The 110942-nt window shown below is 64.0% G+C and carries 110 protein-coding genes, 2 tRNA genes, 1 pseudogene and 2 riboswitches (1 of these 115 running past the window's edge); of the genes and pseudogenes, 71 read left to right on the top strand and 42 right to left on the bottom strand.

The features are described from left to right. The first annotated feature begins 42 nt into the window (after window positions 1–42). From ACQY5B_RS20940 to ACQY5B_RS20925, 4 genes are all read left to right on the top strand, one after another. Complete coding sequence (locus ACQY5B_RS20940; protein ID WP_305969917.1) at window positions 43–372, top strand: hypothetical protein; 330 nt, start codon at window positions 43–45, stop codon at window positions 370–372. A 91-nt stretch (window positions 373–463) separates the two neighbouring features. Continuing rightward, window positions 464–1588: a hypothetical protein gene (locus ACQY5B_RS20935; protein ID WP_420327605.1), complete on the top strand. Its 1125-nt coding sequence runs from the start codon at window positions 464–466 to the stop codon at window positions 1586–1588. 43 nt (window positions 1589–1631) lie between these two features. Next, a complete protein-coding gene (rnhB, locus tag ACQY5B_RS20930; protein ID WP_420327607.1) occupies window positions 1632–2258 on the top strand; it encodes a ribonuclease HII in 627 nt (208 codons plus the stop codon). 92 nt (window positions 2259–2350) lie between these two features. Then, window positions 2351–3466 carry a site-specific DNA-methyltransferase gene (locus tag ACQY5B_RS20925; protein WP_420327608.1) on the top strand — a complete coding sequence of 372 codons (1116 nt, stop codon included), beginning with the start codon at window positions 2351–2353 and terminating at the stop codon, window positions 3464–3466. A 105-nt stretch (window positions 3467–3571) separates the two neighbouring features. Here ACQY5B_RS20925 and ACQY5B_RS20920 read toward each other — a convergent pair whose 3' ends face one another. Beyond that, window positions 3572–3721 (bottom strand): hypothetical protein, encoded by a 150-nt coding sequence (locus ACQY5B_RS20920; protein WP_420327610.1) that lies wholly within the window; start codon window positions 3719–3721, stop codon window positions 3572–3574. Window positions 3722–3797: 76 nt separating this feature from the next. Here ACQY5B_RS20920 and ACQY5B_RS20915 point away from each other — a divergent pair, with 76 nt between their 5' ends. The 3 genes from ACQY5B_RS20915 (at window position 3798) to ACQY5B_RS20905 (ending at window position 7566) form a co-directional block, all read left to right on the top strand. Beyond that, on the top strand, window positions 3798–4481 hold the full coding sequence (locus tag ACQY5B_RS20915) for a cupin domain-containing protein (protein WP_420327612.1): 684 nt from the start codon (window positions 3798–3800) through the stop codon (window positions 4479–4481). 57 nt (window positions 4482–4538) lie between these two features. Beyond that, a complete protein-coding gene (locus tag ACQY5B_RS20910) occupies window positions 4539–5429 on the top strand; it encodes a DMT family transporter (protein WP_305969923.1) in 891 nt (296 codons plus the stop codon). A 103-nt stretch (window positions 5430–5532) separates the two neighbouring features. After that, on the top strand, window positions 5533–7566 hold the full coding sequence (locus ACQY5B_RS20905) for a methyl-accepting chemotaxis protein (RefSeq protein ID WP_420327613.1): 2034 nt from the start codon (window positions 5533–5535) through the stop codon (window positions 7564–7566). 7 nt (window positions 7567–7573) lie between these two features. On the opposite strand, the gene aroC is transcribed toward ACQY5B_RS20905, so the two are convergent. Both aroC and ACQY5B_RS20895 read right to left on the bottom strand, forming a co-directional pair. Then, window positions 7574–8677, bottom strand: a complete 1104-nt coding sequence (gene aroC / locus ACQY5B_RS20900; protein ID WP_420327614.1) for a chorismate synthase — start codon at window positions 8675–8677, stop codon at window positions 7574–7576. Between the two features lie 56 nt (window positions 8678–8733). After that, window positions 8734–8907, bottom strand: coding sequence for a hypothetical protein (locus ACQY5B_RS20895; protein ID WP_420327616.1), 174 nt, complete (start codon window positions 8905–8907; stop codon window positions 8734–8736). A 118-nt stretch (window positions 8908–9025) separates the two neighbouring features. Further along, window positions 9026–9137, top strand: a riboswitch (TPP riboswitch). 44 nt (window positions 9138–9181) lie between these two features. Here ACQY5B_RS20895 and thiB point away from each other — a divergent pair. From thiB to ACQY5B_RS20880, 3 genes are read left to right on the top strand one after another with little or no spacing between them, the layout of a single operon-like run. Further along, the gene (gene thiB, locus ACQY5B_RS20890; RefSeq protein ID WP_420327617.1) at window positions 9182–10168 is read left to right on the top strand and encodes a thiamine ABC transporter substrate binding subunit; all 987 of its coding nucleotides are present in this window, start codon (window positions 9182–9184) and stop codon (window positions 10166–10168) included. Continuing rightward, window positions 10144–11661 carry a thiamine/thiamine pyrophosphate ABC transporter permease ThiP gene (locus ACQY5B_RS20885; protein WP_420327618.1) on the top strand — a complete coding sequence of 506 codons (1518 nt, stop codon included), beginning with the start codon at window positions 10144–10146 and terminating at the stop codon, window positions 11659–11661. The genes thiB and ACQY5B_RS20885 overlap by 25 nt, the downstream gene beginning before the upstream one ends. Next, the gene (locus ACQY5B_RS20880; protein ID WP_420327619.1) at window positions 11648–12352 is read left to right on the top strand and encodes a thiamine ABC transporter ATP-binding protein; all 705 of its coding nucleotides are present in this window, start codon (window positions 11648–11650) and stop codon (window positions 12350–12352) included. The genes ACQY5B_RS20885 and ACQY5B_RS20880 overlap by 14 nt, the downstream gene beginning before the upstream one ends. Before the next feature lie 81 nt (window positions 12353–12433). On the opposite strand, the gene ACQY5B_RS20875 is transcribed toward ACQY5B_RS20880, so the two are convergent. The 3 genes from ACQY5B_RS20875 to petA are packed head-to-tail and all read right to left on the bottom strand — an operon-like array spanning window position 12434 to window position 15182. After that, entirely contained in the window at window positions 12434–13210 is a 777-nt protein-coding gene (locus tag ACQY5B_RS20875; protein WP_305969929.1) for a cytochrome c1, read from the bottom strand. A gap of 19 nt (window positions 13211–13229) precedes the next feature. Continuing rightward, window positions 13230–14576: a cytochrome b gene (gene petB / locus ACQY5B_RS20870; protein WP_305969930.1), complete on the bottom strand. Its 1347-nt coding sequence runs from the start codon at window positions 14574–14576 to the stop codon at window positions 13230–13232. Between the two features lie 12 nt (window positions 14577–14588). After that, window positions 14589–15182: a ubiquinol-cytochrome c reductase iron-sulfur subunit gene (petA, locus tag ACQY5B_RS20865; protein WP_305969931.1), complete on the bottom strand. Its 594-nt coding sequence runs from the start codon at window positions 15180–15182 to the stop codon at window positions 14589–14591. A gap of 225 nt (window positions 15183–15407) precedes the next feature. Here petA and ACQY5B_RS20860 point away from each other — a divergent pair, with 225 nt between their 5' ends. Then, a complete protein-coding gene (locus ACQY5B_RS20860) occupies window positions 15408–16061 on the top strand; it encodes an outer membrane protein (RefSeq protein WP_420327622.1) in 654 nt (217 codons plus the stop codon). Between the two features lie 71 nt (window positions 16062–16132). Here the strand turns inward: ACQY5B_RS20860 and ACQY5B_RS20855 are convergent, their stop codons facing one another. The 3 genes from ACQY5B_RS20855 to ACQY5B_RS20845 form a co-directional block, all read right to left on the bottom strand. After that, window positions 16133–16738 (bottom strand): glutathione S-transferase, encoded by a 606-nt coding sequence (locus tag ACQY5B_RS20855; RefSeq protein WP_420327624.1) that lies wholly within the window; start codon window positions 16736–16738, stop codon window positions 16133–16135. Between the two features lie 61 nt (window positions 16739–16799). Next, complete coding sequence (locus ACQY5B_RS20850; protein WP_305969934.1) at window positions 16800–17723, bottom strand: tyrosine recombinase XerC; 924 nt, start codon at window positions 17721–17723, stop codon at window positions 16800–16802. 8 nt (window positions 17724–17731) lie between these two features. After that, the gene (locus ACQY5B_RS20845) at window positions 17732–18439 is read right to left on the bottom strand and encodes a DUF484 family protein (protein ID WP_420327625.1); all 708 of its coding nucleotides are present in this window, start codon (window positions 18437–18439) and stop codon (window positions 17732–17734) included. A gap of 184 nt (window positions 18440–18623) precedes the next feature. On the opposite strand from ACQY5B_RS20845, the gene ACQY5B_RS20840 reads away from it, so the two are divergent. Continuing rightward, window positions 18624–18941 carry an antibiotic biosynthesis monooxygenase family protein gene (locus ACQY5B_RS20840; protein WP_305969936.1) on the top strand — a complete coding sequence of 106 codons (318 nt, stop codon included), beginning with the start codon at window positions 18624–18626 and terminating at the stop codon, window positions 18939–18941. A gap of 7 nt (window positions 18942–18948) precedes the next feature. Here the strand turns inward: ACQY5B_RS20840 and ACQY5B_RS20835 are convergent, their stop codons facing one another. Then, the gene (locus tag ACQY5B_RS20835; protein ID WP_305969937.1) at window positions 18949–19638 is read right to left on the bottom strand and encodes a winged helix-turn-helix transcriptional regulator; all 690 of its coding nucleotides are present in this window, start codon (window positions 19636–19638) and stop codon (window positions 18949–18951) included. Window positions 19639–19892: 254 nt separating this feature from the next. Between ACQY5B_RS20835 and ACQY5B_RS20830 the strand changes: the two genes are divergently transcribed. From ACQY5B_RS20830 to trxC, 3 genes are all read left to right on the top strand, one after another. Beyond that, window positions 19893–20306 (top strand): universal stress protein, encoded by a 414-nt coding sequence (locus tag ACQY5B_RS20830; protein WP_420327626.1) that lies wholly within the window; start codon window positions 19893–19895, stop codon window positions 20304–20306. Between the two features lie 31 nt (window positions 20307–20337). Continuing rightward, window positions 20338–20889, top strand: a complete 552-nt coding sequence (locus tag ACQY5B_RS20825) for a hemerythrin domain-containing protein (RefSeq protein ID WP_305969939.1) — start codon at window positions 20338–20340, stop codon at window positions 20887–20889. A gap of 117 nt (window positions 20890–21006) precedes the next feature. Further along, window positions 21007–21432, top strand: a complete 426-nt coding sequence (gene trxC, locus ACQY5B_RS20820; protein WP_305969940.1) for a thioredoxin TrxC — start codon at window positions 21007–21009, stop codon at window positions 21430–21432. Between the two features lie 65 nt (window positions 21433–21497). On the opposite strand, the gene ACQY5B_RS20815 is transcribed toward trxC, so the two are convergent. Beyond that, window positions 21498–22016, bottom strand: coding sequence for a hypothetical protein (locus ACQY5B_RS20815; protein ID WP_305969941.1), 519 nt, complete (start codon window positions 22014–22016; stop codon window positions 21498–21500). A 229-nt stretch (window positions 22017–22245) separates the two neighbouring features. Between ACQY5B_RS20815 and ACQY5B_RS20810 the strand changes: the two genes are divergently transcribed. Both ACQY5B_RS20810 and ACQY5B_RS20805 read left to right on the top strand, forming a co-directional pair. Beyond that, window positions 22246–22500, top strand: a complete 255-nt coding sequence (locus tag ACQY5B_RS20810) for a TFIIB-type zinc ribbon-containing protein (protein ID WP_420327627.1) — start codon at window positions 22246–22248, stop codon at window positions 22498–22500. Between the two features lie 60 nt (window positions 22501–22560). Next, on the top strand, window positions 22561–23160 hold the full coding sequence (locus tag ACQY5B_RS20805; RefSeq protein WP_420327628.1) for a rhodanese-like domain-containing protein: 600 nt from the start codon (window positions 22561–22563) through the stop codon (window positions 23158–23160). A 10-nt stretch (window positions 23161–23170) separates the two neighbouring features. On the opposite strand, the gene ACQY5B_RS20800 is transcribed toward ACQY5B_RS20805, so the two are convergent. After that, complete coding sequence (locus ACQY5B_RS20800) at window positions 23171–23554, bottom strand: VOC family protein (protein ID WP_420327630.1); 384 nt, start codon at window positions 23552–23554, stop codon at window positions 23171–23173. 247 nt (window positions 23555–23801) lie between these two features. Here ACQY5B_RS20800 and ACQY5B_RS20795 point away from each other — a divergent pair, with 247 nt between their 5' ends. Beyond that, window positions 23802–24008: a cold-shock protein gene (locus ACQY5B_RS20795; RefSeq protein WP_219516535.1), complete on the top strand. Its 207-nt coding sequence runs from the start codon at window positions 23802–23804 to the stop codon at window positions 24006–24008. A gap of 436 nt (window positions 24009–24444) precedes the next feature. Here the strand turns inward: ACQY5B_RS20795 and ACQY5B_RS20790 are convergent, their stop codons facing one another. After that, window positions 24445–24936: a hypothetical protein gene (locus ACQY5B_RS20790; protein ID WP_420327631.1), complete on the bottom strand. Its 492-nt coding sequence runs from the start codon at window positions 24934–24936 to the stop codon at window positions 24445–24447. Between the two features lie 62 nt (window positions 24937–24998). Beyond that, complete coding sequence (gene uvrB / locus ACQY5B_RS20785) at window positions 24999–27200, bottom strand: excinuclease ABC subunit UvrB (RefSeq protein WP_420327633.1); 2202 nt, start codon at window positions 27198–27200, stop codon at window positions 24999–25001. Between the two features lie 487 nt (window positions 27201–27687). On the opposite strand from uvrB, the gene ACQY5B_RS20780 reads away from it, so the two are divergent. From ACQY5B_RS20780 to ACQY5B_RS20715, 14 genes are all read left to right on the top strand, one after another. Beyond that, window positions 27688–27999, top strand: a complete 312-nt coding sequence (locus ACQY5B_RS20780) for an ETC complex I subunit (protein ID WP_305969948.1) — start codon at window positions 27688–27690, stop codon at window positions 27997–27999. A gap of 146 nt (window positions 28000–28145) precedes the next feature. Continuing rightward, window positions 28146–29063: an MYG1 family protein gene (locus ACQY5B_RS20775; protein ID WP_420327634.1), complete on the top strand. Its 918-nt coding sequence runs from the start codon at window positions 28146–28148 to the stop codon at window positions 29061–29063. Window positions 29064–29368: 305 nt separating this feature from the next. Then, a complete protein-coding gene (locus ACQY5B_RS20770) occupies window positions 29369–29878 on the top strand; it encodes a GNAT family N-acetyltransferase (protein WP_420327635.1) in 510 nt (169 codons plus the stop codon). Between the two features lie 201 nt (window positions 29879–30079). Beyond that, a tRNA-Arg gene (locus ACQY5B_RS20765) sits at window positions 30080–30157 on the top strand. Between the two features lie 1206 nt (window positions 30158–31363). Then, entirely contained in the window at window positions 31364–33997 is a 2634-nt protein-coding gene (locus tag ACQY5B_RS20760) for an SdrD B-like domain-containing protein (RefSeq protein WP_421917744.1), read from the top strand. 145 nt (window positions 33998–34142) lie between these two features. Further along, the gene (locus ACQY5B_RS20755; protein ID WP_420327637.1) at window positions 34143–34331 is read left to right on the top strand and encodes a hypothetical protein; all 189 of its coding nucleotides are present in this window, start codon (window positions 34143–34145) and stop codon (window positions 34329–34331) included. Window positions 34332–34420: 89 nt separating this feature from the next. Next, complete coding sequence (gene xrtE / locus ACQY5B_RS20750; protein WP_420327638.1) at window positions 34421–36049, top strand: exosortase E/protease, VPEID-CTERM system; 1629 nt, start codon at window positions 34421–34423, stop codon at window positions 36047–36049. A 194-nt stretch (window positions 36050–36243) separates the two neighbouring features. Beyond that, complete coding sequence (locus tag ACQY5B_RS20745; protein ID WP_305969954.1) at window positions 36244–36993, top strand: Crp/Fnr family transcriptional regulator; 750 nt, start codon at window positions 36244–36246, stop codon at window positions 36991–36993. A 168-nt stretch (window positions 36994–37161) separates the two neighbouring features. Next, window positions 37162–38169: an ABC transporter substrate-binding protein gene (locus ACQY5B_RS20740; RefSeq protein WP_420327640.1), complete on the top strand. Its 1008-nt coding sequence runs from the start codon at window positions 37162–37164 to the stop codon at window positions 38167–38169. Window positions 38170–38232: 63 nt separating this feature from the next. Then, complete coding sequence (locus tag ACQY5B_RS20735) at window positions 38233–39030, top strand: ABC transporter ATP-binding protein (protein ID WP_420327642.1); 798 nt, start codon at window positions 38233–38235, stop codon at window positions 39028–39030. Continuing rightward, complete coding sequence (locus ACQY5B_RS20730) at window positions 39027–39788, top strand: ABC transporter permease (protein ID WP_420327643.1); 762 nt, start codon at window positions 39027–39029, stop codon at window positions 39786–39788. The genes ACQY5B_RS20735 and ACQY5B_RS20730 overlap by 4 nt, the downstream gene beginning before the upstream one ends. Before the next feature lie 456 nt (window positions 39789–40244). Beyond that, the gene (locus tag ACQY5B_RS20725) at window positions 40245–41132 is read left to right on the top strand and encodes a glucosamine kinase nucleotide-binding domain-containing protein (protein ID WP_420327645.1); all 888 of its coding nucleotides are present in this window, start codon (window positions 40245–40247) and stop codon (window positions 41130–41132) included. Window positions 41133–41417: 285 nt separating this feature from the next. Then, window positions 41418–41618 (top strand): hypothetical protein, encoded by a 201-nt coding sequence (locus tag ACQY5B_RS20720; protein WP_420327647.1) that lies wholly within the window; start codon window positions 41418–41420, stop codon window positions 41616–41618. Window positions 41619–41720: 102 nt separating this feature from the next. Then, window positions 41721–42968, top strand: a complete 1248-nt coding sequence (locus ACQY5B_RS20715) for a lytic murein transglycosylase (protein ID WP_420327648.1) — start codon at window positions 41721–41723, stop codon at window positions 42966–42968. A gap of 35 nt (window positions 42969–43003) precedes the next feature. Here ACQY5B_RS20715 and ACQY5B_RS20710 read toward each other — a convergent pair whose 3' ends face one another. Continuing rightward, window positions 43004–46672 (bottom strand): Hint domain-containing protein, encoded by a 3669-nt coding sequence (locus tag ACQY5B_RS20710; protein WP_420327650.1) that lies wholly within the window; start codon window positions 46670–46672, stop codon window positions 43004–43006. A 306-nt stretch (window positions 46673–46978) separates the two neighbouring features. After that, window positions 46979–48589 carry an AfsR/SARP family transcriptional regulator gene (locus ACQY5B_RS20705; RefSeq protein ID WP_305969962.1) on the bottom strand — a complete coding sequence of 537 codons (1611 nt, stop codon included), beginning with the start codon at window positions 48587–48589 and terminating at the stop codon, window positions 46979–46981. 321 nt (window positions 48590–48910) lie between these two features. Here ACQY5B_RS20705 and ACQY5B_RS20700 point away from each other — a divergent pair, with 321 nt between their 5' ends. After that, complete coding sequence (locus ACQY5B_RS20700; protein ID WP_420327652.1) at window positions 48911–49840, top strand: phosphatase PAP2 family protein; 930 nt, start codon at window positions 48911–48913, stop codon at window positions 49838–49840. 7 nt (window positions 49841–49847) lie between these two features. Here the strand turns inward: ACQY5B_RS20700 and ACQY5B_RS20695 are convergent, their stop codons facing one another. After that, the gene (locus tag ACQY5B_RS20695) at window positions 49848–51881 is read right to left on the bottom strand and encodes a S8/S53 family peptidase (protein WP_420327653.1); all 2034 of its coding nucleotides are present in this window, start codon (window positions 51879–51881) and stop codon (window positions 49848–49850) included. A 350-nt stretch (window positions 51882–52231) separates the two neighbouring features. Here ACQY5B_RS20695 and ACQY5B_RS20690 point away from each other — a divergent pair, with 350 nt between their 5' ends. Beyond that, window positions 52232–53635 (top strand): bromoperoxidase, encoded by a 1404-nt coding sequence (locus tag ACQY5B_RS20690; RefSeq protein ID WP_420327655.1) that lies wholly within the window; start codon window positions 52232–52234, stop codon window positions 53633–53635. A gap of 9 nt (window positions 53636–53644) precedes the next feature. Here ACQY5B_RS20690 and ACQY5B_RS20685 read toward each other — a convergent pair whose 3' ends face one another. After that, on the bottom strand, window positions 53645–54343 hold the full coding sequence (locus ACQY5B_RS20685; protein WP_420327656.1) for a DUF1194 domain-containing protein: 699 nt from the start codon (window positions 54341–54343) through the stop codon (window positions 53645–53647). A 122-nt stretch (window positions 54344–54465) separates the two neighbouring features. Here ACQY5B_RS20685 and ACQY5B_RS20680 point away from each other — a divergent pair, with 122 nt between their 5' ends. Next, window positions 54466–54870: a c-type cytochrome gene (locus ACQY5B_RS20680; RefSeq protein ID WP_420327657.1), complete on the top strand. Its 405-nt coding sequence runs from the start codon at window positions 54466–54468 to the stop codon at window positions 54868–54870. Here the strand turns inward: ACQY5B_RS20680 and ACQY5B_RS20675 are convergent. From ACQY5B_RS20675 to ACQY5B_RS20650, 6 genes and pseudogenes are all read right to left on the bottom strand, one after another. After that, window positions 54867–55562 carry a hypothetical protein gene (locus ACQY5B_RS20675; RefSeq protein ID WP_305969968.1) on the bottom strand — a complete coding sequence of 232 codons (696 nt, stop codon included), beginning with the start codon at window positions 55560–55562 and terminating at the stop codon, window positions 54867–54869. The genes ACQY5B_RS20680 and ACQY5B_RS20675 overlap by 4 nt on opposite strands. 80 nt (window positions 55563–55642) lie before the next feature. Continuing rightward, window positions 55643–56617 carry a hypothetical protein gene (locus ACQY5B_RS20670; protein ID WP_420327658.1) on the bottom strand — a complete coding sequence of 325 codons (975 nt, stop codon included), beginning with the start codon at window positions 56615–56617 and terminating at the stop codon, window positions 55643–55645. Further along, window positions 56610–58568, bottom strand: coding sequence for a DNA topoisomerase IV subunit B (gene parE, locus ACQY5B_RS20665; RefSeq protein ID WP_420327659.1), 1959 nt, complete (start codon window positions 58566–58568; stop codon window positions 56610–56612). Before parE ends, ACQY5B_RS20670 begins: the two co-directional genes overlap by 8 nt. A gap of 945 nt (window positions 58569–59513) precedes the next feature. Next, window positions 59514–60445 (bottom strand): annotated as a pseudogene (locus tag ACQY5B_RS20660) (IS5 family transposase). 81 nt (window positions 60446–60526) lie between these two features. Further along, a complete protein-coding gene (locus ACQY5B_RS20655) occupies window positions 60527–61000 on the bottom strand; it encodes a dihydrofolate reductase (RefSeq protein WP_420327660.1) in 474 nt (157 codons plus the stop codon). Between the two features lie 7 nt (window positions 61001–61007). Then, window positions 61008–61799 (bottom strand): thymidylate synthase, encoded by a 792-nt coding sequence (locus ACQY5B_RS20650; protein WP_420327662.1) that lies wholly within the window; start codon window positions 61797–61799, stop codon window positions 61008–61010. A gap of 136 nt (window positions 61800–61935) precedes the next feature. Here ACQY5B_RS20650 and ACQY5B_RS20645 point away from each other — a divergent pair, with 136 nt between their 5' ends. Beyond that, the gene (locus tag ACQY5B_RS20645; protein WP_420327664.1) at window positions 61936–64812 is read left to right on the top strand and encodes a CheR family methyltransferase; all 2877 of its coding nucleotides are present in this window, start codon (window positions 61936–61938) and stop codon (window positions 64810–64812) included. Here ACQY5B_RS20645 and ACQY5B_RS20640 read toward each other — a convergent pair whose 3' ends face one another. Continuing rightward, on the bottom strand, window positions 64813–65244 hold the full coding sequence (locus ACQY5B_RS20640; protein ID WP_420327666.1) for a DNA-binding transcriptional response regulator: 432 nt from the start codon (window positions 65242–65244) through the stop codon (window positions 64813–64815). 314 nt (window positions 65245–65558) lie between these two features. Between ACQY5B_RS20640 and ACQY5B_RS20635 the strand changes: the two genes are divergently transcribed. From ACQY5B_RS20635 to ACQY5B_RS20615, 5 genes are read left to right on the top strand one after another with little or no spacing between them, the layout of a single operon-like run. Then, complete coding sequence (locus ACQY5B_RS20635; RefSeq protein WP_420327667.1) at window positions 65559–66578, top strand: hypothetical protein; 1020 nt, start codon at window positions 65559–65561, stop codon at window positions 66576–66578. Window positions 66579–66581: 3 nt separating this feature from the next. After that, a complete protein-coding gene (locus ACQY5B_RS20630; RefSeq protein WP_424976605.1) occupies window positions 66582–67961 on the top strand; it encodes a surface lipoprotein assembly modifier in 1380 nt (459 codons plus the stop codon). Between the two features lie 35 nt (window positions 67962–67996). After that, window positions 67997–68431, top strand: a complete 435-nt coding sequence (locus ACQY5B_RS20625; protein WP_420327671.1) for a VOC family protein — start codon at window positions 67997–67999, stop codon at window positions 68429–68431. Between the two features lie 14 nt (window positions 68432–68445). Next, window positions 68446–69132: a DUF1194 domain-containing protein gene (locus ACQY5B_RS20620; protein WP_420328594.1), complete on the top strand. Its 687-nt coding sequence runs from the start codon at window positions 68446–68448 to the stop codon at window positions 69130–69132. Further along, window positions 69129–69806, top strand: a complete 678-nt coding sequence (locus tag ACQY5B_RS20615) for a DUF1194 domain-containing protein (protein ID WP_420327673.1) — start codon at window positions 69129–69131, stop codon at window positions 69804–69806. The genes ACQY5B_RS20620 and ACQY5B_RS20615 overlap by 4 nt, the downstream gene beginning before the upstream one ends. Window positions 69807–69904: 98 nt before the next feature. Here ACQY5B_RS20615 and ACQY5B_RS20610 read toward each other — a convergent pair whose 3' ends face one another. The 3 genes from ACQY5B_RS20610 to ACQY5B_RS20600 all read right to left on the bottom strand — a co-directional run bounded on the left by ACQY5B_RS20610 (window position 69905) and on the right by ACQY5B_RS20600 (window position 71252). Beyond that, on the bottom strand, window positions 69905–70402 hold the full coding sequence (locus ACQY5B_RS20610; protein WP_305970801.1) for a MarR family winged helix-turn-helix transcriptional regulator: 498 nt from the start codon (window positions 70400–70402) through the stop codon (window positions 69905–69907). Window positions 70403–70585: 183 nt separating this feature from the next. Further along, entirely contained in the window at window positions 70586–70858 is a 273-nt protein-coding gene (locus ACQY5B_RS20605) for an FAD assembly factor SdhE (RefSeq protein WP_305970800.1), read from the bottom strand. 1 nt (window position 70859) lies between these two features. Further along, on the bottom strand, window positions 70860–71252 hold the full coding sequence (locus ACQY5B_RS20600; RefSeq protein WP_420327675.1) for a helix-turn-helix domain-containing protein: 393 nt from the start codon (window positions 71250–71252) through the stop codon (window positions 70860–70862). Between the two features lie 88 nt (window positions 71253–71340). On the opposite strand from ACQY5B_RS20600, the gene ACQY5B_RS20595 reads away from it, so the two are divergent. Together ACQY5B_RS20595 and ACQY5B_RS20590 are read left to right on the top strand one after the other, a co-directional pair. After that, window positions 71341–72543, top strand: a complete 1203-nt coding sequence (locus tag ACQY5B_RS20595; protein WP_420327677.1) for a pyridoxal phosphate-dependent aminotransferase — start codon at window positions 71341–71343, stop codon at window positions 72541–72543. After that, window positions 72540–72941 carry a hypothetical protein gene (locus ACQY5B_RS20590; RefSeq protein WP_420327679.1) on the top strand — a complete coding sequence of 134 codons (402 nt, stop codon included), beginning with the start codon at window positions 72540–72542 and terminating at the stop codon, window positions 72939–72941. Before ACQY5B_RS20595 ends, ACQY5B_RS20590 begins: the two co-directional genes overlap by 4 nt. 262 nt (window positions 72942–73203) lie before the next feature. Here ACQY5B_RS20590 and ACQY5B_RS20585 read toward each other — a convergent pair whose 3' ends face one another. Then, window positions 73204–73662, bottom strand: coding sequence for a YHS domain-containing (seleno)protein (locus ACQY5B_RS20585; RefSeq protein WP_420327681.1), 459 nt, complete (start codon window positions 73660–73662; stop codon window positions 73204–73206). A gap of 243 nt (window positions 73663–73905) precedes the next feature. On the opposite strand from ACQY5B_RS20585, the gene ACQY5B_RS20580 reads away from it, so the two are divergent. The 3 genes from ACQY5B_RS20580 to ACQY5B_RS20570 all read left to right on the top strand — a co-directional run bounded on the left by ACQY5B_RS20580 (window position 73906) and on the right by ACQY5B_RS20570 (window position 75363). Then, the gene (locus tag ACQY5B_RS20580; RefSeq protein ID WP_420327682.1) at window positions 73906–74100 is read left to right on the top strand and encodes a hypothetical protein; all 195 of its coding nucleotides are present in this window, start codon (window positions 73906–73908) and stop codon (window positions 74098–74100) included. A gap of 95 nt (window positions 74101–74195) precedes the next feature. Continuing rightward, window positions 74196–74486 carry a hypothetical protein gene (locus ACQY5B_RS20575; RefSeq protein ID WP_420327684.1) on the top strand — a complete coding sequence of 97 codons (291 nt, stop codon included), beginning with the start codon at window positions 74196–74198 and terminating at the stop codon, window positions 74484–74486. 85 nt (window positions 74487–74571) lie between these two features. Then, on the top strand, window positions 74572–75363 hold the full coding sequence (locus ACQY5B_RS20570) for an inositol monophosphatase family protein (RefSeq protein ID WP_420327686.1): 792 nt from the start codon (window positions 74572–74574) through the stop codon (window positions 75361–75363). 6 nt (window positions 75364–75369) lie between these two features. Here ACQY5B_RS20570 and ACQY5B_RS20565 read toward each other — a convergent pair whose 3' ends face one another. From ACQY5B_RS20565 to putA, 3 genes are all read right to left on the bottom strand, one after another. Next, window positions 75370–75738, bottom strand: a complete 369-nt coding sequence (locus ACQY5B_RS20565; RefSeq protein WP_420327688.1) for a GFA family protein — start codon at window positions 75736–75738, stop codon at window positions 75370–75372. Continuing rightward, window positions 75735–76514, bottom strand: coding sequence for a rhomboid family intramembrane serine protease (locus tag ACQY5B_RS20560; RefSeq protein WP_305970791.1), 780 nt, complete (start codon window positions 76512–76514; stop codon window positions 75735–75737). The genes ACQY5B_RS20565 and ACQY5B_RS20560 overlap by 4 nt, the downstream gene beginning before the upstream one ends. Window positions 76515–76712: 198 nt before the next feature. Beyond that, on the bottom strand, window positions 76713–80144 hold the full coding sequence (putA, locus tag ACQY5B_RS20555; protein ID WP_420327690.1) for a bifunctional proline dehydrogenase/L-glutamate gamma-semialdehyde dehydrogenase PutA: 3432 nt from the start codon (window positions 80142–80144) through the stop codon (window positions 76713–76715). Window positions 80145–80304: 160 nt separating this feature from the next. Between putA and ACQY5B_RS20550 the strand changes: the two genes are divergently transcribed. The 5 genes from ACQY5B_RS20550 to ACQY5B_RS20530 all read left to right on the top strand — a co-directional run bounded on the left by ACQY5B_RS20550 (window position 80305) and on the right by ACQY5B_RS20530 (window position 84379). Further along, window positions 80305–80781, top strand: a complete 477-nt coding sequence (locus tag ACQY5B_RS20550) for an Lrp/AsnC family transcriptional regulator (RefSeq protein WP_305970789.1) — start codon at window positions 80305–80307, stop codon at window positions 80779–80781. A 31-nt stretch (window positions 80782–80812) separates the two neighbouring features. Beyond that, window positions 80813–81352 (top strand): tetratricopeptide repeat protein, encoded by a 540-nt coding sequence (locus ACQY5B_RS20545; protein WP_420327692.1) that lies wholly within the window; start codon window positions 80813–80815, stop codon window positions 81350–81352. Between the two features lie 121 nt (window positions 81353–81473). After that, window positions 81474–81558: transfer RNA gene (locus ACQY5B_RS20540), tRNA-Leu, on the top strand. Between the two features lie 98 nt (window positions 81559–81656). Continuing rightward, on the top strand, window positions 81657–82505 hold the full coding sequence (locus tag ACQY5B_RS20535) for a shikimate dehydrogenase family protein (protein ID WP_420327694.1): 849 nt from the start codon (window positions 81657–81659) through the stop codon (window positions 82503–82505). Next, the gene (locus ACQY5B_RS20530) at window positions 82502–84379 is read left to right on the top strand and encodes a bifunctional sugar phosphate isomerase/epimerase/4-hydroxyphenylpyruvate dioxygenase family protein (RefSeq protein WP_420327696.1); all 1878 of its coding nucleotides are present in this window, start codon (window positions 82502–82504) and stop codon (window positions 84377–84379) included. The genes ACQY5B_RS20535 and ACQY5B_RS20530 overlap by 4 nt, the downstream gene beginning before the upstream one ends. A gap of 6 nt (window positions 84380–84385) precedes the next feature. On the opposite strand, the gene irrA is transcribed toward ACQY5B_RS20530, so the two are convergent. Then, complete coding sequence (irrA, locus tag ACQY5B_RS20525; RefSeq protein ID WP_420328595.1) at window positions 84386–84811, bottom strand: iron response transcriptional regulator IrrA; 426 nt, start codon at window positions 84809–84811, stop codon at window positions 84386–84388. Window positions 84812–84987: 176 nt separating this feature from the next. Between irrA and fabA the strand changes: the two genes are divergently transcribed. After that, window positions 84988–85497, top strand: a complete 510-nt coding sequence (fabA, locus tag ACQY5B_RS20520; RefSeq protein ID WP_069210334.1) for a bifunctional 3-hydroxydecanoyl-ACP dehydratase/trans-2-decenoyl-ACP isomerase — start codon at window positions 84988–84990, stop codon at window positions 85495–85497. 677 nt (window positions 85498–86174) lie between these two features. On the opposite strand, the gene ACQY5B_RS20515 is transcribed toward fabA, so the two are convergent. The 7 genes from ACQY5B_RS20515 to ACQY5B_RS20485 all read right to left on the bottom strand — a co-directional run bounded on the left by ACQY5B_RS20515 (window position 86175) and on the right by ACQY5B_RS20485 (window position 92054). Continuing rightward, entirely contained in the window at window positions 86175–87026 is an 852-nt protein-coding gene (locus ACQY5B_RS20515) for an arsenate reductase/protein-tyrosine-phosphatase family protein (protein WP_305970785.1), read from the bottom strand. A gap of 122 nt (window positions 87027–87148) precedes the next feature. After that, window positions 87149–87463 carry a winged helix-turn-helix domain-containing protein gene (locus tag ACQY5B_RS20510; RefSeq protein WP_420327698.1) on the bottom strand — a complete coding sequence of 105 codons (315 nt, stop codon included), beginning with the start codon at window positions 87461–87463 and terminating at the stop codon, window positions 87149–87151. Window positions 87464–87477: 14 nt separating this feature from the next. Continuing rightward, entirely contained in the window at window positions 87478–88089 is a 612-nt protein-coding gene (gene phoU, locus ACQY5B_RS20505; RefSeq protein WP_420327700.1) for a phosphate signaling complex protein PhoU, read from the bottom strand. Window positions 88090–88176: 87 nt separating this feature from the next. Then, window positions 88177–88974, bottom strand: coding sequence for a phosphate ABC transporter ATP-binding protein PstB (gene pstB, locus ACQY5B_RS20500; RefSeq protein ID WP_420328597.1), 798 nt, complete (start codon window positions 88972–88974; stop codon window positions 88177–88179). Window positions 88975–89049: 75 nt separating this feature from the next. Beyond that, the gene (gene pstA, locus ACQY5B_RS20495; protein WP_420327702.1) at window positions 89050–90003 is read right to left on the bottom strand and encodes a phosphate ABC transporter permease PstA; all 954 of its coding nucleotides are present in this window, start codon (window positions 90001–90003) and stop codon (window positions 89050–89052) included. Between the two features lies 1 nt (window position 90004). Continuing rightward, a complete protein-coding gene (pstC, locus tag ACQY5B_RS20490) occupies window positions 90005–90856 on the bottom strand; it encodes a phosphate ABC transporter permease subunit PstC (protein ID WP_305970781.1) in 852 nt (283 codons plus the stop codon). Between the two features lie 148 nt (window positions 90857–91004). Further along, window positions 91005–92054 carry a PstS family phosphate ABC transporter substrate-binding protein gene (locus ACQY5B_RS20485; RefSeq protein ID WP_420327704.1) on the bottom strand — a complete coding sequence of 350 codons (1050 nt, stop codon included), beginning with the start codon at window positions 92052–92054 and terminating at the stop codon, window positions 91005–91007. A 296-nt stretch (window positions 92055–92350) separates the two neighbouring features. Between ACQY5B_RS20485 and phnD the strand changes: the two genes are divergently transcribed. The 4 genes from phnD to phnE (ACQY5B_RS20465) all read left to right on the top strand — a co-directional run bounded on the left by phnD (window position 92351) and on the right by phnE (ACQY5B_RS20465) (window position 95813). Next, the gene (gene phnD / locus ACQY5B_RS20480) at window positions 92351–93307 is read left to right on the top strand and encodes a phosphate/phosphite/phosphonate ABC transporter substrate-binding protein (protein WP_420327706.1); all 957 of its coding nucleotides are present in this window, start codon (window positions 92351–92353) and stop codon (window positions 93305–93307) included. A 75-nt stretch (window positions 93308–93382) separates the two neighbouring features. Then, window positions 93383–94204 (top strand): phosphonate ABC transporter ATP-binding protein, encoded by an 822-nt coding sequence (phnC, locus tag ACQY5B_RS20475; protein ID WP_420327708.1) that lies wholly within the window; start codon window positions 93383–93385, stop codon window positions 94202–94204. Further along, window positions 94201–95004: a phosphonate ABC transporter, permease protein PhnE gene (gene phnE / locus ACQY5B_RS20470; RefSeq protein WP_420327710.1), complete on the top strand. Its 804-nt coding sequence runs from the start codon at window positions 94201–94203 to the stop codon at window positions 95002–95004. Before phnC ends, phnE (ACQY5B_RS20470) begins: the two co-directional genes overlap by 4 nt. Next, window positions 95001–95813: a phosphonate ABC transporter, permease protein PhnE gene (phnE, locus tag ACQY5B_RS20465; protein ID WP_420327712.1), complete on the top strand. Its 813-nt coding sequence runs from the start codon at window positions 95001–95003 to the stop codon at window positions 95811–95813. The genes phnE (ACQY5B_RS20470) and phnE (ACQY5B_RS20465) overlap by 4 nt, the downstream gene beginning before the upstream one ends. A gap of 43 nt (window positions 95814–95856) precedes the next feature. On the opposite strand, the gene ACQY5B_RS20460 is transcribed toward phnE (ACQY5B_RS20465), so the two are convergent. Further along, window positions 95857–96177: an ArsR/SmtB family transcription factor gene (locus ACQY5B_RS20460; protein WP_305970775.1), complete on the bottom strand. Its 321-nt coding sequence runs from the start codon at window positions 96175–96177 to the stop codon at window positions 95857–95859. A 112-nt stretch (window positions 96178–96289) separates the two neighbouring features. Between ACQY5B_RS20460 and arsB the strand changes: the two genes are divergently transcribed. From arsB to ACQY5B_RS20420, 8 genes are all read left to right on the top strand, one after another. After that, window positions 96290–97342 (top strand): ACR3 family arsenite efflux transporter, encoded by a 1053-nt coding sequence (gene arsB, locus ACQY5B_RS20455; protein WP_420327714.1) that lies wholly within the window; start codon window positions 96290–96292, stop codon window positions 97340–97342. Window positions 97343–97345: 3 nt separating this feature from the next. Further along, window positions 97346–97762, top strand: a complete 417-nt coding sequence (locus ACQY5B_RS20450; RefSeq protein WP_420327716.1) for an arsenate reductase family protein — start codon at window positions 97346–97348, stop codon at window positions 97760–97762. Beyond that, window positions 97759–98472 carry an arsenical resistance protein ArsH gene (arsH, locus tag ACQY5B_RS20445; RefSeq protein WP_305970772.1) on the top strand — a complete coding sequence of 238 codons (714 nt, stop codon included), beginning with the start codon at window positions 97759–97761 and terminating at the stop codon, window positions 98470–98472. Before ACQY5B_RS20450 ends, arsH begins: the two co-directional genes overlap by 4 nt. Next, window positions 98472–99749, top strand: coding sequence for an MFS transporter (locus tag ACQY5B_RS20440; RefSeq protein WP_420327717.1), 1278 nt, complete (start codon window positions 98472–98474; stop codon window positions 99747–99749). Before arsH ends, ACQY5B_RS20440 begins: the two co-directional genes overlap by 1 nt. Window positions 99750–100021: 272 nt before the next feature. Then, on the top strand, window positions 100022–101251 hold the full coding sequence (gene fabB / locus ACQY5B_RS20435) for a beta-ketoacyl-ACP synthase I (RefSeq protein WP_420327718.1): 1230 nt from the start codon (window positions 100022–100024) through the stop codon (window positions 101249–101251). Window positions 101252–101270: 19 nt separating this feature from the next. Next, window positions 101271–102059, top strand: a complete 789-nt coding sequence (locus tag ACQY5B_RS20430; RefSeq protein ID WP_420327720.1) for an enoyl-ACP reductase FabI — start codon at window positions 101271–101273, stop codon at window positions 102057–102059. 11 nt (window positions 102060–102070) lie between these two features. Next, window positions 102071–102394 carry a hypothetical protein gene (locus tag ACQY5B_RS20425; protein WP_420327722.1) on the top strand — a complete coding sequence of 108 codons (324 nt, stop codon included), beginning with the start codon at window positions 102071–102073 and terminating at the stop codon, window positions 102392–102394. A gap of 56 nt (window positions 102395–102450) precedes the next feature. Continuing rightward, window positions 102451–103125: an FAD-binding oxidoreductase gene (locus ACQY5B_RS20420; RefSeq protein ID WP_305970767.1), complete on the top strand. Its 675-nt coding sequence runs from the start codon at window positions 102451–102453 to the stop codon at window positions 103123–103125. Between the two features lie 57 nt (window positions 103126–103182). Here the strand turns inward: ACQY5B_RS20420 and ACQY5B_RS20415 are convergent, their stop codons facing one another. Next, entirely contained in the window at window positions 103183–104052 is an 870-nt protein-coding gene (locus ACQY5B_RS20415) for a PNPOx family protein (protein WP_420327723.1), read from the bottom strand. 114 nt (window positions 104053–104166) lie between these two features. On the opposite strand from ACQY5B_RS20415, the gene miaB reads away from it, so the two are divergent. From miaB to lnt, 7 genes are all read left to right on the top strand, one after another. After that, on the top strand, window positions 104167–105462 hold the full coding sequence (gene miaB, locus ACQY5B_RS20410) for a tRNA (N6-isopentenyl adenosine(37)-C2)-methylthiotransferase MiaB (protein WP_428400308.1): 1296 nt from the start codon (window positions 104167–104169) through the stop codon (window positions 105460–105462). 233 nt (window positions 105463–105695) lie between these two features. After that, window positions 105696–106292: an OmpA family protein gene (locus ACQY5B_RS20405; RefSeq protein ID WP_420327725.1), complete on the top strand. Its 597-nt coding sequence runs from the start codon at window positions 105696–105698 to the stop codon at window positions 106290–106292. A 19-nt stretch (window positions 106293–106311) separates the two neighbouring features. Continuing rightward, window positions 106312–106620, top strand: a complete 309-nt coding sequence (locus tag ACQY5B_RS20400; protein WP_305970763.1) for a hypothetical protein — start codon at window positions 106312–106314, stop codon at window positions 106618–106620. Between the two features lie 189 nt (window positions 106621–106809). Beyond that, window positions 106810–107778, top strand: coding sequence for a PhoH family protein (locus ACQY5B_RS20395; protein WP_305970762.1), 969 nt, complete (start codon window positions 106810–106812; stop codon window positions 107776–107778). Window positions 107779–107852: 74 nt separating this feature from the next. Further along, the gene (ybeY, locus tag ACQY5B_RS20390; RefSeq protein ID WP_420327726.1) at window positions 107853–108374 is read left to right on the top strand and encodes an rRNA maturation RNase YbeY; all 522 of its coding nucleotides are present in this window, start codon (window positions 107853–107855) and stop codon (window positions 108372–108374) included. A 14-nt stretch (window positions 108375–108388) separates the two neighbouring features. Then, window positions 108389–109354: a hemolysin family protein gene (locus tag ACQY5B_RS20385; RefSeq protein ID WP_420327727.1), complete on the top strand. Its 966-nt coding sequence runs from the start codon at window positions 108389–108391 to the stop codon at window positions 109352–109354. Then, the gene (gene lnt, locus ACQY5B_RS20380) at window positions 109347–110891 is read left to right on the top strand and encodes an apolipoprotein N-acyltransferase (RefSeq protein ID WP_420327728.1); all 1545 of its coding nucleotides are present in this window, start codon (window positions 109347–109349) and stop codon (window positions 110889–110891) included. The genes ACQY5B_RS20385 and lnt overlap by 8 nt, the downstream gene beginning before the upstream one ends. A gap of 39 nt (window positions 110892–110930) precedes the next feature. Continuing rightward, window positions 110931–110942: riboswitch (SAM-SAH riboswitch) on the top strand; it runs 35 nt beyond the window's last position.

Raw genomic sequence — 110942 nt, 5'->3', positions numbered from 1 at the left:
CTGCAACCTGTTAGACTTTCCCGATACGAGTATGAGGATGCCATGAGTCGGCGCGATGCGAGAAAAGCCCTTGTCCTGGGTCTGCCGGAGCCTCTCCGCAAGGCGCTTGTCCGCCAGTCCGTGGCGCATATCCCCCTGGCCTACCTCGTGCGTCAGACCCTGCGCCGGGCCTTGGATGCCGGGATCGGCTGGGACAAGACCGTCACCTCCGGAGACCGTCGTCCAATCCTTGTCCAGCTCAGCTGCGAGGAACGTGCGCGATTGGACATGTGGATCTCTGCGCGCAAGGTGTCCGAGGAAGAAGCGGTGCTGTCGCTGATCTCGGCCCTGCTGGAGCAAGAAGCCAGCGCCAGCGATATCGAAAAGGGTTGAGCCCACTCCCTGACCCGCGCTTTAAGGCAGCGCAGGGCGTCCGCGGTGAAGCGTCGCCCGAATGATGCCCGATGCGGCAGGGAGTTTGTGCATGTTGAAAAATCTGCTGGTGATCCTGGGCTTGATGCTGGCTGTTCCGGCCCTGGCACAGGACGAAGTGGCCACCTTGGGCAACGATATCTACAAGGCGGGCCAGTCCGTGCGCATGGACGAGGATGGCCGCGATGACGCCTTTCTGGCGGGCGAACGGGTGCGTCTGGCCGCGCCGCTCACCGGGAACGCGCACATGGCAGGCCGTTGGGTCGATATCGGCGCCGAGCTTGGCGGCAGCCTGTATGCTGCGGGGCAGCGTGTCCGGATCGAGGGGGCCGTGGCCGGGGATGCCGCCGTGGCCGGCTACACGGTTGCGGTGGACGCCCCGGTGGCGGGTGACTTGCGCGCCTTCGGCTCCGAGGTGTCGGTGATGGCACCGATCGGCGAAAGCATGATCCTGAACGGCGAAATCGTGGAGCTGGACGCCCCGGTGGCGGGCGATGCCGTCATTTCGACACGTGAACTGACCTTCGGACCCGGCGCACGGATCGACGGCACGTTGACGCTCTACGAGGAAGAGGTGGGCACCCTTGTGGTGCCCGAGGAGGTGGTTCCGGCCGAACGGATCACCCGCATCGAGCTGCGGTACAAGCGCGTCAGCGGCGCGTTCCAGCACCCCGACGGTGGCGACAAGCGGAGCTTTGGCGAAGTGGCCGCCGACTATCTCACCTGGGGCGTGGTCATTGGCCTGATCGCTGCAGTTGCCGCCCTGATCGCACCCAAGGCGATGGGCGGCTTTGCCGATGACCTGGCGGCGCGGCCCTTTCGGAATGTCCTGTCGGGGTTCCTTGGGCTCTCGGTCTTGCTGGGCGGAGGCGTGGTGGTGGCGTTGACCATGATCGGGGCGCTGTTGACGCCGTTCTTCTGGTTGGCGGCTTTGGCGCTGGGCCTGGCTGGTCTTGTCGTCGGCGCCTTTGGCCTTGGGGCCAAGGTCCTGAGCTTTGCGCCCGCGCTGTCCAAGTCCTGGATCTCCCGGGTGCTGGCGGGGGTCGTCGGGGCAATGCTGACGGCCGTGATCGGGCTTGTGCCGTTCCTGGGCTGGATTGCCCTGATGGCCATCCTGGCGGCAGGCGCCGGGACGGTGTCGAAACGCCTGCCCATCCTGTCACGGCTGGCGGACTGATCCCGGGCTTGCCTCGGGGCGGGCCTTCGGGTTCAACCGTGGCATGGCATTGACGATGGAACTGGAAGAGTCGCTCTGGGCGCGCGGGTACAGCTGCGTGGCCGGGGTCGACGAGGTGGGACGCGGACCGTTGGCGGGGCCGGTTGTGGCCGCTGCGGTCGTCCTGAACCGCGCCTCGATCCCCGAGGGGCTGAACGACTCCAAGAAACTGACGGCGAAGCGACGGGGCCTGCTGACGCCCCTGTTGCGGCAAAGCGCGCAGGTCGGACTGGGCGTGGCCAGTGTCGATGAAATCGACGCGCTCAACATCCTGCAGGCCAGCCTGTTGGCGATGCGGCGCGCGGTGGCGGATCTGCCGGTCGTGCCTGACCATCTCCTGATCGACGGAAATCGCCTTCCGGTAGATCTGCCGTGCCCGGCGACCCCGGTCGTGGGTGGGGACGGGCGCTCTCCATCCATCGCGGCGGCCTCGATTGTGGCGAAATCATGGCGTGATGATGTCATGAAAGAGGCCGCGACACAGTTTCCCGGATACGGATGGGAAACAAACGCCGGATACCCGACAAAGTGTCACAAATCTGCACTCCGAGATTTGGGGGCTACCCCATTTCATAGACGTTCCTTTGCTCCGGTGCGCGATATCTTGTGGCAAGAGGAAAAAGACAAGTGACTGATTCAAAAATAGAATTGACCGCGAATCGCCTTTGACTCATCTTTTGCCCAACCAATGAGCGCACAAGCGCCGCGGGACAGAGGCAGAGAATGACGACGATGACTAAGTTAACGGGCGCAGATGCGCTCCCTATCAACACGATCCTGTCCGGGGACTGCATCGAGGTGATGCAGAGCCTGCCGGAGTCCTCGGTGGACCTGATCTTTGCCGACCCGCCGTACAACTTGCAGTTGAAAGGCGCGCTGCATCGTCCGGACAACTCCCAGGTGGACGCGGTCGATGACCACTGGGATCAGTTTTCGAGCTTTGCCGCCTACGACAAGTTTACCCGGGACTGGCTCGCAGCGGCGCGCCGACTGCTCAAGCCCGACGGGGCGATCTGGGTGATCGGTTCCTATCACAACATCTTCCGGGTCGGGGCCGCGTTGCAGGACGCCGGGTTCTGGATCCTCAACGATGTTGTCTGGCGCAAGTCCAACCCGATGCCGAACTTTCGCGGCAAGCGGTTTACCAACGCTCATGAGACGATGATCTGGGCGTCCAAGGGCGAAGGCGCGAAATACACCTTCAACTACGAGGCGCTGAAGGCCCTGAACGAAGGCATCCAGATGCGCAGCGACTGGGTCCTGCCGATCTGCAACGGCGGAGAGCGCATCAAGGACGCCAACGGCGACAAGGCGCACCCGACGCAGAAACCGACCTCGCTGTTGCACCGTGTGCTGGTCGGGTCGACCAATCCGGGCGACGTGGTGCTGGACCCGTTCTTTGGCACCGGCACGACCGGCGCCGTGGCCAAGATGCTGGGCCGCGACTGGATCGGGATCGAACGCGAAGCCGCCTATCGCGAGGTTGCGGAAAAGCGCATCTCCAGCGTGCGGGCCTTTGACAAGGTCGCGCTGGAGGTCAGCGCCTCGAAACGCGCCGAACCGCGCGTGCCCTTCGGCCAGGTGGTCGAACGCGGCATGCTGCGCCCGGGCGAGGAACTGTGGAGCATGAACGGCCGCCACCGGGCCAAGGTGCGCGCCGACGGCACGCTGGTGGGCAATGACGTCAAGGGCTCGATCCACCAAGTGGGGGCCAAGCTGGAAGGCGCGCCCTCGTGCAACGGATGGACCTACTGGTGCTTCAAGCGCGACGGCAAGACCGTGCCCATCGACGTCCTGCGCCAGCAGATCCGGTCTGAAATGGCTGAACGGTCGGACTGACCCTTACCCGAAATCACGATGAACACCGCCGATGCCGCGCATAGCCCGCGGCACGAACTGGCCCCGCTTGCCCTTTGGCAGGCGGGGCATTTTTGTGACCCAGCCTCAGCCGAAATCCGACGCGGTCAGCCGATTTTCCCGCAGGTGGTGTTGCGGGACATAGGTCACCGACAGCGCGTCATCCAAGGCATCGTGGCCACGCAGCGGCGGGTGATTCAGCTTGTAGTAGCCGGCCAGCCGGTCGCTGCGCACCAAAACTGGTCGCCAGGGGTGGACAGGCAGGACTGGTGTGCACAGGTTTTGAAGGTGGATCAGCCGCGGGAGGGGTGAAATGGAATTGAATGCCGATTTCTCGAAACGGGTGGTGATCCGGCCCGAGGATTACAAATGGCGTCCGTCGCCGGCCAACGGGGTAGAGCGGATGATGCTGGACCGGATCGGCGAGGAGGTGGCCCGCGCCACGACCATCGTTCGATTTGCGCCGAACAGCCGGTTCGACGCGCATACGCATGGCGGTGGTGAGGAATTCCTGGTTCTGCAGGGCGTTTTCTCTGACGAGCATGCGGATTACCCGGTCGGCAGCTATGTTCGCAATCCGATTGGCACCGCGCATACCCCGCATATCGGCCCCGAAGGCGCGACGATCCTGGTCAAGCTGTGTCAGTTCGACCCCACCGATACCGAACAGAAAGCCATTGCCACGCAGGATGCAGTGTTCGAGGAAGTGGCGCCGGGACTGAGCCAACAGCTGCTCCATGACGTCCCCGGCGAACGCGTGCGGATCGTGCGCTTTGCACCGGGCACGCGGCTGGGGCCTCATGCGCACCGCGGCGGGGAAGAGGTCTATGTGATCGAGGGGCGGTTGCAGGATGAATACGGCAGCTATCCGGCCGGCAGCTGGATCCGCAGCCCCGATGGCTCCAGTCACACACCGTTTTCGGAGGACGGCTGTCTCCTCTATATCAAGACTGGCCACCTGCCTGCGGTGGCGGACGAGGGGCGCGCGGCAGAGTAGCACTGGCGCACGCAATGCGGTCTTTCGGTCGCCTGTGAAACCGCCTAATGCTTTGGCATGGATATTCGCGCGATATTGATGGGCCTCGCCTTCGCGGTGATGTGGTCCTCGGCCTTTACCTCTGCTCGCATCATCGTGGCGGCGGCTCCGCCCCTGTCGGCACTGGCTCTGCGCTTTCTGATCTCGGGCCTTCTGGCGGTGGCGATCGCCTGGGCGATGGGGCAAAGCTGGCGGCTGACCCGGGGCCAATGGCGCGCGACGATCGTTTTTGGTGTCTGTCAGAACGCGCTGTACCTAGGATTGAACTTCGTCGCCATGCAGACGGTCGAGGCCTCCCTGGCGGCCATCATCGCCTCGACCATGCCGCTGCTGGTGGCTTTGGCCGGCTGGTTGTTCCTGGGAGAGACGCTGCGCCCGCAGGCGCTGTTCGGGTTGGTCGCCGGCATGGCCGGTGTGGCCATCATCATGGGCGCGCGGTTCGGCGGTGGGCTGGACATGACGGGGGTGCTGTTCTGCGTCCTGGGCGTTATCGCGCTGACCATTGCTACGCTGTCGCTGCGCGGGGCCACCTCGGGCGGCAACTTCATGATGGTCGTGGGCCTGCAGATGCTGATTGGCAGCGCCGTGCTCTGGGTGCCCGCACTGACGTTGGAAACCGTTCAGATCGACTGGTCTGCCGCGCTGGTCGTGGCCTTTGTCTATACCACGCTGGTGCCTGGCCTGGCGGCGACCTTTGTCTGGGTCCTGCTGGTCAACCGCATCGGCGCGGTGCGCTCCGCGACCTTCCACTTTCTCAACCCGTTCCTTGGCGTGGCCATTGCCGCCGCATTTCTGGGAGAGGCGCTTCGGCCGCTCGACCTGCTGGGCGTGGCGGTGATCGCGGCCGGGATCCTGGCCGTGCAACTGGCCAAGATCCCCAACTCCGCGCGCGAAACTGTCAAGAATTGAACGTGAAATTCCGCCCGCGCGGAAAGTTTTGTTTACCTGCGCCCCGCTACACCCGCTCTGACGCGTGGGCAATTTGCCCGCTGAACAGATGTGAGGGCGATTCATGGGAAGGTTTTCGATCCGAATTCAGGTGATGCTTCTGGCATCGGCCTTTATCGCGACACTGCTGGTACTCTCGGCCATTTCGTGGACGGTGAAATCCGAACTCACCGGCAAGCTGTACCACACCTCCGACATGTTCTCGCAAAGTCGTCTTCTGGGCGACATCACCAACAGCATGCAGAGCGCGGAACTGGCGATGATGCTGTTCGTTGCCGGTGACGACGCCAAGATAGAGGACATGCGGGCCGAATTGGCGGCCATGTCCGAACGTTTCGCTGAGGTGCGGACAAGTTTTGCCGACACCCGCGTGTCCGAGGCTCAGCGACCCGAGATGGTGACCCGCCTGGCGGAGATGGCCGAACGGCTGGCCGCCCTCGACGGCGAAGTCGAGACGCTGGCCGGGCTGACGCTTTTCGACCGCAAGGCCTTTGCCTACAGGACCATTCTGCCCTCGCTGGAGGAAACCCGAAGAGACCTTCTGGAAATGACCGATGAACTGGCGGCAGACGTGACCCGGCTGGAAACCGAGGCGACAGCCGTGGCTGCGGCCTCGGACATCAAGCAGCTGCTCGGGAACGGGCTGGTGGTGGCGGTTGCGCTGATCCTGGCCTTCATCTTTGGCCGCTCGCTGTCGCTGCCGATCCAGCGCGCCCGTGACGCGGTCCGGCGTCTTGCCCAGCACGATTACGCGTTCGAACTTGCCGATACCACGCGTGCCGACGAGGTGGGGATGATCTCTCGCAACCTCGAGGATCTGAAGGCCAAGCTGCTGGCTGCAGATGCTGCCGAAAAGCGCATGGTGGCCGAGAATGGCAGGCGCGTGGACCTGTTCCAGGCCTTCAGCACCGCGATGAGCCAGCTGCGGGGCGGGGACCTCCAGAACCGTATCGACGAGGGCGAGTGGCGGGATCTCGGCGAGAGCTACGTCCAGCTTTGCGCCGACTTCAACAACCTCGCCGACACGCTGGACGATCTTGTCGGGTCGTTGCGGCAAAGCGCCGACGCGGTGACAAACAACGCCAACGAACTGTCCAGCATGTCCGACGAGATGTCGCGCCGCTCCGAGGTTCAGGCCGCGACGCTGGAGGAGTCGGCCGCCGCCCTGGAGGAATTGTCAGCCAGCGTGCAGTCGGCCTCGGCCCGGGCGCAGGAGGTCGATACGAAGGTGGTCGAGGGCCGTCGCCGGGCCGAGCAGGGCGGCGAGGTCATGGCAAGGGCGCTGGAGGCGATGGGGTCCATCGCAAAGTCCTCTGACCAGATTTCGCAGATCATCACGGTCATCGACGACATCGCCTTTCAAACCAACCTGCTGGCCCTGAACGCGGGGGTCGAGGCCGCGCGCGCCGGCGAAAGCGGCAAGGGCTTTTCCGTGGTGGCCTCCGAGGTGCGGGGACTGGCCCAGCGGGCCTCGGAATCCGCGAGCGAGATCAAGGAGCTGGTGACGAACAGCAGCAAGCAGGTGGAAGATGGTGAAAAGCTGGTCCATGAAACCAGCGAAACCCTGACCCATATCGTGCAAAGCGTGACCGAAGTGTCCGAAATGGTTTCCGGTATCGCGACCTCGGCCCGTGATCAGGCCAGCGGCGTGCAGGAAATCAACGTCGGCGTGGGTGAGTTGGACAAGGTCACACAGCAGAACGCCGCGATGGTCAGCCAGACCAATGCTGCCAGCCAGAAACTGCGTGTCGAGGCCACCCGTCTGTCTGATGTCCTCGCGCGCTTCTCCGTGCAGGATTTGCCCCCTGCGGCGAACACCTGGGAGGACCCGGTCAACGAGGGCTTTTCGGTGAAAGGCGTCGACCCAAGGGGCCATGAGCAAAAGCATGACCAAGACGTTGCATCTGGCGATGGGGGCGGGGGGTGTGACGACACGATGGCGGACACGGAAACCTTGGTGCACGGCAGCTGGGCTGCCGAAGAACTGGAGCCGTCCCCCCTCGAAGTGGAACTCGACAGCTTCGAGCAGTCCGCGCCGAACCCGGCACCGGCCTACAAGAGGGCCGTTGGTGACGACGCCCTTTGGAAGGATTTCTGACGGGGCCTCAGCCCCCGATGCGTCCGCCGGCGTCACCGACCTGGCCGCGATGCAGCAGAAGGTGGTCAAGCAAGACGCAGGCCATCATCGCCTCTCCCACCGGAACGGCGCGGATACCCACGCAGGGATCGTGCCGGCCCTTGGTGACGATCTCTGTCTCTTCACCGCTCAGGGTGATGGTCTTGCGCGGGGTCAGGATGGACGAGGTCGGCTTGACCGCGAAACGCACGACGATTTCCTGGCCGGTCGAAATGCCGCCCAGGATACCGCCGGCATGGTTGGAGCTGTAGACCGGGCCGTTCTCTCCCATGAAGATCTCGTCGGCATTCTGGCTGCCGGTCAGGGCGGCCGAGGCCATGCCCTCGCCGATCTCGACGCCCTTGACCGCGTTGATCGACATCATCGCGGCCGCAAGATCGGTGTCCAGCTTGCCATAGACGGGGGCGCCGAGGCCCGCAGGGGTATTGCGGGCGACCACCTCGATCACCGCGCCCACGCTCTCGCCCGATTTGCGCAGCCCGTCCAGGTAATCCGCCCAGGTCTCGGCGGCTTGCGGGTCCGGGCACCAGAAGGGGTTGGCATCGATCTGGGCATCATCGAAGCGCGTCCGGTCGACGCCGTGGCTGCCCATCTGCACCATGTACCCGCGGATCTCGATCCCCGGCACCAGCGCCGTCAGCGCCGCGCGCGCCAGCCCACCGGCGGCCACGCGCGCAGCGGTTTCCCGCGCGGAGGAGCGCCCGCCGCCGCGATAGTCGCGCAGCCCGTATTTCTGGAAATATGTGATGTCGGCATGACCGGGGCGGAACTTTTGCGCGATCTCGGAATAATCCTTGGACCTCTGGTCGGTGTTCTCGATCATCAGCTGCACCGAGGTGCCGGTGGTCCGGCCCTCGAAGACGCCTGACAGGATGCGCACGGCGTCCGGTTCGCGTCGTTGTGTGGTGAACTTGTTCTGCCCCGGCTTGCGCCGGTCCAGCCAGTGCTGGATCTGCGCCTCGTCGATTTCGATGCCCGGCGGGCAGCCGTCGACCGTAGCCCCAAGAGCCGGCCCGTGGCTTTCGCCCCAGGTGGTCACACGGAAAAGATGTCCGAATGTGTTCAGGCTCATGGCTGCGTCCCTTTCGTTTCCGCGCGGGATACGCAAGCCGGGGCGCAATGCCAAGACTATTCGAGCCCGTCGCGCCGTCTCTGGGCGAATTCGCCCACGGCATCCGTCGCGCGGTCAACGGCAATCACGATGAAGGTGGAAATCCAGAGCGGCATCTCAAAGGCCGCGATCCAGCCGAAACAAAGATAGATGAGCCAGATAACCCCCAGCTCTAGGCACAAAATGATCAAACGCGTTTCCCCAAGGGCGCCTCCTTTCTCCAGCAATGTCGGGATGGTTGAAACTTACCATAACAGGCTGAAAAAATCACGGTTTTTCTTGATGTTCCGTGGCGTCGGGACTAGGGTCCCGCCTACCTCGGGGTGGCGGTGCATGAGCCGTCTGAGATTTCCGTAGATCGGATCAACCCGTTGAACCTGAACCGGTTAAAACCGGCGGAGGGAAGGTATGGGCCCGGACACGGGACTCCAATCTTGCCCTTGCGCCGCAATATTGGAGGACTTCATGAAGTCATTTGCCTTCACTGTTGCCGCGGGATGTCTCAGCGCCGGGCTTGCCCTTGCCGAAACGCCTGTCCTGACGGTCTATGCGCCCGATTATTTTGTCTCGGAATGGGGGCCGGGGCCGAGGATCGAAGAGCTGTTCGAGGCGCGCTGCGCCTGCGACCTGCAATTCAAACCTGGCGATCTCTTGCCCCGAATCCTGCTGGAAGGGGACCGGACCGAGGCCGATGTCGTGATCGGCCTGAACACTGACGTGACCAAAAAGGCCCGTGAATCGGGGCTCTTTGCCGAACACGGGGTGGACCTGTCGCCGCTGACCCTGCCGATCAACTGGACGGACGAGGTGTTCCTGCCCTTCAACTACGGACACACCGCCTTTGTCTACGACACCACCCGCGTGGATGCGCCGCCCGCCAGTTTCGACGCGCTGCTGGAGGCGCCCGATGACCTGCGGCTGGTGATCCAGGACCCGCGCACCTCGATCTCGGGGCTGGCCCTGGTGCTTTGGGTGCAGTCGGTCTACGGAGACGAGGCGCAGGCCGCCTGGGAGAAACTGGCGCCCAAGATCGTCACCGTGACAAAAGGCTGGTCTGAATCCTACGGCCTTTTCACCGATGGTGAGGCGGACATGGTGCTGAGCTATACGACCTCGCCCGCCTACCACATCATCGCGGAGGGAGATGAGACCAAGAAGGCCGCGATCTTCCCAGAGGGGCATTACTTCATGGTCGAATTGGCCGCGCGACTGGCGACCAGCGACCAGCCCGAGCTGGCCGGGGATTTCATGGAGTTCATCCTGAGCGAGGACTTCCAGAGCATGATCGCCACAGGCAACTGGTCGATCCCAGCCGCGCTGGACAGCGACAAGTGGCCGGAAGGTTTCCAGAAGCTCGATCTGCCGGAAAAGGTGCTTTTCTATTCCGAGGATGAGGCGGCAGAACTGCGCGGCGAGGCGATCGAGGCATGGCGCCGCGCGCTCTCGCAATAGCGGCGGCGCTGGTCCTGGCGGTACTGACGCTGGGACCGGTCTGCGTTGTTCTGGCCCGGGCCGGGGGCTTTGGTGCCTTTGGTCCGGGGGATTGGCAGGCGCTGCGGTTCACGCTCTGGCAGGCTTTCCTGTCAGCCTCCTTCAGCGTCGTTCTGGCCGTGCCCGTGGCCAAGGCCCTTGCGCGTCGGCGCTTTGTGGGGCGCGGGGTGCTGGTGACTCTGCTGGGGGCGCCCTTCATCCTGCCGGTGATCGTGGCGGTCATAGGCTTGATCGCGGTTTTTGGCCAGGCGGGGCTGGTGAACAGGTTCCTGGGCGCGCTGGGAGGCCCGACTCTGGACATTTACGGGCTGCACGGGGTCGTGTTGGCGCATGTCTTTTTCAACTTGCCACTGGCGGTCAGGATGCTGTTTTCGGCTTGGGCCGCGATCCCGGCCGAGCATTTCCGGTTGGCGGCCTCCCTGGGGCTGTCACCGCCTGCGCAATGGCGCGTGATTGACGCGCCGCTGATCCTTCGGGTGCTGCCGGGCGCGTTTACGGTGATCTTCGTGATCTGCCTGACCAGTTTTGCGGTGGCTCTGACTCTGGGCGGTGGGCCGCGGGCCACGACGGTGGAACTGGCGATCTACCAGGCGATGCGGTTCGATTTCGATCTTGGCCGCGCGGCAGCACTGGCGGTCATGCAACTGGTTCTGGCCCTGGCGGCGGGTCTGGTTGCGCTGCGCGTCGCGGGACAGGCCGGGTTCGGCGCGGGGCGAGACCGCATCCTGCCGCGCTGGGACGGGCAGGGACGTCTGGCCCGCGGTTGGGATGCCATGTGGATCGTCGCGGCGGCGCTGTTCCTGCTGGTGCCTCTGGCGGCGGTGGTGCTGCGCGGTCTGCCGGGCATTCTGCTGATCACGCCTGACACGTTGCGTGCGGCGGGGCATTCTCTGATGGTTGCGCTGGGGTCCACGGCGCTTTGCATGGCCTGGGCCTTGCCACTTGCCACGCGGCGGGGCGAGTTGCTGGCCCTGCCTGCCATCGCGATTTCGCCCCTGGTGCTGGGGACGGGACTGTTCCTGATCCTGCGGAATTTCGTCAATCCCTTCGACATGGCGCTGCCGGTCACGGGGCTGGTCAACGCACTGATGGCGCTGCCCTTCGCCCTACGGATTCTGCGACCCGAGGCCGAGGCGATCACGCGTGACTATGGCCGCCTGTGCGCGACCTTGCGGATGTCGTCGTTTGCGTGGCTGAGATTGGTCTGGCTGCCCCGCCTGCGGCGTCCGATGGGCTTTGCCGCCGGGCTGACGGCGGCCCTGGCGATGGGGGACCTGGGCGTGATCGCGTTGTTTGCCGATCCGGACCGGGCGACCTTGCCATTGCAGGTCTATCGCCTGATGGGATCCTACCAGATGGAGGCGGCGGCCGGTGCGGCGCTGTTGTTGTTGATGACCAGCCTGGGATTGTTCTGGCTGTTCGACCGCGGAGGGCGCTTGAGTGCTGAGGCTTGAAGACCTGCAAGTGACGATGGACAGCGGCACGCTGCGCGCGGATATGGCGCTGGTGCCGGGTCGACGGGTGGCGCTTGTCGGGCCGTCGGGCGCCGGAAAATCCACCCTGCTGGACGCCATCGCCGGTTTCAGGGAGGTCGCGGCCGGGCGCGTCATCTGGCAGGGGCGCGACGTGACCCATGCCCCGCCGCAGGCGCGGCCCGTGTCGATCCTGTTCCAGGACAGCAACCTGTTTCCGCACCTGACGCTGGAGCGAAACCTGGGTCTTGCCCTGCATCCCGGCGGGCGCCGTCCGGACGCCGAGGCGCGTGCACGGATCGAGGGGGCGCTGCGGCGCGTGGGGCTGGAAGGCATGGCCGGGCGCAAACCGGGCACCCTGTCCGGTGGTCAGCAGGGGCGCGCAGCATTGGCCCGGGTGCTCTTGATGGCGCGCCCGGTGATCCTGCTGGACGAACCTTTTGCCGCCCTGGGACCGGCGCTGAAACGCGAAATGCTGGACCTTGTGCGCGAGGTCGCCGACAGCCTCGCCGCATTGGTCGTCATGGTGACGCATGACCCGCGCGACGCAGAGGGGTTTGCCCATGAGGTCGTGCTGGTGGCCGAGGGGCAGGCGCAGGCACCGGTGGCGGCAGAGGCCTTCTTTGCCGATCCGCCGCAGGCCTTCCGCGACTACATTGGCGCGGCGGGGTAAACCCTGCCCTGCACCAATCCATGATCAAAAAGAAAAGCCCCGCCGGATCGGCGGGGCTTTGTCGTTTTCGGCTTGGCCGGATCAGGCGGTCGGCTTGCGCTTGATCGGGGCCCAGATACGCTTGTTCACCAGGTAGAGCAGCACCGAGAGCACCACCAGGAAGAACACCCCGACGAAACCCGCCTGCTGGCGTTGCATCATCTTGGGTTCCGCGGTCCACATCAGGAAGGCCGCCAGGTCCTCTGCTTCGTGGTGCAGCGAGTTGCTGTGGCCGTCGTCGAATTCGACGTCCTCGCCGTACAGCGGCGGCGCCATCGAGATCCAGCCGCCGGGGAAGGCGGTGTTCTCGTAAAGGATGGTGCCTGCCTCTTCCTTTTCCTCTCCGGTGTAGCCGGTCAGCAGCGAGGCGATGTATTCTGCGCCGCCCATGCCCTTGAACAGCTGGTTGATGCCCAGTCCGTAGGGGCCGTGGAAACCGGCGCGCGCCTTGGCCATCAGCGACAGGTCCGGTGCCCCGACCGAGGTGACGGCCGGGAAGTGGTCGGTCGGCTTGGCCGGGCGGAAGTCATCGAGTTCTTCGTCGAAGACTTCGAAGTTGGCGGCATAGGCGATGACCTGCTCTTCGCTGTAGCCCAGCTGTTCGAGATCGCGCAACGGAACGTACTGCAGGCCGTGGCAGGCCGAGCAGATCTCTGTGTAGACCTTGAGGCCGCGCTGCAGCTGGTTCTGGTCCCAGGTGCCGAAGGGCCCTTCGAACGAGAACTTGAAGTCCTCGACGTGGGCCTCGCCGCCAGCGGCATGAGCGCCGCCGGCCAGACCGAAGGCCACGAGGGCCGCGAGGGTGAGTTTCTTGAACATCTCTTACGGTCCTTCTTGCTTATTCCGCCGGGGTCGCAGCGCCTGCGCCCTTGGCCTCATCCTTCGGCGGATAGTGCGCGTCGAAATCGGCCTCGATGGTGTCGGGCTGGGGCAGCGGCTTTTCGATGACACCCAGCAGCGGCAGGATCACCAGGAAGTAGGCGAACCAGTAGGCCGAGGCGATCAGCGAGAAGCTGGCGTAGGGCTCTTCGGCGGGCATGGCACCCAGCCACATCAGCGCGAAGAAGTCGATGACCAGCAGCCAGAACCACCACTTGAACATCGGACGGTAACGGCCCGAGCGAACCGACGATGTGTCGAGCCAGGGCGCCAGGGCCATCACGATGATCGCGCCGAACATCGCCAGCACGCCAAAGAACTTGGCGTCGATGATGCCGCCGGTCACGAAGGAGGCCAGTTGCACCAGCCAGACGTCCGAGGTGAAGGCACGCAGGATCGCGTAGAAGGGCAGGAAGTACCATTCCGGGACGATGTGCGCGGGCGTCGCCAGCGGGTTCGCCTCGATGTAGTTGTCCGGGTGGCCCAGGTAGTTCGGCATGAAGCCGACGATGGCGAAGAAGACCGCCAGGATCACGGCCAGCGCCAGAAGGTCCTTGATCACGTAGTAGGGCCAGAACGGAACGGTGTCCTTTTCGGCCTCGGCCTTGGATCCGCGGCGCACTTCGACACCCGTCGGGTTGTTGTTGCCGGTGGTGTGGAAGGCCCAGATGTGCAGCGCAACCAGCGCTGCGATGACCATCGGCAGCAGGTAGTGCAGCGAGAAGAAGCGGTTCAGCGTGGCGTTGTCCACCGCCGGTCCGCCCAGCAGCCAGGTCTGGATCGGCTCACCGATGAACGGGATGGCGCCGAAGAGACCGGTGATGACCGTCGCACCCCAGAAGGACATCTGACCCCAGGGCAGAACATAGCCCATGAAGGCGGTGCCCATCATGCAGAGGTAGATCAGCATGCCGATGATCCATGTCACCTCGCGCGGGGCCTTGTACGAGCCGTAGTAGAGACCGCGGAAGATGTGCGCATAGACCGCGACAAAGAACAGCGAGGCGCCGTTCATGTGCAGGTAGCGGATGAAGTGACCGCCGTTCACGTTGCGCATGATGTGTTCGATCGAGGCAAAGGCCAGGTCGACATGCGGCGTGTAGTGCATCACCAGGACGACCCCGGTGGCGATCTGCAGAACGAGGCAGAAGGTGAGGACGATCCCCCAGATCCACATCCAGTTCAGGTTTTTGGGCGTGGGGATCATGATGGTGTCGTACAGGAGCCCGACGATCGGAAGGCGAGAGTGAAGCCACTTCTCGCCACCGGTCTTCGGCTCGTAATGGTCGTGCGGGATTCCAGCCATGTCTTGTGCTCCTTAACCCAGCAGGATGGTGCTGTCGTCGACCCACTCGGCGGGCGGGACAGGCAGGTTTTCGGGGGCGGGGCCTTTGCGGATCCGGCCCGCGAGGTCGTAGTGCGACCCGTGGCAGGGGCAGAACCAGCCGCCGAATTCACCGGCATTGCCCAGCGGCACGCAGCCCAGGTGTGTGCAGACACCCATCTGAACCAGCCAGGCCTGCGCCGGCTGACCCTCGGGCGAGGGCAGGGTGCGGTTGGCATCGGTGGCCGGCGCCGAAGAGTCGGCCAGGTTGGCGTTGCGCGCGTTCGTATCGACCACGTTCTGGCCGGCGGCAAAGGCCTCTTCCTGTTGCTGCGCCTCGGCGATCTCGTCCTCGGTCCGGTGACGGATGAAGACCGGCTTGCCCAGCCACTTGACGGTGAGCTGAGTGCCGGGCGCGACGCCCGAGACGTCGACCCGGATGGTGGACAGTGCGCGCACGTCCGCCGAGGGGTTCATCTGGTTGACCATCGGCCAGACGGCAGCGCCGGTCGTGACGACCCCGGCGCCGGCGGCGGCGTAGTAGAGGAAATCCCTTCGGGTGCCTTCGTGGTCTTCTGCGTGGGACACGAGGTTCGCTCCATTGCTGTAGGGGCCGTCGGCCCGCGGTAAAACCCATGGTTTCCGGAGGCTCGAAAGACTCCGGACCCCGCTCAGGATCGGTATCTAGCCGGGAGGCCGTGAGGGGTAAAGGATGCAAAAGGCTCACATTCCACGCTCGCGCGAATCTGTCGCGGTTGAAACCACCCTTCCGCAGTGATTATCTCGCTCGGGAGCAAAGTTAGGGGCGGCACCATGCGGCGACTGATTCTTTCCCTCGGCATTCTGATCGGTCTGGCGGCCCCGGCGGCGGCAGAGATGGAACTGTCGTTTTACACCGGCTGGCAGACGCTTCCTCACAGCCGCATCTCCGGGGACCTGCCCAACGGTGGCGGCAGCTACGACCAGCTTGTCGGCTGGGAGGGCAAACCCTTTGTGATGCCTCCCTATTATGGCGCCCGCGCGACCTGGTGGCGAAGCGGATCGCTGGGCTTTGGCGTGGAATACACGCACACCAAGGCCTATGCCGACGACAGCACGCTGAAGGCACTGGGCTTTTCCCAGCTGGAGTTCACCGACGGGCACAACGTGCTGACCGCGAACGTGATGCGGCGCTGGAAGAACCAGTGGGGGCAGTTCACGCCCTATGTCGGGGGTGGTCTGGGGATCGCCTTTCCACATGTGGACGCCGATCACGCCAGCGGCTCGCGGACATACGGGTTCCAGCTGGCCGGCCCGGCGATGCGCCTGACGGCTGGCACCAGCTATCAGATCAACGACCGATTCTCTGTCTTTGGCGAGTATCAGTTCACTTACTCGGTCAACGAAGGCACATTCGACGATGGCGGCACGTTCAAGACCGACATCAAGACCAATGCCCTGAACGTCGGGCTGTCGATGCACTTCTGACAAAGGCGCCGGGTCCCGGACCCGGCCCGATCGTAAAGGCGGGGGCGGACAGGGTCCGCCCTTTTTGTTGCTCAGCCGCTGGGTGTCGTCGCGATCATGGCCGGGCGCTTTGAATACTCGGCGTACCAGGCAGCCAGCGTATCGCGGCCGGTCCGCCAGGATCGAGCCTCGTGGCGGAAATCCAGGTAGCCAAGCGCGCAGCCGATCGCGATATGGCCCATGTCCATGCGACCATGCAGGTGGCTCATCCAGCGGGTGCCAAGGGCGTCCAATGCACGGGACACCTTGGCCCATTGGCCCTCGATCCAATCCATCGACACCTTTTCGGGCGGGCGAAAGCGTTCCTCGTAGACGATCAGCACGGCCGCCTCCATGATCGCGTCCCCGGTTGCCTCCAGCGTCAGGGTGTCCCAGACCCGGCTTTCCGGGTAAAGGCCCGCCTGCGCGCGGGCGTCGAGGAACCGGCAGATCACCCGGCTGTCATAGAGCGTCGGACCGTCGGAGCGCATCAGGGCCGGGATCTTGCCAAGCGGGTTGGCCGAGATAAGCGCCGGATCGGGCTCGATGGGCGTGGTGGCAATGTCCACCATCTCGACCTCGTCCAGCTTTCCGGTTTCGTGAAGCGTGACCAGCACCTTGCGAACAAAGGGAGAGGCCGGCGATTGAAGAAGCTGCATGACGGGTATCCGGATGTGGTTGATCGTGTCGCCCACACCAAAGCACTTGCCGGGGCGCGTGTCACGCCTTGGGGTGCGTCGCCTCGTAGACCTTCATCAGGTGGACCTCGTCGACGGCGGTATAGGCCTGGGTCGTCGACAAAGAGGCATGACCCAGCAATTCCTGGATCGCGCGCAAGTCGCCGCCGGCGGCCAGCAGGTGGGTAGCAAAGCTGTGACGCATGGCGTGGGGCGTCGCGCTGGCAGGCAGGCCCAGCTGCATCCGCGCCTTTTCTGTGACCTTGGTGACGATACGCGGGTTCAACGGCCCGCCCCGTGCGCCCCGGAACAGCGCCAAGTCAGGTTCGACGGCGTAGGGGCACAGCGCGAGGTAGGTCTCGACCGCCTTGACCGCCACGGGCAGCACCGGGACCAGCCGCTCCTTGCCGCCCTTGCCGAGGATTCGCAGCGTGCTGCCGAGGGGCAGGTCGCGTCCCTTCAATCCCAGTGCCTCGGAAATCCGCAGGCCACAGCCGTAAAGCAGCGTGACCACGGCGGCATCGCGGGCGCCCTGCCAGCTGTCGGCGCTTTGCATCTCGACCGTGTCGATCATGGCGCGCGCGGCGTCTTCGGTCAGGGGGCGGGGCAGTTTCTTCTGGAACTTGGGCGCGCGGGCCGACAGCACGGGCGTGGCTTCGAACCCTTCGCGCCGAGCCAGCCAACGGTAGAAGCTCTTGACCGCCGACAGCTTGCGGGCGACGGACCGTGCGCCAACCTCGCGCCGACGCAGATGTGCCATCCAGGACCGCATGTCAGTGGTGGTGACCGCCGACAGCGGCGCCAGCCCCTGCGGCTCCGCGTGATGAGCCGTCAGGAAGGCGATGAAATCCAGCACGTCCGCGCGGTAGGCGTTCAGCGTGTTTTCCGCCGCGCCGTCCAGCGCCTTGCACGCCTCCAGCCAGTTGGCGAGGGCGTCACGCGCGGCGGGTGAGATTTCGAGGCTCATGCCCGACCTCAGGCCAGCCATCTCCGCATCGCGCGCTCGAAAACGCCGCCAAAGAAGGCTAGCAGGTCGGTGCCCTGTTGCGGTGTGAACTGGTGCGGGTCCTCGGACCCCATGACCAGCAGGCCGGGCAGGCGGCCGGGCCCAAAGTCCAGACGCAGGCAGGCCTCGGAGCGGATCCATTCGGCGCGCTCGCCAAAGATCGCCTCGTTGCCGCGCTGGATCTGGCGCAGGACCACCTGGCGCAGCGGTGCTTCACGGCCCTCGCCGACATAGGTTTCCACGAAACCCGGCTCTGCCACCGAAAGCACGTCACCCAGACGGCTGACCACCGGGTCGTCGTCCTCCTGCGCGGTTTCCAGGACAAGACGGATGTGGTCGACACGCAGGATCTGGGCCACTTCGCCGCCAAGGTCGTGCAGGAAGGGTTCAAACTCCACCGGGTCCAGCATCCGCAGGACGGCGCGGTGAATCTGGTTGGTTCCGGCGAGGTTTTCGTAGGCCGCGGCGATCACGCTGCGGTGGGTGTCCTCCAGCCGGTCAAGCCGCGCTTCGAGCCGCTCCATCGCGATTCCGCGCAGGTCGATGATATTGCCGCCCATCGCGCGTTCGTTCGCGGCTATCAGGGCCTGCATCAGGTCCTTGTCGTCGAGGATGATGTCGGGACGCGAAATGATCGAATCGCGGATGGATTCCTCGATACGCTGGGTGCTGCTCATGTGCCTATTGTCCTGCTCGTGCTGCGCTTGGGCGCTTGTTCTTTGCGCGATTGGCTCTGTGTCGCCCGTCGTGCCCTTTACTGTCAAGGAAATCCGGCCCGCGCAAAACCTGTCTTTCAGCGAGAGCGCGGGTTTGGCCACGCCCGCGATCCGTGCCAAACTCGACCCACAAGGAGGAGCGCCCATGCCCAATATTTCCGTGACCTCTGACGCCCAGACCGTCATCACCACCTTCGAGACCAGTCCGGGCCAGTGTCAGGACCTGCTGGATGCCCTGCAGGCCGCCTATGCCGAGTTCATCTCGAAACAGCCGGGGTTTATCGCTGCGGGTCTGCACGTCAACGACGCCCAGACCCGGATCGCCAATTATTCGCAATGGAAAAGCCGGGACGATTTCCTGGCCATGTTGCGATCACCCGAGATGCGCGCGCGCAACAAGGAGTTGAACGGGCTTTGCCGCAGTTTCGAGCCGGTGCTTTACGAGGTGGCCGCCACCTATTGAGCGGCAATCAGGCGGCGATAGCCTCGTCGAGACAGGCCGCAGTAAAGCGATAACCCGATCCGCGCACCGTCTCGATGTCCACGGCGCCGTCCGAGGCTTCGAGGCAGGCGCGCAGGTTGCAGACATAGACGTCGAACACGCGCGGGTCCGGTTCGTCCTCGAGCCCGTAGATATGGCCCAAGAGGGCCGCGCGGCTGACCAGCCGGCGTGGCCTGAGCGCGATATATTCCAGCAGTTCGTACAGTTTCGGGCTCAGCTTTACCGGGCAGTCCTGTAGGTAGGCCTTGCGGCGTAGCAGGTCGACGGCCAGCGGGCCGTAGCTCAGCATCGGTTGTGCCACCCCGTGTGCCCGCCGCGCGATGGCGGAGAGGATCATCACGGATTCCTCGGGCGGGGCGGATGCGTCCAGAACCGTATCGGCCCCCGCCTCCAGCCAGCGGACGATCTGCCCATGCGAGGCATCTCGCGCCATGAGCGCGATGGGCAGGTCGGGGTGGCTGCGGCGCAGGTGGGGGAGGGACAAGCCGGAGAGCGCCAGCTCCTCGGCGTCAAGGATCAGCAGGTCTGACTCTGTCATCCGCAGGTAGTGTGGAATGTCTTCTGGCCGGTCCGTCCGGGTCAGTAACACCCCGGTGTTGGTCAGCTCCTTGGCAAGCGCAATCAGGGACCAACTGGTTTCGGCGATCAGGTAACGCACGTCGCAAACTCCTTGCCATACTGGACAGGCGGGTCGCCCTTGGCTCCGCCGACTTTGGCATTTCGGTCCTGCCTGACCGTTCTGGCAACGGCAAAGGGACCTGTCTGCGGTGCATTCTGACACCGGCTTATGGTTGTATTGGGGCATTGTGGTGGGAATGTGACCAAGAGGTGTCCGCCGCTTGGCACATGACCTGTATCAAGGCAATCGGCGGTCCGTGGTTCCATCCTGTGCCAGACAGGAGGAGACACATCATGTACAAGAACATACTGGTCCCCATCGCCTTCGACGGGGACAGCGATACGCGGATCGGCGCGGCGACCTCTGTGGCCCGGCGCCTCGCGGCAGAGGGGGCGCGGATCACCTTTCTCCACGTCTTGGAACAGGTGCCGGGGTATGTCGCCAGCTATCTGCCCGCCGACTACGCCGCGCAGGCGCGCAAGGTGCTCGAGGACGAGCTGAACGAAATGGCCGCAACCGTGCCGGGCGGCGTGGGGCTGGTGGTTTCGGGCCATTCCGGACGCACCATTCTGGATTGGGCCGCGGACAACGACACCGACCTGATCGTCATCGCGTCGCACCGCCCGGGTATGCAGGACTTGTTGCTTGGCTCCACCGCGGCCAAGGTTGTGCGCCACGCGCAATGTGCTGTGCACGTCCTGCGTTGACTTTGTGGCGGCCCGCTTCAACCTGCGGGCCATGACCAGCGAAATCGACCTTTCCCGCCGCGACCGCTTGCCGGACGCCCTGTATGCCCTGCGCAAGGACTATCCGCGCGAGGCCTGGCAGAGCCATGACAACTTTGGCGGTCTGGTGGCTTTCTGGATGGATCGTCATGTGATGTTCCGCCGCCTCTGCGAGGCACTGCGGCAGGACGCCGAGGCGGCGTCGGACGGCAGCATGGACCAGCGGCAGATGCGGCAGCGGCTTGTTCGCTATGGCAGCATGTTGCTGCAGCAGCTGCACGGACACCACCAGATCGAGGACACGCACTATTTCCCCAAGCTGATCGACCGCGAGGCGTCGCTTGCGCGCGGGTTCGAAATACTGGACCGCGATCATCACGCGATGGACGGGCTGTTGCAGCAGTTCAGTGATGCCGCGAACGGTGTTCTTCAGGGCAAGGTGGAGGCGGGCGCCTTTCAGAGCCACGTTTCAGCGTTCGAGGCACTCCTGTTGCGCCATTTGGACGACGAGGAAGACCTGATCGTGCCGATTCTTCTCAAACACGGGGCGCAGGGGCTGGAATAGCAAGTGCGGTGTCTCTTTCCTGTCTCGCCCTCGGGTGCGAATTTTCGAAGGAAGACGCTTGATGCCGGCAATGCCTGATCGCATATAAAAATTAGAATGTGATGTGGAGGATACCGGATGGCGGGCAAGAAACTGACCTGTCTCGACTGCGGTCAAGTGAACCGCGTTCCGGCCGAGAAGCTGGGCGCCAGGCCGAAATGCGGAACCTGTGGCGCCTCGCTCATGCCGGGCAAGGCTGTGGAGGTGGATGCTGCGACCCTGGCCAAGGCCGCACGCACCGACGATGTGCCACTGGTGGTGGATTTCTGGGCCCCTTGGTGCGGCCCCTGCCGGACGATGGCCCCGGAATTCGGCAAGGCGGCCACGACCCTGAACGGTGAGGCGCGGCTGGTCAAGCTGAATACAGAGGATTACCCGCAAGCCGGTGCCCAACATGGCATCCGTGGCATCCCGACAATGGTGAGTTTTGCCGGCGGGCGCGAGGCCAAGCGCCAGTCCGGTGCCATGCCCGCGGGTCAGATCGTCGGCTGGGTGCGCGGCTGAGAACACGGAAACGGGCACCTTCCGATTGGAAGGCGCCTGTCAAGCGGGCGTCATGCCCATTTGGCTCAGAACGGATCCTGTGATCCGACGATCGTGTCCCAGCATTCAAAAAGCGCGTCGATGGCGCGCGATGATCCGCTCAGCGAGAAGGTCGCCTGCCGCTGTTGTTGATCGTTGTAGACGTAGACAGAGTTTCCGCGCTTGAGCTGAACAAGGAACTTGGCTGCCTTCTCGGCGTCGGTCATGCTTAGCGCAATGCCGGTCCCCTCCCCGCTGCCGTCCATGTTCCAGCGGTTCCGGTCGACATCGACGACAAAGCTCACCGGGCGCGCCTCGAGGTTCCAGCGCGGATCGAAGATGAAGAGGGCGAAAGCCTCGTTCTGGTAGGCGACCAGGTTGAACTTCTGTGTGCTCCCGTTCTCGACCCCGGCGGTGCACCAATAGCTGTCGCTGCTCTGACTGTAGGTCACGTCGACCTGCCATTGCCGGTGCTGCATCAGGGTGCGCGTGTCATATTCCTGTGCCGCGACGGCGGCGGGCAGAAGGGGCAGGAAAAATGCCAAAATCAATCCGAAACGTGCCATGAAAAAACCCTGTCATATCCGATTGGCCGTACAATAGCGTGGTTTTCCCGTGACCGGAATGCTTCCGGCGATTGGTCCGATGGGTTCGGACCCCGTGCGGCGGCAGTACTCTTGATGGATAGCGCCACATCCTGCCATCGTCAGGTCGGGAAATCCGCAGGCTCGTCCCGATGAAATCCTGCCGTGCGCCCCTTATCTGGATATGAACCTGCCGCAGAGGAGAGCGCCCATGAAATGCCCGATCGACGGAAACGAGCTGATCATCACGGACCGCGCCGGGGTCGAGATCGACTATTGCCCCAAGTGCCGGGGTGTCTGGCTGGACCGTGGAGAACTCGACAAGATCATCGACCGGAGCGCCGAACAGATGGCCCCGCCGCCGCAACAGGCCCGGCGGGCCGAGCCCGTGCGTCACGAAGATGATGGGCGTTATCGCAAGAAGAAACGCCGGAGCTTTCTCGACGACTTGTTCGATTTCGACTGACGCACCCAGGGGCGGGCGCTAGGCTTCGCGTGGTTCCAACGGTTGCTTCGGGAGGAGTTCATGAAACACCTGGTATCGTCCGTTTTCGCCTTGGCCCTGGCCGCGCCGGTCACCGCCGATGAGGTCAACATCTCGGGCGGGATGGCATCTGTCACCGCGCCGACCCCGTCCGGCGGCGAGGTCACGATTTCCCGCGTGCAGGACACGGACGCGGTAATCGAGGGCGATTTTGCCCGCATCGCCCGGCCTTGCCCCAATTTCTGCATCCAGCCGATATCCCCCGCCGACGGCGTGACCACCGTGGGCGAGCTGGAGCTTCTGGCCGCCCTGCAGGATCCGGAGGTCATGGTGATCGATAGCCGCGTGCGCCCCGACTGGGAGACAGGCACCATCCCCGGGTCTGTCTCGATCCCTTACACAGAGATGGTGGACCGCCTGGGCGAACTTGGGTGCGAGATCGACTTCGAGGGGTTTGTCTGCGAGCCGGAGACGGTGCGCCAGGTGGTCCTGTTCTGCAACGGGCCCTGGTGCGGACAATCCCCCACTGCCATCCGCCGCATGATCGAGGCTGGCTATCCCGCAGACAAGATCAGCTATTACCGCTGGGGAATGCAGGGCTGGCGGATGCTGGGCCTGACCGTGGCCGGCGGCGAGAGTTGAGCCGGGCGACCTAGGAGGGCAGTTCGGCCTTGTCGAAATCGACATGGATGTGGTTGCCGTCCGGGTCGCGGAAATTGGCCTGGACGATGGGGAATTCCGGCACTTCGTCGATGCTGTAGGGAATGCTCCGCTCGTCCAGGCGAGCCAGGAACTCCGTCATGCCGGTGGCCCGAAAGGCAAAATGTTCCAGCGTGGGTTTCTCCGCGGCACCGGGCTGGCCGGGAACCTCGACGAGGTGCACATGCGCGCGATCGCCAAGGTAGAGCCAGGCACCGTCGAACCGGAAGGGTGGGCGTGGGCCCGGGTGCAGGCCAAGGATCTCGCCGTACCAGCGGATCATGGCATCGAGGTTGGCAGTGCGGATGTTGACGTGGTCAAAGGCGGTGAGGGGCATGTGTGGCTCCGGCCAAGGGTGTCCGATAGCGCCAACATGACAGTCCGCGGCGTTCGGCAAAAGCGGATAAGTGCCACCTCTCCACCACGCCTGACTTGTCAGCGGGGCCGAAACCTGCGATAGAGGAGCGGCTAAGACCTTCTCTTCGATACCTGTCTTCCTTCACCGGCACGCAGTCACTCGATCAAGACGCGCCTTCGCCGGGCCGCTGCATGCTGCGAGCGGTATAGAAACAAGGAAAAGACAGATGGCCAATGGCACTGTGAAATGGTTCAACTCCACCAAAGGCTTCGGCTTCATTCAGCCTGAATCGGGCGGCAAGGACGTCTTCGTGCATATCTCGGCGGTCGAGCGTTCGGGCCTGACCGGCCTCGCCGACAACCAGAAAGTGACCTACGATCTGGAATCGGGCCGCGACGGTCGTGAGAGCGCGGTGAACCTCGAACTGGTCTGAAGCTTTTCGGCTTTGGTATGATGTGGCGCGGTCCCTTGGGGGCCGCGTTTTTTTGTTGGGCGGCGCGAGGTCCCGGGTCAGACCCAGAGACACAGTCTTGCGGTGTGAAGGGCGTGCGGAGCAGGGCGAGCGGCTGACCGGCGGGCGGGCGCAGCTAGGTTTGTGGCTGGCAGTTTATCCTGGCTTCTCCCGTATTCGGCTGGCGTGGGGCAAGACGGCTAACAAAGCGCCTGCCCGGTTGGGCCGGATCGTGCCGGAAGCACGCCTTTGGCGCGACCGCACGCCCGGCGGGCCTGCGGCCCTTGTTCCGGGTTGGACTAGAAAGTCGTAAATCGGATTGAACTTGATTGAAGCGTCCTAGCCGAATACACGAAGTGTTTTTGCAATAGATGGAAGCCGGACTTTGCGTGAATCACTTGCCGCCAGCATAGCATATCTATTTCTTGAACTCTTCGGATACGGTCAGGTCCAATTCCAGATCAGTTAATTGCCGTGTTATCGAAGCTTCATCAGCCTTCCAGATCGTGCCATCTTCCAACCGAACGATTGCAACATATGCAACGCCAATGCCATGCCTTCTAAAGAGGTATGCTGAAAGCGCTCTGTTTTCCCAAATCGGAGAGGTGCTGATTCCAGTCGCCACAACGCTCATGTCGTATCCAACAAATGGCCTGCCCATCGAACGTTTGAATGTATCGAAGGTACGGAACCCGATGCCATAGGCTTCAACTTTCTTATCGGATACGTTCTTGACTTCAAGTCGATGTATTATTGATCCATCTCCAATACCTCGATCCGCAGACTTGTATGAGGACTGGTAGGAAACGATCGCCAACGGTGCATTGGGTTGTTTTAGAACAATTTCTTCATTGGCCAAACATGCGTTTGAATGAACTGCCAAGAAGGTTGCCAAAACGAATCTCAGCATGAGTAATTCTCCAACGTACACTTGTCATGAGCTTATTAGGTGACTGTTGGGCAATACAAGAACTATCCCTTCCGCCTCCGCTTCACATTCCCCCCACGCTGCCCCGGCTTCCCAGCAGTCGAGCGACCCTTGCTTTTCACCGCTGCCTCTGACGCCCTCTCCACCGCCTGCTGACGCGCCAGCGGGTCGTCGTGCACGGCGAGGTCGACCGCCTCCAGCCGCTTGATCTCGTCCCGCAGGCGCGCGGCTTCCTCGAACTCCAGGTTCTCGGCGGCCTTGCGCATGTCGGTCCGTAGCCCATCCAGCACCGCCTGCAGGTTGGCGCCCTGACGGGCCGGGTCGATTTTGGCGGTCACGCGGTTCATGTCCACGTCTCCCTGGTAGAGGCCTTGCAGGATGTCCTCGACGTTCTTCTTGACCGTTTCCGGGGTGATGCCGTGTTCCTCGTTATAGGCGATCTGCTTTTCGCGGCGGCGGTTGGTCTCGGCCAGGGCGCGTTCCATCGAGCCGGTTATGCGGTCGGCGTACATGATGACGCGGCCATCGGCGTTCCGGGCTGCGCGCCCGATGGTCTGGATCAGCGAGGTCTCGGACCGCAGAAAACCCTCCTTGTCCGCGTCCAGAATGGCGACCAGCCCGCATTCGGGAATGTCCAGCCCTTCGCGCAGCAGGTTGATCCCCACAAGCACGTCAAAGGCGCCCAGCCGCAGGTCGCGCAGGATCTCGATCCGCTCGATCGTGTCGATGTCGGAGTGCATGTAGCGGACCTTGATGCCCTGTTCATGCATGTATTCGGTCAGGTCCTCGGCCATGCGTTTGGTCAGCGTGGTGGCCAGCGTGCGGTAGCCGGCCGCCGTCACCCGGCGCACCTCGTCCAGCAGGTCGTCCACCTGCATCTCCACGGGCCGGATCTCGACCTCGGGGTCCAGTAGGCCGGTCGGTCGGATGACCTGCTCGGTGAAGACGCCGCCGGTCTGTTCCATCTCCCAAGCGGCGGGCGTGGCCGAGACAAAAACAGACTGCGGGCGCATGGCGTCCCATTCCTCGAACTTCAGCGGGCGGTTGTCCATGCACGACGGCAGGCGAAAGCCGTGTTCGGCCAGCGTGAATTTTCGCCGGTAGTCGCCCCGGTACATGCCGCCGATCTGCGGAACGCTGACATGGCTTTCGTCGGCAAAGACGATGGCATTGTCGGGGATGAATTCGAACAGGGTCGGGGGCGGCTCACCCGGCGCGCGCCCGGTGAGGTAGCGCGAGTAGTTCTCGATCCCGTTGCAGACGCCGGTGGCCTCCAGCATTTCCAGATCGAAGTTGGTGCGCTGTTCCAGCCGCTGCGCCTCCAGCAGCTTTCCTTCGCCCACCAGTTGATCCAGCCGCTGGCGCAGCTCCTTCTTGATGCCGATGATGGCCTGGTTCATCGTCGGACGCGGCGTGACGTAGTGGCTGTTGGCATAGATACGGATGCGGTCGAAGGTATCCGTCTTCTGGCCGGTCAGCGGATCGAATTCGGTGATGTTCTCCAGTTCTTCGCCGAAGAACGACAGTTTCCAGGCCCGGTCTTCAAGGTGCGCAGGCCAGATTTCGAGGGAATCACCCCGCACCCGGAACGACCCGCGCTGGAAGGCCTGGTCGTTGCGGCGGTACTGCTGCGCCACGAGATCCGCCATGACCTTGCGCATTTCGTATTCTTGACCCGAATGCAGGTCCTGGGTCATGGCGCCATAGGTCTCGACCGAACCGATGCCGTAGATGCAGGAGACCGAGGCGACGATGATCACGTCGTCGCGTTCCAGAAGCGCCCGGGTGGCTGAGTGGCGCATCCGGTCGATCTGTTCGTTGATCTGCGATTCCTTCTCGATATAGGTGTCGCTGCGCGGGACGTAGGCCTCGGGCTGGTAGTAGTCGTAGTAGCTGACAAAGTATTCGACGGCATTGTCGGGGAAGAACCCCTTGAATTCTCCGTACAACTGCGCGGCCAGTGTCTTGTTTGGCGCAAGGATGATCGCGGGGCGCTGGGTCTCTTCGATCACCTTGGCCATCGTGAAGGTCTTGCCCGTTCCGGTGGCGCCCAGCAGGACCTGATCGCGTTCACCCGCGTTCACGCCGCCAGAGAGTTCGGCAATCGCGGTGGGTTGGTCGCCGGCCGGTGCGAATTCGGTCTGCATGACGAACCGCTTGCCGCCTTCGAGCTTTTCTCGCTCGCGGACATCGGGGGCGGGCGCATGCAGCAGCGCGGGCATCTGTTCAGGGGAGTTGTTATGCATGGGGAGGCTCCGTTCCATGCGGAATATGTCGCTCCGGGCAGGGGGCGACAAGGGGAGGACCGGGACATGCGCGCTTTCCGGGCCGGGTTTGCCCGTGGCGCAGTGCGCACGACGATAGTGAGAATAGGCGCACTGGGCCTAGGCCGAGACCGCACTGAAGCGTGCACCTGCCCCAAAAAATCAGTCCAATTCAGCATCTCGCGGTGCCTCTGCTGGCAGGTGGCGGCAAGGACGCAACGGTTCGGCCCATCGTCCGGCTGGGCAGGCGGCAGCGCAGGGGGCCACGGTGGGAATTGCGCCAAAGCGTGACAACAGCATTTTCGTGAATTGCTGGCAGAACTTGTCTCCGGAAGGGCCTGCGCCCTCTCTTGCCCCTTTCATCGCCCGCATGTCTCTACCCGAAAAAATGTGACAAAGGGCGCGCTTGCAGACCTTGTGTCATAACCGCATATCACGCAGAAAGACGGCGAATGACAGGAGGTGCGCAATGCGGGCACGCATTTATCAGCCGGCCAAGACGGCCATGTCTTCGGGCCAGGCCAAGACTCGGACCTGGATTCTCGACTTTGCTCCGGACTCTCCCCGGTCTGTCGACCCGCTGATGGGCTGGACCTCGTCCGAGGACACGCAGTCCCAGGTGCGCCTGCGGTTCGACAGCAAGGACGCGGCGGTGGCCTATGCCCGCGAACACGGCATCGATGCCCAGGTGTTCGAGCCGAAAAAGCGCAAGCCCAACATCCGTCCGCGCGGCTACGCCGAGAACTTCGCCGTGGACCGGCGATCTGCCTGGACCCACTGAAGCAGTTGGTTGAACACGCGCCGGGACGTGATGAACGGCATGTTGCGAACCTCCGGCAAGACTCAATCGAAATGGCGATGTGACGATGCAGCGGGCGGCCCGGACGGTCGCCCTGTTCGTTTTCCGCCCAACCGCAGGACGTGGACATGAGCATAGCGTATCTTGTCACCCATTCGGGCGGGTTCCACGCGGACGAACTCTTGTCCTCGGTGATTCTGACCAGGCTCTTTCCGGCAGCACAGCTGGTCCGGTCGCGTGATACGAAGTGGATTTCTCCGGCGCCGGACAGGATCGTTTACGATGTGGGCCGGGCTTATGACCCTGAGTCTGGCATCTTTGACCACCACCAGAGACCGAATCCGCTGCGCGAGGATGGCCAGCCCTACAGTTCTTTCGGGCTGATCTGGCAGCATTTCGGTCAAGACTACCTGCGGGCGCTTGAGGTGCCCGAAGCCGATGTTGAGAGCATCCATCATGCGTTTGACCAGAGCTTTGTCCTGCCAATCGACCTGATGGACAATGGAGCGATGGAGCCTTCGGTGGCGGGGCCGCTTGCGGGGATGACATTGCCGGTCCTGCTGGAAACCCTGAAGCCCACCTTCGACGAGCGTGGCCCGGATCTGGACGATCAGGCCTTTGGCCGGGCGCTTGAGGTCGCGCGGGCCTTTGTGGAGGCGGCGGTCCGGGGAAAGGCCGCCAAGCGCCGTGCCGAGGCCATCGTCCTTGCAGCCATCGAAAGGGCGGGGGCCTCGCGCGTCCTGGAACTGCCGATGGGGATGCCCTTTCGGGCCGCGATCGAGAAATCCGGCGCGGATCATCTCCTGTTCGTCATCCATCCGCGCGACAGTGACTGGGCGTTGACCACGATCCGCAAGAGCGGCGACACCTTCGAGAGCCGCGCCGACCTGCCCGAGGCCTGGGCCGGCCTGAACGACGCGGCGCTTGAAGCGGCCTGTGGCGTTGCTGGCGCCCGGTTCTGCCACAACGCGCGGTTCATTGCCGTGGCGGCCACGCGCGAGGCTGCCTTGAGCATGGCGGAACGCGCGGTGGCGGAGGTATCCTGAGGCCCCCTGCGCGTCAGGATCTCAGGAAAGTGCCGCGCCGATGACAGGCGCCTGAACCAAACCCTCTGTCGGCAGATCAAAGGGCGGGAAAACGGCCCCGTCTATTGCCCAGTTGTCGGCGAAAATTCGCGGTCTTCGATCATCCTCGCCGGCAACGATATGGCGGGGTGCTGTCCGCGCCGATTGCGCAGAAAGGCTTTCGTTTTGCGCTTTTTTGCTCCTCCGCTTAGGCTGCCGCCAGTCCGCGTAGAAGTGCCCCTTCGCAGTTACCGGATCCCGATGTCCCGATACAGCCCGAGGTTCCCTTGTCCAGCCTGACGTCCCCGAAACTCGCCGAGGTTGCCGGCCCTTGTCCGCAGGTCGAGGCGCTCCTGGCCGCGCATCATGCCCTTATGCGTGCGCAAAGCCCCGCAGAAAGCTGTCATGTCATGACGGGCGAGGACCTGCAGGCCGAGGGGGCCAGGGTCTTTGCCTTGTCCGAAGAGGATGGACACATCCTGGCGGTCGGAGCGCTCAAGACGGTGGCAGAGGACGCGGCGCCGGTGTCACTGGCGGGGTGTGGCCCTGTCGTTGAACTCAAGAGCATGCATGTGACCGCCACCGCACGCGGGCGCGGGCTTGGTCATCTTCTACTGTCCGGGATGCTGGACATGGCTCGCGACGCAGGTGCCGGTGGCGCTTGCCTTGAAACCGGAACAGATCCCGTTTTTGAGCCGGCGCGTGCGCTTTACCTGTCGCAAGGGTTTGTGCCTTGCCCTCCTTTCGGAGGCTACCGGTTCGACCCGTTGAGCGTTTTCATGTGCCGCGAGTTGTGAGGGCTTGCCCTGCGCGGGAACGTCTAGAGCACCGGGCGCTGTGGTTCTTGGGCCTACTGTATAGAGTGGGGCAGCGCTCACCAGCGCCCTGCAAACGACCAAGCAGTGGCAAGCTCATGAGAACTTGGACAATTTCTTCTGTAGACTTCACAATTCCTGCCAAGTTGACAAGGTGACGGATTCGGCTGATACAGCGCGAACGGGCCGTTAGCTCAGCTGGATTAGAGCAGGGAACTTCTAATTCTCAGGTCGGGGGTTCGAGTCCTCCACGGCTCGCCAAGCTCTTCAAGTATCAAACAAAAATTCAAGAATTGCGCCCTGGCGAGCCCTGTTGCGCGCTCGCCGATGTCAATGTCCGCAACACGATTATTGGAAGAGGAGAATTGGCTGGGAGATGATCCGCAAGTCATCTTTGTTGTGTTCAATCCGCCGGCTCCGTCAGAGGCTTTGTTTTCAATGAAAATCTAACTTATGGCAAGTGTCAGGCGAAGATGCGGCGACACGGACGCAGTGGCCCTGTCTGAGCCTGCAAAAACGCCCTTCAATTGATGGATTTCACACGGCGATAACACAAAGCGTCATATGCACAATTCATATTCCGGTTCGGCGACGACAAAGCCTTGTTCGACTATGCTGGGCATATTGGCGTTCCCACGTTCACCCATGATGCATATGTCAGTCGATCAGCCCCGCCCGAGTGGTTTGCGTTGAGTGATGGCGAATGGTCGGTCTTTGGTCCATCGGGACGATGCATTCCGGATGCGCTAGGGGATGGCCCAGTTCACAGGAAGCTTGGTGTTGTCGCGTTTCCTCTATTTTTCGCTCTGAATCAGCGCCTCGGCAGAGACTCTCGCCGTCGCTTCGCTCTGCGCTTGGCATTGAACCGGCAGAAGCGGGGACGTGGGCTTGGGCCGATCCACCAAGGTCCTGTCGTGTCCAAGAGGAGAGCGCAGACGGCACAACGATAGACTGGGGAACTGGTCGCCTTCTGTCTGCACGGGCAAACGTGCTTTCTCTCGAATGGTAGCAGTGCCGCGACTCCATCGAATCACCCGAAGATTGGAGCGCCCTGCCAAGTCGCGACTTGTCCGAAAATGGCGCACGCTATGGGTGAGTCCAATACCATGCGCTCTCGGAAAGAGTTATGGGCCGCATTGTTCAATCAAAGGTGCATCATTTTCTTTGAAAATAAGATGCGTTTATAAAACATTAAGAACATTAATTTTTTCTTAACGTGAGCGGGCGTGCGGTGCAGCGGTCCGGTATGGGGTGCGAAAAAAATACAGCCAAAGGTCAAAATCCGTGTAAATTTTAGTCGTTCGGATTTCTTGAGCGGATGGTTCGCGCACTTGTAAGTTGTGCTTCCGGGGCGTTTTTACACGTGGCCTGCTTTCGACTGCGTGCTGTTCGTATTCAGAATGCGGCGTGCAATTAATTTATTGTAGTCGATGGATAAAATTCCACGACGATTTCGGGGGGTATTCTGTGACTTACTATCGCACTTCGTCCTACTACTGCAAACCAGAGGTAAAGTCTTTTACTTTCACGGCAATCAGCGAGTCCGCGCTTGGGTTGAACGTCGGTTGTGGCACAACCTTCACCATGCCGACGAACGCCGATGTCTGCATCACCGTAAAAGATGATGATCGCTATCTTTCAGGCGATTCCTGCTACGACGACAAGGCCAACGATTGGTCCTACCAGACCGCCGCAATCCTGCGGAACGAGACCGACGTCGGCAACGGCGGCCAGATCTACGCCGAGCAGTATTTCTGGGTGAAAGACCAGGCCGGCAACTGGTACGTCATGATCGAGGTCGAGCAGGAAGGCACAAACGACGATTACTTCACTTTCTACACCGGGGGCGACTACGGCGTGCCGCCTGCAGGTGCGGAATTGACCGTCTACAGCAAGTGCAATGTCACCTCGAACTGGCTCGATTACGACAAACTCGGCTCGGGCGACTGTCCGCCGCCGACGGGCTCGATCTCGGGCACCGTCTTCTGCGACACCCAATGCGACGGCATCAACGGTGAGTTCACCGTGGTCCCCGGTGAGACCTATGTGGTCGAGGCCGAGGACATGTACGACTATGGCTTCAAAACCGTGTGCGGGTCCCAGGCCTCGGGCGGTGAACTGGTCAAGCTGGAGTGCAATTCGGGCAAGTTGAAAACCTTTTTCGACGGGACCGACGGCACCTATGATTTCAAGCTCACGGTACAGGACGAGAATGACGGCCAAAGCAAGATCTACGTCAAGGTCAACGGCGTGCTGGTTGACGTCATTACGCTGGATCGAGACAGCGACGGGGGCGGCGACGACAACGGCGGTTTCTCGGACTTCGTGATCGAAGATCTGGAACTCAAGCACGGCGACAAGGTCGAGATCTACGCCTACAGCGACTGCAACGAGTTCGTCCGCATCGACAAGATCGCCTTCGAAGGCCAGGACAAGGTCGAACATGTGCCCGAACCGGTCAAGGAAGGCGTGGTGATCAAGCTGCTCGATCTTGACGGCAACGTGATCGCCGAAACCGAGACCGACGCCAGCGGCAACTATTCGTTCGACGACGTGCCGGTGGGGGATTACCGCATCATGGGCGTGGCGCCGGACGGCACCGAGTTCACGATCCAGGACGTCGCCGGCAATTCCAAGGATGACATCGACAGCGATGTCGATGCAAACGGCCTGTCGGGCGTCATCACCGTCGCAGCCGGCTCCGCTTCCGACATCGATCTGGGTGTCTGCGAAAAGCCCGAGCCCGGCGCGGTGTCTGGGCGTTATTTCTGCGACACCGATGACAACGATCTTGACGATGGCGAGAGCGAGCCGCCGGTGCCGGGGGTTCTGGTGATCCTTCTCGACGAGACCGGCGCCCCGGCCGTCGACATCGACGGCAACCCCGTCACTTCGGTCTTCACCGACGCGAACGGGGAATACAGGTTCGATAACCTCGCCGCGGGCACCTATACCGTGGTTTTCGACGACGTGAACAACGTCACGGCGGGCAAGGAACTGGTCGCCCCGAACGAGGGTATTGACGATACGATCGACAGCGATGCGATCGGAACCAATGTCCTGTCGCGGATCGATGGCATCGTGGTTGCCGAAGGCGGGGAGGCCGCCGACAACGATGCCGGGGTTCGCTATTCCAACCAGTCGCCCGAAGCGACGCCGGATGCCGGCCATGGCTGTGCCGACGAGGAGATCCGGGTCGACCTGGCCGACAACGTCTCGGACCCGGATGGTGATCCGGTCACGATCACTGCGGTAGAGGGGGTCGCCCTGACCGATGGCGGGCCGGCGGTCAACGTCGGGGGCGTCTTTGTGAGGCTCGAAGGCAAGGAACTGGTCTTCGACGGGGAGGCGGCCTACGCCTCCCTCGACATCGGAGAGCAGGACAGCGCCATCTTCACCTACACGATTGACGACGGCAAAGGGGGAACGGCGGTCTCTACGGTCGAGGTCACCTTCTGCGGCGACGCCAATTCGGTTGGGTCCTTTTGCGACAGCCTGCCCGAGCAGATCGAGTACCAGATCCGGACCAGCAGTGTCGATCTTCCGTATGGTGATGAAGCCTTCGACATCAAGTTCACCTCGACCGATGCCCGGTTCGATGGCGTGGTCTTCGAGGATGCATACTGCATCAGCCCGTTCGACCCGGCCGATGCTTCGGAGAGTTTTGACACGGCGTCGCTCTATACGGCGGACGTGTTCTGTTTCGACGAAGTGCCGAGCGACGTGTTCAATGCGAACCAGATCAGCATCGCGAACGGCAAGACCGCGATGGAAAACCTCGACGTGGTCAACTGGATCCTGAACCAGGATTTCAAGAGCCAAGGGTTCTCCGACTGGGAAATCCAGCGGGCGATCTGGGAACTCACGGACAATATCGACACGGACTACACCTCTGAAATCGACCCGGCCTTCGGAGACGACGCCAATGTCGATACGCTGGTGGCGTTGGCCCTGGAGTTCGATGCAAACAAGACCGAGGAGTATGTGCCCGGCGAAGGTGACATCATTGGCGTCATCATCGATCCGAACCCTGCGTCTGGGTCCAACAGCCAACCATTCATCATTGGCGTTTCCTACGAGGACTACGATTGCCTGTGCTGAGCGGCTCAGGTTCAGGGGACGGGCGCCCATGGGCCAGGCGCCCGTTCTCCGGCGGATTGTCCGCCCCGCGGACTGCGGTCGCAATCGTCAGTCGATAGGAACCCGCAGTTCCATCCTTGCAAAACCGGCCCAGAAGGAGAACGAGATGAAGGAACTTGTACTTGCACCCCTGGCGCTGCTCCAGTCCGCAACTTCAGCGCTGGCTTGCGGCGGCGCTGCCTGCCCGCCGCCCACGAACGTGCCCGAGATCAGCGCTCTCGAAGGCACTGCGGCCATCGCGGCCCTGTTGGCCGTGGTCCTGTTCGTCTGGGAGCGCCGCCGCCGCGCGGCATGAACCGGCCAGAACATCCGGAGCTGCCCGCAAGGGCGGCTCCGGTTTCGATCAGGACGGCAGACTGAGGATTGAGAGAGTGATAAGGCGGTATGTCTGTCTTTGACGTCAACGAACCGAAGCCCTTTTTGGGTGGCTGGTGGCGGCCGATCGCGGCCGCGCTGTTCACGGCGGTCGCTTTGGCCCTGGTGAGCTATATCTGGTACCTGGCGTATCGAGACAGCTGCACGTCCGTTGCCTCCTGGAAATTCTGCAAATTCTCAAGGCATCTCTTCGAACGCGCCCTGGCCGTTTTCGTGCTCGGCGCGCTCCTTGCCGCCGCCCGGCCGGTGGCCCTGCGTGGTCTGGCCCATGCGTCGCGATCTGCAACGTCATCCGGCGGTGCGGTCTGGCTGGCCCTCGCGGGTGCGGTCCTGGTTGGCCAGCCCTTGTTGTTCTGGGGCCTTGATCCCGCGGGATCGGCGCTGCTGGCCTCGGTGACGTCCTGGGCCGCAGGCGTGTTCCTTCTTGCATGTGCCGCTTTGCGCTTCGCTGCACCGTGGTCTGCCTGGGGCGAGGTCCTGCGGTCCGAGGGAGGCTGGATCGTCGCGCTCTTCTTGCTGGGCATGGCTCTGCCCGAAATCGGCGACACGCTGTTCCCGCTCTGGCATCTGGACATGATCAAGGACGCGACCTTGGCCGCGTCACAGGTTGCGGCGCAACTCGTCGGAATGACGCTTACGGTGGATCCGGCCGCCTACACGATCGGTCAAGGCGACTTCTTTGTGCGGGTCAACCAGAGCTGTTCGGGCATCGAGGGCTTCGCACTTCTGACCGTGTTCCTGATTGGCTACACGACCCTGTTTCGCCAGCAAATTGCACCCTTGCGTGTGGCGGCCATCCTGCCTTTCGCCCTGGCATTGTCATGGGTCCTGAATGTGGTTCGGATCACCGTCCTGATTTGGATTGGGATCAACGTCTCTCCGACTCTCGCCGTTGAAGGGTTTCACTCTCACGCGGGCTGGTTGATCTTCATTTGCCTGTCGCTCGGTCTCATTGCCTTTATCCACAACACGGCCTGGTTCCAGCGCGAACGCCAGCCCAGGACGCTGCGACATCTGCCGCCTCTTACGCAGGATTGGGCCGCCGCCCGGATCCTGCCCTTCGCGGTCTTCATGTTCACTGCTGTCGTGAGTTCGACCTTCGTGGAGGACCCGACGCTTGCCTATCCCTTGCGCATGGCCGCCATGGCGGGTGTTCTCTGGATCTTTCGGGCGCCGATCATGGCGCTGCGCTGGCGCATTGACCCGTTGGCCGTTGGCCTCGGATTGGCGATAGGGCTGGCCTGGGTGGTTTTCGCGTCTTCGTCCGCGAACCCTGAGGAACCCTTCGGGCCGGCAAGGATCGGCGGAGCGTTCCTCGTGGTCTGGATAGTATGCCGAATTGTCGGGACCTCGCTGATCGTTCCGATCATCGAAGAGCTGTTTTTCCGTTCCTATTTACTGGACCTTCTGGGGGCGGGCCGGTCGCACCTGGCGACGGTCTTCGCCGTCGGTGTGAGCACAGCCGCTTTCGCTGTTCTGCATGACCGTATGCTCCTCGCCGCGCTTGCGGGGCTGGTATTCGCGGGTCTCGTTCTTCGCCCGTCCGGCAGATTGGTCGATGCGGTGGTCGCGCACATAGCCGCGAATGTCCTGATCGCGATATGGGCGCTCGCCAGCTCGGACTGGACCATCATCTGAACGCCGGGCGCAGGGGCGGAAGCCGGGGAGCCATACTCCTGAATCCAACGTGTCGCCTCTCATTATGAATGAAGGAACGGCAGGGGGCTGGTCACTGCCTGCGCTATTTCGGCGCTGTTCCCTAGATTGATCCCTCGTGCAGCTTTTTCTACCGTTGCGGCATCAATGTCAGGACGCCTGCAAGGAGGAGTGGCATGCGCGCGAAACAAAAGGCCATTGCTTACGGCGGTTTGCCAGAGTGCAAGTCGTGCCCGGTGCGCACCGTGGGCGTATGTGCCGGAGCGGGTGCGGCGGATCTGCCTTTTCTTGCGCGCGGCAAGACTTATCGCAGTTTCGCGCCCGGAGAGCGGATCGCGCTGGCCGGGTTGGAATTGGTCGAGGTGGCGACCCTGTTGAGCGGGCTTGCCACGATGAGCCGGACGCAGGAACGCGGCACGCGGCAGATTGTAAGCCTGTTACAGCCGGGCGACCTGATCGGCCAACCTTGGCGCGACACGGCGACATTCGATGTGGTGGCGCTGACCCATGTCGAGACCTGCGCCTTTCGGGCCAATGCCTTCGAGGAGTTGCTGGAGGCAGTCCCTGGGATGCGGGGCAGCATGATGGAAAAGGCGCTGGTCGACCTTGACGCTGCGCGGTGCTGGCTGGGGGTGCTGGGGCACAGGACCGCGCGGCAGAAATTGGCCAGCCTTTTGGTCCTGCTTGCCATGCGTCAAGCCGCGCCGCCGCCGGACAACGACTGTGTCGTCGACATGATGTTGAGCCGGGAACAGGTGGCCGACCTCTTGTCCATGACCTTCGAGACCGTGTCGCGGCAGATTGCCGGGCTGGTCCGAGATGACTTGATCCGCCCGGTGACTCGCCGTGTTTTCGAGATTCCGGACCTCCGTGCTCTGATGGTGGCCTCGGGGGAGGATGCGGATGGTGGTCCGTATCAGGCCTGATCCACCCGCTGCCCGGATATGAAGGTTGCACAAGCAACGGGCAGATTGCACAGTTTCCCCCAATAAAGAGGCAGTTGCCTGTCTCGTCGGCATGGGGTGCGTCTGCTGCGTTCCTCTTGCCCACGGGCTGCAGCAGTCTCGCGTCCGGTTGCCAACAGGGAGAGACCAATGATCAAACAGACTTTCGCGGCACTAGCCGCGACCGTCGCGCTGTCCGGTGCGGCACTTGCGGAAACCGCCGTGCCCTTTGCGCTGGACTGGAAGTTCGAGGGCCCGGCCGCGCCCTATTTCGTCGCCATCGACGATGGCTATTTCGGCGAACAGGATCTGTCGGTCGAAATCACCGCGGGGCAGGGTTCGCTCGACGCGATCCCGAAGGTGGCGACCGGGGCCTTTCCGGTTGGCTTTGCCGACATCAACTCGCTGATCAAGTTCCTCGACCAGAATCCCGGCGCGCCGGTGACGGCGGTCATGATGGTCTACGACAAGCCGCCTTTTGCCGTGGTGGGGCGCAAGTCTCTGGGTGTCGAGGCGCCGAAGGACCTCGAAGGCAAGGTGCTGGGCGCGCCGCCGCCGGATGGGGCCTGGGCACAGTTCCCGGCCTTTGCCTCTGCCAACGATCTGGACATGTCCAAGATCACCGTCGAGCCGGTGGGCTTTCCGACGCGTGAGCCGATGCTGGCCGAAGGCAACGTGGCCGCGATCACCGGCTTTTCCTTCTCGTCCTACCTGAACCTCGTGCGTCTCGGCGTGCCGGAAGAGGATATCTCGACCATCCTCATGGCCGATCACGGCCTGGAGCTTTATGGCAACGCGATCATCGTCAACACGGACTATGCCGCCGAGAACCCCGGGATCATTACCGGCTTCCTGACCGCCATCGCGGCGGGCTGGAAGGATGCCATCGCCGATCCGGCGGGCGCCATCGAAAGCCTGATGACCCGCAACCCTGCCGCCGACGCGGACCTGGAACAGCGCCGCCTGCAACTGTCGATCGACGCAAACGTGCTGACCGACTACGCCGAAACCAACGGCATGGGTGGCATCGACCCGGCCCGCCTGGACGCGGCGCTGGAACAGTTGGCCGAGACCTACGAGTTCCAGAACGCGCCTGATGCGTCGCTCTATTTTACCGATGCCTACCTGCCCGATGCCGCGGCACGGATGCTGAAGTGATCGACTGACCCCGACCCGCGGCGCGTCCCCCGCGCCGCGGGTTACTTGTGCAAGGAGCGCCGCGTGTCGCAACCGCTGATCGAGATCAAGGGCGTGAGGCACGCCTACAAGACCCAGGACGGCCCGCTTCCGGTGCTGGATGGGCTGGAACTGAGCGTGCCAGAGGGCGGCTTTGTCGCCGTCGTCGGCCCGTCGGGCTGTGGCAAGTCCACCTTGACCCGACTGGTTGCCGGCCTGATGAAACCCGACGAGGGCGAGGTCTGGCTGCATGGAGAGCGGGTCAAGGGGCCACGCTCGACCGTGGGCATGGCCTTTCAGAACCCCGTCCTTCTGGAATGGCGGACGATCCTGCAGAACGTCATGCTGCCCCTGGAAATCGTTTCGACGAAGATGACCAAGCGCGAGCAGGAAGAGCGCGCACGGCACCTGCTGGCGCTTGTGGGACTTGAAGGGTTCGAGGACAAGCGCCCAAGCGAATTGTCCGGCGGGATGCGTCAGCGCGCGTCCCTGTGCCGGGCCATCGTGCACAAACCCGAGGTGCTGATCCTCGACGAACCATTCGGCGCACTGGACGCTTTCACCCGCGAGGACCTCTGGCAGACCATGCACAAGGTCAAGGCCGAAGAACCCTTTACCGGGGTGCTCATCACCCACGACCTGCGCGAATCCATCTTTCTTGCCGATCAGGTCGTAGTCCTGTCGGGCCGTCCGGCGAGGACGCAATACGTCATGGACGTGCATCTGACCGGCGATCGCGACATCGAACACCTTTACACCCCCGAAAGCGCCGAGGCGTTGAACGTGCTCCGGCGCCAGATCCAGATTGCCCAGGGGCGGTCCCCGGCGGAGGCTGCGCAATGACCCTGCAAAAGATCCTTGTCCCCATCGCCGCGATGATCGTCTTCGGCCTGTTGTGGGAACTGCTGGTCTGGGCCAATGGCTGGCCGAACTACGTCATGGCTTCGCCCTCGGACCTGCCGCCGGCCTATGCGAAATACTGGAACCTGTTCCTGGTGATGGGATGGCAGACGCTGTGGCGGACGGTTGTGGGGCTGGTTGTCGCGATCATCTTCGGTGTCCTGGTGGGAATGGTCATGGGGTTTTCGCGGGTGATGCGCGATGCGCTGTATCCGCTGCTGGTGGGGTTCAATGCGATCCCCAAGGCGACCGTGGTGCCCATCGTCGCGTTGCTGTTCGTTGGGGCGCATGACTTCAATACCGTGCTGATCGCCTTCATGATCTCGTTCTTTCCGATTGCGGTCTCCGTCTCCATCGGCCTGTCGACGCTGGAGCCGGAATACCGCGACATCCTGCGGTCGCTTGGCGCCTCGCAGACCACGATCTTCTGGAAGATCGCCCTGCCCAAAACCCTGCCGGAGTTCTTTGGCGCGCTGAAAGTCTCCGTGACGCTGGCATTCATCGGCACCAACCTGATGGAGATCGTGTCTCCGCACGGTCGAGGGCTGGGCGCGCTTTTCGACAGTGGCAAGACCAACTCGGACTACCCGTTGATGTTCGCGGTGCTCATCGCGCTCGCGCTCATGGGGATCCTGCTTTATTACGTCGTGGTCGCATTGGAAAAGATCTTCGCCGGCTGGGCAGAGCGGGCGCCTGGGTGAGCCACGGGCCGGTCGGACGGGACTGTTTGCGGCTTTGCCGCAAAGGCGCCCGCCCGCCGACCCGTTTTGGCGCTTCCAGACTGGCAGGAAGACAGGAAGAGCGCCGATGCCGGTGCCGATCAGTGCCGGGATCGAGAAGGGGGGGGCAGCCCTGCCGGTTCCACCCAAATGCCGGACGCTTATCGCGGCGATTTCGTAACATCTGTTCAAAGGAGAAAGGCACGTCGCTCGGGACCGCGCGCGGCCATCGAAAGGCGTTGCGTTGTCTTCGTCGCCGGTCTGGTGAGCCGCCTGCTATGCGTCCGGAGATGCACGGGAAGCACCGTGCGGCTTGCGGTTCTGTTGAGGGTGCCGGGAGGTCTGCGGCTTGGATTGAAATGCTTGTCCCAGTGGCTCGAAGGCTGAATCAAGCTTTCGGGCTTTTGCGCGCGGCGGCGCTGTGCCAATGATCCGTTCATGTCACATTCCGCGCCCCCCTACCTGATCGCCGTGGACGGAGGCGGCTCTGGCTGCCGCGCGGTGGTGGCCAGTTTCGAAGGCCGGGTCCTTGGAGAAGGGCGCGCGGGGCCGGCCAATGCGACCAGTGATCTTGACCAGAGTATCGCCAACACGCGCGTTGCGATTGACGGCGCGCTGGGCTCTGCCGGGCTGGATGCGACGGAGCCTGGGCGGTTCGTGGCGCACCTGGGCCTTGCCGGCGCGCTGACATCCGATGTGACAGCGCGGATCGCAAGGGAATGCGGCCTGCCCGATGTGACTGTCGGGGATGACCTGGAAACTGCGCTTGCCGGCGCCCTTGGGGCGAGTGACGGCGTTCTGGTGTCGGTCGGGACGGGATCCGTCATGGCGGGGCGCCATAAAGGTACGATGTCACGGATCGGTGGCTGGGGCCTGCAGGTGTCGGACCAGGCGTCGGGGGCTTGGCTGGGACGCGGCCTGATGGAGCGAACGCTCCTGTGCCACGATGGGCTTGAACCGCCCTCGGACCTCACCGAGGCCGTCCTTGCGGAGTTCGGTGGCGCGTTGGAAATCGTGGCCTTTGCCGCGCGCGCGACACCGGGCGATTTTGCGTCCTGGGCGCCGCGTGTCGTCGCCGCCGCAGACAACGATGCGCAGGCGGCGGCATTGATGACCGCAGGGGCGGCTTACCTGGCAAGGGGCGTCGCGGTTCTGGATCCTTCGGGGCAGGCCCCTCTTTGCCTGACCGGCGGGCTTGGGCCAGCATACCGGGCACATCTTTCCAATCTGCAAAGACGCATCGTTCAGCCACAAGGGACGGCCTTGGACGGTGCCCTCCGGATGGCTGGGGAAGCTGCTCGACGGCGGGCCGGATCTGGTAACTAGCGCATTGGTTGTGCCCATGGGTGCCGTGCATTTGGGGGGCCTCAAACCCATGCGCGTCGAGTGTTCGCCTTTAGGATGCGCCACTCGGGCGAAGAGCCATCGCAGCACGGTGCCTTGAACACACAGGATGGGTGTCAGGCAGCGACAAAAGCCAAATAGCGAGGGTCACGAAGGGCGACGCAGAGATACCAGTGTCGAGAATGTGTCAAGCGCCGCGGCCAGGATCCTTGGGGGAGGCGTCAGTTATGGCAGTTTTTTGTCCAATTTGCTGGTCAAATTGGCAGAATGGCGCAAGATATGCTTCTGTTTGAACTCGGAAGTCTGGTGGATGGTCAAGGCAATTCGTATTTTTCGCTGCAGTTGCAATCATCGCCTGCGCTATGGCGTGAGCACTTGTCGCTATTGTTTCAATCCCACTCCGATCTGGAACCGCTGGTGGTTGCCTCTTGTTTTGCTGGCCATGATCGGGGCCTGGATCTGGATTAAGAACCTGTGATCGGCGTTCGGCGGGATCCTGCCTGACACGCGGTTGCAGTTGGTTGGGGTGACGGTCTAGCCTGCGCGCAATAACAAGGCAGGAGACAGGACATGCGCCTTTCCAGACGGGGTTTTGCACTGGGCGCTTCGGCGATCTGGCTGGGAGGATGCCTGCCGGGGGGAGGGCTGCCAGAGGTGGCGCGGCCCGATCCGGCTCTGGAACCGGGGCTGCGCCCGCAGCCCAATCCCGCCTACGATAGCTGGGTCGCGGAGTTCCGGGCGCGTGCCCGGGAGCGGGGCATCACGGAAACGACTTTGGACCGGGCGTTTCGCGGGCAGGGTTTCCTGCCGGGCGTGATCGAGCGGGACCGCAACCAGACCGAATTCAGCCGCACGCTGGAGGATTACCTGGCCATTGTCGCGCCAGAGGACAAGGTCCGGTTCGGCCGGGGTCAATTCGCCAAGCAACGCGCGGCGCTGCAGAGGGTCGAGGCAGAGTATGGCGTTCCGGCCAAGGTCATGGCTTCGATCTGGGGGGTCGAAAGCTACTTCGGCACCAAGCGTGGGAAGATCCCGGTGATCTCGGCCACGTCGACATTGGCCTGGGAGGGGCGCCGCGGACGGTTTTTCGAGTCGAACCTGATGGATGCCCTGCGGATCGTTCAGACCGGCGACGCACGGCCAGAGCAGTTGGTGGGCAGTTGGGCAGGTGCGATGGGGCACACCCAGCTGATCCCGAACGCCTACCAGGAGCATTCGGTCGATTTCGACGGTGATGGCAAACGCGACATCTGGTCGGAAAATCCGATTGATGCGTTCGCCACCACGGCGCGGTTCCTGGCCCGCGCCGGTTGGCGTCGGGGGCAGCCCTGGGGCATCGAGGTCCGCCTGCCGCAGGGCTATTCCGGCCCCTTGGGACGCAAGAACCGGGCGGCAGTTTCGCGCTTTCGGGAACTGGGCGTGCGTCCGGCACGAGGCGGTTCTCTGCCCGATCACGGCTCTGCCGCAGTGCTGGCGCCGATGGGCGTGGGCAAGCCTGCCTTCCTTGTGTTCCACAACTTCAACATGATCCTCCGCTATAATCCCTCCGAGAACTACGGGCTGGCCGTCGGTTACCTGGCGGATCGGCTGGACGGGGCGGGGCCGTTGGTTGGCGACTTTGGCCGCGACAAGTACGGGCTGACATTGGAGGACCGCAAGGCCTTGCAGCGTGGGCTGACGCGGGCCGGTTTCGATGCGGGCACCCCGGATGGGGTCATCGGTAAAAAGACCGAGGCGGCGATTACCGCCTACCAACAGTCAAAGGGCCTGGCCGTGACCGGAGAACCGTCGCGCGCCCTGTTGCAGGCGCTTGGCTGAAAACGGGCGGCGCCCGGCCAAGAGCCACCGAACAGTCACGCCGTGATCAGCAGGCGTGCCTGTTCCGCCTTGAGCGCGGCCCGCGCCGCGGGATAGGCTCCCCGTCCCGGCGCATTCGACAGTTCCGGGAACAGCGCCAGCAATTCCGCGCGCGGGCCCTCGTCCAGACCGGCCAGCGACAGGTCACCGGGCTGAAAGCTCTCGGTCCAGGCGCCGTCTGACATGACCAGTTCATGCGCGTCGAACATGAAATGAACATAGGTCACGCCCGCGGCCGGGCTGACCCGCGAAATGCCGGGGCGCCCGACCAGGTGGCTGGCGGCCACCAGCACCTCGTCCTCGCCGAAAAGCAGTTCGATCGCGGCGCCGGCCATCATCAGGCGGTGCTGCGGTGACACCAGCATGTCGCGTTCCGGCATGCCGCGTCCCAGCGCACCCGTGGCGATCCGGACGGGGCGCAGCTCCGGCGTTGCCTCCAGGTCGGCGGGGCCGATTGTCTTGGCCCCGGCCCAGAGCACGCTTTTGTACCCGTTGTCGCGGGTCAAGACACGGTCCCCGGGGAGGATGTCGGCCACATCGACCTCACCCTTGTTGGTCTTGATCAGGGTGCCGGGGGTGAAACAGGGCGCATAATTGACCTTCTCGATTTCCGAGAAGGTCAGCGTGGACCCGTCCACCCATTCGACCTTGCCGGATTCGGCACCTGTCATGGTGATCTTGGCCGGCCCCGTGATGTTCAGCGTATCGCCTGCGGTCTCTCCACTTTCGCCACCGGTCACGGTGAGATGAGTGCCATCCATGTCGTCGGCGCTGGCGTTGAAAACATCGTCACCGCCGTCACCGGATGCGAAATCGCCCGACCCCAGGGTGAACGTATCGGCGTCATCGCCCCCTTCCAGCGTGTCCGCCCCGTCGCCACCGACCAGAGAGTCCTTGCCCGCGCCGCCCAGGATACTGTCGTCGCCAAGGCCCCCATGCACGGTGTCGTCGCCCCCGTGGGCCAGGACGGTGTCGTCCTGCGCGCCGCCGATGCCGTCGCCATTGTCGATGAAATCGCCGTCGGGATCGCCTGCATAGCCGGTGTCGATGACTTCGCCCAGGGCCGTGCCCTCGACGGTATGGTCGCCGGAGTACAGCGGGATGCCCATTGCGGCCAGTTGTTCGGGGCTTTGCACCTGGGTGATGGGAACGCCGACCAGCGTGATGCTTTCGCCGTTGGGGAAAGTCAGGATCGCATGGCCGGAGCCGTCACCCAACGTGTCGGTCACGGTCACGTCCTCTGTCGAAACGGGGTTCCCGGACAGGTCCGTCAACGCGCTTACGTCAAGCAGGTCATTGCCCAAATAGGTGCTGCCGCCCAGATCGCTTGGCGCGGCAAAGCCCGTCACGATGTCTGCGCCAGAGCCGTTGCCAAGCACCAGCGTGTCCTTGCCGGATCCCAGGACGATGGTCTCGATATCGTTGAAGCCGATTGTGTCCGCCCCATCCGTGACGGTCCCTATCTCGGGGTTCACCTGAGACAGGTCGATGGTCAGGTCGTCGGTAACGGCCGAAAGATCCAGCACGTCGCCATCGGTTTCGTCCACGCCCTCGGCGTCCACGGTGTCGTTGCCGAATCCGTTTTCGATGTGAAAGGTGTCGTCACCCCAGCCACCCCAGAGATAGTCGTCCCCGGCACCGCCATACAGCGCGTCCTTGCCGAAAGAGCCGCGCATCCAGTCGTTGCCGTCGCCGCCTATCAGGGTGTCGTTGCCTTCGTTGCCCTCGACCGTGTCGTTGCCCACGCCGCCGGACACAAAATCGTCCCCGGATTCTCCGTAGATCGCATCGCTTCCCGCGCCCCCGGCAATGGAATCGCTGCCCTCGTTGCCATGCAGGCTGTCGTTTCCGGCCCCGCCCATGATCGTGTCCGCGCCATCGCCGCCACGCAGCGTGTCGTTGTCAGTGCCACCGTCGATCCGGTCGGCGGCCTGCGTGCCAACGACGGAGTCGTTCCCGCCGCCGCTCGCGACCGTGATGCCGGTGCTGGCCGGACCGTACTGGGCAAAGAAATCGTCGTTTTGGTCGGTCAGGACGACATGCTCGATCCCGGCAAAGCTCAGCTTGTCGGTGCCATCTGTCGCTGTGCCCGCCTCGTCGCCGGTCAAGGTCATGTCGATGCCGACGCTCATGTCCGAAAAATCCAGCGTATCATGGTCGGTGCCGGTGCTGACGGCCTCACCACCGCGGATCACGTCGGCGCCGAAACCGTCGCTGACGACGATCAGGTCGGCATCTGCACCGCCATCGATCGAATCCGCATCGGCCCCGCCATGCAGCGTGTCCTGGCCCGTGCCGCCGGCCAGCGTGTCCTCGCCGGCCAGACCATGGACAAGGTCGTCACCCGCGCCGGCGTCGATCAGGTCGTCCTGTGTTTCCGGGGCGGCGATGACGACGGTCGGCGCGTCGGTAAAGCCCGTGGTGGTAAAGGCGTAGTTGGTCCCGGCGGCGCGGGAGGTCACAATGAAGACCAGTTCCTGCTGATCGGAATAGCTGAACTGGGCCCAGTGGTTCTGGTCGGCATTGTCCGAACTCGTGTTGTCCGACTGCGCGCCCAGTTCCTCGCCGCTGTCCGTGGCGGTCAGGTTCGTTGTTGGGGTCGCGGCCAGGCCCAGGCTTTCCACGTCCGCGGTCTGCGCGGTCACGCTTTCGGCAGTTGTGTCGATGTCCTGGAACGTGAAGGCGCCGGTGATCTTGATCGGCTCGCCGGTGGCCTGATCATGGAATTCGAACCCCAGCGTGACACCGGTGCCAGCGTCGACGGCGCCGTCGCGGTTGATGTAGACGGAGTTGTGGTTGAACTCGATCTGGATATCGGGATCGTCTGTGTCGAGGACCGTCAGTCGGGCCTGCACGACGATGCCTTCGTCCGTGACACCGATGCTGTCATAGACCGCGTATATGCCCAGGACGCCGGTGCCGGTGTCGCCGGTTTCGCTGATCACGTTGAAATCGAACGAGGACAGCGTCCCGGCGCTGGCCCCCGCGTCGCTGCCGTCACCGTAGATCACGTCGTCGCCACCGCCTGCGCTGATCGTGTCCAGGCCGGATCCGCCAGTGATCACATCTGCACCGTCGCCGGTGGTGATGCTGTCCGCCCCGGTGCCGCCGTCGATGGTGTTATCGCCGCCCAGGGCGTCGATCGTGTCAGCGCCCGTGCCCCCGCGCAGCAGATCCGAACCCATGTCGGAGCCAAGTGTGTCGTTGCCGTCGCCGCCGATCAGCGTGTTGTCGCCGCCGGTCGCGCTGGCTAGGTCGGCACCGTCGCCGAGATTGACGAAGTCATCGCCGTCGATGCCCCTGACAGTGTCGTTCCCACCCAGCGCAAAGATTGTGTCGGGCCCCCCGCCAAGATCGATGGTCTCGCCCTGGTCGCGGCCGGCATAGGAATCCGGACCTTCGGGCAGGATCATGTTCGTGAAGGCTTCGAATTGCGTGGATCCACCCAGCCGAGCGTCGGGCAAACCGTTGTGCCAGATGTCGCCAACCGTATAGGTGCTTGATCCGTCGGAAATCTGCAGTTCACCGGCTTCGGCGTTGTAGAATACCGAGTAATTCGCGCCCAGACCCGAGAAATCCAGCGTATGGCCCGAGCTGCTCTGGTGAATATGGCCCCAGAATGAGGGCGAATCCCAATTCGATGCCGTAACTACATACCTCGCCATGCCAGCGATCCTCACCTTTACCGAATGGACCCGCCCCAAAGGCCCGTCCCGCCGAAAATTTTCGGCGCTCACCGAGTGACGCCAATGATCGCAGGAATGTGGCCGAAGTGGGTCGGATCAAGGGAATTGGCGCTCCGTTTGTTACCCCGTCCGGGGTTAAGATCGCCTTTCTTTCCTGATACGAACCCAGTTCTTCGGCGCGCCGTTTGCTCGTTGCCGACTGTCGGCAGCTTGTCTCAAGCCGCAAGTCGTTTTGACGGTTGTCCGACGATGGTCCGGACCCGCCGTGAAGACAGGAGATGTCGGTCAGAGAAGGGCGCGGATCGGTTCCAGCAAACCCTTGTTGCGCAGCGTGCGCACCGGATAGCTGTCGTCGTTCACCAGCCGATCCAGTGAAAAGCCCGGCTCGATCTTGGCCAGCTTCTCGGCCACGGCTTGGGCCTTGTCCAGTTGTCCTTCAAGGGCATAAAGCGCCAGCAGGTGGCGGTGGCCCGGCCGGGACAAGGGGGCAGAGCGCACCGCGGCCTCTCCGGCTTCGATCGCCTCTTGCGGGCGGTTGCAGGCAATGGCCACGATGCAGTGACCGGTGTCCCAGTAATGTTTGAAAGGCGAGGTGCGCGCGATTCGGCAGGCCCGTTCGGAGGCGCTGAACCCGCCTTCCATGTCGCCCGACAGGATCAGTGCCTCTGACAGGGATTTCCAGGCAAAGGCGTTGGCCGGGTTCCGTTCCACCGCGTTCTGTGCCAGGTCCAGCACTCCGGCTGTATCGCCAAGCGCCGTGCCGCGCACCTTGGAGATGATCGCATGGACAAGCACGTTGTCCGGGCTCAGCTCCATCGCGCGATAATGCAGGTCGACGGCCTCTTCCAGCAGGCCCTCCTGGTCTTCCTCGGCCATTTCCATCATCTGGGTCAGCCGGATCATGCTGGCCCAGGCGAGGTAGATGCCGTTCTCGTCGCGGCGAAAAGCCTGGTCCATCAAGCCGTAAGCTTCGCGCAGGGCGTCCTTTTCGAACGAGAACATCCGATAAAGCCCCAGCCGCGACAGCGCCGTGGCGCGGGTTTCGGGGCGATCCTTTTCCAGCACATGCGGCAGCTTGCCGATGATCTGGTCGGCGGCCTCGAAGACGGTGCGTGACACGTCGATTTCCGCGCTCAGGATATCCTCGAGTCGATCGAGTTGTTGCAGCTTGGAATAAAGGATGCGTGCACTGGGTTGATGCGTGGCCTTGATGAACAGCGCGTGTCCACCTTCGCCGTTTTCCATCAACTGGGTGCTGACGGACACGTCGCTGACCGGGGCGCCCTCGGGCAGGGGCGTGTCCGAATCCGATTGTCGCCAGGCACGGACCTGCTCCGCTATGTTCTCGCCGATCTGGTTGGCCAGGACCTCGCCCAGCATCCTGTCGCGCCCCGGCGCCTCTGTGCTGGCACGGCAGTTGATCAGGATACCGCGGCTGTCGGTTGGGCTGGCCGAGGCCAGTTTCGACAAAAGCGCGGCCCGTTCCTGGCGCAACCAGTCCTCGAACTCGGGGTCTCGCACGTCGATGCCCTGCAAGAGTTCGACGCGGTCATCTTCGGGTATGACCTCCTCGTGCAGGTCTACGGTAACGGCACGCGGGTCAAGCGTGACCGAGGACCTGTCCGCCCTGATCACCCCGGCCGCCGGGCCAAGCGCATTGCGCAACTTGGACAGGGCTTGCCTCAGGTTGGCGCTGGCCTGTTCCGGGCCGAAGGTCGACCACAGCTTGTCCTCCAGCCAGCGGCGCGGGCGGGTCATGTCGGGGCTGAGCGCCAGCATCGCCAGGAGCGCCTGGTTCTTGGCCCCCTTGATGGGCAGCGTCACGCCATCGCCGTCCCGAACCAGGAATGGTCCGAGCACGGTGATGGTGATCCTCTGGGATGCAGGCGCTGCCATGTGCTTTCCTCGCAAGTTGCGAAAATCTAGCACCGCCGTGACGGCTCGGCAACGGACGTGAAATTTCCGTTAACGAATATCCGAATTGGCAGTTAGGCTTTGACCTGTTGCGAGCAGTGCCAAAAACTCTGCCTTAAATTTCACGAGGAAGTCATGCCCGTTTCCGGTCTATACAATTCGCAGAACTCCCAAAACAGCCAGAATTCGCAAAACTCACAGAATTCACAAAATTCGCAGAACAGCCAGGCGGCGGAAAACTCGCAGGCCGGGCCGGACAATACCTTTGGCAGTGCCGCTCTGGGCCAGGCGCGGGACGGAACCGTGGGATACTGGGACGGTACGGCGGACCGCGTCCCGAAACAGGACGGTCGCAGCGGCTGGGACGCGCTGACTGCGATGGCGACCGGTCCCCGGCGGGCGGTGATGGATGCTTGCCTGCAAGGGCTGTTCAACGTCACGCTGGAACCTGCGGCCAAGGGCAAGCCGGCGACGGGAACCGTGGCATTGGCAGGCGGGCCGCTGGTCACGCTCGAGGCGCCGACAAGCACGTTCCTCGCGGACAAGCAGCTGCATTACCTGCGCACCTATGCCGACCTGCGTGGCGACCGGCTGAACGAGATCATCATGCAGACGGGCGACATCCAGAGCTTTTTCGGCCTGGTCGGCTATATGGCGCCGGATGCCACGAAATGGACGCTGGCGATGAACCAGGCGATGCTGCGTCTTTGCACCGTGATCGAGATGCCCCTGAAACACGGGTTTGACGTGGCGCGCCCCATTGCCATGTCCCGCAAGGTGCAGCCGCTGATCCAGACGCCGGGGCATGGCTCATGGCCGTCGGGGCATGCGACCGAGGCCTTTGCCTGTGCCACGCTGCTGTCGCGACTGTTCCTGAATACGCCGGTGGATCCGGTCGAGCAGATCAAAGCGGGCAGCGAACTGTACCGCCACGCCGAACGGATCGCGATGAACCGGACAGTGGCGGGCGTCCATTTCCCTACCGACAGCATGGCCGGTGCCGTGCTGGGCGTGACCGTGGCCGAGGCGCTGATCAACCTCCTCGAGGGGACGCCGCAGACCCGGACGCGCGTTTTCCATGGCGCGGGGTACGACGGGGACTTTACCCTGGCCCGCATGGTCGAGGCATTGGACAACGGCCAGGAGATCGCCACGGGCACCTTGTCGCTGCCGACGGGGCTGGTGCCGGGCTGGCTGGCCAAGATGTGGGACGAGGCCAAGGAAGAGTGGTGATCCGCGTCTAGCTGGCGGGCAGGAGGTCCGGAAATTTGACCAGCGCCTCGCCCAGCCGCGAGTCCTGCGTTCCGGTCGGCACCAGGTATGCCGGGTCGATATCCTCCAGCCGGGTCGACGCCGGGTTCTGCGCATTGGTGATGATCCGGGTCGATGACAGGGCCAGGGCGCGTGTCAGGCGGCCCGCTGCGGCGCTTGTGCCCGCTTGTCGCCGCGTGCTGCCGCTAAGCGTTCCGGATGCCCGGATGCCAGCCGAAAATGGCCCGTTGCCAATCGGGGCGGCGACACTTGGACCGGGCTGGGACCAAGATGCGCCCTCGCCGCTGTAGGGGGCGGGGCGATAGTTTCGGACTTCCGGCAATGCAGTCCAGGCGGATGCCTGCGCGGCGCCCACGCTGAACACCTGCCGACAATTCGCCGCGACATAGGCATTGTGGCAGCCCGCATCGCATATCGGACCGGCGCCGGGAGCGACATAGGCAGCACGGCTTTCATCCCAGTCATAGGCGGCCGGGTGGTCGAGATAGCTCTGCCGTCCGCGCACCTCCGCCCCGCGAACCGCGTCGTCTCTCTGAACCTGCAGCAGCACGTCACCGGGGCCTTGCAGCGAAACCGTCCATGCCCCGGCGGGAGCCACTGGCTCTCCGGCTTTCTGGCCTCGCGTGGGGGCCAATGCCAATACATAACAGGCCGGTTGTTCGATATCCTTGTCCCGTTTTCGCGTCGGGACATGGTAGATGCGGGCCAGCGCGGCCCCGTCGTCCCGTTCGAGTGAGCGGATTTCGCCGGGCTTGAGCTGTGCCAGACCCGAGGCGGTGCCGTCAGGTGCCGTCAGGCCCACCTGCAGGTCCGCAGATGCCCCGTTCCTGCAGTGGATTTCGATGAAGCTGGCGGTCTCGTCGTCGGGCTGTACTCGCCAGGTCACTTGTGCGGGGCCCTTGGCCGGGCCGAGCTGCGCGACCTGGCTGCTGCGATAGCTGTTGCCAAAGGCCCAGACCAGGCGGACCGGCTGGCCAGTGGCCACTTCCCATGTCTGCGCCTCACGGGCCATCTGGTACTCGACGAAATGTGAGCCATCCTTGGGACCCGCCAACACGCCAAGTGAGACGTTGACGATGACGGGCGCCCTTGCGTCCACTTGGGCGGCCTGCCGCAGGACCCAGCGCAGTCCCATGACAAGATAGCTTTCGATCCAGGTGCCAGAGGTGTCATCGATGCTTTCGGGCGGAAGTTGGACACCCAGCAACGGCCAGTTCCGTGCCGGATCGAGTTCGTCCTCCGGGTCGGCCCCGGCGGCAAGATCAAGGACGTGCGTGCCATGGGTGGTGGCAAACCCGGTCTCATCGCGGGTCTTGCCGGGGTAGATCGCGGCATTCAGCGCCGCATAGGTCGCGCTTTCGTCGCCTTGTGCCAGCAGATCGTCGATTTCAGCGGTGTCCAGTATGCGGCCAGCCAGCGTGCCTTTCGGCTTGGTGGCCTGCTGTTCCAGCGCCTGCAGCCAGAGGGCATGAAACCGCGTGCGCCTTGGCGCAGTGTTCCGGCAGAAGCGCGCGTTCAGAAAGCCAATCCCGTCGTCGATGATCGCGACGATCGGCGCGCCGGGTGTGGGTGAGGGCGGCACCGGTCCGGCGGGCGCGGGCGGCATCGGATCGTCCGCCATCTGAACCGGGCAGCCCGAGTCGATCACCTCGAACAGGTCGTCGTGCAGGCTATCCGCCGTGCCGATACGCCTGTAGATCATGTAGTTGTCCGGAAGGTTCGGATGGATGGCGGGATCGTCGATGCGGGCCTCAAGCGCTGCAAGTTCGGTGTCGTCCATCCGTAGGGGCGAGTCCGCCTGCCCGACAAGATCGCGCAGGCGGCGGCGCGCGGCCTGCATGTCATCTGCGGGCTTGAGATGCACGAATAGCGGGGCGTAATCCGGGCCTCGCTCCGGGCGTGCCGGTGGCAGCATGTCGCGCCGCAGGCCGACAAGACGTGACCAGTCAAGGCAGGCATCGCGAAAGGCGTACTCTCTGGCTTCGGTCCAGCTGTGTCCCATGTCGATCCCCCTGATCCCGCACGCGAAATTAGCCATGTCAGCAAAGGTCTTTTTCACCTTCCGGTCAAGGAAGCGGGTTCCGAGCCTGCCGGGTTTGCGCAGAATTCACGCCACGCGGATAAGCGAACAGTGAGATTTCGTCGGGATTTCATGCCCGTTTCACGCAGGAATTGCGCGGCAATTGCGGTCTGTTCACGGGCGAAGGTGCATGGTCGGGTTAACGTACGGGCAAGCCGTACAAATGGATGCTTCGGGCTAGGGGAAAGACCATGAAATGCAACGGGACCGGGACAAGGTTCGGTGTGATAGACGGAGGCGGTCAGGGAAGATCCCTTCATGACCGGATTGCCATGCCCGCGCCGCCCCGGCTGTCGGCGCCAGAGCTGGCTGCCGACATGGCAGAGCTGTTTGCGCTGGGGCTGGTTCAGGATCTACGCGCGGAAGCGCTGCAAGACCCGCATTGCGCCGTCAGGATCGACGGGGCCACGCGGTTCACGATGCATGAACTGCTTTGCGAGCTGCGCAATCTTAGCTGGTTCGATGCCCGCGTGCCGCTTGCCGGGGCCGTGCCGGACCGATCGCGTGACGTGCAGCCCGGCCAGATGGACGCCAGCCAGCGTCGGGCCTTGCGCTGCAACGCGGATTACCAGCTGACGTTGGAAACCCTTTTGCGCGGGGGGGTCGCCCTGCGCGGTGGTGGTCCGGTCCTGTCGGCTTTCTGGGACAGTCACCACATGGAGCCGCGCCCGAAGCGGACCCCCGGGGCATGGCCGTCCGAAGAAGCGGGGCTCTCGGAATGGATCGGCTGGTGTGTCGAGCATAGCCAGGCCGGTCTGCGCCTGCCTTGGGCCGCCGTGCGTCCACAGCAGGACCCCAGCCTGGGCGACCGCGCCGAGACGCTGCACCTGACCCCGCCCGCGCGTCCCTTCCACAATGCCGCGCTGGTCGCGCTGGCGCGTGGTACGAACATGGCGCATGGTCTGCCCGGGACCTGGACGGGGTCGCGGCTCTTTGCGCTGATGGCCGAAGGCGAGGCGCTTGCCAGCCGGTTTGCCCTTGCGCAGGTTTCGGAAGAGGGCCGGATGCCGCGTCCGGCGGTCACCGCGGCGCGGATGACGGTCTGGTTGGGCAGCGAAGAGGGCGCGCGGGCTCCGGAAAGCGAAATCCATCGTGCGGCGGCAGAGGAGCTTGTCACTGCTGCGCCCAATCTGGTTCACTGGGTCAGCCGGGCGAACCGGGCGCGACGTGGGCCACAGCGGTTTGAAGCGTCGCTGTTTCTACCACTGGCCGGCCCCGAGCGGCAGCACCTGACGCCTTCGGATCTGGGCGCGCATGCGGTCGTCGCGGGCGCTCTGGCCACGCTGGTCAAGGCCGTCTTCGATACGTCGCGGCGGGCCCAGCTTCAAGCGGTCGGACAGGGCGCCCCGGTGCTGGCGCTGGAGGATCAGACCGACCGGCTGGCGGCGAATATCGGGCTGATGCGATGCGTGACAGGGGGGTATTTCCCGGCCGAGAACATCCAGGATCTGCGCTTGGGGCAGGCCATCGCCCTGCACCTGTTGCGCGACCGGCTAGAGATGGACAACCGCAGTGCGCAGATGGGCTTTCGCGATTTCGATGGGCAAAGCCTGCAGCTGGTCTCGCATCCGCGCCGGTTCGGACGGGGCTACGCCGAGCTGCGCCGCGATGGCGAGCCGATCGCCTGGCCACAAGAGGCGAGCCATCCGGCGGCGCATCTGACGGCTGTCAGCTAGGGCAGACGGTCAGCGCCGGGCGAACGACCCGCCCGGCAGGCTGCCCGAAATTTCAAGGATCAGCTTGCGCTTGACCGCTTCGGAGAAACTCTCGCGGCTTTCGGCAGTGACGACAAAGGCGCTTGGTCCGCCGATGATGCGTTCGGAATAAAGCGCCTCTAACCCGCCATGCGCGCGACCCGGGTCGTCCGGGCGCAGGATGGGCAAGGCATTGATCGTGACACCGGCGGCCAGCACCCGGTCGCGCGCCTCGGCAATTGGCGGGCCCGAGTAGGAATTGACGCTGTCGCCGGAAAAGTCGATCACTCGCCGCCAGCCGTCGAATTCATTGCTGTCCATCAGCCGCAGCGCCTCGTCCAGCGCAGCGCCAATCGCGTTGCGCCCGAAGGCTTGGCGTGGTTTTCCGACCAGTTCGGCGGCGAAACCAGCGGCGCTTTCCGGCCCGTCGATCAGTGTCCAGTCCGCAACGACAGCCTGGTTCGCGGCCCATTCCACATAAGTCACCGCGATATGACCATAAGCCGTGTTCGCGATGGCGGCCAGCACCTCGGGGTCCGTGATCGCTTCGGCGTAGCCCTGTCGCTGGAACAGGATCTCTCGCTGATCAATGCTGCCTGAGGCATCCGCCAGCAAGACCAGTTCCAGATCCGTGTCCCGGGCCTGTGCCGCCGAGGCCCAGACCAGCATCACCACCAGGATCATCCGCATCGGCGCCCTCCATTTGTGGTTCAGATAGGGCGGGTGGATACTTTGCCCATATTGACCCGCATCATGTTCCCGCCTTTTGGACTGTGGCAGAGTCACGCCACTGCCGAACAGGAGGATACGCCATGATCGCACGCCTTGCCCTGCTGAGTCTGATCGCCGCGCCCGCATTCGCTCAGGACGCCGACATAGGCCGCGCGCATTTCTACACCCATTGCGCCACCTGCCACGGGCTGCAAGGCAAGGGCGACGGGCCGATGGCGGGAGTCCTGACGATCCCACCCACCAACCTGACCGAACTCACGATCCAGAACGGAGGCGTCTTTCCCTTGGCGCGGGTTGTCCAGCGGATCGACGGGCGTGACCCGCTGGTGGCGCATGGCTCTCCGATGCCGGTCTTTGGGGATTTCTTCGAACGCGCCTTCGACGTGCCGATGAAGACGCATACAGGCCAGCCCATCCTGACATCCCAGCCAGTGGTGGACCTGGTCGCCTATCTGATGGAGCTTCAGCGGATCGAGCAGGACTAGCCGCCGCTATTGCGGCAGATGCCCCTTGTCTGCGCCCCTTTCCAGGGCAGGATCACATTGGGTCGGTCGATGACCGCATCCAGCCGGTCGACGGGCATGTATTTCCCGATCATCCCCCGCAGCCGCGCCGTGCGCGGCGCGTTCGGGTCCAGCAGGCGACAGCAGACGTATTCCTCGACGATGCTGCCCTGCTGTTCATAGCCGAAGGACAGGAAATCCCGCGTCTCTTCCGTGTCGAAAAGATAGGGGTCTTTCGAGACGCTGTGTTCCTGTGCCGCCTTGAGAGGGTGGTAGCCCGTCAGCTTGCGGTTCTGCCACTGCCAGACATGGGTCGCCTCATGTGCAAAGAGCATCGCGTCGAAAAGGTCGATCTGGTCGGGGTAGCCGGCCAGAAAATCCTCCCGGTACACGTCATCCCGCAGCAGTACCTTGTTGAACAGAACCGTGGCCGCGGGGGAGACGGTGACGGTGCGGGCCTGCTTGATCGGCGGCCAGATGCGTTCCTGGCAGGTTGTGCGTGGGCGAACGGGCATTTCGTAGGTGACCGCGCCCGCCGGGTTGCCATCAACCAGACGGATCCTTTTTGGGTCCAAGTCGTCGCCGTGAAAGGCGCGCAGAAAGGCGGTCTCGTTCGGCGTGGCGGAACGGCCACAGGCGGCCAGGATCAAAAGGGCAAAAAAGGCAATGCGCATGGTGCGAGATTGGCCGCGGCCGGGGCGCTTGGCAAGCGCCAAGAGGCTGACCGTGATGCGGAAAGCGCGTCCCGGGACGGCTATTGCTGTGGCTGTACCGAGGGATGCGGTTGCGAGCAGTTTCCACGAACCCAGGTCACGTTCGCATCGCAAAGGTCCTGGAACTCTGGCCAGGTCATTTCGTGCGGCGCGGCGCTGCGCATGGCATCGACGACAAAGCCACCGTCAATCCCAAGGCCGTCGGCGAATTGTTCGATTTCCAGGTAGAGGGCGTGATCAAGTGGCAGAGCTTCGCCACCGGCCGCCAGTTGGTGGAATCCCAGCTTGAAGCGCCAGTTGTCGATAATCCGCATCGAACCGCCCAGGTAGGCCAGTGAACAGGCCGAGGCGCAGTTTGCGTAAAGGTCGGTCGTATAACCTTTTTCCCGGATCAACCTCGCGGTCTTGATCGCCTCTAGCAACCCGCCGCCCCGGCTGCCGAACATGATGGTCGTGAAGTTCCCTTGCCGGGTCTTTTCCTCGAACTCTTCGAAAAAGCCTTTTTCGATATCGCCCAGAACGAAAAGCACCCCGGTTTCGCCCCGGAACGTGGCGCTGCGCTGCCAGTTGTCCTGCAAGAGTCCGGCCGGGATCCCCAGGTGTCCGTCGCAGGTCAGCGCCCAAGTTTCGCGCTGTTGTTCTGCACCGAGGGCAAGCATTTCCTGCGAAATGGCGGCCCACTTGCTAAGTGCAATGGCAGATTCCTGGATTCTGTAGGCATCTGTCATGTCCGGAGGCGCGTCATAGTGAGGGCCATACAATTCGACGTGGTCCGAGATGTCACCGATGTCTAGCAACTCGGCGAGGACCATGCAGCGGAACTCGGCCCTGTCGGCCCGATAAGCGAGAGTTCCGGCGGGACCCGCGCCTTTCTGCTTGGCTATTTCGGTCAGTTCATCGGCCCTGTCGCGTGCCGTTTCGATGCGCTCTTGCCAGGTCTGGGCCCATGCCGGGGAAATGATCAGGCAGATGACGGCGACCCAAATCGACCCAAGTGGAACTAGCTTGTCATACATCCAGCTCCTCCACGAAGCGTGCATTCTCTTGAATATACTGGAACCGCAGCTCGGGCTTCTTGCCCATCAGGCGTTCCACCAGGTCGCCTGTTTCACCCGGTTCGTCCTCGTCGATGGTCACGCGGATCAGGGTGCGGGTCGCCGGGTCCATCGTGGTTTCTTTCAAGTCCTTGGCGTCCATCTCGCCCAGGCCCTTGAACCGCTGCACGTCGATCTTGCCCTTGCCGCCCAGCCCTTTGGCCAGCGCGGCCTCCTTGGCGGCGTCATCGGCCACGTAGAGCCGTTTCGCCCCCTGCGTCAGCCGGTACAGCGGTGGGCAGGCAAGGTAGAGGTGCCCCTGGTCGATCAGCGGGCGCATCTGCGTGTAGAAAAAGGTCATCAAAAGCGCGGCGATATGTGCGCCGTCGACATCCGCGTCGGTCATGATGATGATCTTGTCATAGCGCAGGTCGTCGATGTTGAACTTGGGGCCCAGTCCGACGCCAAGTGCCTCGCAGAGGTCGCGGATCTCGGCGTTGGACGACAGCTTGTTCGAGGCGGCGCCGAGCACGTTCAGGATCTTGCCCTTGAGCGGCAAGAGCGCCTGTGTCTCGCGGAAGCGGGCGCCCTTGGCCGAACCGCCAGCCGAATCGCCCTCGACGATGAAGATCTCGGTCCCTTCGCGGTTCTTGTTGGTGCAGTCGGTTAGCTTGCCCGGCAGGCGCAGTTTCTTGGTCGCGGACTTGCGGGCGGTTTCCTTTTCCTGCCGGCGGCGCAGCCGTTCCTCGGCCCGCAGGACGAGGAAATCGAGGATCGCACCGGCGGATTTCGTGTCCGAGGCCAACCAGTTGTCAAAGTGGTCGCGGACGGAGTTTTCGACCAGCCGCTGCGCTTCGGTCGTGGCGAGGCGGTCCTTGGTCTGGCCGACGAACTCCGGTTCGCGGATAAAGCAGGAGACCAGCGCGCAGCCGCCGGTGATCAGGTCGTCCCTGTTGATCTGGCTGGCTTTTTTGTTGTTCACCAGCTCGCCATAGGCGCGGATGCCCTTGAGGATCGCGGCCCAGAACCCGGCTTCATGCGTGCCGCCCTCGGGCGTGGGGACGGTGTTACAGTAGCTCTGGATGAAACCGTCGCGCGAGGGCGTCCAGTTGATCGCCCATTCCACCTTGCCCGGCGTGCCGAATTTCTCCTTGAAATCCACGATGCCGGAAAAGGGTTTGTCGGCATAGGTGGAGGCGCTGCCCAGGGTTTCCACCAGGTAATCCGACAGGCCGCCGGGGAAATGGAAGGTCGCCTCGGTGGGCGTGTCGCCGTCTTCGATCTCGGTCTTCCAGCGGATCTCGACACCACTGAAAAGATAGGCCTTGGACCGCACCATCTTGAACAGGCGGGAGGGTTTAAACCTATGATGTCCAAAGATTTCTTCGTCGGCGTGGAAGGTGACTGTGGTGCCGCGGCGGTTCGGGGCCTGGCCGACCTTTGCGACCGGGCCAAGGGGAATCCCGCGCGAAAAACGCTGTTCGTACAGTTCCTTGTTGCGGGCGACCTGGACGACCATGCTGTCGGAAAGCGCGTTGACGACCGAGGCGCCCACGCCGTGCAGACCACCGGAGGTCTCATAGGCCTTGCCCGAGAACTTGCCGCCTGCGTGCAGGGTGCAGAGGATCACCTCTAGCGCGGATTTGCCGGGGAACTTGGGGTGCGGGTCGATCGGGATGCCGCGGCCGTTGTCCCTGATTTCAATGGAGAAATCCGAATGTAGCGTGACCTCGATCCGGTTGGCGTGGCCGGCCACCGCCTCGTCCATCGAGTTGTCCAGGACCTCGGCCACGAGGTGATGCAGAGCGCGGTCGTCGGTGCCGCCGATATACATCCCCGGGCGTTTGCGCACGGGTTCCAGCCCCTCGAGCACCTCGATGGAAGAGGCGTCATACTCGGGCTGTGCGGCGGAATGGAGGAGATCGTCGGCCATGTGCGTGCTCGGTTTGTTCTGATTGGTTGGCGGCGATTATGGCAGAGCGTCCCGCCCGGGTAAACGGGGCGCGCGATGGGGTTAAGGCACCGTGCCTTGGGGGAGGCAACGGGGGGAGCCTACCATATCTTGCGGTGATGCGGGATTCGGAGTGGGGGCCCTGGGGCGGCTGGCTTGTACGTTTTGTACGTTTTGTACGTCGATTCCAGCATTTTGTACAAAACGCGGGCCGGGGTTTGGATGACGTTGCAGGAGATTTGGTTAATCGGGGTGTTTTTGGGGCAAGGGGGCCTGTGGGGCGAGGTCCCGGGGCAAGCCCGGGACGGGGGAGCCCCGCGGGGGTGTATCCGCCTTGATCGGAGTGCGGTGCCGGGACAGCGCCGACCTGCGGGGTGGTGCATCAGTCGGTAGAGCGGGTGCAGTTTATCGTGACACATCCGAAGGACCTCTGGGGTTTGCGCATGCGTCGACAAAGCGCCGCCCGTCGCACCAAAGGTGCGCCGCCTATGATTGGCCTGCCTTTGGCGGGACGGGGCGGGTCGGCGCTGGCCCGGCGGGCCTGTGGCCCTTGTTCCGGGCGGGGTGGGAGATCGAAGAAGTTGTGCTAAGGAGGAACGGAATTAGACAGCCGTCTTTGGGGGCGGTGACCGCCCCAAAGCGGCTAGCGTGAATTGTGCCGCCAAGTATGCACGCGTCTGCTTGCTAAGATAACCGCCTCCGAGAAGCGGCTGCCGCTTTGCACTTTGCTTCGACTAAGATTTTTTCAATATCGTCATCCAACTCCAAATTTTCTAAGCTGTGAATGCACTTGATCCCTGTGCCGAGGATGTTGCACTTTTCGTCTCCCGCAAATCGAGAGCTCATTTCTAAGAAGTATCGAGGCTCTGGAATGACTCTGTTGCACAAATCGGGTGATGGGTGTGCTTCCCCTTTCCCCGGACGGACCTATCCCACAGCCTCCGTGACCGGGATGCCGAGCGCGGTGTAGCCGTTCAGGACGGCGATGCGGACCTGGAGCTCGGCGACCTGACGGTCGAAGTCCCTTGCCATGAGCCGCTGGCCCAGCAGTTTGACACAGTGCATCTTCGTCTCGACGCGGCTCCGACGGTGGTATCCACTCCATCTTCGCCAGAGTGCGCGGCCGAGATACCTGGACGCCCGCAGGGCTTCATTGCGCGCCACGGCTCCAGCGGTGATGGTTTTCCAGGGCTTCGCATTCTTGCGGGGCGGGATGACGGCATGGGCACCGCGGTCAGCGATGGCATCGTGACACTTGCGCGTGTCGTAGGCGCCATCTGCCGTGACGCTGCCGATCTCCTGGTTCTTTGGAATCTGACTGAGAAGATCGGGCAGCACTGGCGCATCGCCGACGTGACTCCCAGTGATCTCGACAGCCCGGATCTCCAACGTTTCCTCGTCGATCCCAAGGTGGATCTTGCGCCAGACCCGCCGTTTTGGACCACCATGCTTGCGTGCGTGCCATTCGCCTTCACCTTCGACCTTGATCCCGGTGCTGTCGATGAGCAGGTGCAGCGGCCCCTTGGAGCCGCGATACGGGATGTTCACGGCCAAGGTCTTCTCGCGCCGGGACAGGGTGCTGAAGTCGGGCACCGTCCAGTCGAGACCAACCAGACGCAGCAGGCTCTCGACGAACCCGGTCGTCTGCCGGAGCGCCATGCCGAACAGCACCTTCATCGTAAGGCACGTCTGGATGGCGGCATCGCTGTAGGTCTGCTGGCGGCCACGCCTGCCTGTCGGCACGGCATCCCAGGTCATCTCGGGATCAAACCAGATCATCAGCGAGCCACGGCGCTTGAGCGCTTTATTGTAGGCCGGCCAGTTCCTGGTCTTGTAGGTGGGGGCGTGGGTCTGCTCATGTAGCAGGGCTACCACGCTGGATTCACAAGATGAATCCCTCACAGTATTTGTGCAACAGAGTCATGTGGAGAGGTAAAGCGCTATAATGCAATTAGTTCATTGGATCGCGCCCGAACGTCCGAGCCGCCAAGAGCGGCCCGCCCAACTTCCCGCCATCCCTCCCCAATCTCCGGAAACCACGCATCCGCCCCCTCGACTTCCAGATCCACTTCCGTGATCAACAGCCGATGCGCCAGCGGCAGCATGGCCTCGTAGATCCCCTGTCCGCCGATGCCGTAGATGCGGAAATAGCCAAGCGATTGCGCCAGGGCGATCCCCTCTTCGACGGAGCCGACGACGTGCTCGTGCAGCGCGGTATCGCGGGAGACGACGATGTTCAGGCGCTTGGGGAGGGGTTTGAACGGCAGGCTGTCCCAGGTCTTGCGGCCCATGATGATGGCGCCGCCCAGGGTCTCGCGCTTGAACATGGCGAGGTCCTCGGGGAGGTGCCAGGGGATGTCCCCGTCCTTGCCGATGGCGCGGTTGCGGTCGTGGGCGGCGATGAGCGTGATCATGACAACCTCAGACGGCCACGGGGGCCTTGATGGCGGGCAGGGGGTCGTAGCCGGGGAAGGCGAAATCCTCATACCGGAAATCGAAGAGGTCCGTCACCTCGCGCGCGATGTCCAGCCGGGGCAGGGGGCGCGGCGTGCGCGAGAGCTGTTCGGCCACCTGGTCCATGTGGTTGGAATAGATATGCGCGTCGCCGATGGAATGGACGAAATCGCCCGGCTCGTAGCCGGTGACATGGGCCAGCATCGCCTGCAGCAGCGCGTAGGAGGCGATGTTGAAGGGCACGCCCAGGAACATGTCGGCGGAGCGCTGGTAGAGTTGCAGGTGCAGCTTGCGCCCGATGATGCGGACCTGCCAGAGCGTGTGGCAGGGCGGTAGCGCCATCTCTGGCACATCCGCCGGGTTCCAGGCGGAAACGATCATGCGGCGGGAATCCGGCGTGGTGCGAATCTGGTGCAGCAGGGTCCGGATCTGGTCGATCTCGCCCTTGTAGCCGGGCCAGTGGCGCCATTGATGGCCGTAGACCGGGCCGAGGTCGCCGTTCTCATCCGCCCATTCGTCCCAGATCGAGACGCCGTTTTCCTTGAGATAGGTGATGTTGGTGTCGCCGGAGAGGAACCACAGCAGCTCGTGGATGATCGAGCGCAGGTGCAGTTTCTTGGTGGTGACCAGCGGAAAGCCCTCGGCCAGGGGATAGCGGCATTGCAGGCCGAAATAGCTGCGCGTGCCGGTGCCGGTGCGGTCGGTTGATTCCTCGCCGTGGTCGAGGACCGTGCGGAGTGCGTCGAGATATTGCTGCATGCTGTCCCTCCGGGAATGCGGTCCCCTTGGCATAGGATATTTCGCGGGGGGGCGGAAGCGGGAGGCTTGGCGGGGTCAGGACGGCTGTGCCAAGTTGCGACCGGGGAACTTGGGCAGGGACCGGAGGCCGCCAGGAATGACGATCGCCGCGATTTCCGCGCCGCCGGATGCGCGCGTGGCGCTGGCCGCCTGCGTGGCGGCGATCCAGCCGGGAAGTGGCCTGTGCTGGCTGGTGGTGCCGATGCACCGGATGCCCGTCGACGATGACCTGCTGGACGATCTGCGGGCGGTGGCGCGGGTGCCGGTGGACATGGCCGAGGATGGCGTGGCGCCGGCTGCGGACCGGGTGCTTGTCGTGCCACGGGGGCAGGCGGCGCGAGTGGTGGCGGGGGGCCTGCGGCTGGTGCGGGATGGCGCCTCGCCGCTGGATGACTGCCTGTCGAGCCTGGCCGCGTGTGAGCCTGCGGGGATCGCGGTACTTTTGCCGGGACGCGTGACGCTGCCGGTTCTTGGCGCGCGGGCCCTGCAGGCGGCGGGCGGGGTCGTGCTGGGGGTCGGCTCTGCCACGCTGGCGGACCGGGAGGCGACGGCAGAGGAGGCGCCCGGCGTGGTGACGGCGATCCACCGGGCGCGGATTGCCCAGACCGAAGGCGACGGGCCAGGCAAAGAGCAGCTGGACCAGGCCTCGCGCCTGCTGGGCCTTGCGGATCGGTCAGGACCGACCGTTATGGCGGCCCCGGTGTTGCGCCGAATGGCGATCGCGGGCGGGCTGGCGCCCGAGGCCTACCTGGCCCGGCTGCGCCGCGACCCGGCAGAGCGGCAGTGCCTGGCACGGGACGTCTTGCAGGGCAGGGCGCAGGAGGTTTCGGACGCGGTGATGATCGACCGGCTGCGGGACCTTGTGCTGGTCCCGCTGCTACAGCGCAGGCAGGCGGGGTTTCGGGTCTGGGTGCCCGGATGCGGGCAGGGTGATCTGGTCTACCAGCTGGCCATGAGGATCATCGAGCTGAGGGAAGAGCGGCAGGACCGCCGTCCCTGGAAGATATTCGGGACCGATACGGATGCAGCGGCGCTGCACGAGGCCCGGTCGGGACACTATTGCGCCGAAGCGGCGGCGGCGCTGGGTCCTGATCGCCGGGCCCGTTTCCTGTGGCGCGGCGATGGTGGCTACACGGTCGACCCTGGCCTGCGGGAACTCTGTGTCTTCGCCGAGCATGATCTCTATGCGGATGCGCCCTTTGGCTGGCTGGACCTGGTGTTGTGCCTGCCGCCCGCCCTGTTGGCCCACCCTGAGAAGGCAGAGGAGGCGTTGGCCCGGTTCGACTATGGCCTGCAGGCAGAGGGGTTTCTTGCGGTCTCGCCGCAACTGGTCCCGCTGCTGAATCCGGAAGGGTTCGAGCCGGTAGGCGAAGACGGCATCCTGTACCGGCGCCAAAGGGGCCAGACGCGCGCGCGGGCCGTGGTACTGCCCGGCCACCGGCCCGGCGAGCGGCTGACCGAAACGGCGCTGGCCGAACACGGTGTCCTGCAAATGCTGGGGACGGTCTTTGCCTCGGTCGATGACAGCGGGCGGTTTGTCCATGTCTCGACGCCGATGCGGGCGCTCTTGCCGCCGGTGCGGCCTGGCGCGGCCTACGGGTTGCAGGACCTGCGTGACCCGGACTGCGCCCGGGCGGCGATGGAGGCCCTGGCAGAGGTGCGCGACGCGGGGCGCAAGATCGCAGTGCGCAGCCTTGCCGGCAAAGGGGCAGGCGCCACGGGAGAGGTGCGCGTGGCGGCTTCGGCCGAGCGGGCCGGTCGATATCTCGTGGTGCTGTGCAAGGATGAGGACGGCGATCTGCCGGTGCCGGCGGCAGCGGGCGCCGCCCCCTGGAAGCGACAGTTGGACCGGCTGCAATGGCGCACCGAAAGCGCAGAAATGGCGTTGAGCAGCGCAAATCGTGAATTGATGGCGCTGAACGAGGAACTGCAGTCCTCGAACACGGAGTTGCGGTTCAGCCGGGGAGAGCTGGAGCTGATCAACAGCAAGCTGCAGACCTTCAACCGGGATTTGCTGGAGTCCTCGGCCCGCTTGGAGCAACAGAATGCCGAATTGCAGGCGATCTACGATGGCGTGCCCGTCGGGCTGGGGATGATCGGCAAGGACATGCGGTGGTCGCGCGGCAACCGGTTCCTGGCCGACCTGTTCGGGCTGGACCCGGAGGCTCTGCGCCGTGCACCCGCGGAGATCCCGGTGCCGGCGCAGATTGGCGATTTTGCGGCGCGGATCGAGGCGGTTCTGGACGGTGCCGCGCCGCTGGAAGGGATCGAGATCACCGACGGACAGGGGCGGCGTCTGGTTGGCGACATCTTTCCGGTCCTGCGCGACGGAGAGGTGACGGCGGCGGGGATCGCGGTGCGCGACGTGACCTTGGAACGGGCGCTGGAGGAACAGAAGGACCTGCTGACGACCGAGTTGCAGCACCGGGTCAAGAACATGCTGGCGGTGGTGCGGGCGGTGACGCGGTTCACCGCGCAGCGGTCGGGCGACAAGACGGAACTGGCCAGCCGCCTGTCGCAGCGTCTGGCCTCGATGGGCCGGACGTTCGAGCTTTTGTCGGAGGGAGGCTGGGACTGGCAGGGGCTGCGCGGGTTGACGGAATCGAGCCTTGCCGCCTTTGTCGACCTGGGCGACGGGCGGTTCAGCTATCAGGGAAAGGACGTAGCCCTGCCGCCCGAGGATGCGCAGGCGGTTGGCCTGGCCTTGCACGAACTGGGCACGAACGCGGTCAAGTACGGTGCGTGGAGCGTGCCCGATGGGCGGGTTGTGCTGGATGTCGTGACCGGCGACGCGGGGCTGGTGCAGATGACATGGCGCGAAACCGGCGGCCCCGAGGTGGTGCCGCCTGAGCGGACCGGTTTTGGCGCCTTCCTGCTGGGCACGATCCTAGAGCGCCAGTTGCAGGCCAAGGTGGTGATGGATTACCGCCCCGAGGGGCTGTGTGTCACGATCTCGCGCATGGGCGCGGGGTGATCAGGCCGGCTCGGGTTCGAGGCCGGAGAGCCTGCGCAGGACGCGGACCAGGTCCTCGACCGGTTGGCTCTTGCTGAGCACCTCGACGTCGGGGGCGATGTCGCGCAGGCCAAGCGGGTTCGAGACATAGGCGCTGTAGACGGCGGTGCGGCAGCCGCGCGCGTGCAGGATGGCCAGCAGGCGCCGCCCCTCTTCGCCGATCTGGACGTTCGCGTTCATCTGTCGGCCAAGATCCAGGTCGAGCACGCATAGGCGCGGGGTGTCCTGCGACAGGCTGGACAGGGCGGCGGTGTAATGGCTGACCGGGGGCAGAGGGTTCAGCCCGGCCTCTTGCAGCGCCTCGAAAAGCTCTGTCGAGAGAATGGCGTTGTCCTCTATGATCAGGGTTGGCCCTGTCGTTCGGTCGCCTGTGGTCTCGCCAGTCATGGGCATGATGCCTCGCGTCTCAAATCAATTGGCGCCGAGCGGCGCATCAAAAACACATGCTTGCCGCATCCCCGGGCCGGGGCCGGAAGGTCGGGCAGACGACAGGCAAGGGCGCACCGATCCGGTTGCCGATCCGAAGGCGCGCAGACAGGTGGCCCGGGCAATCGCCCATGAGCGTGGGGCCTGTCAACCTTTTCTGAAATCCCCGCTGTGGGGCGATTATGCCGCACATCCAGCCGCTTCGCCAAGCCAAGATTGACTTTTTCCAATGTGCCGCACAGGCTGTGGACAAAATAAAAGGCAAGACCTGAGGCAGTCCCATGTATCGCATTATTGCAGCGCTCGCTTTCGCGAGCGTCCTTTCCGCGTGTGACGGCGCGACGCTGACCGGCGACGGCGGGTCGGGAATTGGAACCGGGGCGCAGCCGCTGGTGCCAGAACCCGATCCCGGGACCGGCGGGGGTGGCACCGATCCCGACGCGGATCCCGATCCCGACAACCTGTACACGAGCGAGCTGGATGATGCGCCAGAAGGGTTGGATGTCAACGACATGACCTATGTACCGGCGAAAGACGAACTGGTGTTCAATAACCTTCCGTTCGACGGCGACAAAGCCGTGGCCGGTGCGAACGTCTACGGCAGGGATGCGGGCCTCAGTGCCATTCTCAATCCCGGCGGCACCGGGTTCGATGCCTATCGGAACACCGCGGGGCCTTCGGGCACGTCGCAGTATTTCGCGGTGTTCCGCCGCTCGCCCAGCGGCTTTAGCCAGGTGGGGGCCGTTGGCACGGACCGCTACCTGTCGTTCGGTTTCGGCGGGGCTGCGGCGCAGCGCCTCGAGGGGAACGGCGCGCTGCCGGCGGATACGGATTCCTATGTCTTCAACGGCGAATATGCGGCGGTTCGGACCGTGCTGGTCGATGGCGCTCCGAGTGCCGAAATCCAGTATGTGTCCGGCCTGGCGCGGATCGAGGTCGACGTTGACGATCCGGATGTCTCTGGCGCCGTCGAAGGCGTTATCGTCAGCCGGGAGTTCTTTGATGCCAATGGCGTGAACATCGCCGCGCTGAGCGGCGCGGACTTTCTGTCGCTGGCCACGGCCGAGATCAACTTTGACACCTGGACGATCAACTCGTCCGAGGCCAGCGCCGTGCGCACGGACGGTGAAGTGACCCAGACCGGCACCTGGTCGGGGCTTTTTGCCGGGCCGGACGGCGAGGAAGTCGTCGGTATCGTGGTGGTCGAAGGTCAGGGCCCGGTGGGCATCGACCCGGCGACGCGTGAGTTCCTCACCGAGGACATTCGCGAGACCGGCGGCTTCATCGCGACGCGCCCCTGATCCATGAGCCTTGGGGCCCATCTGCTGCGTGCCTTGCGATCGGCCGTCCTTGCCGGCGCGATGGCTCTGATGTCGGCCCCGGCCGGGGCCGAGCCGGTGCGGATGAGCGTGGACGAGGCGCGCGGCGCCGCGGCGCGGGCGCTGATGGCGGGGCAGGCGGAACTGGCGCTGGTGCTGTCCGAGGGCGTGCTATTGGGCGCGCCCGGCGATACCGACGCGCTGATGTTGAAATCCCGCGCGCTTTCGCAGCTTGGCCGCAGCGGAGAGGCGGCGGAGGCGGCGCGCAACGCCTTTGGCGGGACGGACGACGAGCGCGAGCGGTTCTTTTCCGCGATGCTGATGGCGCAGGCGCGGGCCTCTGGCGGGCGGCCCGGCGTTGCGCAACTCTGGCTGCGGCGTGCGGCGCAGATGGCGCCGGATGACCAGCTGAAGGCCGCGGCGGTCCGGGACTTTCGCCAGCTGCGGCGGCTGACGCCCTGGCGGCTGTCGCTGGATCTGTCGGTCGAACCATCGGACAACCTCAACGGCGCGCCGAAGACCAACCGTTTCACCTTTGCCGGGCTGCCTTTCATCAACCCTTCGGCGGTGCCGCTGTCAGGGGAACGCTATGTGCTGGGCGCCGACTATGTTCGCCGTGTTCCGCTGAGCGCGACCCGACGGCTGAACCTTGGGGTGTCGACAGAGATCCAGCGGGTGCGCTTTTCCTCCGAGGCGCGCGAAAAGGTGCCGGGGATCAGGGACGCGGATTACCGGCAGGACGCGCTGGCATTCAGCCTTGGCTACGAAGCGCGCGGGCAGGATGGCAGCTGGCTGGGCAAATCGCAGCTGTCGGTGACACGGCACTGGCTGGGCGGCACACTGTTCGCCGATTCCGCGGGATTGGATCTCAGCTATGGCCAGACGATCGCGCCGGGGCTGATCGGCACGCTGCGCTATGGCTACGAGGTCGAGCAGCGGCACGATGCATCGGTGCGCGATGCGCAGACCAGCGAGCTGGGTCTGACGCTGACACGCGCCTATGGCCGGTCGTCCCTCGGGCTTGACCTGATGGTGTCCGACACGGCCTCGGACTCGCGGCTGGTGGCGCGGGAAAGTGCGCGCGCGGCGCTGAGCTATCGCCTTGGCACGCCGTTCAAGGGCATGCTGCCGCGGCTGACGCTGGCATGGGAGGTCACCGATTTCGACAAGGGGCCGACCCAATTCTGGGTCGAGCCAAGACGGGACGAGGAGCTGACCGTTTCGCTGGATGTTCTGTTGCCGAACTACGACCTCTACGGCTTTGCGCCGGAAATCGGGGTTTCCTTCCGCGACCGGAGTTCCAATTATACCATTTACGAGACCCGTGGCACGGATCTGCGGCTGGGTCTGAAATCGGTATTCTGAAAGACGGCCTGCGCAGGCGGGCCGGAAGGGACAAAATGGGAATCACGTATCTGCACACGATGGTCCGGGTGAAGGACCTCGACGCCTCGATCGCCTTTTACAAGATGCTGGGGCTGGTCGAGCGCCGCCGGAGCGAGAACGAGAAGGGCCGGTTCACGCTGGTCTTCCTTTGTCCGCCGGATCAGGCGGATGGTCACGCAGACCTGGAACTGACCTACAACTGGGATGGCGACGAGGGCCTGCCCTCGGACAGCCGTCACTTTGGCCACCTCGCCTATACGGTGCCCAACATCTACGAGATGTGCCAGACCTTGATGGACAACGGCGTGACGATCAACCGGCCGCCGCGCGATGGGCACATGGCCTTTGTCCGCTCGCCCGACAACATTTCGATCGAACTGTTGCAGCAAGGCGATGCGCTGCCGCCGCGGGAACCCTGGGCCAGCATGGAGAACACGGGTCACTGGTGAGCCGCCTCGGCTGCATGATCGCCGCCACTCTGGCGGCCTTGGTGCCGGCGGGGGCCGAGGCCGCCTGCCGGCTGGCGCTGCTGCTGGCGCTGGATGTCTCCTCTTCCGTGGACGAGGCAGAGTACCGGTTGCAGCGCGACGGGCTGGCCGCGGCCCTGACAAGCCCGGACGTGCAGGGGGCGATCCTGCAGCAAGGCGGTGGCGTTGCGCTGGCCGTATACGAATGGAGCGGGCGGCGGCAATCGGTGGTGGTGCAGGACTGGGTGCTGCTGCACAGCGCGGGCGACATCGCGGCGGTGGCCGCGCGGTTGCAAAGGGTCCAGCGCTCCTACCGGCGGTTCCCGACGGCGTTGGGCTATGCCTTGGGCTTTGGCGCCACGTTGATGCAGGAGGCACCCCCCTGCGAGCGGCAGGTGATCGACGTGTCCGGCGACGGGATCACCAATGACGGGTTCTGGCCCGGGTTGGCCTACAAGCATTTCCCCTTTGAGCGGATCACGGTCAACGCGCTGGCGGTGCTGGGGGCGGATCCCTCGGTGGTGGATCACTACGAGTTCGAGGTGCTGCACGGGCCGGGCGCCTTCATCGAGACGGCAGAAGGCTACGAGGGGTTCGAGCGGGCGATGATCCGCAAGCTCTACCGCGAGATCCAGAACCGGGTTGTCGGCGGATTGCCCTATGTGCGGCCGGGGCCGGGATGACCCGGCTGCTTGGCCTTGCGGCCCTTCTGATCTGGGGAGCGGGGGCCGAGGCGGCCTGTCGCCAGGCGCTGGCACTGGGGCTGGACGTCTCGGGTTCTGTCGACGCGGCGGAATACCGGCTGCAACTGGACGGGCTGGCCGGCGCGCTGGAGGACCCGGAGGTCATGGGCGCCCTGCTGGCCATGCCGGAGGCGCCGGTCTCCGTGGCTGTCTTCGAGTGGAGCGGGCCGGGGTCGCAACGGATCGTGGCACCCTGGCGGCGGATCGAGGGACCGGCGGACGTGGCCGACCTGGCGGCCTTGTTGCGGGCGACGCAGCGCGGGCAGCTGGGCCAGTCCACCGCGATCGGGGCGGCCAAGCGGTTCGGTGCGGCGCTGTTGGCGGAGCAGGGGCACTGCTGGCGCCGGGTGCTGGATCTTTCAGGCGACGGCAAGTCGAACACCGGGCTGAGGCCGCAGGACAGCCGACCGGGCGGGATCACGATCAACGGGCTGGTGATTGGCGCATCCGGCGATGCGAACGGAATCGGTGCCCTGGCCTCCTACTATCGGGCCTATGTCATCGCGGGGGTGGATGCCTTTGTCGAGACTGCGCTGGGTTTCGAGGCCTTCGAGGCGGCGATGGTACGCAAGCTGAAGCGCGAACTGCAGGTGCTGGCCGTCTCGTCCAGGTAGGGGGACGCCTGGGCGCCGCTCCTGCGCCGCTGGCGCAGATCGCCCCGCCCGCCGTCCCACCAAGGCGTCGTCCGGGCGGTGTCGCCCGGCCGGCGTCCTCAGTAGATGTAGCGGATCTGGTCGGTCCAGTAGCGTTCGACGCGGCGCAGCGCTGTCGTGATCTCGTCGATGCCATCGACCGACAGCACGCCCTTGCCCTGCAGCCCGTCCGCATGGCGGGAAAAGAGATCACCGACGATGTCGCGGATTTCCCGCCCACGCTGGGTCAGGCGCACGCGGACCGAGCGGCGGTCGATTTCGCACCGCTGGTGGTGCATGTAGCCCATCTCGACCAGTTTCTTGAGGTTGTAGCTGACGTTCGAGCCCTGGTAGTAGCCGCGGCTTTTCAGTTCGCCGGCCGTCACCTCGTTGTCGCCGATGTTGAAGAGCAGCAAGGCCTGCACCGCGTTCACGTCGATGATGCCCAGCCGCTCGAATTCGTCCTTTATGACGTCGAGCAGGAGGCGGTGGAGCCGTTCCACAAGGCTCAACGCATCGAGGTAATTCGTAATGAAGCCCTGTGCCGGCCCCTGATTCAGTGACGAATGAATGCTCATTTCAGTCTCCGCCTGTTTTTCTTGCAACGGAGCTTTCGGGTATAAACGCAAATATCGGGTTAAACCGAGTAGAAGACCCGGAAAATTCTATTGATTTCCGAGGGTTGGTTAACCAACCTTGCCAGAGGTGAAAACACGGGGACCCGCCCAGCAGCGGGCGCCGGGCGGATTCCTGCACTGCAATCAACCGTTTGCGGCGATGCGGGAAATTTCCGAGATCATCGGTGCGTGAACCTCGGGCGCGGGGCGCTGGCCCGAGATCCACTGGTAGAGATCCTGGTCGTTTTCCGCCAGGAGCGCCTCGTAGGCATCCAGCCCGGCGGCATCCAGGGCGTCCAGGCGGGCCTCGGCGAAGCGGATCAGCAGGATGTCCATCTCCTTGGTGCCGCGGCGCATGGACCGCATGCGCAGGCGGCGAAGACGGGTTTCGCGGGATTCGCCGGGGCCGGTCGTCATGTCACTGGGCCTCTGTCAGCATGATGCGCAGGCGCTTTTCCAACCGCCCCAGCTTGTCCGCCTTGGCCTTGAACTGGCCTTGCAGGGCGCGGATCTCCGTCAGGATCGCGTTGACGTCGGGCGCCAGGGTCTCGTCCTGATCGGGGTCCGGCACGCCTTCGCCTTCGCCGGTGATCAGCCAGACGATTGACACGTTCAGAACGCCCGCCAGCATGGACAGACGGTTGGCGCGCGGTTCGTTGATGTCATCTTCCCAGGCCTGAAGGGTCTTGAGCTTGACGCCCAGCCGCTTGGCGAGGACCTCCTGGGTCATGTTGGCTGCCTCGCGGGCAGCAACGAGCCGGTCGCCGAAGGTGGCGGATTCGGGCCCGTACCAGTCTTTCGAGTTGTCCATGATCTTACCTTTCCGGTGAAGCCGCTTGAACGCCATTGGGGCGCTTACTAAGACAGGGAAGGCAAATTTTCAAACCACGAGCCCCCCTATGCCCTTTCTGTCGCAGACGCTGTCCCGCGTGAAACCTTCCCCGACGGTCGCCGTCACGCAACTTGCGCGCGAACTGGCGGCTGAAGGGCGCGATATCATCGGACTCGGCGCCGGCGAACCGGACTTTGACACACCGGACAATATCAAGGCTGCGGCAATTGCGGCAATCGAAGCGGGGAAAACGAAATACACGGCGCCGGACGGCATTCCCGAGCTCAAACAGGCGGTCTGTGACAAGTTCGCCCGTGAAAACGCGCTGACCTACACGCCCGCCCAGATCAGCGTCAGCACCGGCGGCAAGCAGGTGCTGTACAACGCGCTGATGGCGACGCTGAACCCCGGAGACGAGGTGATCATTCCGGCGCCCTACTGGGTCAGCTACCCGGACATAGTGCGCCTTGGCGGCGGTGAGCCGGTGATCGTCGAGGGCGCCGAGGCCGAGGGATTCCGGATCACGCCCGAACAACTGGAAGCGGCGATCACGCCAAGGACCAAGTGGCTCATCTTCAACTCGCCGTCCAATCCGACCGGCGCGGGCTATGACCGGGCGGCGCTGAAGGCATTGACCGATGTGCTGATGCGCCACCCGCATGTCTGGGTCATGTCGGACGACATGTACGAGCACCTGGCCTATGACGGGTTCGATTTCGTCAGCCCGGCACAGGTCGAACCGGGGCTGTATGACCGCACGCTGACCGTCAACGGCGTCAGCAAGGCCTATGCGATGACCGGCTGGCGCATCGGCTATGCAGGCGGTCCAGAGGAGCTGATTGGCGCGATGCGCAAGGTGCAGGGCCAGTCCACGACCAACCCCTGTTCGATCAGCCAATGGGCGGCGGTCGAGGCGCTATCCGGGCCGCAGGACTTTCTGGCAGAGCGCGCGGCGGTATTTGCCAAGCGGCGCGACATGGTGGTCGAGCGGCTGAACGCCTGTGCCGGGATCACCTGCGCCACGCCCGAGGGGGCGTTCTATGTCTATCCTTCGGTGGCGGGGTGCCTTGGAAAGACGTCGAAAGGCGGGCGCCGGATCGACACGGACGAAGATTTCTGTACCGCCCTGCTGGAGGAAGAAGGCGTCGCGGCGGTCTTTGGCGCGGCCTTCGGTCTGAGTCCGCATTTCCGGGTCAGCTATGCGGCCTCGGAGGCGCAGTTGACCGGCGCCTGCGACAGGATCGAGCGGTTCTGTGCGGGGCTGACATGACGCCCGACCTGCCCGAGTTCTATTTCCGGGTGCGCGACAACGGCGCCCTCGTCTATCGCGTCGATACCGAGAACCGGCAGCGGCGGTTGGAGATGGATCAGATCGCCGTGGTCAACGTCAACAAGGGTGAGATCAAGCCACATGGCGACCATGAGTTGTCGGAGGGTGAGCTGGAAGAGATCCGCACCTGGATGGAAGACCGGAAGCGGCTGTTGGCGCGGCGCGAGTTGGACGACATCCATCGGGCCGTTGACCACCTGAACCTGACCGCACAATGGGCGCAGTCCCGCGCGACCCCGGAACAGCTCGAAGAGGTGACGGACGCACTGCTCCTGGCGATGCACGACCTGCGCAGCGTCCTGGTCCGCAAGAAGGCGGACCGGGTGCTGAAGGGCTGAGAGGGGCCTTTGTGTTGGGCGGAAAGGCGTGGATTGCCTAGAGATTGGGCGGTTTGTGTTCGTTGTTAACGAATGCGGCGGTCGACCTCTTCATCCCGGCGGGCTTCGCCCCTATGTTCGGCCCATGCCACAGAACCAGACGACACTGACTCGACACGATGCAGGTGGGCCGTTCGATCTTGGCCGGCCCCTGTTCCCCTTGTCTCCTGATGATGTGCGGGCGCTGCTCGCCCGGAAGGGCTGAGCAGGCCGCGCAAGGCGATTATCCAAGGATGCCGGGCCAGTTCGCGCGGCCCTTGGCGATGTTTCCCTCGATGTCCTGCAGCCACAGCGTGCGGGCGCGCAGGCTGGCATTGAGGAACAGCTGGCCTTCGTGGATCGTCCAGGCCTCGGGGATGGTCGGCGCGAGGTAGCCGCGCGAGGCGGCGAAGGCGCAGTAGCCCCCGAACTGCGGCGCATAGGCCTGCGGGTCAGCCTCGAAGGCGGCGGCGTTCCCGGCGTCGGAGAATTGCCAGGTGGCGCCTTTCCAGCTGAGCGCAGCGGCGCCGCCGGCCACCGGACCGTTGCCGGCGAAATAGGCGACCGGGTCGGACCCGTCGATGGCGATGCCGTTTTCCGCATAAATCTCGGGTTCGGCGGCAAGCGCGCTGCGCGTTGTGAGCAGCAGGGCTGGGGCGGCAAGGGCAAGGCCAAACGTGGCGCGGCGTGTCAGGTTGGTCATGGCGGACTCCGGTGGGGTTGGCGGGTGCCTTCAGGATGGTCCGACCGGCGGCCGTGCAAAAGCCCCCGACACGGGGACGTGACGGCGCGTGTGCGGGCAATTCGTCTCGCCGGGCCGTCATAAATCTGTTACTTTCGGTGCATGAGCAGATGTCTTTTTCCGTTTGTGTTGTGCCTCGGGGTGTCGACCGGGCCCTCCGCCGCCAGCCCGATTGCCGAGGTGATATGCGCCCCCTCTGATCAGATGACACGCAGGCTGGTGGAGCAGTTTGGCACCGCGCGCCGCGCCACCGGGTTGCGGAGCCCCGAGGAAGTGGTCGAGATCTGGACCGATGACCAGGGCGATTGGACCATGATCATCAGCTATGCCTCGGGCCAGTCCTGCATCGTCGCCATGGGCGAACACTGGCAGGACCTCAACCAGGCAGACCCTGCCTGAAACGGGATAACCTTCGGGAAATGGCACGAAAAATTTGACTCGCGCCCGCGTGCTGATAGCCTGTGGCGAGGTGCATCGAGTTCTTGGGGGACATTATGAAACTGCCTTTGACCGCCGCTGCCGCGGCGCTCGCGCTCAGCGCGACCTCGGCCCTTGCCTGGGGCGACATGTACATGGGCGACGCGACAAACGACCCGAACTCGAATTTCCTGGTCCACGGCTATGATGCCCCGAACTTCTGCCCGCAGGGGCTGCAACCGGTTCTGGCGGGCGGAGTCGTCTGCTGCGGCAAGCCCAACGCTGGCGCCTACCACACCCAAACGGGCCACAAGCGGTCCTATTCGCCGCAGTTCGTGCCGGGCGAAAAGGGCGCCGTCTACCGCTGAGGCGCCGCGCCTCTTGGCATTGCCTGTCAGGCCGCGTATACGCGCGGCCTGATTTCACTTGTGACCACGCGGGAAAGGCCGGGCCATGCAGGGCAGCGCGAATCTGAATATCATGATGAAGGCGGCGCGAAAGGCGGGCCGCTCGCTGGTCAAGGACTTCCGCGAGGTCGAGAACCTCCAGGTCTCCATGAAGGGCGCGGGCGACTTCGTGTCGAAGGCAGACATCGAGGCCGAGCGCATCCTCAAGGAAGAGCTGTTGGGCGCGCGGCCGAACTATGGCTGGCTGGGCGAGGAAGGCGGCGAGGAACCGGGCACCGACCCGACCCGGCGCTGGATCGTCGATCCCCTGGATGGCGGCACCAACTTTCTGCACGCGCTGCCGCACTGGGCGATTTCCATCGCGCTGGAACACAAGGGGCAGATCGTGTCGGCAGTGGTCTTCGACGCCGCCAAGGACGAAATGTTCTATGCCGAACGCGGCGCCGGCGCCTGGCTGAACGATTCCAAGCGTCTGCGCGTGTCTGGACGGCGCCGCATGGTCGAGGCGGTCTTTGCCACAGGCATCCCCTTCGCCGCGAAACGTACCCTGCCCGCGACGCTGAAAGACCTGGCCCGCGTGATGCCGGAATGCGCCGGCGTGCGTCACCTCGGTTCTTCCTCCCTGGACATGGCCTATGTGGCCGCGGGCCGTTTCGAGGGCTACTGGGAACGCGAACTGAACCTCTGGGACATGGCCGCAGGCTATCTGATCGCCAAGGAGGCCGGCGCACTGGTCGATGGTGTCCGCGAAGGACAGGACCCGTTGGAAAGCGGCAGCATCATCTGCGCCAACAACGAGATTTTCAGCGGCTTCACCCGGATCCTGCGCGCCGAGTGAGGGTGTTCAGCGGTCCGACGGGTGATTGACGCCGTCGTTCCAGGCCAGCGGCTCGAAGTCCTTGGGGTCCATGCCCTCGATGCAATAGAGGTTGACCCCGTGCTCGTTCGGGTTCGACCGGCGGCGGTGGTACATGTAGATGCCGCAGGTCTTGCAGAAATGATGCTGCGCCGTGTGGGTGCCAAAGCTGTAGAGCGCCAGGTTGTCGGCTCCCTTGACCACTTCGATTCCGTCAAGCGGTGCGCTGACGACAGCGGCGCTGCGGCGGCGGCAATAGGAACAATTGCAACGTCGCGCGGTATCCGTGCCCTCTGCCAGGCGCACGCGCAGTTCGACGGCGCCACAATGGCAGGTGGCGGTGTGGGTCTCTGTCATTTTCTGCGGATCCTCGGGACCTGAGTGTGGCGTTTGCGGCTTTGGACGCGCGGCACGCGGCTGCGTTCAAAGGCGTATTCCGTTTCCGGGTGGGGCGGGTGCCCCTCGGTGCGGTTCCAGAAGCGCATGCCGCCGCGGCGCAGCCAGATCGGAATCGTCAGAATCATCCCGATCACGAAACCGCCCACATGCGCCCAGTAGGCAACGCCGCCCTGGTCGGCGGGCGCATTCCACCCGCCGAACACCTGCATGCCGAACCAGAGCGCCAGCATCAGCCAGGCGGGCACGGGGATGACGCGGAAGATGACGATCAGGATGATCAGGATGTCGACCCGCGCCTTGGGGAACAGGAGCAGGTAGCCCCCCATGACACCGGCGATGGCACCCGAGGCCCCCACTGTGGGCACGGTGGACAGGGGCGCCGACAGCCAGTGGATCAGCCCGGCGCCAAGGCCTGCCGCCAGGTAGAACAGCAGGTAGCCGACATGCCCCATCTCGTCCTCGAGGTTGTCGCCGAAGATGTAGAGAAACAGCATGTTGCCGGCGATATGCATCCATCCGCCATGCAGGAACATCGAGGTGAAAAGCCCGGAGAACCCGTAGCCTTCGGACAGGAAGCGGGGGATCAGCGCGTAATCGGCGTAGAAGGCCATCATCGCCCGGGGCGAGCTTTCGTATTGCAGCGAGGCCAGGAACACGACGATGTTGATCGCGATCAGGGTGTAGGTGACGAAGGGCGTGCGCCCCGACGGGTTATGATCGCGGATCGGAAACATGCGCTGGAGATTGGCATGCCTTGGGGGGAGGTCAAGGTGTCCATGCCTTGAAACGGGGACGGACGGGACTCGGGCCCCTTGGGCCCATCGCCCGCCCGCCGACCCGTTTCATGGGCCCATGCCACGGGATCGCGCCGGATGGATGGCGTACATTCACCAGGTGCACCAGCAAGAAGGCGCTTTCAGAGGCGTGTGACCTCAACCCTCCTGTCCGGCCAGCAGGGCGGGGTTGCCGCCCGCTGCGGTTGTGTCGATGCAGACATGCCGTTCGGCGCGGGCGTGGCCTGCGTCGGGGGCGCCGGTAATCAGCGTGAGGATCGGGCCGGGACGTGCGGCCAGCGCCTGCCGGTATGCGCGGGCGTGGTCCGCATCCCCCCACCAGAGCGCCCCGGCGATCCCCTGCGTGTCTTTCAGGGTTTCCGGAGGCAGGCCCGGAGCCATCACCGCGCGTCCGCCAAGGGCGCGGATGCCCTGCGCCTGCGCCTCTGCCGCGGCCCGCCCCGGTCCGAGGCAGAGCAGCGGCGGGCGGGCCTGCTGGTGCAGCACGTTGGCTTCGCCCGTCGGGCCGGGCAGCTCCACGCGGCTGGGGGTCGGATCGATGGCCGCGGCCTCTGCCAGCCGGTTGGCAAGGTCCGTGACAGCTGTGCCCGTGTCGTCGCCGGGGGTGTCCGGCGCGGGATGCGCGCGGAACCGGTCCAGGTAGAGCGGACCGCCCGCCTTGGGGCCGGTCCCCGACAGGCCCTCGCCCCCGAAGGGCTGGCTGCCCACGATGGCGCCGATCTGGTTGCGGTTGACGTAGATGTTGCCCGCCTCGATGCTCTCGGTGATCTGCTGAACGCGCTCGTCGATGCGGGTCATCAACCCGAAGGTCAGCCCGTAGCCGGTGCCGTTGATCGCGTCGATGACGCGGTTCAGGTTGCGCGCCTTGTAGGTGGCAACATGCAGCACGGGGCCGAAGATCTCGCGCTCCAGATCCTCGATCCCGCCGACGCGGATCAGGGTCGGTGGCACAAAATGCCCCGTTGCGGGCACGCTGACCTGTTGCAGCACCCGTCCCTCGCGCGAGGCTTGCGCGACGTGGTCCAGAATGCCGTCCTGCGCCTCGGCGTCGATGACGGGGCCGACATCGGTGGCCGCCTCCCAGGGATCGCCGACGACAAGGCTTTGCATGGCGCCCTTGAGCATTTCCAGGAAACCCTCGGCCACGTCCTCTTGCACATAGAGGCAGCGCAGGGCGGAACAGCGTTGACCGGCAGACTGGAAAGCGGATTCGATGATCGCCTGCACGGCCTGTTCGGGCAGGGCGGTGCTGTCGACGATCATCGCGTTCAGCCCGCCGGTTTCCGCGATGAAGGGTGCACCGGGGGCAAGGTGACGGGCCATGCTGCGGTGGATGGTCTGGGCGGTTTCGGTGCCACCGGTAAAGGCAACGCCGTCCACGTCCGGGCAGGAGGTCAGCACCGCGCCCACGTCCCCCGCACCGGGCAGCAATTGCAGGGCGGACCGTGGCACCCCGGCCTCGTGCAGAAGGCGGGTGGCGAAATGGGCGATCAGCGGCGTCTGTTCCGCCGGTTTTGCCAGAACCGCGTTGCCCGCGGCGAGCGCGGCGGAAAGTTGGCCGGTGAAGATCGCCAGCGGGAAGTTCCAGGGAGAAATGCAGGCGAAGGTGCCCAGCGGATTGTCGGCGCCCTCTTGGCAGCGGGCGGCGTAGTAGCGCAGGAAATCCACCGCCTCGCGCAGTTCGGCCAGCGCATCCATCAGCGATTTGCCCGCCTCGCGGTGGAGAATGGCAAAGATCTCGGCCTGGTTGGCCTCGTAGAGGTCGGCGGCGGCATTCAGGATGCGCGCCCGTTCGACAGGTGTGGCCTGCCAGGGCCGGGCGGCAGCGGCGGCGGCGCGGGTCTGTTCCGGGCTGGCCCAGGTGACCTGGCCCAGGACGTCCTCGGGGTTGCCGGGGTTCACGACTTCCTCGGTGTCGCCGGGAGCGGTATCGGTCACGGTCAGCGGTGTGGCCTGCCATTTCGCGGTGCGGAAGGCCCCGCGCGCATTGTCAAGCGCGGCAAAGCTGGGCCGGTCGCGCAGGTCCATCCCCTGAGAGTTGCGGCGTTCCGGTTGAAAGAGGTCGGGGCCGGTGGTCAGGGCGCGGCCCGCGGGGGCCTCGAACGGGTCGGCGGCAACGGTTTCGGGGGCCACGTCTTCGTCGACGATCTGGTTGACGAAGCTGGAGTTGGCGCCGTTTTCCAGCAGGCGGCGGACCAGGTAGGCCAGAAGGTCTCGGTGGGCGCCGACCGGCGCGTAGATCCGGCAGCGGGTCTTGTTTTGCTCCATGACCAGCCGGTGCAGGGTTTCGCCCATGCCGTGCAGGCGCTGAAATTCAAAGGCGCTCTTGTCCTGCGCCATGTGCAGGATCGCCGACACGGTATGCGCGTTGTGGGTGGCGAACTGCGGGTAGATGCGGTCGGTCATCGACAGCAGCTTGCGCGCGTTGGCGATGTAGGACACATCGGTGGCGGATTTCGAGGTGAAGACCGGGAATCCGGGCAGGCCGGCGACCTGGGCGCGCTTGATCTCGGTGTCCCAGTAGGCGCCTTTCACGAGGCGAACCATGATCCGGCGGTCGAGCTTTTCCGACAGCGCATAGAGCCAGTCGATGACCGCGCCCGCGCGCTGGCCATAGGCCTGTACGACCACGCCGAACCCTTCCCAGCCGGCAAGGCCCGGGTCGGACAGGACCTCCTCGATCACGTCCAGCGAGAGCGAGAGGCGGTCGGCCTCTTCGGCGTCGATGTTCAGCCCGATTTTGGCGTCACGCGCCTGCAGGGCAAGGGCGCGCAGCCGGGGGATCAGCGCGGCGCGGGCGGTTTCGGCCTGCAATTCGTCATAGCGCGGATGCAGCGCCGAGAGCTTGACCGAGATGCCGGGATTGTCGCGGGTGGCCTCGTGCGGGGCGTTGGTGGCAATGGCGCGGATCGCCTGGGCATAGGCGTCGAAATAGCGTTGGGCGTCGGCCTCTGTCCGAGCGGCCTCGCCCAGCATGTCGTAGGAATAGGTATAGCCCTTGGCCTCTTGCGCCTTTCCGCGTTTCATCGCGGCTTCGATGCTTTCGCCCAGGACGAATTGTGCCCCCATCTCGCGCATCGCACGGCCGACGGCAGTGCGGATCACGGGCTCTCCGAGCCGCTTGATGGCGCCACGCAGATGGCCGACGGGACCGGGCTGGTGGTCTTCCAGCACCTTGCCTGTCAGCATCAGCGCCCAGGTTGAGGCATTGACCAGCGGCGAGGTGGAATGGCCCAGGTGGCGCGACCAGTCCGACGGCGCGATCTTGTCCTCGATCAGCGCGTCGATGGTGGCACTGTCAGGCACCCGCAAAAGCGCCTCTGCAAGGCACATCAGCGCGACGCCCTCTTCGGTCGACAAGCCGTATTCGGCCAGAAAGACCTCCATAAGGCCGGGGCGTGTGGCGCCGCGGATGTCCCGCACAAGCTGCGCCGCGCTGCCCGAGATCGCGGCGCGGGCAGAGCTGTCCAGCGCGGCCTCGTCTTTCAGCCGGACCAGGGTTTCGGCCTCGGCGGCATAGGTCAGCGCGTCGATGCGCGCGCGCAGGTCTGTCGTCTGGTCCTTTGGCATGCTCGTGCCTTTCTGGATTTCGGGTAAGATAAGGGGGACGGCGTGCGGAATGAATACCGCTACACCGGAATTTGGTATACGATACCCGGAGAGTTGCGGGACGTTTGACTGTTTTTGCCGGCCAGACTTGTCGTTTGGCCCAAGTTTTCGGGGAAATGCGATGGAAACGGGAATCTCGGACCTTGACCGCTTTGATCGGGCGATCCTGGCGGAACTGGCGGGCGAGGCGCGCATTTCGGTGACGGAACTGGCGCGCCGCATCGGCCTGTCGAAATCGCCGACGCAGACGCGCCTGAAGCGGCTGGAAGAGGCCGGGTACATCCGCGGCTATCGCGCAGTGCTGGATCCGATCCGCCTGGGTCTTGACCATGTCGCCTTTGTCGAGGTGCGCATGGTCGACACGCGCGAGGGCACGCTGGCCCGGTTCAACGCGGCGATCACCACGATCCCCGAGATCGAACAGGCGCACCTGATCGCGGGCAACTTCGACTACCTGCTTAAGGTTCGGACCCAGGACATGCCCAGCTATCGGCGGGTGTTGGCGGAAAAGGTCTCGACCCTGCCGGGAGTGGCCTCGACCTCGACCTTCGTGGCGATGGAGGCGGTCAAGGAAGAGGGTGTCGCGGATGTGACTTGACCCTTGGGCAACCCGTGCCACCCTTCGTGACATGAGATTTGCCCTTGCCCTGACTTGCCTGGCGACGTCTGCGTTGGCGGATGGCTGCCCGACCGCGCCGGATTACAGCGAAGAGATGGATCCGCTGTACGAGGCTTTGCTGGTCGCGCCCGACGAAACCACCGCGCGGCTCATCACCAACCGGATGTGGGGGTATTGGGACAACGCCCCGGACGAGGCCAGCCAGGCCATGCTGGACGAGGCGATGCGCGCCCGCGCGCGGTTCGATTTCCTGCGGGCTCTTGATCGGCTGGACACGCTGGTTGGCTACTGTCCCTTCTACGCCGAGGGGTATAACCAGCGCGCCTTTGTCAATTTCCTGCGCGAGGATTTCGAAGCGGCCTTACCTGATCTGGAACGTGCGCTGGACCTGAACCCGCGCCACATCGGCGCCCTGTCGGGCAAGGCGGTCACGCTGTTTGCCCTGGGCCGCGAGGAAGATGCGCAGGTCGCCCTGCGTGCGGCGCTGGCGATCAACCCCTGGCTGGCGGAACGTGCCCTGCTCAAACCGTTGCCGGGAGAGGAGTTGTAAGCCCGGGGTTCATTGCAGGAACGGACGGCTGACAAAGCCGCTCACACCGAGGCCGTTGATGGCTTTTGCGGGAACGGTTCCGGTTTACACCGCGCGCTGGCTGGCTATGGTCGCGCCACTGGCCCGCGTGGTGGAATGGTAGACACAGGGGACTTAAAATCCCCAGGCTTTATGCCGTGCCGGTTCGAGTCCGGCCGCGGGTACCAGTCGGATCTTTCGGCGGTGGCGAGGATGTGTGCGCCGCTTGGAGCGGGGAACCTGCCGTGCAAGGAATATGCCGCGAGCAGACGGGAAAGGACCTGCCATGACCGATGGCGAGACACTGCTTCTGGGGCTGATCGGTGACAATATCGCTCGGTCGCGGGCTCCGGTGCTGCACCGGCTGGCAGGGGCCCAGAACGGGATTGGGGTGCAATACGACAGGCTGGTGCCGAGGGACCTGGGCGAGGATTTCGAGCAGGTCTTCGACCGATGTGTCGCGGGTGGATACCGCGGCATCAACGTGACCTACCCCTACAAGGAGCGCGTCACGGCGCGGCTGCGGGTGGATGACCCGCTGGTGCGGGCGATGGGCGCCTGCAACACGGTGATCTTCGAGCCGGAGGGGCCACGCGGATTCAATACAGATTTCTCGGGCTTCATCGCAGCCTATGAACGGGTGCGGGGCAAGGCACCCACAGGGACGGTGCTGATGATCGGCACCGGAGGTGTTGGCCGGGCCGTGGCCTTCGGGCTGGCGCGGCTTGGCGCGCCCGAACTGCGACTGGTGGACCGTGACCTGGCCAAGGCCCAGGCGCTGGCAGAGGCCCTGCGCGAGGCCGCCCCCGAGATGAAGGTGGTGACGGGCACGGACGCCGCGGCCCTGGCTGCAGGCGCGGGCGGGCTGGTCAACTGCACCCCGGTCGGCATGGTGGGGTACGAGGGCACGCCGCTGCCACGCGCCGCGATGGCGGGGGCGGTCTGGGCCTTCGACGCGGTCTATACGCCCGTTGAAACCCAGTTCCTGACCGATGCTGGCGCCGAGGGGCTGGACATCATTTCGGGCTGGGAGCTGTTCTTTTACCAGGGCGTGCATGCCTGGGCGCATTTCGCCGGTCTGCCGCTGGACGAACCTGCGCTGCGCGCGGCGCTGATGGCCGAGGATGCGGCATGAAGACCTCGATTGCAACCGTCTCTGTCTCTGGCAACCTGCGCGAAAAGCTGGAGGCCATCGCCGCCGCCGGTTTCGACGGGGTCGAGATCTTCGAACAGGATTTCATCGCAGATGCGGGCAGCCCGCGCGAGGTGGGCGCCCTGATCCGCGATCACGGGCTGGAGATCACCCTGTTCCAGCCGTTCCGCGATTTCGAGGGCTTGCCGCAGGGCCCGCTGCGGGACAAGGCCTTTGACCGCGCGCGGCGCAAGTTCGACCTGATGCAAGAGCTGGGCGCGGAACTTGTGCTGTTCTGTTCCTCGGTCCACCCCGAGGCCCTGGCCGGCATCGACCGCGCGGCAGGGGACTTTGCCGAGCTGGGAGAGATCGCGGCCGATCGTGGCCTTCGCGTTGGCTACGAGGCCTTGGCCTGGGGGCGGCACGTCAACGACCACCGCGATGCTTGGGAGATCGTGCGCCGTGCCGATCATCCCAACATCGGCCTGATCCTGGACAGTTTTCACACGTTGGCGAGGGGCATCGACCCGGAGACGATCCGGCGGATTCCCGGTGACCGGATTTTCTTTGTCCAACTGGCGGATGCGCCGCGGATCGACATGGACCTGCTGTACTGGTCACGCCATTTCCGCAACATGCCGGGCGAGGGCGGCCTGGACGTGACAGGCTTCACGCGGGCGGTCATGGCGGCGGGCTACACGGGGCCGGTCAGCCTGGAAATCTTCAACGACCAGTTCCGGGGCGGCTTGCCGGGCAGCGTGGCGCGGGACGGCTATCGTTCGCTGGTGGCGCTGATGGATGACGTGCGCCGGGCGGAACCCTCGACCGGCGTGGACCTGCCGGAGTTTCCGGCGCGTGTGACGGTCGACGGGGTCAGCTTTGTCGAGTTCGCCTCGCGCGGGAAAGAGGCCGAGTACCTCGGCGCACTGTTGGCGGCGCTGGGGTTCACGCGCGTCGGGCGGCACCTGTCCAAGGCGCTGACGCTCTGGCAGCAAGGCGAAATCCGCGTGCTGATCAATGAGGAGCCGGGCGATTTTGCCGGGTCGGTCTACAATGCGCGCGGCACCAGCGTCTGCGATCTCGGGCTGCGCGTGGGGTCAGGCAGGGATACGGTTGCGCGGGCAAGTGCGCTGGGGGGCGAGCCTTTTGCGCAGCCAGCCAGCCCCGGGCAGCTGGACATTCCCGCGATCCGCGGTCTGGGCGGCAGCCTGCTGCATTTCCTCGACAGCGGCCAGGCCGATGTCTGGTCGGCGGAGTTCGAAACCCTGGCCGAGGTGGGCGAAGGTGCGGGCTTGCGGCGTGTCGACCACATTGCCCAGACCATGACCTATGACGAGATGCTCAGCTGGTCGCTCTTCTATACATCGCTCTTCGAGATGGCCAAGGCGCCGATGGTTGACGTGACCGACCCGGACGGGTTGGTACGCAGCCAGGCGTTGCAGGCGGGCGGGCTGCGCATCACGTTGAACGGGGCGGAAACGCACCGCACCTTTGCCGGGGCTTTCCTGGCAGAGAGTTTCGGCGCCCCGGTGCAGCACCTGGCGCTGGAAAGCACGGATATCTTCGCCACGGCCGAGGCGCTGGCCGTGCGCGGCTTCGACCCCTTGCCGATGACAGAGAATTACTACGCCGACCTCATGTCCCGTTTCGACATCGACGAGGGGATGCTGGAGGCGCTGCGCCAGTTCAATATCCTCTACGACCGCGACGAGAATGGCGCCTTCTTCCAGCTGTACTCGCGCCCCTTCGCGGGGGGCATGTTCATCGAGATCCTGGAACGGCGCGATGGTTACGCTGGCTATGGCGCGCCCAATGCCCCCTTCCGGATCGCGGCACAAAAACGCCTGATGCGGGGCAAGGGAATGCCGAGCGTCTAGGGGAGGCTAGTCCTTGGTCTTGCGACGCAGGCGGATGACCACCTCGACGGAGGCGATTTCCGAGCCCTCGGGCGCCTCCGGCAGGCGGGTGATTTCCAGCTGGTCCGCCGGTGCGTCGGTCAGCGCGCCACGATCTTCCCAGAAGAAATGCGGGTGATCGTGGGTGTTGGTGTCGAAGTAGCTGCGCGAGCCATCCACCGTGACTTCCTGCATCAGCCCTGCCTCGCAGAAGGCCTTGAGCGTATTGTAGACGGTGGCCAGCGATACCTGCTCGCCGCTGTCCTTGGCGGCGGCAAAGAGGCTTTCGGCAGTGACGTGACGGTTGTTTCCGTCGCCGACAAGCAAAGCCGCCAGCGCGACACGCTGTCGTGTGGGGCGCAGGTCGCTGCGTCCCAGCCATGTCTTGCCGCGCTCGATCGCCTCGGACATCATCTCTCGCTGTGGGCGTTGCATTGCAGAGCATATATAAAGCCGCATGGCGGGCAAATTCAATGGGTTTCCTGCCGTTTGGGGCGGTGCCTGCGGCGGTGGCGCCCTTGCATGGCTTGCAGACGCGGTGCTAGACGGGACAAGGTTTGGACTAAGCAACAAAGAGAGGGCCCGCCTGCATGGCCGACTATCCCACAAGCTTCGGCAAGGAAGACCTTCTGAAATGTGCCCGCGGCGAATTGTTCGGGCCGGGCAACGCCCAGCTGCCGGAACCGCCGATGCTGATGATGGACCGGATCACGGATATTTCCGGGGACGCGGGCCTGCACGGGAAGGGACATGTTGTGGCCGAGTTCGACATCGACCCCAACCTGTGGTTCTTCGAGTGCCATTTCCCGGGAAATCCGATCATGCCGGGCTGCCTGGGGCTGGACGGGCTGTGGCAACTGACCGGTTTCAACCTGGGCTGGCGCGGTTGGCCGGGCCGGGGCTATGCGCTGGGCGTGGGTGAGGTCAAGCTGAAGGGCATGGTGCGCCCGGACCGCAAGATGTTGACTTACAAGGTGGATTTCACCAAGGCGGTGCAGACGCGGCGGCTGACCATGGGGGTCGCCGACGGCATCGTGGAGGCCGATGGAGAGGTCATCTACGAGGTCAAGGACATGAAAGTGGCCCTGTCCGAGAGCTGATTTCGGGGACTCATTGTACTCCCGCAGGGTGGGGTGAAACTCCCCCTTTCGAGGGTCAAAAGTGAACCGATCAGTCTGTACGTTTTGTACAAAACGTACGTCGATTCCAGCATTTTGTACAAAGGGGTAGGGGTTCGTTAAGACCCTTGTTCCGGCGTGCCTTGCGGGTGGGTTTGAAGGGCCGTCGTGGGGCGGGTGACGAGGCGCGTCGGTGGGGTGAACCGCGGCCTACAGGCGCGCTGCAGTGACGCTTGCCCCAGAGCCGCACCATGACGGCGCGGCGCACGGCGGGCCTCCGCTACAGGGTGCGGTAGCAGTATCGCATTGGTCTGATTTGGGCCAGCTGGGGCGCTCCCAATCCAACTCAGCTCTCCTTTTTCCTGCACGTTGGGCGGAATGCGGTCGTTCGCTCCAAATGCGTTGCCACCAACTCGGCCCTACCAGAGCCGACTTTGAAGAGCGGCCAGTTTCTTTCCGAGCTAGGTTCCATAGTTTGGACGACCTGGGTCTTCAGCGACGACGCTCACGCTCTTGAGTTTATTAAGGTGTGGTATACAAGACCCCTTTTAAGCGAACTTGCTTGCTGGCCAAGGCTTGGCGTTTCCCTGGTTGTCTGACACCGCGCTTCTGGAACGTATGCAGACGAAAAAATCTACTCGAGCCCACTTAGCGCTGTTTCAGATGGAGTTTACCCGTTCCGGCATCTTCCCGATGTAGTCCAGTTCTCTTTGCAAGGAGAGCTGTGAGAGGGACGAGAACGGCAATGACGTGAAGGCCTTGAGACGGCGCTCCATCGTGGCAAAGCACTGTTTGAAGACCAATGCACGTTCGGCTGCGGTGCCTTCAGTCTTGCTTGGATCCGCCATGCCCCAATGGGCTGTCACGGGCTGGCCCATTAGCGGCGGGCATTCCTCGTTGGCGGCACGGTCGCAAACGGTAAAGACAAAATCCATGCGTGGAGCAGAGGCCTCATAAAAGGCATCGTAACTCTTTGGGTAGTATAGCGACGCGTCGTGGCCATTCAGTCGCAAGACTTCCTCGGCCAGAGGTTTGAGGGACGCACTGGGCCGTGTGCCTGCAGAAAAAGCTCGGAACCTCGTTGCGCCTTCAGCATTCAAGATGGCTTCGGCGAATATCGACCGGGTCGAATTTCCGGTGCACACAAAGAGCACGTTGAACACCTTGCCGTCGCGACCGATACCACTGTGATTACGCGAAGATGACAATCTGGCCACAAGCTCGGGACGGCCCCGACAGCAATCATTCACGAGGTATTCGATCAGGGACCCGGTCAGGGCGAGATCGATACCGTAGCGCAAAGACCGGCCATGCCGGGTCTGCTGAATAAGCCCCGCACGGGTCAGGATTCCGAGGTAAACCGAAAGTGTGCTGGCTTTCACCGACAGCGCCTCAGTCATTTCGCCGGCCGAGACGGTATCTGGCATACGTCGCGCCAATAGTCGAAAGACGGCCATCCGTCCTGGGTGAGCCAGTGCGGACAAGGCCGCTATATTAGTGTTTTCGCTCATGCCTCATCGAATTCTGAAACTGTTTTCAAACGATGACTTGCCTGCGCAGGCCACCACCGCCCGTTCAAGGCTCAGCAAATAGCATTTCGAAGGCTTATCCGACAACCGAAATAGAGTAAGGCTTAGCCCATGCCCACTGTATAGCCGACGCCACGCACCGTTCGGATTGGATAGTGTCTGTTCGTCTGGCAAAGCGCCTTGCGCAGCCGAGCCACGTGGACGTCGACGGTGCGCTTGTCAACCTGCGCGCCGCGCCCCCAAATCCGATCGACAAGTTTTGCACGTGTCCAGACGTGACCCGGCGCTTCGATCAGCGCAGCAAGCATGACGAATTCAATTGGTCCAAGATGGACCAGTTCCCCGGCGCGCCGCACGCGCAGGCATTCGATTTCAAGCACGATGTCGTCGAACTCCAACACCGGTTCGGCGGCGATCAATGCTTGCGTCCAAGTCATTCCAGTCCTGATCGGGTTCTGGTAGCGCCGGGCGGAACACCGCGTGACAGGAACAGAACCTCTTCAGCGATATTGGTGGCATGATCGCCGATCCGTTCAAGCGCGGTGGCGACGAACAAGCGACTGACGTGAGCCTGTGCTTCTCCTGGGTCCTGCTTGAGCGAAGCCAGCGCCGCATCGAACACCGCATCCTTGTAGGCGTCGATCCGGGCATCGCTGGCCAGAACCTGCTTGGCCAACTCGGTCGATTGGGTGACCAGTGCCGTCACGCTGAGAGAAAGCGTGTGTGACACGAGGCCGGCCATGTCCTTGATTTGACGGTCTTGGCTTTGTGGCTTTGCCGGGCCTGCGGCTGAGATCACGTGGCGGGCGATGGTCTTGGCGTGATCGCCCGCGCGTTCGAGATTGCTGACCGCGTGTTCGATCCCCATGACCAGCCGCAGATCACGCGCTACTGGCTGGAACCGTAGCAACACATCGAAACACTCGGCGCGCACTTGCTCGAACGCGGCGTCGATGTCCAGGTCGCGGTTGATAGCCTCAAGAGCCGGCGCCTCATCTTGGGCAAGGTAAGCGACAGTCGCCTGGGTGACATTGTCAGCGGCCATGTTCCCCATGCGCCGGAAACTGCGACGCAGACCCTCAAGCCCGTCGTCAAAGGACTTCAATAGGTGGGGATGAGAGGCCATGGTGTGTTACCCGTAGCGTCCTGTGATGTAATTCTCGGTGCGGGGGTGGCGGGGGTTGGTGAAGATCTGGTTGGTCTCGCCAAACTCCATCGCCTCGCCCAGATACATGAAGGCCGTGCGATGCGAGATCCGCGACGCCTGTTGCATGTTATGCGTTACGATCACGATGGTGACTGTCTCTGACAGTTCTTGCACCAGATCCTCGACCTTGGCCGTGGCAATGGGATCGAGCGCCGATGTCGGCTCGTCCAGAAGCAGGACCTCGGGGTTCGGGGCCAAGCCCCGCGCGATGCACAGACGCTGTTGCTGACCGCCCGAAAGATCATAGGCCGAGCCGTGCAGCTTGTCTTTTACCTCATCCCAGATGGCTGCACGGCGCAGGGCGCTTTCCACCGCCTCGTCGATCACGGCGCGCTTCTTGATGCCACGGACCCGCAGACCCGCCGCCACGTTTTCATAGATCGATTTCGGAAAGGGGTTCGGTTTTTGAAACACCATTCCCACCCGCAGGCGCACCAGCACCGGATCGGCATCAGGACCGATCAGGTTCTCGCCCTCTGGTTCAAGGATCACTTTGCCTTCGTAGCGATTGCCTGGATAAAGGTCGTGCATCCGGTTCAGGCTGCGCAACAAAGTGGATTTGCCGCAGCCCGACGGGCCGATAATCGCTGTGATCTTGCGATCAAGGATCGGCATGTCGACGTGTTTGATCGCCTGGAAGCCGTTGGAGTAGTAGAAGCTGAAATCCTCGATCCTGGCGCGCAGCGGGTCACGCTCGGTCGCTGGTCGGATGGCCGGAGGCATCTCGGCCCTTTCGAAGCCGGGGGCTGCCTGATGGCGCGTTTCTTGGTCAAGCGTCGTGGTTGTGTCTGTCATGGGTCAGTTCCTGTAGCCTTTGCGCAGCCGATAGCGGATCCAGATCGCAATGCCGTTGAGCGAGAGAGTCAGCGCGATAAGCACCATGCCGGTGGCAGCGGCGGCGGTGTGAAACCCTTCCTGCGGGCGTGACACCCAGTTGAACATCTGGATTGGCAACACGGTGAAACCGTCGTTCAGCCAAGCGAAAGAGATGAAGGGAAACTCGCCCGTCACCGGTGGCGGCGGCAGAAAGGCGATGAAGGTTAGCGCGCCGATGGTGATGATTGGGGCGGTCTCGCCAATCGCACGGGACAGGCCCACGATGGCACCGGTCAGGATGCCGGGGCGCGCTGCGGGGATGATGTAGTTCCACATCACTTGCCATTGATCCGCGCCCAGCCCGTAGGCGCCTTCCTTGATAATTCGGGGGGTGGCGCGGACCGCTTCGCGGGTCGAGACGATGACGATGGGCAGGATCAAGAGCGCCAGCGTCATGCCCGCGACAAGGATCGTCTTGCCAAGGCTGAAACCATATACAAAAAGGCCCAACGCCAGCAGGCCGTAAATGATCGACGGCACACCGGCGAGGTTCGAGACATTGATCTCGATAAGGTTCGAAAGCCAGCCCTTGCGGGCATATTCTTCGAGGTAAAGCCCAGCACCAATGCCAATGGGAATTGCGAGGAATGCCGTCGCCAGCATCACCAGCAGCGAGCCGACCCAAGCAGAAAGGACACCCGCCCTTTCGGGCAGCCGGGAGGGATAGCTTGTGAGAAAGCCGTAATCGATGCGGGCGGCGCCCCGAATGACAAGGTCGCCGATCAATGTCAGCAGCAGGGTCATGGCAATCGCCATGACGATCATCCCGCCGGTGGCCAAGACAATGTCTTTCTGCTTGGCCTTGCGGACGGCGTCAAGAGCGGCTTGATCGGTCGTCACGGCAGCGCCAAGGCTGCCTTCGGTTATCGTGGTCATCTCAATACGCCTCGCGGAATTTTCGGCGCAGGTAGAAGCCGATGATGTTGAACAGCAGCGTGATGACGAAAAGCAGCAGGCCCACCGCAAAGATCGATTGGTAGGCGATCGATCCGTGGGCCACGTCTCCAAGGCTCATCTGGACAATATAGGCAGTGATGGTGGCGGCGCCTTCGCGCGGATCCCATGTCAGGTTGGGGTTTTGACCCGCAGCGACAGCCAACACCATTGTTTCGCCAACCGCGCGCGACATGCCGAGGATGAAGGCGGCCGTGATGCCGGAGAATGCGCCAGGAATGACGATACGGATAGCCACCTGCCATTTTGCCATGCCAAGCCCATAACCGCCTTCTCGAAGGCTGTTGGGCACGGCGCGCATCGCATCTTCGCTGACGGACACGACGTAGGGCAGGATCATGATGCCAAGGATGATGCCGGGCACCAGAAGATTGATTCCTTTGAGCCCCGGTACGATCTGTTGCAGGAAAGGTGTCATGACCAGCAGGGCGAAGTAGCCGTAGACCACGGTCGGAACCGCTTCCAGCATCTCAAGCGCCGGTTTGATCGTCTCGCGAACCGCGGGTCTTGCATATTCGCTCAGGTAGATCGCCATGATAAGCCCGAAGGGCACTGCGACAAGCATCGCAAGACCCGCAGTCTGGAGCGTCGCGGTCAGCAGCGGAAGCACCCCGAATTGCGGGTTGGCAAAGACCGGTGTCCACATCGTGCCGAACAGGAAATCTGTCAGGGGGATATTTGCAAAGAACTCCCAGGAATCTCGGATCAGGACAAAGACAATGGCTGTCGTGACAAAGACGGACAGCGCCGCACAAAGAAACAAGAAAGTCTTCATGCCGCGCGCTATCCACCTGCGGCGCCTGACGAAACCACTCTGGATCAGTTCGGCAGAACTGGGGATGGGGGATGGGGGCACGGGCGTCCTCATTCGGTCTTGAAGAGAATTGCGGCGGACCCGGCGGCCCGCCGCAACAGCGCGGGGCTTAGTTGGCAGCCAGAAGGTCAGCCGGCGTCACGCCAACCTTGGATCCACCGTCAAAGAAAGAGCCGGTCTTGCGCGCGGCGATCTTTTCTTCTGCGGCAACAAAGGCCGCTTCGGGCAGTGCGAGGTAACCGGTCGAGGCCACCAAGTCGACGGCATGGGCCGGATCGAAGAAGAACTTGGCAAAATCCTCGACATTCGGCACGTCATCGAGATGCGCCTTGTTGACATACATGAACAGCGGACGGGTAAGTGGCTGGTAGGTGCCGGAGGCGGCGTTCTCGGTTGAAGGCGCAACACATTCGCCACCGTCATAGGAGATCTCCAGCGCCTTCACGCGGCCACGGTTTTCTTCGACGTAGGCCAACCCCAAGAAGCCAATGGCGTCCGGGTCCGTCGACACGCCCTGAATGGTAATGTTGTCATCTTCCGTGGCGGTGAAGTCCCCGCGTGAGGCACCTTCTTCTCCGATGATGGCAAAGGTGAAGTAGTCATAGGTGCCTGAATCGGTTCCCGCGCCGAACAGTGTCAGCGTTTGGTCCGGATATTCCGGGTTCAGCTGGTTCCAGTTGTCGATCTTGCCCTGCGCTTTGGTTTCATAGGCCTTTTTCAGCTCTTCGACGGACATGCAGTTGATCGGGTTTTCCGGGTGTACGATGACGGCCAACGCATCCATCGCAACGGGCAATTCGATGAACTCGATGCCGTTTTCGGCGCAAAGCTCGGCCTCTTCGATTTTGATCGGACGCGAGGCGCCGGAAAAGCTCGTCTCACCACGGCAGAATTTTTTGAAGCCACCGCCGGTGCCGGATACGCCAACCACGACACGGTTGCCCGTCGCGATCTGGTACTCTTCGGCGAAGGCTTCGGAGACCGGGAAGACTGTCGACGAGCCGTCGACCTGAACGGCGTCCTGGGCAAGGGCGAAGCCCGGCAGAACAAGTGCGATGGCGGTGAGGGTAGCGAGACGCATGAGCAGAGTTCCTCCTGTCAGAAATGGGTAAGCTCCAGGTCCTGTTATGAGATATACGTAACAGAAATGTATATTCATGAATTGTTAAATTATTTACCGACTAATGTGTTGGCGCGACGCTTGTGAGCCAACGTGGGAAGCCGCCAAGATTTGAATGCAACCGAAGCGGAAAGACGTGTAAACAGCGGAGATGCATGAAGCTTTTGTGAAAAGTGGGTTCTCGTGTCGCTATCTGTCGCAACGGGCATTGCCTCAACATCATTTCATGAATTAACAAATTATTATAAGGCCGCCGCGGACTCCCCCCGCACTCAACGGAGCCGTGACTATCGTTTTGCCCAAGCGGCATCGTCCGCATACCCAATGGAGACATCATGTCCTTTCTTCCCAGAACTGTTACCGGCGTCGCCCTCGCTGTGGTCTTGGCCGCCCAGGCGCATGCAGAATTCAAGCTTGGCGAGCGCTATTCCGATGCCGACGGAGATCTCGTCGCAGACATCCCTGCGGACGCGGCCGATCAGATTGACCCCTCGACGCTGATCTTTGCCTATACGCCGGTCGAAGACCCAGCAGTCTATGCTGATGTTTGGTCCGAATTCCTTGACCACATGGCCGAAGTGACCGGCAAGAAAGTGCAGTTCTTTCCGGTCCAGTCCAACGCGGCCCAGATCGAAGCAATGCGCGCCGGTCGTCTGCATGTCGCGGGCTTCAACACAGGATCGAATCCTCTCGCCGTGGCCTGCGCCGGTTTCCGCCCGTTCGCCATGATGGCGGCCGAAGACGGCTCCTTCGGCTACGAAATGGAGATCATCACGCACCCCGAATCGGGCATCGCAACAGTCGATGACATCAAGGGCGGACAGATGGCGTTTACTTCGGAAACGTCAAACTCGGGCTTCAAGGCGCCGTCCGCGATCTTGAAGGCCGATTTCGACATGGAAGCGGGCCGCGACTTCGAACCGGTATTCTCGGGCAAGCACGACAATTCGATCCTCGGCGTTGCGAACAAGGACTACCCCGCCGCGGCAATCGCGAATTCGGTCAAGAGTCGCATGATCGAACGCGAGGTGGTCACCGAAGACCAGTTGAAGGTCATCTATACCTCTCAGACCTTCCCGACGACGGGCTATGGCGTGGCCCACAACCTGACGCCCGAGCTTCAGAAAGACATCCGCGAGGCGTTCTTCTCCTTCAATTGGTCCGGTACCGGGCTCGAAGAGGAATTCGGCAAAAATGGTGAAGAGAAGTTCATTGAGATCTCGTTCCAGGATGACTGGTCGGTCATCCGCACAATCGATGAGGCGAACGGCGTTTCCTACGATTGCGAATAATGCGGGACTATCCTGTGTCGCACCACGTGTCAGGCAGGAATTGTCCCGCCTGACTCTTTTCTGAAAGACCTACTCATGCTCGAACTCAAATCTCTGTCCAAGACCTACCGAACCGGCGACGCCGCGTTGACCGGCGTGTCCTTGCAGGTGCCCAAGGGTCAGATCATCGGGCTGATCGGCCCGTCCGGGGCTGGAAAGTCCACCTTGATCCGCTGTGTCAACCGGCTGGTCGAACCCAGTTCGGGCGAGATTCTGTTGGGAGGCGACAATCTCGTGACGTTGGGGCGGCGCGACCTGCGCACGCAGCGTCGCCGAATCGGCATGATCTTTCAGGAATATGCGCTGGTCGAGCGACTGACCGTGATGGAAAACGTCTTGTCCGGCCGGCTGGGCTATGTCCCCTTCTGGCGTAGCTTCCTCCGCCGGTTCGACGCCGTGGACATTCAGCGCGCCTATCAGTTGCTGGACCGGGTGGGGCTCTTGGATCACGCGAACAAGCGCGCAGACGCGCTTTCTGGCGGTCAGCGTCAACGGGTCGGCATTGCGCGTGCTCTGGCACAGAACCCAGAACTGCTTCTCGTGGATGAACCCACCGCCAGCCTTGACCCCAAGACCAGCCGTCAGATCATGCGCCTGCTGACCGAAATCTGCGCTGAGCGCAATCTGCCCGCGATCGTCAACATTCACGACGTCCCCCTCGCGCGGCAGTTCATGCAACGCATCGTCGGCCTGCGCGCCGGGCAGGTCGTGTTCGACGACGCCCCTACGGCCCTGAGCGAAGACGCCCTGACCCGGATCTATGGGGCCGAAGACTGGGACGCGATGCGCAAGAGCGACACCGAAGAGGACGAAAGTGAAAGCGACACCCGCCGCGACTTGAGTGAGATCCCCGCATGAGCAGCCAATATCCCACCACATGGCGCAGACCGCCGCAGATCCTCACAGACCGGCGGTGGCGCATCGCTCTGCAAGTCGGACTGTTAATCTATCTCGTGCTGGCCTTCGGCAGTATAGACGTCAACTGGCAGCGCGTGTCCGAAGGGCTCGAGCGTGGCCAGCGGTTCGTCATGGGATTCCTGCAACCGGATTTCATGAGCCGTTGGCGAGACATCAGCCAAGGGCTGATCGAAAGCCTGACCATGACGTTGACCTCATCGGTCGTGGGCGTGATGATCTCGGTCCCGATCGGCATCGGGGCTGCACGCAACCTTGTGCCGCGCCCGGTCTACCTGGTTTGCCGCTCGATCGTCGCGGTCAGCCGCTCCTTGCAAGAGGTGATCGTCGCGATCTTTCTCGTCGCGATGTTCGGCTTTGGCCCCTTCGCCGGCTTTCTGACACTGACCTTTGCCACTATTGGCTTCATCGCCAAGCTGCTGGCCGACGACATCGAGGAAATCGACGAAACCCAGGCCGAGGCGATCCGCGCAACCGGCGCAAGCTGGTTTCAGCTGCTGAACTATGCCATCCAGCCACAGGTGATGCCGCGCCTTGTCGGCCTGTCGCTCTACCGGCTCGACATCAATTTCCGCGAAAGTGCGGTGATCGGCATCGTCGGTGCGGGCGGTATCGGCGCCACCCTGAACACCGCCATCGACCGTTACGAATATGACAGTGCCGGCGCCATCCTGCTGATCGTGATCGCCATCGTGATGGTGGCGGAATACAGCTCCAGCTATCTCAGAAAGTTCCTGCAATGAGCAATTCGTCCACCATCCCGGCCGAGTGGTCCCATCGCAGCAGAGTGACACGTCTGGCGATCTGGGCAGGCTGGCTTGCCCTGATCGCGCTGTTCGTCTGGTGCTGGCAGGTCATGACGGAAACCACCATCTGGGCCTTTGTCTGGGACGCCCCACGTCAGGCCGGCGACATCGGCGGGCGGATGCTGCCCCCTGAATGGAGCTATCTGCCAGAGTTGATGCAGCCCCTTTGGGATACGCTGAACATCGCAACGCTGGGCACGGTCGGCGGGGTTGTCCTTGCGGTGCCCGTGTCCTTGCTGGCGGCCCGCAACACCACGCCGTCGGTGGTTGTCCTCCGGCCCGTGGCCCTGTTCATCATCGTTGCATCGCGGTCCATCAACTCGCTGATCTGGGCGCTGCTGCTGGTAACGATCATTGGTCCTGGCCTACTGGCCGGCATCATTGCGATCGCGCTGCGGTCCATCGGGTTTGTCGGAAAGCTGCTCTATGAGGCGATCGAGGAGACCGACCCCAAGCAGATCGAGGCGATCCGGGCCACCGGCGCCGGACCCGCGCAGGTCCTGACCTATGGCGTGGTGCCGCAGGTCATGCCCGCGCTGTGGGGGATCTCGGTGTTCCGGTGGGACATCAACATCAGGGAAAGCACCATCCTTGGTCTTGTCGGCGCGGGCGGTATCGGCCTGAAGTTGAACGCCTCGATGGCAGTTCTGGCGTGGGACCAGGTGACAGTGATCCTTCTGCTGATCCTCGCGACCGTTGTGGTCAGCGAATGGATCTCGGCCGTGATCCGCCGTGCGATCATCTAACCGGAATGGGCTCAAGGTGCGCCGCGCACCTTTGGCATCGGCCTTAGTCCGGCAGGTCAATGCCCGCACAGGCGCTTTCATCGCTGCCGCAGCAATCCGTTAGCAGAAAGCGCACAAGTCCGTTTACCGCATCAAACCGCGGGGCATACTGGATCTCGCGGTGGTGGCGTTCCGTACTGACCAAACCGGCGCGTTTCAGCGTGGCCAGGTGCCCCGATAGGGTCGATGGCTTGATGTCCAGCAGGCGCCCGACCTCCATTGCCGGCGTTCCCTTTGGCCCGCGCTGAACCAGCAGGCGAAAAATCTCGAGCCGTGTGTCATGGGCAAGAGCGCTGAAGGCGTCGATGGCGGAGGGTTGATCCATATTTCGACATTACGCGAAATGAAGCGTGTTGACAAGCCAACCCGTGCTGGCTTACCCATCCATCAATTCGCGAATGTGCGAAATGACGCTCTCATGACACCGGAGCCTGTCCATGTCCGACACCGCCGCCCCCACGCCGATGGGCCGCTTCGAACGCCTTTTGACCCTTTGGGTCGCCATCGCCATCGCGGCCGGGATTGCCATCGGCACCGTGGCGCCGGGGCTGGTCGATGCCGTTGCCGCGGCCGAGGTCGCCTCGATCAACCTTGTCGTTGCCGTGCTGATCTGGGCGATGGTCTACCCGATGATGGTCAGCGTGGATTTCGGCGCCGTCGCCGGTGTGGCGCGCCAACCCAAGGGCTTGCTGGTCACGCTGGCGGTCAACTGGCTGATCAAGCCTTTCACCATGGCTTTTCTGGCGGTGCTCTTCTTTGACCATATCTTCGCGCCCTGGATCGCCCCCGAGGATGCGGCGCAATACATCGCCGGGTTGATCCTGCTGGGGGCCGCGCCCTGCACCGCGATGGTCTTCGTCTGGAGCCAACTGACCCGGGGCGACGCCACCTACACGCTGGTGCAGGTGTCGGTGAACGACCTGATCATGGTGGTAGCCTTCGCGCCCATCGTCGCGCTGCTGCTTGGCGTGACCGAGATCGTGGTGCCGTGGGGCACGTTGATCCTGGCAACGGTGCTCTACGTGGTTTTGCCGCTTGTTGCGGGCCTGATTACCCGTCGCGCTTTGGGGTCCGAGGCTGCCATCGCCGCCTTCACCGCGCGGATCAAGCCCTTGTCCATGATCGGGCTGATCGCCACAGTCGCCATCCTCTTCGGCCTGCAAGGCGACACCATCCTGACGCGCCCGGGCATCATCGCGCTGATCGCCGCTCCGATCCTGAGCCAGAGCTACGGGATATTCGCCCTGGCCTATGGCGCGGCCTACCTGCTGAAGGTGCCGCACCGGATCGCCGCGCCCTGCGCCATGATCGGCACGTCCAACTTCTTTGAGCTCGCCGTGGCCGTGGCGATCAGCCTCTTCGGCCTGAACTCCGGCGCGGCGCTGGCCACGGTCGTGGGGGTGCTTGTCGAAGTGCCGGTGATGCTTTCGCTGGTCGCCTTCGCCAACCGCACCCGGGCGCGGTTTCCCGAAGCCGCAGATGGAGCCTGAACCATGATCGTCATCCACCACAATCCCGACTGCGGCACCTCGCGCAATGTGCTGGCCTTCATTCGCGCCGGCGGGGGTGAACCGGACGTCATCAGCTACCTGGCCGAAGGCTGGACCCGCCCGCAACTTCTGGCGCTGTTTGCCGCCGCCGATCTGACGCCGCGCGCGGCGTTGCGCGAAACGAAATCCCCGGCGCAAGAGATGGGGCTGCTGGCAGATGGCGTTTCTGACGAGAGGATCCTGAACGCGATGCTGGAACATCCGATCCTCGTGAAACGGCCCATCGTCTGCACGCACAAAGGCGTGCGCCTGTGCCGCCCTTCTGAGGTCGTTTTCGACCTGCTCGACGGGCTGCCACCTGGCCCGCTCTACAAGGAGGATGGCCAGATGGTGATCGACAAGACCGGAGCCCGCCCATGAACGACACCCCCCAGATCAACGAAGCCGCCTTTGCGCCGATCGACCCGAATACCCTCTTTCCCAAAAGCCACAGCCCCCACGCGCCCCGGATCCTGATCCTTTACGGCTCGCTCCGCGAACGCAGCTATTCGCGCCTTGCGGCAGAGGAAGCTGCGCGTATTCTCACCCGTTTCGGGGCCGAAGTGAAGATGTTCGATCCCCGCGACCTGCCCATGCCCGACAGTGCCCCCGTCGATCACCCCAAGGTGGCGGAACTGCGCGATCTGGTGACGTGGTGCGAAGGCATGGTCTGGTCGTCGCCCGAACGGCATGGCGCGATGACGGGCATCATGAAAAGCCAGATCGACTGGATCCCTCTGTCGCTTGGCGGTGTGCGCCCGACGCAGGGCAAGACGCTGGCGGTCATGCAGGTCTGCGGCGGCTCGCAGTCATTCAACACGGTCAACCAGTTGCGCATCCTTGGCCGCTGGATGCGACTCCTGACCATCCCCAACCAATCCTCGGTCGCCAAGGCATGGGACGAATTCGATGACGACGGTCGCATGAAACCTACCCCCTATTACAACCGCATCGTCGATGTGATGGAGGAGCTGGTGAAATTCACCCTGCTGACCCGTGACATCCGTGACCACCTGGTGGACCGCTACTCCGAACGGGACGAGGACCACGCGGCGCTGTCTGCCCGGGTCAATCAGGCCAAGGCCGTGTGATGACCGGATTGGCGGCGGGGATCGACCGGGCATTGGCAGTGATTGGACTGGACCCACATCGTTTTTCCCAGACCCAACCTGAACGGGCGGAAAGGCTGGCTTTCTGGCTGCTGGGCGTGGCTCAGACCGTCGGATACAGCGCGTTCTTCTATATCTTTGCGGCGCTGCTTCTGGCCTGGGAGCAGGCTTTGCCCTACGGGAAGGGCTGGCTGGCCTTCGCCTTCATGTGCGCCACGCTGACGGCGGCTGTGGTGTCGCCCTTTGCCGGGCGCATGATCGACGCGGGCCGGGGCCGCTGGCTGCTGACCGGAGGGCTGGTGATCGGCACCCTGTCGCTGCTGCTGCTGGCCGGGTCACAAAGCTACCCGGTCTTTTTCCTCGCATGGCTGGGCCTTGGCGTGGCCGAGGGGCTGTGCCTCTATGAACCCTGCTTTGCTTTCGTGACCCGCACCGCCCATGAACGCGCGCGCAGCGGTATCACGCGGATCACCCTTGTGGCGGGCTTTGCCTCGACCCTTGCCTATCCGGCGGGGGCCTTCCTGGCAGAGGCCCTGGGCTGGCGCGGAGCGGTGCTGTGCTTTGCCGGGGCGGTGGCCTTGGTCGGGCTGCCGGCCATGTTCGCCGGGGCCACGATGCTGGAATGCTGCCCCGAGGACGATCAAACGACCGAGCGCAAGGCGGGCGACCTTGCCGCCTTTGTGGCCGCACGTGCCCGGCCTGAATTCTGGCTGATCCTGCTGGCATTTTCGTTCATCGGCCTCGCCTATGCGATGATCATCACCCATGTCATGCCGATCCTGACCGACCGTGGGCTTACCCTTGGGCAAGCTGTCCTTGCCGCGTCGCTGTTCGGCCCGATGCAGGTCGCGGGGCGCCTGGCGTTGATGGCAGCCGGGCACCGGGTGACAGGGGTGACGGTGGCCGCGATGTCCTTTGTCGGGCTGAGCCTTGCCATCGCCGTGCTGCTATTCATCGTCCCCGCCATGCCGCGTGCCGGTTTCGCCTTTGCGCTGCTGTTCGGGGCAAGCTTTGGCGTCATCAGCATCCTGAAGCCGGTTGTCATGGCCGAGGTTCTGGGCCGCCGCGGATTTGGCATGATCGCGGGGTTCATGGCCGTGCCGTTCCTGATCGCTGGAGCCGTCGCCCCCCAAACATCCGCGCTGTTGTGGCGCGTCTCCGGCTACAATCTGGCTCTTGTCGTGGCGCTGGGGTTGTCGGCCGTTGCTCTTGCTGCACTTGCGATTTTGATCCTGCGTGGCCGGCACCAAGTCAATTAATCCAGATGCGCCTCAAGGTGTTTCGGCGGGATTGGTCCGAAGATCGGCGATGTCCGCATTGCGGACCCTCATCCTCTAAGAATGCTGCACGACGCACGAATGGCCGGTTCGGGGAAGCTGCGCCGCGGCGATCGGCCAGGGCCTGAACGGCGGGTGTGGGCCGGTCCAGTCTGCGGCTTGGTGACGTTGCGCCGCGTTTGCAAAGCCCTCCCTCCTTGCGCCTCCCCCCTCTTCTAACCTACTAAGACCCTGACACATCAGGAGGAGGCTCCATGCGCCGCGTCGTCGTCACCGGGCTCGGGATCGTCTCGAGCATCGGCAACACTGCCGAAGAGGTCCTTGCCTCGCTCAAGGCGGGCCGTTCGGGCATCACTGCCAACGAGCAGATGAAGGAACACGGGTTCCGCAGCCAGATCGCCGGGGCCATCGACCTGGACGTATCCCAGCATATCGACAAGCGGACGCTGCGCTTCATGGGGCCGGGGGCGGCCTATGCCTATATCGCCATGGGGCAGGCCATCGCGGATGCGGGGCTGGAAGAGTCCGATATCGTGAACCCGCGCACCGGCCTCGTGGCGGGCAGCGGCGGGCCCTCGACCAGCGCGATGCTGACGGCGCATGAGACGGTGCTGAAAACCGGCGCGACCAAGCGGGTGGGGCCTTTTGCCGTGCCGAAATGCATGTGCTCGACGGTGAGCGCGAACCTCTCGACCGCCTACAGGATCAAGGGGATCAACTATTCGATCACCTCGGCTTGCTCGACCTCGCTGCATTGCATCGGCAACGCGACGGAACAGATCATGCTGGGCAAGCAGGACGTGATGTTCGCCGGCGGCGGCGAGGAGCTGGACTGGACGCTGAGCTGTCTCTTCGACGCGATGGGCGCCATGTCGTCGAAGTTCAACGACACGCCGGAGAAGGCGAGCCGGGCCTTCGACAAGGACCGCGACGGGTTCGTGATCTCTGGCGGGGGCGGGATGCTCGTGCTGGAGGAACTGGAACACGCCAAGGCGCGCGGTGCCAAGATCTATGCCGAGGTGACCGGCTATGGCGCGACCTCGGACGGGGCGGACATGGTGGCGCCCTCGGGCGAGGGCGGCGAGCGGGCGATGCGGATCGCCCTGGGCACGCTGCCGGAGGGCCGCAAGGTCAGCTATATCAACGCGCATGGCACCTCGACCCCCGTGGGCGACGTGGGCGAGATCGAGGCGGTGCGGCGCGTCTTTGGCGAGGGCACGACCCCGCCGGTGTCGTCGACCAAGTCGATGACCGGCCACAGCCAGGGCGCGACCGGCGCGCAGGAGGCGATCTATTGCCTGCTGGCGCTGGAACATGATTTCATCATTCCGTCGATCAACGTGGAAACGCTGGACCCGGCGCTGAAGCCCGCGGAGATCGCGACCGAGGTGGTCGAGAACGCGGGGCTCGACTCGGTGATGACGAATTCCTTTGGTTTTGGCGGCACCAACGGGTCGATGGTGCTGTCGCGATACAATGACTGATATGCGCGGATAGAGTGGGATGACCATTAGTCTCGAAGGCAAGCGCGGGCTTGTCATGGGCGTTGCGAACGAGCGTTCGATCGCCTGGGGAATTGCCAAGGCCTGTGCCGAGGCGGGTGCGGAGCTGGCCTTTACCTACCAGGGGGAGGCGTTCGGCAAGCGGCTGGAGCCGCTGGCGCAGAGCGTCGGGTCGGATTTCATGGTCGACGTGGACGTGACCGACGATGCCTCGCTGGACGCGGCCTTTGACGCGCTGGGGCAGCGGTGGGACCGGGTGGATTTCCTGGTGCACGCGATTGCCTATTCGGACAAGACCGAACTGACGGGACGGTTCCTGAACACCAGCCGGGCGAATTTCAAGAACTCGATGGACATCTCGGTCTATTCCTTCATCGAGGTGGCGCGGCGGGTGCACCCGTTGATGACGGATGGCGGCACGATGCTCACGCTGACCTACCTCGGGTCGAGCCGGGTCGTGCCGAATTACAACGTCATGGGCGTGGCAAAGGCGGCGCTGGAGAGTACGACGCGCTACCTGGCGAATGACCTTGGTCCGGAGGGAATCCGCGTGAACGCGATCTCGCCCGGTCCGATGAAGACGCTGGCGGGCGCGGCCATCGGCGGCGCGCGGCGCACCTACAAGCACACGGGTATGAACGCCCCGCTGCGGTCGAACGCGACGCTGGAGGCGGTGGGCGGCACGGCGGTCTGGCTGATCTCGGACGCGGGCGCCTATACCACGGGTGAGGTCATCATGGTGGACGGCGGCTATCACACGATCGGGATGCCGCAGCTGGAGAACCTTTGACGGAGGCGGCGATGCGTCGGGTGGCACTGATCCTTGGGATGGCGGCGGCGCTGAGCGGCTGCATGGAAGGCGCAACGGCCGTCGGTGGCAGCACCGGCGGCGGGCAGGGCCCGGAGGCGCGCAAGCTGTCCAGCGGCATGTCCCCGGCGCAGGCCGAGGGTATCTTTGGCCTCGATGCGGGATACGAGCGCAACCCGGCGAACTGGGACGAAGCCTGCATCAGCTATGCCTACGATGGCGGCGCGCGCTACGTCCACGCGGTCTATCGGAATGACCGACTGGTGCGCGCGACGGACGGGCATGGCACCATCTGCACCTACGGCGACGCGCTGTAATTCCCGGAACCCGACGCGGCATCGGGCGTTGACCCTCCAAGAGATTGGAGGATTCCATGACACATCAGATCGAATTGCAGAGCGTCGACCGGCTGACACATGACGTGCGCCGCCTGACCTTCGAAAAGCCCGCGGGCTATGACTATGCCCCGGGGCAGGCCACGGACTTTGCGCTCGACCGCGACGGCTGGCGCGAGGAACAGCGGCCCTTCACCTTTACCAGCCTGCCCGACGAGGACCGGCTGGAGTTCGTGATCAAGTCCTACCCCGAGCATGATGGCGTGACCGAGCAGATCGCCGATCTGGAGCCGGGCGACACCGTGCTGATCGGCGACCCCTGGGGCGCGATCGAGGACAAGGGTGACGGGGTCTTCATCGCCGGGGGCGCGGGTGTGACGCCCTTCATTTCCATCCTGCGCAAGAAGCTGGCCGAGAAAGGCACGCTGGAGGGCAACACGCTGGTGTTTTCCAACCAGTGCGAGCAGGACATCATCATGCGCAACACGTTCGAGGCCATGCCGGGCCTGCGCTGTCACTGGACCGTGACCGAGGAAAAGGGCAGTCCGCTGGCACGGGGCCTGATCGACAAGGAGATGCTGGAGGACTTCGTCGATCCGGACCGGGACGTCTGCTATGTCTGTGGCCCCGATCCGATGGTCGAGGCGATGCCCGGCGAGCTTAAGAAGCTGGGTGTGCCAGAGCGGCAGATCGTGACCGAGGATTTCGGCTGAACCGGCCGCACGGTCCGGCGGCGGGGGGACACCCGCCTGACGCCCCCGGGCCGGTTGTCAGAACCATTGACCCGGCTCCATCAGGCCGAGATCCAGCAATTGCCGCGAGTGCCATTCGAACGGGGCGGAATTGTGCCAGCGGAAGCTGCGGATGTCGAAAGTGGAGCCGGGGTTGCGTTTCAGGGCCTTGGCGGTGCGAAAGCTGACGATGGCGGCGGTCAGGTTGTTGTGCCAGGGGCAGGCGTAGGTGTTGTATTCCTCGTCGGAAAAGGTGTGATCCTCGCGCAGGGTCAGGCCGGGGCGGGCGCGAAAGATCCCGATCCGATCGATCTTGCGCCGGTCAGGGGGGATGTGTTCCTCGAACCGCCAGCGCAGCCCCCCGAAGAAATCGAGCTGTCGTTCCTTGGGGTGGTTGTGGTGTTTCGGGTCAGGCCGGGCGAGCGCATGGTATCCCGACTTGTCCAGCCATGCGTCATCCAGTGAGACGGCGTCCGGGTGGCGCTGCAGGTCCCCGGCGTAGAGATCGACGACATAGGTCAGCATGGCGTCGCGGCGTTCCTCGGTGTGGAAGGCCAGCATCTCTGCCACGGTGCGGTTTTCCGAGAAGGGAAAGAACAGGTATTCGGCGTTGTAACAGTAGTAGAGCCACTGGCCCTCGGCCGCCGGTATCAGGCGGTTGACCGCCGCCTGCAGCGCGCCGTCCCTGTGCATGTCATGGGCGACATGATGGACCTTGCCGCGCAGGTCCTCGGGCGGGGCAAGCTCCTCCGCGCCGAAGAGGATCACGCTGCGAAAGCCGCAATGGCGGTGATGGCGCAGGGTGGTGTCCAGTTCGACGCCGTCTTCGGCAAAGATCAGCGCGACGGGCCCGCGTTGCAGCGCCTCGGCGCCGCGGGACAGGAAGTGATCTATGTCCTTGTAAAACATGCTCGGCCTCTGGCGGGGCTTTTGCGGCAGAATCAGTGAAAATCTGGTGCATTGCAAGATGGGGGGATTCTGCGGTATCCGCAGCCCTCGTACCCGAGAGCAGGAGCGCGCGACATGGCCCCGAAGAAGCTTTATATCAAGACCTACGGCTGCCAGATGAATGTCTATGACAGCGAGCGCATGGCCGAGGCGATGGGCGGCGAGGGTTACGAGACCACCGAACGCCCTGAAGACGCGGACATGATCCTGCTGAACACCTGCCACATCCGCGAGAAGGCGGCGGAAAAGGTCTATTCCGAACTGGGCCGCTACAAGGGGCTGAAGTCCGCGCGCCCGGACCTGAAGATCGGCGTGGCGGGCTGCGTCGCCCAGGCCGAGGGCGAGGAGATCATGCGCCGCCAGCCGATGGTGGACCTGGTGGTTGGCCCGCAAAGCTATCACCGCCTGCCGGAGATGGAGGCCAAGGTGCGCGGCGGCGGCAAGGCGCTGGACACGGATTTCCCCGAGGAGGACAAGTTCGACCACCTCAAGGGGCGGCCCAAGGCGAAACGCGGGCCGACCGCCTTCCTGACCGTGCAGGAGGGCTGTGACAAGTTCTGCGCCTTCTGCGTGGTGCCCTATACGCGGGGCGCCGAGGTGTCGCGCCCGGCAGAGCGCGTGCTGCGCGAGGCGCGCGACCTGGTGGAACGCGGGGTGCGCGAGATCACCTTGCTGGGGCAGAACGTGAATGCCTACCACGGCCACGCGGGCGGGTTGGCCGGCCTGATCCATGCCCTCGCCGAGGTCGACGGGCTGGAGCGGATCCGCTTTACCACGTCGCATCCCAACGACATGGACGAGGCGCTGATCGAGGCGCATTGCACCTGTGACAAGCTGATGCCCTACCTGCACCTGCCGGTGCAGGCGGGCAGCGACAAGATCCTGAAGCGGATGAACCGCCAGCACACGGCAGAGGAATACCTGCGGTTGATCGAACGGCTGCGCGCGGCGCGTCCCGACCTGCACCTGTCGGGCGATTTCATCGTCGGTTTTCCCGAAGAGACCGAGGCGGATTTCCAGGCCACGATGGACCTGATCGAAGCTGTGGAATACGGCAGCGCCTTTTCGTTCAAGTATTCCGAACGGCCCGGCACCCCGGCCGCCGAGCGCCCGCAGGTGCCCGAGGACGAAAAGGACGACCGCCTGCAACGGCTGCAAGCGCTGCTGACGAAACAGCAGCGCAGCCTGCAGGACGCGATGGTCGGCCGCGACGTGCATGTCCTGTTCGAAAAGCCCGGACGGCTGCCGGGGCAGATGGTGGGCAAATCGGAATACCTGCATGCCGTGCATGTACAGGCCGAGGGGATCGCGCCCGGGGACCTGGCCCGAATCCGAATCGAATCCAGTGGCCCGAACTCGCTCAAAGGGTGATGAACCCGCTCTAGCGCTGGCCCGGAACCCATTGTTTCAAAAAAAGGGTTCCGATTATCCACAGTGAATCAAGGTGGTTGCGAGAACTGTTTCCGATTTTGGGACAGTGTGCAGCGCTTTTCCCTTCACAGGGCAGGCAACTTTGCTAATGTGTTGTTTATAGTAAAAATGTTTGCGCGCGCTGCCAAACCGCGCGCAGGCATCAGGGGAAACTATAACCAAGGGACCAGGCTGTGGCGTATCGCATTACCAAGGCCATCGGCGCGATGGCGCTTGCGGCTCTCGTTGGTCTGTCGGCCGCCGCGCCGGCAATCGCCGAGGACGCTGGGAAAGAGCCGTTCATTTCCACGCAGAACACCCGCACCATCAAGGGTGAACAGTACATCCCGGGCATCTGGATCGATCCGGACGGCTGCGAACACTGGGTGATGGACGACGGCGTCGAAGGCTACATGAGCCCCCATGTCGACCGCAAGGGCATCCCGGTCTGCCGCCGTGCCAACACCTGCGGCGTGATGAACGCCGACCAGTTCTTTGCCACCGACAGCTACAGGATCTCCAGGCACGGCCAGGCGCGCATCGCGGAGTTCTTTCGCAGCGCCTCTGCCGTGGGTTACGTGATTGCCGGTCACACCGACAGCCGCGCCTCGGACGAGTACAACATCAAGTTGAGCTACAACCGCGCGATGGCCGTGGCCCGGATCGCCCGTTCCGTCGGGGCCAACATCACCGACGTGCGCGGCTATGGCGAGCGGATGCCGATTGCCTCCAACCGGACGGCACAGGGCATGGCCAAGAACCGCCGTGTCGAAATTCTCTGCTTCCGGTAATCCAGAAGGGACAAGGACAATGAACTTCGTGAAACCGATCCTTCTGGTTGTCGCTGCCGCCGGCCTTGCCGCCTGCGACCCGGTCGGCCCGGACAAGAGTCGCGACCGCCAGTCCATCGACAGCAACGACCTGACCAGCATGAAGGCCGGCATCTGGGTCGATCCGAACGGCTGCGATCACTGGATCATCGACGACGGTGTCGAAGGCTATCTCTCGCAGCGCCTGGACAAATACGGCAAGCCGGTCTGCTCGGGCATCGCGCCCCCGACCGTCGCCACGGGCGACTTCAAGGGGGGCTCGACCTCGATCATCGGCGACCCGCTGTAATCCCGACCCTGAGAGGCACGCAGGGTCTAGATGGGCCGCGCGGCATCTGCCGCGCGGTCTGTTTTTGTGGCACTTGAATGACATTCCGCGCCAAGCCGCGACCGACACTTGCGCCATCGGACCGCCGGGTGCACCATATCTAGCAGAAACACGCGTCCGGATTCGGACGGCCCTGTGCAGGAGACGGGTTTGACAGCGGGCACATTGACCGAAGCCATCGTTGAATTTCCAGACAATCGACTGCTGATCGATCTTTGTGGAGAGTTCGATCGCAATCTGACAGACATCGAGGCCCGTACCGGGGTGCAGATCCTGCGCCGCGGCAACCAGCTGGCCATTCACGGCCCCGAGGACGCGGTGCCCGAGGCGGCGGAGGTGCTGCGCACGCTGTACGAGCGGCTGGAACAGGGCCGCGAGGTGGATCGCGGCGACATCGACCGTGCCTTTCGGATGGAGGACGAGGAACCCGACGAGCAGCTTGAGATGTTCAGCGGCGGCAAGGTCGAGATCAAGACCCGCAAGAAGCTGATCGAGCCGCGCACCGACGCGCAGAAGGCCTATGTCCAATCGCTCTACGCCAACGAGATGGCCTTTGGCATCGGTCCGGCCGGCACCGGAAAGACCTACCTGGCGGTTGCGGTCGGCGTGAACATGCTGATCACCGGCGAGGTCGACAAGATCATCCTCTGCCGCCCTGCCGTCGAGGCGGGCGAGCGGCTGGGCTTTCTGCCCGGCACGCAGGAGGAAAAGGTCGATCCCTACATGCAGCCCTTGATGGATGCGCTCAACGATTTCCTGCCGGGCAAGCAGCTTGCCAAGATGCGCGAGGAAAAGTCGGTCGAGATCGCGCCGCTGGCCTTCATGCGCGGGCGCACGCTGTCGAATGCCTTTGTCGTGCTGGATGAGGCGCAGAACGCGACCACCATGCAGATGAAGATGTTCCTGACCCGGCTTGGCGAAGGCTCGCGCATGGTGATCACCGGCGACCGGACACAGATCGACCTGCCGCGCGGCGTGCCATCGGGGCTGGCCGACGCGGAACGGCTGCTGAACCATGTGCCCGGCATCTCGTTCAACTATTTCACCGGCAAGGACGTGGTGCGCCACCCGCTTGTCGCGGCCATCATCGAAGCCTATGAGGCGGACGCGGAGGGCTGAGACCCCGCCTTCTGCTGCTTTGGTTTGAAAATTACCTCGGGGGGCCGGGGGCAAGGCCCCGGGCGCTGGACCACATGCTGACCGATACGATTTTCGAGGACGACCGTTGGGAGGCCGCCGGGCTGGCGGCCCTGTCCGAACGCGGGGCGGTGGCGGCCCTGGCGCACCTGGGGCTGGACCCGGCGGAATACGAGATCGCCGTGCTGGGGTGCGACGATGCCCGGATCGCCGCGCTGAATGGCGATTTCCGCGACAAGCCCACGGCCACCAACGTGCTGAGCTGGCCCTCCGAGGATCTTGCCGCCGAGGATGCGGGGGGCACGCCCTTTCCGCCCGAGCCCGAGGACGAGGAGCCGCACCACCTGGGCGACATCGCCCTGGCCTGGGAAACCTGCGGGCGGGAAGCCGCCGAGCAGGGTATCGCTTTCGAGCAACATGTCACACACTTGGTTGTTCATGGCGTGTTACATCTATTGGGGTATGACCATATGCGTGACGCGGACGCCACGCTGATGGAACGGCTCGAGGTCGAGATACTTGGAAATCTCGGTCTGCCGAACCCATATGGTGAGGATGATGGCCCCGATGGGGCATGACTGGAACAGGAAAGATGGGCGATAGCGACGACTCGTCTAACGCGGCGCAAAGCGCGCCACTGACGGGAAAAATGAACGGACACGGGCCGCGGCGCAGTTTCTGGCAGCGGTTGTTCGGCCGAGGTGGCGAGGAACCCTCGCCGCACGGCTCTGCGGCCCAGAGCGCGCCACGGGCGCACGACAGGCCGGTTCACGGCATGATCAACCTGCGCCGGATGCGGGTCGAGGATGTGGCCATTCCCAAGGCCGAGATCATCGCCGTGCCCAACACGATCACCAAGGAGGATCTGGTCACCGTGTTCCGCGAAAGCGGCATGACGCGGCTGCCGGTCTACGAGGGGACGCTGGACACGCCGGTGGGCATGGCGCACCTCAAGGATTTCGCCTTGCAGCAGGGGTTCAACGGCACCGGCGGGCGGTTCAACCTGAAACGGATGCTGCGGCCGCTGCTTTTTGTGCCACCCTCGATGCCCATCGGCGTGCTTCTGACCAAGATGCAGACCGAACGCCGGCACATGGCGCTGGTGATCGACGAATACGGCGGGGTCGACGGGCTGGTGACGATCGAGGACCTGATCGAACAGGTCATCGGCGAGATCGAGGACGAGCACGACACCGACGAGGACCAGTTCTGGACCCGTGAAAAGACCGGGTGCTACCTGGTGCAGGCCAAGACCCCGCTGAGCGATTTCGAGGGCGAGCTGGGCCTTGCGCTGACCGACCACGACGACATCGACGAGGAAGAGATCGACACGCTGGGCGGGCTGGTCTTCATGCTGGCGGGCCGGGTGCCCGCGCGGGGTGAGGTCGTGCCGCATCCGGCGGGGCTGGACTTCGAGGTGGTCGATGCGGACCCGCGCCGGATCAAGCGGCTGCGGGTGCGTCGGTCGAACGGTTCGCGCGGCGAGGCCGCCGCCACGACCGCGCCAGCGCCGGTGGCCGAGGCGCAACCCGCCAAGGCCGACGCGGGCCATGCCTGACAACCTTGCGGCCGGTGACGGCCGCACGGTCGCGGGCCCTGTGCCGGGCTGGATGCGGCTGCCGCTGGCGGTGCTGTCCGGCGTCGTCATCGGGCTGGGCCAGCCGCCCTACGACCTTTGGTACCTGGGCTTTGCGGGCTATGTCGCGGCGGTCTGGCTGTTCCTGGTGACGCCGGGCGGGCTGCGGTCGGCGGGCACGGGCTGGGCCGTGGGGCTGGGCTATTTCGGCTTTTCGATGGGCTGGATCGTCGAGCCTTTCTTTGTCGATGCGGCGGTGACGGGCTGGATGGCGCCTTTTGCACTGATCGGCCTTGCCGGCGGTCTGGCGCTGTTCTGGGGATTGGCGTTCCGGCTGGCCTCGCAGGGGCGCCATCCGGTGGTCGCGCTTGTCCTGGCGTGGAGCCTGGCGGAAATGGCGCGCGCCTATGTCCTCACCGGCTTTCCCTGGGCGCTGGTGCCCTATGTCTGGTTGCCGGTGCCGGTGATCCAGTGGGTCTCGGTGGTCGGGCCGCATGGGCTGACGCTGATGACGCTGGCGGCAGCGGCGCTTTGTGCGCTGGCGCTGCGCCCCGGAGGCGCGCGGGCGGGGCTGGCGGGCCTTGTCCTGCTGGCGGTGCTCTTCGGCGGCGGCGTTCTCCTGACCCCTGCCGCGCAGGACCTGGCGGCGCGCCCGGTGGTGCGGCTGGTCCAGCCCAACGCCCCCCAGCACGAGAAATGGGATCCGCAAAAGATCCCCGTCTTCATGCAGCGCAAGCTGGACTTCACCAGCGCCGCACCTGCCGAGAGCGGGGCGGCGCCCGCGCTGATCGTCTGGCCGGAAACCAGCGTGCCCAGCCTGCTGAACCGCGCGGGGCCGACGCTGGACCGGATCACCGAGGCGGCGGGCGATACGCCGGTACTGCTGGGAATCCAGCGGGCGGACCAGGCGGGCTATTACAATTCGCTGATCGTGCTGGCGCCCGGCGGCGGGGTGCAGGCGCTTTACGACAAGCATCACCTGGTGCCTTTCGGGGAATACATGCCGGCCGCGGCGCTGTTCGCGCGGTGGAACATCGCCGGTCTGGCCGCCCGGGCCGAGGGGGGCTACACGCCCGGACCGGGGCCGCAGGTGATCGACATGGGCCCCCTCGGGAGCGCGCTGCCGTTGATCTGCTACGAGGCCGTCTTTCCGCAGGATGTGAACGGCGCGCCGCTGCGGCCGGACATGCTGATCCAGATCACCAACGATGCCTGGTTCGGCACCTGGTCGGGGCCTTACCAGCACCTGGCCCAGGCCCGTATCCGCGCCATCGAACAGGGGCTGCCGATGCTGCGGGCGGCCAATACCGGGGTCTCGGCTGTGATCGACGGGGCCGGGCGGGTCCTTGCGACCATTCCGCTGGGCGAGGCGGGCTTTGCCGATGCGCCGCTGCCGCCGCCGCTGCGGCACACGTTTTACAGCCGTTCCGGGGATCTGCCCGCGGCATTGCTCATCTTTGTGGCAATTGCATCGCTTTGGGCGGGGCGTCGCCGCCGCAGGTTGCCAGAAACCGATTGACCCCGCGCCCTGCGCCGCGTACCCGCATTCGGACAGCAAAACCCGTCACAA

Origin of the sequence: Antarctobacter sp. (assembly GCF_965277915.1) — a bacterium.
GTDB lineage: Bacteria > Pseudomonadota > Alphaproteobacteria > Rhodobacterales > Rhodobacteraceae > Antarctobacter.
The sequence above is the reverse complement of the archived record's forward strand: the minus strand, read 5'-3'. Positions and strand labels throughout refer to the sequence as shown.

Bases quoted from the DNA above. Each gene is read 5' to 3' on its own strand.
- ACQY5B_RS20940 (WP_305969917.1), top strand. From the start codon at position 43: ATGAGTCGGCGCGATGCGAGAAAAGCCCTTGTCCTGGGTCTGCCGGAG.
- ACQY5B_RS20935 (WP_420327605.1), top strand. From the start codon at position 464: ATGTTGAAAAATCTGCTGGTGATCCTGGGCTTGATGCTGGCTGTTCCG.
- rnhB (WP_420327607.1), top strand. From the start codon at position 1,632: ATGGCATTGACGATGGAACTGGAAGAGTCGCTCTGGGCGCGCGGGTAC.
- ACQY5B_RS20925 (WP_420327608.1), top strand. From the start codon at position 2,351: ATGACGACGATGACTAAGTTAACGGGCGCAGATGCGCTCCCTATCAAC.
- ACQY5B_RS20915 (WP_420327612.1), top strand. From the start codon at position 3,798: ATGGAATTGAATGCCGATTTCTCGAAACGGGTGGTGATCCGGCCCGAG.
- ACQY5B_RS20910 (WP_305969923.1), top strand. From the start codon at position 4,539: ATGGATATTCGCGCGATATTGATGGGCCTCGCCTTCGCGGTGATGTGG.
- ACQY5B_RS20905 (WP_420327613.1), top strand. From the start codon at position 5,533: ATGGGAAGGTTTTCGATCCGAATTCAGGTGATGCTTCTGGCATCGGCC.
- aroC (WP_420327614.1), bottom strand. From the start codon at position 8,677: ATGAGCCTGAACACATTCGGACATCTTTTCCGTGTGACCACCTGGGGC.
- thiB (WP_420327617.1), top strand. From the start codon at position 9,182: ATGAAGTCATTTGCCTTCACTGTTGCCGCGGGATGTCTCAGCGCCGGG.
- ACQY5B_RS20885 (WP_420327618.1), top strand. From the start codon at position 10,144: ATGGCGCCGCGCGCTCTCGCAATAGCGGCGGCGCTGGTCCTGGCGGTA.
- ACQY5B_RS20875 (WP_305969929.1), bottom strand. From the start codon at position 13,210: ATGTTCAAGAAACTCACCCTCGCGGCCCTCGTGGCCTTCGGTCTGGCC.
- petB (WP_305969930.1), bottom strand. From the start codon at position 14,576: ATGGCTGGAATCCCGCACGACCATTACGAGCCGAAGACCGGTGGCGAG.
- ACQY5B_RS20860 (WP_420327622.1), top strand. From the start codon at position 15,408: ATGCGGCGACTGATTCTTTCCCTCGGCATTCTGATCGGTCTGGCGGCC.
- ACQY5B_RS20855 (WP_420327624.1), bottom strand. From the start codon at position 16,738: ATGCAGCTTCTTCAATCGCCGGCCTCTCCCTTTGTTCGCAAGGTGCTG.
- ACQY5B_RS20850 (WP_305969934.1), bottom strand. From the start codon at position 17,723: ATGAGCCTCGAAATCTCACCCGCCGCGCGTGACGCCCTCGCCAACTGG.
- ACQY5B_RS20845 (WP_420327625.1), bottom strand. From the start codon at position 18,439: ATGAGCAGCACCCAGCGTATCGAGGAATCCATCCGCGATTCGATCATT.
- ACQY5B_RS20840 (WP_305969936.1), top strand. From the start codon at position 18,624: ATGCCCAATATTTCCGTGACCTCTGACGCCCAGACCGTCATCACCACC.
- ACQY5B_RS20830 (WP_420327626.1), top strand. From the start codon at position 19,893: ATGTACAAGAACATACTGGTCCCCATCGCCTTCGACGGGGACAGCGAT.
- ACQY5B_RS20825 (WP_305969939.1), top strand. From the start codon at position 20,338: ATGACCAGCGAAATCGACCTTTCCCGCCGCGACCGCTTGCCGGACGCC.
- trxC (WP_305969940.1), top strand. From the start codon at position 21,007: ATGGCGGGCAAGAAACTGACCTGTCTCGACTGCGGTCAAGTGAACCGC.
- ACQY5B_RS20815 (WP_305969941.1), bottom strand. From the start codon at position 22,016: ATGGCACGTTTCGGATTGATTTTGGCATTTTTCCTGCCCCTTCTGCCC.
- ACQY5B_RS20810 (WP_420327627.1), top strand. From the start codon at position 22,246: ATGAAATGCCCGATCGACGGAAACGAGCTGATCATCACGGACCGCGCC.
- ACQY5B_RS20805 (WP_420327628.1), top strand. From the start codon at position 22,561: ATGAAACACCTGGTATCGTCCGTTTTCGCCTTGGCCCTGGCCGCGCCG.
- ACQY5B_RS20800 (WP_420327630.1), bottom strand. From the start codon at position 23,554: ATGCCCCTCACCGCCTTTGACCACGTCAACATCCGCACTGCCAACCTC.
- ACQY5B_RS20795 (WP_219516535.1), top strand. From the start codon at position 23,802: ATGGCCAATGGCACTGTGAAATGGTTCAACTCCACCAAAGGCTTCGGC.
- ACQY5B_RS20790 (WP_420327631.1), bottom strand. From the start codon at position 24,936: ATGCTGAGATTCGTTTTGGCAACCTTCTTGGCAGTTCATTCAAACGCA.
- uvrB (WP_420327633.1), bottom strand. From the start codon at position 27,200: ATGCATAACAACTCCCCTGAACAGATGCCCGCGCTGCTGCATGCGCCC.
- ACQY5B_RS20780 (WP_305969948.1), top strand. From the start codon at position 27,688: ATGCGGGCACGCATTTATCAGCCGGCCAAGACGGCCATGTCTTCGGGC.
- ACQY5B_RS20775 (WP_420327634.1), top strand. From the start codon at position 28,146: ATGAGCATAGCGTATCTTGTCACCCATTCGGGCGGGTTCCACGCGGAC.
- ACQY5B_RS20755 (WP_420327637.1), top strand. From the start codon at position 34,143: ATGAAGGAACTTGTACTTGCACCCCTGGCGCTGCTCCAGTCCGCAACT.
- xrtE (WP_420327638.1), top strand. From the start codon at position 34,421: ATGTCTGTCTTTGACGTCAACGAACCGAAGCCCTTTTTGGGTGGCTGG.
- ACQY5B_RS20745 (WP_305969954.1), top strand. From the start codon at position 36,244: ATGCGCGCGAAACAAAAGGCCATTGCTTACGGCGGTTTGCCAGAGTGC.
- ACQY5B_RS20740 (WP_420327640.1), top strand. From the start codon at position 37,162: ATGATCAAACAGACTTTCGCGGCACTAGCCGCGACCGTCGCGCTGTCC.
- ACQY5B_RS20730 (WP_420327643.1), top strand. From the start codon at position 39,027: ATGACCCTGCAAAAGATCCTTGTCCCCATCGCCGCGATGATCGTCTTC.
- ACQY5B_RS20725 (WP_420327645.1), top strand. From the start codon at position 40,245: ATGTCACATTCCGCGCCCCCCTACCTGATCGCCGTGGACGGAGGCGGC.
- ACQY5B_RS20720 (WP_420327647.1), top strand. From the start codon at position 41,418: ATGGCGCAAGATATGCTTCTGTTTGAACTCGGAAGTCTGGTGGATGGT.
- ACQY5B_RS20715 (WP_420327648.1), top strand. From the start codon at position 41,721: ATGCGCCTTTCCAGACGGGGTTTTGCACTGGGCGCTTCGGCGATCTGG.
- ACQY5B_RS20710 (WP_420327650.1), bottom strand. From the start codon at position 46,672: ATGGCGAGGTATGTAGTTACGGCATCGAATTGGGATTCGCCCTCATTC.
- ACQY5B_RS20705 (WP_305969962.1), bottom strand. From the start codon at position 48,589: ATGGCAGCGCCTGCATCCCAGAGGATCACCATCACCGTGCTCGGACCA.
- ACQY5B_RS20695 (WP_420327653.1), bottom strand. From the start codon at position 51,881: ATGGGACACAGCTGGACCGAAGCCAGAGAGTACGCCTTTCGCGATGCC.
- ACQY5B_RS20690 (WP_420327655.1), top strand. From the start codon at position 52,232: ATGCCCGCGCCGCCCCGGCTGTCGGCGCCAGAGCTGGCTGCCGACATG.
- ACQY5B_RS20685 (WP_420327656.1), bottom strand. From the start codon at position 54,343: ATGCGGATGATCCTGGTGGTGATGCTGGTCTGGGCCTCGGCGGCACAG.
- ACQY5B_RS20680 (WP_420327657.1), top strand. From the start codon at position 54,466: ATGATCGCACGCCTTGCCCTGCTGAGTCTGATCGCCGCGCCCGCATTC.
- ACQY5B_RS20675 (WP_305969968.1), bottom strand. From the start codon at position 55,562: ATGCGCATTGCCTTTTTTGCCCTTTTGATCCTGGCCGCCTGTGGCCGT.
- ACQY5B_RS20670 (WP_420327658.1), bottom strand. From the start codon at position 56,617: ATGTATGACAAGCTAGTTCCACTTGGGTCGATTTGGGTCGCCGTCATC.
- parE (WP_420327659.1), bottom strand. From the start codon at position 58,568: ATGGCCGACGATCTCCTCCATTCCGCCGCACAGCCCGAGTATGACGCC.
- ACQY5B_RS20655 (WP_420327660.1), bottom strand. From the start codon at position 61,000: ATGATCACGCTCATCGCCGCCCACGACCGCAACCGCGCCATCGGCAAG.
- ACQY5B_RS20650 (WP_420327662.1), bottom strand. From the start codon at position 61,799: ATGCAGCAATATCTCGACGCACTCCGCACGGTCCTCGACCACGGCGAG.
- ACQY5B_RS20645 (WP_420327664.1), top strand. From the start codon at position 61,936: ATGACGATCGCCGCGATTTCCGCGCCGCCGGATGCGCGCGTGGCGCTG.
- ACQY5B_RS20640 (WP_420327666.1), bottom strand. From the start codon at position 65,244: ATGCCCATGACTGGCGAGACCACAGGCGACCGAACGACAGGGCCAACC.
- ACQY5B_RS20635 (WP_420327667.1), top strand. From the start codon at position 65,559: ATGTATCGCATTATTGCAGCGCTCGCTTTCGCGAGCGTCCTTTCCGCG.
- ACQY5B_RS20630 (WP_424976605.1), top strand. From the start codon at position 66,582: ATGAGCCTTGGGGCCCATCTGCTGCGTGCCTTGCGATCGGCCGTCCTT.
- ACQY5B_RS20625 (WP_420327671.1), top strand. From the start codon at position 67,997: ATGGGAATCACGTATCTGCACACGATGGTCCGGGTGAAGGACCTCGAC.
- ACQY5B_RS20620 (WP_420328594.1), top strand. From the start codon at position 68,446: ATGATCGCCGCCACTCTGGCGGCCTTGGTGCCGGCGGGGGCCGAGGCC.
- ACQY5B_RS20615 (WP_420327673.1), top strand. From the start codon at position 69,129: ATGACCCGGCTGCTTGGCCTTGCGGCCCTTCTGATCTGGGGAGCGGGG.
- ACQY5B_RS20610 (WP_305970801.1), bottom strand. From the start codon at position 70,402: ATGAGCATTCATTCGTCACTGAATCAGGGGCCGGCACAGGGCTTCATT.
- ACQY5B_RS20605 (WP_305970800.1), bottom strand. From the start codon at position 70,858: ATGACGACCGGCCCCGGCGAATCCCGCGAAACCCGTCTTCGCCGCCTG.
- ACQY5B_RS20600 (WP_420327675.1), bottom strand. From the start codon at position 71,252: ATGGACAACTCGAAAGACTGGTACGGGCCCGAATCCGCCACCTTCGGC.
- ACQY5B_RS20595 (WP_420327677.1), top strand. From the start codon at position 71,341: ATGCCCTTTCTGTCGCAGACGCTGTCCCGCGTGAAACCTTCCCCGACG.
- ACQY5B_RS20590 (WP_420327679.1), top strand. From the start codon at position 72,540: ATGACGCCCGACCTGCCCGAGTTCTATTTCCGGGTGCGCGACAACGGC.
- ACQY5B_RS20585 (WP_420327681.1), bottom strand. From the start codon at position 73,662: ATGACCAACCTGACACGCCGCGCCACGTTTGGCCTTGCCCTTGCCGCC.
- ACQY5B_RS20580 (WP_420327682.1), top strand. From the start codon at position 73,906: ATGACACGCAGGCTGGTGGAGCAGTTTGGCACCGCGCGCCGCGCCACC.
- ACQY5B_RS20575 (WP_420327684.1), top strand. From the start codon at position 74,196: ATGAAACTGCCTTTGACCGCCGCTGCCGCGGCGCTCGCGCTCAGCGCG.
- ACQY5B_RS20570 (WP_420327686.1), top strand. From the start codon at position 74,572: ATGCAGGGCAGCGCGAATCTGAATATCATGATGAAGGCGGCGCGAAAG.
- ACQY5B_RS20565 (WP_420327688.1), bottom strand. From the start codon at position 75,738: ATGACAGAGACCCACACCGCCACCTGCCATTGTGGCGCCGTCGAACTG.
- ACQY5B_RS20560 (WP_305970791.1), bottom strand. From the start codon at position 76,514: ATGTTTCCGATCCGCGATCATAACCCGTCGGGGCGCACGCCCTTCGTC.
- putA (WP_420327690.1), bottom strand. From the start codon at position 80,144: ATGCCAAAGGACCAGACGACAGACCTGCGCGCGCGCATCGACGCGCTG.
- ACQY5B_RS20550 (WP_305970789.1), top strand. From the start codon at position 80,305: ATGGAAACGGGAATCTCGGACCTTGACCGCTTTGATCGGGCGATCCTG.
- ACQY5B_RS20545 (WP_420327692.1), top strand. From the start codon at position 80,813: ATGAGATTTGCCCTTGCCCTGACTTGCCTGGCGACGTCTGCGTTGGCG.
- ACQY5B_RS20535 (WP_420327694.1), top strand. From the start codon at position 81,657: ATGACCGATGGCGAGACACTGCTTCTGGGGCTGATCGGTGACAATATC.
- ACQY5B_RS20530 (WP_420327696.1), top strand. From the start codon at position 82,502: ATGAAGACCTCGATTGCAACCGTCTCTGTCTCTGGCAACCTGCGCGAA.
- irrA (WP_420328595.1), bottom strand. From the start codon at position 84,811: ATGATGTCCGAGGCGATCGAGCGCGGCAAGACATGGCTGGGACGCAGC.
- fabA (WP_069210334.1), top strand. From the start codon at position 84,988: ATGGCCGACTATCCCACAAGCTTCGGCAAGGAAGACCTTCTGAAATGT.
- ACQY5B_RS20515 (WP_305970785.1), bottom strand. From the start codon at position 87,026: ATGAGCGAAAACACTAATATAGCGGCCTTGTCCGCACTGGCTCACCCA.
- phoU (WP_420327700.1), bottom strand. From the start codon at position 88,089: ATGGCCGCTGACAATGTCACCCAGGCGACTGTCGCTTACCTTGCCCAA.
- pstB (WP_420328597.1), bottom strand. From the start codon at position 88,974: ATGCCTCCGGCCATCCGACCAGCGACCGAGCGTGACCCGCTGCGCGCC.
- pstA (WP_420327702.1), bottom strand. From the start codon at position 90,003: ATGACCACGATAACCGAAGGCAGCCTTGGCGCTGCCGTGACGACCGAT.
- pstC (WP_305970781.1), bottom strand. From the start codon at position 90,856: ATGAAGACTTTCTTGTTTCTTTGTGCGGCGCTGTCCGTCTTTGTCACG.
- ACQY5B_RS20485 (WP_420327704.1), bottom strand. From the start codon at position 92,054: ATGAATATACATTTCTGTTACGTATATCTCATAACAGGACCTGGAGCT.
- phnD (WP_420327706.1), top strand. From the start codon at position 92,351: ATGTCCTTTCTTCCCAGAACTGTTACCGGCGTCGCCCTCGCTGTGGTC.
- phnC (WP_420327708.1), top strand. From the start codon at position 93,383: ATGCTCGAACTCAAATCTCTGTCCAAGACCTACCGAACCGGCGACGCC.
- phnE (WP_420327710.1), top strand. From the start codon at position 94,201: ATGAGCAGCCAATATCCCACCACATGGCGCAGACCGCCGCAGATCCTC.
- phnE (WP_420327712.1), top strand. From the start codon at position 95,001: ATGAGCAATTCGTCCACCATCCCGGCCGAGTGGTCCCATCGCAGCAGA.
- ACQY5B_RS20460 (WP_305970775.1), bottom strand. From the start codon at position 96,177: ATGGATCAACCCTCCGCCATCGACGCCTTCAGCGCTCTTGCCCATGAC.
- arsB (WP_420327714.1), top strand. From the start codon at position 96,290: ATGTCCGACACCGCCGCCCCCACGCCGATGGGCCGCTTCGAACGCCTT.
- ACQY5B_RS20450 (WP_420327716.1), top strand. From the start codon at position 97,346: ATGATCGTCATCCACCACAATCCCGACTGCGGCACCTCGCGCAATGTG.
- arsH (WP_305970772.1), top strand. From the start codon at position 97,759: ATGAACGACACCCCCCAGATCAACGAAGCCGCCTTTGCGCCGATCGAC.
- ACQY5B_RS20440 (WP_420327717.1), top strand. From the start codon at position 98,472: ATGACCGGATTGGCGGCGGGGATCGACCGGGCATTGGCAGTGATTGGA.
- fabB (WP_420327718.1), top strand. From the start codon at position 100,022: ATGCGCCGCGTCGTCGTCACCGGGCTCGGGATCGTCTCGAGCATCGGC.
- ACQY5B_RS20430 (WP_420327720.1), top strand. From the start codon at position 101,271: ATGACCATTAGTCTCGAAGGCAAGCGCGGGCTTGTCATGGGCGTTGCG.
- ACQY5B_RS20425 (WP_420327722.1), top strand. From the start codon at position 102,071: ATGCGTCGGGTGGCACTGATCCTTGGGATGGCGGCGGCGCTGAGCGGC.
- ACQY5B_RS20420 (WP_305970767.1), top strand. From the start codon at position 102,451: ATGACACATCAGATCGAATTGCAGAGCGTCGACCGGCTGACACATGAC.
- ACQY5B_RS20415 (WP_420327723.1), bottom strand. From the start codon at position 104,052: ATGTTTTACAAGGACATAGATCACTTCCTGTCCCGCGGCGCCGAGGCG.
- miaB (WP_428400308.1), top strand. From the start codon at position 104,167: ATGGCCCCGAAGAAGCTTTATATCAAGACCTACGGCTGCCAGATGAAT.
- ACQY5B_RS20400 (WP_305970763.1), top strand. From the start codon at position 106,312: ATGAACTTCGTGAAACCGATCCTTCTGGTTGTCGCTGCCGCCGGCCTT.
- ybeY (WP_420327726.1), top strand. From the start codon at position 107,853: ATGCTGACCGATACGATTTTCGAGGACGACCGTTGGGAGGCCGCCGGG.
- ACQY5B_RS20385 (WP_420327727.1), top strand. From the start codon at position 108,389: ATGGGCGATAGCGACGACTCGTCTAACGCGGCGCAAAGCGCGCCACTG.
- lnt (WP_420327728.1), top strand. From the start codon at position 109,347: ATGCCTGACAACCTTGCGGCCGGTGACGGCCGCACGGTCGCGGGCCCT.